Consider the following 98735-nt stretch of genomic DNA (forward strand, 5'->3'; position numbering starts at 1 on the left):
TGCCGGGACGGACCGCCTTCGACACGGCCGGGGGACCGTCGTTCTGGTACGTCATCGACCGCTCCGTGGCCCATCAGGACGGGATTGCGCTGTACGGGCCGCCCGCATCGGAGGTGATCGCGGCGCCCCGGCCGACGGACCTGTACACCGCGATCCGGGCCTCGGTGCGCGAGCACGGCGACGGTGAGGGGCATCTCGCCGACAACCGGGTCCTCAACGGCTGCCGCTCCGTGGTCTACTGCCGCACCGGGCGCTGGTTCGCCAAACGCGACGCGGCCGCGCAAGTCGCCGCCGCTGAGGAGGACTTCCGTCCGCTGATCGAGGCCGCGGTCCGCAGCTTCGAACGCCCTCGCGCCGCCGCGCTGCCCCTGCCCGGTCCGCAGGTCAGGGCGTTCCTCGGCTGGGTGCGAGCCCTCGTCGACGAGAACGCCGCGGCGGTCGGCGCCTGACAGGGCATTGTCGCGGTGGACGACCAGGAGGCCGCGGTATGCGTTGACGTCATGAGGCGCGCAGTTCCCGCGTACTCTCCGGGCCGGCCGCTTCGGGATATGGACGCCTCAGCCTTTCTGGCGCATGCCAACCCCGACATCGTGGATCTAGCTGGTTGTCCTGACGGGTGCACTGCTGCGCCCGTGGCGTCGACCGCTGAGCTCGGCGTCGAGTGTCTCCTGAGCCACGCGCATGGCCTCGGCGTATACGGGGTCCTGCAGCCGCTTCTCCATCTCGCCCTCGGAGACGTCCTCAACGCAGCTGACCACCCACCAGATATTGCCGAAGGGGTCCTTGACACGCCCTCCGCGCTGTCCGAAGGCGTCGTCGGCCAGGGAAGTGACGACATGGCCGCCGGCTGCGACGGCCTGTGAGAACGCCTCGTCCGCATCGGCGACAAACACGCGCAGCAGGCTCGGCATGGCGGGCCAGTCCGTGTGACGGTCAAAAGCCAACACGACGGTGTCGCCGACTCGGATCTCAGCGTGACCGATCAAGCCATCCTCGGTCGGCACCCGCCCGAGTTCCTCGCCCCCGAACGCCTGGGTGACGAAGTCGAGGAAGGCCCCCGTATCGTCGGTGACGACCCAGGGCGCAACGGTGGTGTAGCCCTCCGGCGCGGGGCTGGTCTGCTCGGGCATCGCGGTCCTTTCGCTGATGTCGGTTGCCAGCAGCGACGGTAGGCGTGAGATAGGCCAGCTTCTGTCCTAGACGGCGGTGAGCTTGGGGTGCAACCGGTACCACCTCACAACTGCTCGCGCTGCTCCAGACCCCGCCTTTGGCCCCTGCCCCCGTCAGCCGGAGGTTGGAAAACGCTCAGTGCCTCTTCGAGTCGCCGGTCGACGCGGAGCCGATCCAGCGTGGCGTCCTGCCCGCGCATCGCGGCACTGATCCAGTGGTTGCCGGCGCGGCTGGTCTCGGCGGCGGTCTGGTTGTTGATCAGCAGGTACAGGTTCGCGGTGTACGGTCACCGGCGGTGTACGGTCACCGGCGGCGCCTGTGCTCCAGCCAGTCCAGCAGCAGCTTGACGGAGCGATCGACCTGCTCGGGGACGAGCGGTTGCGGCACGGCCCACCGGGGCGCCGCACCGGTACGCCCGTTGAGCATCCGCACGGTGTGGCGGCTACCCGCCGCTCAGCTCGCCGTCGCGCGCATCACGCGAGGTGGGCCACCCCCGCATGAGGCGACCCACCCGGGAACGTGTGCGGGAAGGTGGAGGTGTGGCCGTCCTCGTGGGAGAGGGTCCAGCCGGGCGTCGGCCGCCGACCATCACGGCCGCCAGTACCGCCCGGCGGGCGGTGAACCTGGACCGCCACCGCCACCGCCACCGCCCCCGCCACCGCCACCGCAGCCACGCCGGCGACGGCGGTCAGACGACGGACGCGCTGAGGTCCCCCTTCAGGTGCGCACACTCAGCCGGACCTGCGGCGTTCAACCGCAGCCCAGCCGAGTGCGTTGCGCTGGTGCGCAGCGGCGCATCGCCCAGGCGCGCCACCCCACCGTGACGAGCGCACTCACCCGAAAGTGAGTAACAGCCCGGCCCGCCAATTGGCCCGCCGGACCGGTCGCCATACGCGGCGGCGACTCGTTCTGAAAAGGCGGCTGCGGCCCGTCGCGGGCTGTCCATCGCCCTGACGCTCCGCACCGCGACTTTTCCGCCTGCACCCCGGCCTCTGGGTGGCCCCCTGCGAGCTCTCACCCGTCCAGCGGGGTGTGGCCGTGGCGGAGTGTGTCTGCTGCGGCGGTCACCGGGCTTCTCCGTCGGCGCAGACCCGTTTGCCCCATCCGAGCTGGTCGGTTCCGGATCGCAGGGCGAGGCCTTCGACGAGAGCCAGGCCACGGCCGGTCTCGGCATCGTCATCCGCAGGGCGCGGCACGCGAGTCCGCACGGAACGGGCGGGACGTCAGCGCCGGTGCGAGCCTTGCAGCACGCGTGCGCCTGCCCTGCTGCCCGCGGGGGTGGGGCGGACCTGTGAGTGAAGTCTGAGGTCACCCGAGAGCCGTGCGCCCAGGCTTGCGAGCAGGTCGTATAGCCTTTAGGACATCTTCACCGGCCCGTATTCCATGATCACGTTGCAGGTGACCCGGGACAGGTCGACGGGCTCTTTGAGGCGGCCGTTCATCTCCCAGCAGGCCCGGTGCCCCAGCCAGGGCAGCGCAGGGGTCAGCCTGACGGCGAGGCCGTCCAGGACGTAGGTGTCGTCGCTCACGTCTTCCACCAAACGGATGCTCATCCCACTCCTCACCCGTTTGCGAGCCGGGAAAGCGCGCCCGGCAGACAGCCGCAGGCAGCGGACTGAGAACACACCGGCGGACACAAAACCGCAGGTGGAACGGCCAGGGAACGCAATGGGCGGCCGTGCGGACACCGGCTGCCGCTCCCCCGGCATCCGAAACCGGCAGGGCCGCAGGGGGGTGACCGCCACGCGCATGGGTCAAAATGGGACCCCGGCCCGATTCCGGCGGGCCGGGGCTCCACAGTGAGCGGTCGGCCGCGGCCTAGTACTCGTCGTGGTGACGCTTGGTCACCCGGAAGCTGGCCACCACACCCTTCTCGATGTCGATGCCCTCGGTGCAGCCCGGCTTCACGCCGTAGCTGGAGCTGTGCGGGCCGACGGTGGCGATGGGAGCACCGTTGTCACAGACGGCCCCGCGGAAGACCTCCACGGCCTTGCGGCTCTCGTTGCGGACGTTGAAAGTCTTCGCGCCCAGACCGCTGACCACCGTGATGCAGTCACCCGGACGGGCGGAGTACGACCGCTCGTTGATCTGGATACGGCCCTCGTCCTCGCCCCGCCCCTCGTTGTCCTCGTCCCTGTCGTTGTTGCCCCGGCCCTGGTTGCCACGGCCCTCGCCGCCCCGGCCCTCGTTGCCCTTGCTGTTGTTGCCCTCGTTGCCCCCGCCGTTGCCGTTGCCGTTGCCGCCGGTCACGGCGGCAACGGCGGCCGGGGCCTCCTGGGGTACGGAAGCGGAAGCGGCCGAGGCGTAGGTGATGCCGGTCGCGGCCAGGGCGGCGGCAGCCGACACCGCGGCGGTGACCACGGTCGAACGAAGCTTCATCTCACGATCTCCTGTCGCACAGAGAGACGCCGGCCCGTCGGCCGGCTCGTGAACGAACTTACCCACAACCGACATGACGGGCACAGCGGAAGATTGGGGACTCAGCTCCGAACAGGGTATTCTTCGGCCCTTCATCGCGAGCTGACAGTAAGTCACATAGGATGTCAAAAAAGAGGATTGACATATTATTAGGCTTTCCAGGTGACATTCTGACGCCCCCTCGCTCCCGTGACGACGGCGCGTCGCTGCGGACGCAATGAACGCAGCCGTGTTAAACGGGGCCGACCCTGTCGACGTGCCTCACAGCCCGACAGGAGAGCGCAGAGCACCCCGGCCCTCTTCCCACCCGGTGGGCCGCGGCCTTGCCCGGCGTCCCGTGTCACGGGACGCCACGCTGCGGCCGGCGGGCGTCGAAGGCGACGGCTTCCGTCGCTCCGGAGGCGCGGGCGGCTGTCCGGAGACCTTCGACGACGTCGCCCGGATCGTCGACACCCTTCCGCAGGGGCGGCCGTACGTCCTGCCGGGCCACTGCTCGGGCGGACACCTGGCCCTGAGGTGTGCCGCCGTCGCGCCCTCGGAAGGGCCGTTCGGCCCGCGCGGTGCCCGGTCGGCCCCTGGGCCACCGGGTCCCGCCGCCGGACGCTGAACGCGGGATCGTCCGGAGGGAGGGTTCGTGATGACCGGCATCCAGGAAGCCCCGGTGCATGCCCTGCTGGCGGAGGGAACCACGGTTCGCATCCGGCAGGCGGGTCCGGCAGATCGGCAGGCAGTGCAGCGGCTGTACGAGGAGATGTCCCCGCGAAACCGGCGGTTGCCGTTCTTCTCCGTCAGCCCGTCCTCCGCCCGACAGGCCGCCGACCGGGTGGCCAAGGGCGACCGCCCCGGCTACCCCGCGCTCGCGGCCGAGTGCGGTGGGCGGCTGGTGGGGCTGGCCGAGTACGAGGTGCTGCCGGACGGCGGCACGGCGGAGATCTCCGTGGCGGTGGCCGACGCCTGGCACCACCGTGGTGTGGGCACCCTCCTGCTGGAACACCTCGCGGACGCCCCACGTACGGCCGGCATCACCGCGTTCAGCGCCGACGCCCTGACCGAGAACGTACTGAAGGTCTTTCATGACTCGAGGCTGCGCGTCACCCGCCACTTCGACGGACCCGAGGTGCACTGTGCGGTCGAACTCACCGAGGAGGAGACCTACTTGAGCGCGGTCGACGCCCGGGGTCAGGTCGCCGACGTCATCAGCATGCAGCCGCTGCTCCGGCCCCGGACGGTCGCGGTGATCGGCGTGAGCCGCAGATCCAGGTCGGTCGGACGCGCGATCCTGCGGAACATCCACAACGGTTCCCACGCCGGGCGGCTGTTCACCGTGCACCCGCACGCCTGGCGGTCCGTCGCCGCCCTGCCGGACGCCACCTTCGCCGGACGGCACCCCGGGGCCGACCCCGACCATGACGCGGCAGGCCCTGTTCACCCAGGCCGGCGTCACCGCCACCCGCACGATCGGTGAACTCCTGGACACCGCCGCCCTCTTGCACGCCCAGCCGCTGCCGCACGGTAGGCGGGTCGTCGTCCTCAGCAACGCGAGCGGGCCGGCGTCCTGGCCGCCGACGCGTGCATGGACACCGGACGGATGATCCCGCCGCTCACCACCGGCCTGGCGGACGAACTTCTTTCCTTACTTCCGGGCCGCGCCACAGTGGCCGACCCCGTGGACGTCACGGCGACCGTCGGCGAGGAGCGACTACGACGGTGCATGAGTCTGGCCCGGGACGACGCCGTCGACGCCGTCCTGGTGAGCCTGGTGCCCACGCCGTCGCCACGGCCACCGGAGAAGACCTGGTGCAGGCTCTGATCTCGGTCCCGGGCCCGCTCGCCCGCTCCGTCGTCGCGGTGCTGCCCGCGCATGCGGCCCGTGTCGAATCGCTGCCGACAGCCGGCGGCGGCAGCGTGCCCGCGTACTCCGACGCCGAGGATGCCGCCCGCGCCCTGTCACGCGCCGCAGCCCGCGCCGACTGGCTCGCCCGGCCTCCGGGGACCGTGCCCGAGTTGCCGGACGTGGGGAGCGTTCGCGCGAGGGTTCTGGCCACCGCCTACTTGGCCGCCCATCCCGACGGCGGCCGGCTCGACCCCCAGACCACGACCGCGCTCCTGGACTGCTACGGCGTGCACAACACCGAGCGGCACACCTTCCACCTGGATCTGCAGAACGCTTCGGCGGGTCAAGGCGGCTCATCGGGACCTGGTCACCCGGTTCGGCGACCGGCTGACCGGCGTGCCGGTGGCGAAGAGCCGCTGGATGGCCAGGTCGTGCAGGTCCCGGGCGATCCGGTCGCGGTCCTGGAGCACGGCGATCTGTTCGGCGTCCTTTCGGCGCTCGGCCAGTTCCATGACGATGGCGGCCTGGGCGGCGAATCCGCCCAGCATGTCCGCCTCCTGCCCCGAGAACACCGGCCGGCCGCGCGGGACACCCGTGCACAAACGCCCGGGTGCCGAAAGCAGACGCCGTGTGTGAGGACGGCGCGCGGGATGCGGGGGACAAGCGCCGAGGGGCCGTCGCCGGGGTACAGGTGCAGGTTCCGCTAACCGTGGACCCGGGTCATGTACGCGCCGGCGGCCTCGATGATGTCGGCCCGTCACTGGTGTCCGAGATGGGCGTGCATGTGTTCTACGTCGCGTCCGAGTTGTTGGACCCTGTGACCAGCAACTTCCGTAAGAGCGCAGGCCTTTTTCCGGACTAAGAGAAGCCGCGGGTGGGGGCGCCGTCGCGAGCGCCGCGATACCGCCGCCTGGACCCGCGGAACCTCTTAGTTATCGAGCGATGCTCGGTGGTGGCGACGGACTCGCGAAGGCGGTGTGCCGTCGGGGGCTGAGTGGTGCCCCACTCGCTCGGCCGCGTATTGGCAGTTTGTTACTCGCCACTACTGGGTTCTCTGGTACGTCTGGCCGAAACGGTCGAGCCCTGACAGGGCGCGCAAGCCCCCCGCCTCCGAATTTGCGTTGGAGCGCACTTCACTTCCTAGGTTCGGAAGCATGCGATACATCAAACTCGGAACGACCGGACTGGAAGTCTCCGCCCTCACCCTCGGCTGCATGAGCTTCGGCGAGCCAGACCGGGGCGGCGAGCCCTGGTCGCTGGGCGCGGACGCCAGCCGGGACATCATCAAGCAGGCCCTCGAGGCCGGCGTCAACTTCCTTGACACGGCCAACGGGTACAGCGCCGGAAGCAGCGAGGAGATCGTCGGCCAGGCGGTCAAGGACTTCGCCCGACGCGAGGAGGTCGTTCTCTCCACCAAGGTCTGGATGCGGATGCGCCCCGGCCCGAACGGCGCCGGGCTGTCCCGCAAGACGATCTTCGCCGAGCTCGACGCCTCCCTGAAGCGACTGGGGACCGACTACATCGACCTGTACCAGATCCACCGCTGGGACTACGACACCCCGATCGAGGAAACCCTCGAGGCGCTGCACGACGCGGTCAAGTCCGGGAAGGTCCGCTACATCGGAGCCTCTTCCATGTACGCCTGGCAGTTCGCCAAGGCCCTGTACCTGGCTGACCTGAACGGCTGGACCCGGTTCGTGTCGATGCAGGACCACTACAACCTCATCCACCGAGAAGCAGAGAGGGAGATGTTCCCGCTCTGCGCCGACCAGGGCATCGGCGTGATCCCGTGGAGCCCGCTGGCGCGGGGCAGGCTGACGCGGGTCCGGGACACCGCCACGGCGCGTGCCGCAACAGACCCGGGCGGCAAGATCCTCTACCGCGACGGGGACCAGGCAGTGGCCGAGCGCGTCCACGAGATCGCGGGCAGGCGGGGTCTGTCCCCGGCCCAGGTCGCCCTGGCCTGGGTCATGCGCAACCCGGCGGTGACCTCGCCCATCGTCGGGGTCACCAAGCCGGCCCAGCTGGCCGACGCGGTCGCCGCGGTGGACGTCGAACTCGACGAAGACGAGGCCGCCTACTTGGAGGAGCCCTACCAGCCGCACGCCACCGCCTACCTGGAGGAGTCCTTCTACAAGTCGCGCCCTGTGGCGGGCTCCCGGTAGTCCGGGCTACCGCCGGGCCTTCGACGAGTCCTTGGCCCCGGCCTTCACAGCCCTGTGGTAGGCCCGGCGAAACACCGCACGCCCTACCGCGACCGGTGGGAGCGTCTCTCCGCAGGCCAACAGGCCGTCAGCCGCTCGCACGCGAAGATCCGGGATCCGGGCACTCGGCGAACAGGCCGTCGCCACCTTGAAATCCTGGCGTCTCCTGCGCAGACTGCGCTGTTCCACAACTCGGATCACCAGCCTCGTCCAAGCCGTCCTCACCCTGCACCCGACCAGCCGGCGGGTCGGTGAAGAGGGGCATGCCGAGGTCCACCAGTCGGGGTGGGCCGTCGGTAGAGGTTCGGTTTGGCGTGGGCCTCGGTGATGCGCTCGCGGAGGTTGAGGCGGGAGTAAAACTCGCCCCGGAAGCGTGACAAGCGCTCCAAGGCTTCTCGGCGTGTGTCGCGATGCAGCAGACTTGTCCCCACGGCCTCCGGTCTGAAGATGTGTGTTCCTTGGGCGGAGCACATGTTCAGACGAAGACGAAGGCCGCTTCCGTGTACGGCGGATACCGGACCGAGTGATCAAGTTCGACGACGACACCCTGTGGGGCACCAACCGCCGCGAGAAGGGCGCCGGGAACACTCTGGCCGCGCTGAAGGGGGCTTCTCACGACTCGAAGCGGTTGGCAGCGCAACTCGCCGAGCAGGGCGCCGTGCAGACGGGCCACACGCCGGCCCCCGGTCCAGTCCCGCAGCCAGCGCCGGGCCGTCACGCCGGAGCGGTCCACCGTCTCCGCGGGGACAGCACGCCAGGCGGCGCAGTGGCCCGGCCGCGCTTGCCACGGATCCGCGAAGACGGTGTATCCGTCAGCTCACCGGTTGAGGATGCGGCGTAGCCAGCGGACGCGGGCCTCGCGGGCGTCGCGGGCTACGGCGGTGTCGGATGCGATCTGGTCGGAGCCATGGAATCCGCCCGACCAGACGTGGAGTTCGGCGTCGCCCCCGGCTTGCCAGATGCGGGAGGCGTAGGTGATGTCCTCGTCGCGGTAGGTCTCGGCGGCACCGGCGTCGATGTAGGCCGGTGGCAGGCCGGACAGGTCGGTGGCGCGGGCGGGTGCCGCGTACGGCGGGACCCGGTCGGTGCCTCGGGCCTCGCCGAGCAGCGACGTCCAGCCGGCCTCGTTGGCGCGCCGGTCCCATACGCCGTGGCCGGCCATCTGCAGGGCGGAGGGGGTGTTGTTGCGGTCGTCGAGCATGGGGCACATGGCCAGTTGGCCGGCGAGGCGTGGTCCGCCCCGGTCGCGCGCCATGAGCGCGACGGCCGCGGTCAGCCCGCCCCCCGCGCTGCCGCCAGCCACCACGATCCGCTCCGGGTCACCGCCGACCTCCGCGGCGTGTCGTGCCACCCACACCAGGCCCGCGTAGCAGTCCTCGACGCCAGCCGGGTACGGATGCTCGGGGGCCAGACGGTAGTCGGCGGAGACCACGACGAGCCCGAGGGGTGCGGCCCACTCGCGCAGGATGCCGGGCAGGCCGGTGCGGCTGGTCCCGCTGATCATGCCGCCGCCGTGTAAGTGGTAGACGACGGGTGCGGCGTCGGACAGTCTCGCGGGGCGGGCGATCAGCAGCGGGACGTCCGGCGCTCCGTCGGGTCCCGGCACCGTACGCTCCACCACCTCGAAACTCCCGCCGTCGCGCAGTTCCTCCAGTGTGGGATCGGGGGCGGTCTCGGCGAGGTACGCGCGCCACCGCGGCACGTCCGCGGGTGACGACGGCTCGACGCCGCGCAGGTCGCCCAGCCCCTCCAGGACGGTTGCTGCTTCCGGGTCGAACGGCACGGGAGCGGGCCGGTCTTCCTGGTGCGCCGGGGCTGCTGGGCCGGTGGTCCGTGGGGGAGTCGCGGGGGTCTGTCGTGGGTGGTCGGCCGGCATGGGGCAGGTGTTCATGGGTTCTTTCTGGACGGGTGTGGGCTGTGCGTCGGTACGTGCCGGGCGCGCGGGCGGCGGAGCCGAGCGGTGGCGGCGAGGAGCAGGTAGGTGGCGGGGGCGCGCACTCGGCGGGTGGTTCCAGGTCACCAGGTGACGGGCAGTTCGTGCACGCCGTAGGCGATCATGTCGTGTTTGAAGCGGATGTCCTCGTCCGGGAGGGTGGTGCGCAGTCCGGGGAAGCGGCGCAACAGGGCCGGGTAGGCGAGTTGGAGTTCCTTGCGGGCCAGGTTCTGCCCCAGACACTGGTGGACGCCGTAGCCGAACGCGAGGTGTCCGCGTGCGTCCGGCCTGTCGATGTCGAACCGGTCGGGGTCGCGGAAGACGGTCGCGTCGCGGTTGCCGGAGGCGTTCGGCACGATCACGCCCTCGCCCGCGCGTATGAGCCGGCCTGCGATCTCGATGTCTTCCGTGGCGACCCGGGAGAGCCCGTTCTGGGTGATGGACAGGTAGCGCAGCAGTTCCTCGACGGCCGACGCCACCCGGGCGGGGTCGTCGCTGTCCCGGACGACGGCGAGCTGGTCGGGATTGCGCAGCAGTACCAGTGTTCCGAGGGCGAGCTGGTTGGTGGTGGTCTCGTGCCCCGCGACCAGCAGCGTTATCGCGGTTTCGACGAGGAGCGCGGGAGTGAGTTCGCCGGTGCGCAGGCGTGTGACGACCAAGGAGCTGAGCAGGTCGTCGTCCGGATCGGCGTCCTTGCGCCGGATCAGGTCGCCGAGGAACTCGGCGAGTTCGTCGCGGGCGGCGGTGAACTCCTGCACGGTGCTCTCCCGGGAGATCATCGTGCCGGCCGCGCGCTGGAAGAGGGCGTGGTCCTGCCGGGGGACGCCGAGCAGTTCGCTGATGACCAGGGAGGGCATGGGCAGCGCGAAGGCTTCGACCAGGTCGGTCGGCGGCCCGGCGGCCTGCATCCGGTCCAGCAGGTCGTCGATGATCTGCTCCAGCCGCGGAGTCATCGCGGCGATCTGTTTGACCGTGAAGCGCTTGATGAGCATGCGGCGTTGACGCGCGTGCTCCGGATCGTCCTGCATGCTCAGGGCCTGCACCTCCTGGCGGCCCTGGGCCGCGAAGCCCTCGGTCGGCGCGGGAAAGCCGGGTTTGCTCGGGTCGGCGCTGAAGCGCGGGTCGGCCAGCACGGCGCGCTGGTCCTCGTAACGGGTGACGAGCCAGGGTGTCTGTCCGTCCCAGATCCGTACCCGGACGAGCGGGTCCTGCGCGCGCAGGGCGGCGTAGTGAGGCGGTGGGTCGAAAGGGCAGCCGGGAGCGCGGTCCAGGGGAAAGTCGAAAGTCGTGGTCTGCGGCACCGGTGTTTCTCCTCGTGATCAGAGTGTGCTGGGCGGAAGCGGCCGACTGCGGTGGCCGACGCCGGTCCCGTGGGGACTCGCGGTGGACCGCAGCGGGCGGGCAGGCAGGATCGCCTCCGGCAGCCGAAGCCGACCGGGGCAGGCCCGCACGCGGAACAACAGGTTCGAAGGTTCGAAGGCTGAGAGACGCCCCTCACGGCACCGCACGACGTGCCAGTCCGGTCGTGTTCCTGAGGAGACCGATACCGCGCGGCGCGGTTGGCCCGGTACGGAAGGGAACGGCTTCCACGAGAGAACCGACGCCCAGGAGACAACCGACGGTCACGAGAGGACCGACGGCCACGCTCACGGCCCGGAACGAGGGGGACGGCACGCGCGGAAGCGGCCCCGCGCCAAGACGCGCGGTGCAGCGCGCTCACCACACTCGGTGAACACGCACCCGGAGAACGCCGCCTTCGAAGCGGCTACAGTCTGTCAACCTCGATGAACACACAGGCATGCTAGCACCGCCCCGCACGGCACCCGTCCGCATCCGGCCATGACGGCCCAGGTCAGCGCGGACCTCTCGACAGGCTGCCGCACCCGCCGCACCGTCGCTCCCCTCACGTCGACCGCGCATGCGCCTACGTCTCGTCGGCGGGACAGGCGGATGCACACCTGCGGCCCCGGCCAGTGGTGCGTGCAGGCGCTGGTGTCGGCCGCCGCCGGCACCGCGCTCGGCAGCACCATCGCCAGGGCAGCGCCACCTCAAGGGCACAGAGTCGTCTCATGTCCGGCCCAACGGGGGCGCCCCCGCCTGAGGCGTCGCTGCGCAACATGGCGGTCCCCAGGGAGATGGAGCAGCCTCGATCCGGGCCGGATTCCGCGGGGCCACTGCTCGCCGCCCGCGCGCGAGTCTGGCCGTACCTCGGCTCCGGCCCTCGCTGATGTACCCGTGCGTCGTCGTCGCGGACGCTGAGGCGCGGCGCGAGCAGGATGCGGCGGTGCGCAACTGGATCAGGGAAAGAGACCAACTCGACTGGTATGAGCTGCAGCTGCGTGACGAAGCCGAGCGGCAGCGGACAAGACCTGGATCGACAACCTCTCCGACGACGAGCTGGTGGAACTGCGGCAGGACGCGGCCGACGCAGGACGGAGCAGCCTTCGCGCCCAGCTCGCCGTGTACGCCCGGGCGACGACGGGCGAACCCGTACCCGTTGCCGAGCCGGTGCCCCATCCCCACGCGGTGCAGTTCGGCGGCCGTCGAGGTGACCGCCGCGGAGTGGTCGTCGTAGCTGGCGCCGAACAGCTCCCCGGTGACCGGGTCGTACTGCTCCTCACGCAGCGCCGAGACCCGTATGCCCTTCGGCGCCGGCAGCTTCTTCGCCTCGCCGCGGCCTCGTTTCGTCAGCACCCACACCTGCCGCTGGTCTTCCCGAACCAGTTCGACCCTCACCAATTGGTGGTGCAGATGTTCACCACTTGGGAAGGGGGCTGTGGCGTTCGGATTGTTCACGAGTTGTGGCAGCACCGGTTGGCGGTGCTCAGTGACGGTACGCGGTTGTCGCGGTCTCGATGAAGGAACGGATCAACGGGTTGGTGTCACCCTCGTTCCACACCGCCACCACTCGGCTCGGCGGCATGTCGATCAGCGGCACCACGGCCAGCTCCGCGGGCAGGTCGTGTCCGAGCGGGGCCAGGCCGACCGTGCCGTTCCACAGCACGGCCTGCAGGCATTCCTGGACGGCGCGCACCACTGGTCCCTGGCGCGGTCTGCCACCGTTCCAGTACGACTGCCAGACGGGGTCGGTGCCCTGCGGGAACTGGAACCAGCGGCGGTCGCTCAGTTCGGCCAGCCGCAGCCCGTCGCGGCGGGCCAGCGGATCGTCGGCACGCAGCACCGCGCCAACCGGATCGGTCCGCAGCGCACGCACCGTCAGGGCAGTCACGTCGAACGGCGCCCGAGTCAGCGCGACGTCGACCAGTCCGGCGCGCAACCCGCAGGTTGGATCGGTCAGATCGGTGTCGCGGATGCGGATGTCGATGCCGGGGTGGTCTCGGCGGTAGGCGGCGGCCAGCCTGGCCACTCCCGGGTCGGTGCCGTCGCCCAGGATGCCGATGGTGAGGGTCGCGACGCCGGCCGCCGCGCTCACGCGTACCCGGACGCGGTCGGCATGGTCGAGCAGGGCCCGCGCCTCATCGAGCAGCACCGTGCCCACCGGAGTGAGCGTGACGCCGGCAGGCGAGCGGGCGAAGAGCAAGGCCCCGACATCGGCCTCCAACTGCTTGATCGCCCGACTCAGCGGCGGCTGACTCATGTGCAGCCGGGTGGCGGCCCGGCCGAAGTGGAGTTCCTCGGCGACCGCCACGAAGTAGCGCAGGGTATGTAGCTCCACGCTGCGACGATACCCATGAGGTATCGGCGATGCGGAACAGGTCTTGGACAGCCCTGGGGACCCGGCGGTGAACTCGTGAGCATGACCGAAGAAGCGAAGACCAGCGAGCCGCAGACTCACCCCGCCGTATCGGTGATGGGTCCCGGCGATGGTGAGATGATCGTTCTGGGTACCACGCGCATGCGGGTTCTGGAGGACGGCAGCCACACTGGGCACCGCCTCGCGATCGCCGAGTCCGTCCTCGCCCCGCATACCCAGGGACCGCCCCAGCACCGCCATGCCCGACACGACGAGGGCTTCTACGTCCTGTCCGGCACCGTGCGGTTCACCGTGGGGGACGAGGAGCACGACGCCGCCCCGGGCACCCTCGTGATGGTTCCGCCCGGTACCCCGCACACCTTCGCCAACCTGACCGACCAACCCGCCGTCATGCTCAGCACATTCACCCCCGACCTGTACGTGCAGTATTTCCGGGACCTCCAGGAAGCACTCGCCGGCGGCCGGCCGCTGACGCCAGAGGCCAACATCGACGCGATGAGCCGCTACGCGACCGAGCCCGCCCCAGACCTCGCCTGAAACCGACGGCACAGCACGGCACGGCCACCCTCCTTTCAACCGGCAGGACGGTGGTGCTGCCACCTTTCGGTGTCCGGGTCCCTCGGATGACGAACCGGGCCTGACCAGTGGCCCTTCTGGTAATCGACGCAATCGACGGGTCTCCGTGAGCCGGTGGCCCATGAACGGGAATCATGGACATCGCCTATTGGATCGTCGCGGGACTGCTCGCCGTCTTCTACGTCTACGCCGGCACGCTGAAGGTGATCCGCAGCCGCGATCAACTCCGACCGATGATGACCTGGGTCGACCGCATACCCCTGCCTGCCCTCAGGGCGCTGGGGGCGGTCGAGATACTCGGCGCGACCGGCCTGGTCCTGCCGCCGCTGACCGGTATCGCTCCCTCGCTGGCGACGGCCGCGGCCATCGGCTTCGTACTCCTGCAGACCGGCGCGATCGGCGTCCACCTGACTGGCGGGGACCGCCGGATCACACTCAACGCCGGGCTCACCGTTACCGCGGCCGTGACCATCTGGCTGGCCACTCGGCTGTGATCGAGTCCAGTCCTCGACCGGTGGATGACTACAGGGCGGCCGACCGCCCCACGGCCACTGTCACATCTCATGAACATCGAACACGCAGCCGTCTACGTGCTGCTCGGCGAGGTATACATCTGCTGTCGCGACTCGGGTTCTGGCACGACTTCCGTGAAGCGCGCACGCTGAGTGACGGCCGCCGCTCCGAAAAGGCTTCGGGAAATTGCCTGAAAACGACCGGGGCCCATCTTGGTGTGGTCGACAGTGCGGCGTCGTGGAAGAGACATCGCCTCCCGTGGAGGGCCTGCTGTTACCGTCCATCGCGGACGTGTCGGTGCAGTCGCTGGATGTGAGCCACGAGGCGATACGCGTCAACGTCAGCAGTACGTCGGCCGGGGCGGCATGCCCGGACTGTGGAAGCGAGTCGACCCGGGTGCACAGCTCTTACCTGCGGTTTCCTGCGGACGTGCCGAGCGGGGGACGTCTGGTGGTCCTGCAACTGCGAGTTCGGCGGTTCTTCTGTCCGCAGTCTTCGTGCGCTCGGCAGACGTTCGCTGAGCAGTTGCCCGGGCTGACCCGGCGGTACAGCAGGTGGACGGAACGGTTGCGGTCGACTCTCGCCGCGGTGGGGCTCGCCCTCGCCGGCCGGGCCGGCGCCCGGATGGCACGGGCCTTCGGGGTGTCCATCAGCCGCAGCGCACTCTTACGGCTGCTCGGTGCCTTGCCCGAACCCGAAGTCCCGGCCCCGCGGGTAGTCGGCGTCGATGAGTACGCCACTCGCAAGGGACGGGTCTACGGCACGGTGCTCGTCGACGTCGAGACCCGTCGGCCGGTGGATCTGCTGCCTGACCGAGAGGCGTCCAGCCTGGCCGCATGGCTGGCGAAGCGACCCGGGATCGAGATCGTCTGCCGGGACCGCGCGCCGTTCTTCGCAGAAGGCGCCACAGCCGGGGCACCACAGGCGACGCAGGTCGCCGACCGCTGGCATTTGTGGCACAACCTCGGGGAGGCCGCCGAGCGGGCTGTCGCCCGCCACCGCCAGTGCCTTCGCGTCCTGGTCCCCGATCCTGAGCGGAAGGCCGACGAACCTGCGCCGCCCGAAGAGAAGACGGACTCTCCATGGCGGAGCGAGCGCTTCGCCAACCGCGTCCGAGCCAGGCACGCCACGGTCCACGCGCTGCTGGAAGCCGGCCACAGCCGCCGTTCCATCGGGCGCCAGCTGAACATGACCCACCGCACCGTCAAGACCCTCGCCGACGCTGGGAAGCCGGAAGACCTCTTCCGCGGCCAGTGGCAGCACAACAGGACCTCCGTCCTCGACGAGTACAAGCCCTATCTGGACGAACGATGGGACGAGGGCTGCACCAACGCCTGGAAGCTCTGGGAAGAGATCGTTCCCTTGGGCTATCGCGGCAGCTACGGCCGGGTCAGCGCCTACCTGCGAGAGAAGCGCACCTCGCCACGGCCGGTCACCGCGCAACCGCCGGCACCCCGCGTGGTGACGAAATGGATCCTCAGCCGACCCGAGACCCTGACCGAGATCGAACAACTCCGGCTCAAGACCGTCCTGGCCAACTGCCCCGAACTCGACGCCCTGACCGGTCACGTTCGATCCTTCGCCCAGATACTCACCGAGCGCCAGGGCGAACGACTCCCGCAGTGGCTCGACGCCGTCCGCCAGGACGACCTTCCCAGCCTCCACACTCTCGCGGCCGGCATCGACCGAGACCGCGACGCGGTCATCGCGGGCCTTACCCTGCCCTGGAGCTCCGGCGTCGTCGAAGGACACGTCAACCGGATCAAGATGCTCAAGCGCCAAATGTTCGGCCGCGCCGGCTTCGCCCTCCTCCGCAAGCGCGTCCTGCTGGCGGAGTAAAGCTTCCCCGGCCTGCCAACGGCAGAGATCATGGTCGGTATGAATAGCCGGTCCGAGCAGGACACAACTGACGACAGCGACGTTCCTCGGCCGAAGTGGACCGAGGAGATAGACCTTCAGACCGTTGACGCTGCTGGCCTGGTGCGTCACGTCACCATCTGCCTCAGTGATCCCTCCACCGCTCTCATCGCGCTCCTCGATGCTCACTCACGCATAGAGTTCAGCGGGACCGACTATCTCGACTGCCTTTCCCAGGCCCGGCGACAGCTCGAACGTGACGGCCGCCTCCTGTGCTGCCAGGGAGCCCGCCCCAACGTCCACCCTTCCGGACAGCTGCGACAGTTCACCAACGGCCGGCAGGCATACGTCCGCCACTCCGAACGGCAGGGCGAGGGCCCTGAGATAGTCGACATCTTCGCCCCGGCACCCCCCGGAGACGTCGTGAATCTCGACGACCAGCGAGCAGCACTAATCAGCTCCTGGAACGCCCGGCACCCGGGAAACCAGATCTGACCCCCTCACAGCCGCAGTCACTCTGCGTGAGACCATCACACAACTCGTGCCAGAGCCGCGACTCGTGAACAGAGCCGGTTGTCCCGCGTGAGCTTGTCGTGCTGGTCGTCCGGACGGGCCGGCTTCCCGACTGATCGGGCGTCGCCCTTTGGAAGATCTCCAGCGCTTGCAGCAACTCCCTCCACCGGGGCTGTGTCGAGTTCTTGGCCTGCCCTGCGGGAACGTCCGGCCCTTCGCGACGGGGCGCGGAGGGGTGACGGAGGGGTCGGCAGAGGGGGCCTATATGCGGTCCCGCAACGTTCAGTAGCCGGTGGCCAGCCGCTCGCGAAGAAGGGGCTGGCCGGCCGCATCCCGACCGCCGCAAGGCCATGCGACCACGGTCACCGGCCAGAACGGTCAAGGCCGGCTCGCCCACCGATCCGCTCTGTGGCTGGGGTTCGGCGAAACGGCGCGGGGCAGGGTCGAGTCCTGACTACGATCTGGCCGTGCCGGTGGAGCTTCCGGAGGGGCAGGTGACGGCCCAGGCCGCCTCGATCATCTGGAAGATCTCGTCCACCGCGGCCTGCGGATCGGCCGCCTCACGGGCCAGCGAATAGGCGTCGATCACGAACCTCGCGATCGCCCGGGATGCCGTTGCGGTCCCTGACAGGTCGGGATCGGCGGCGATGGCCGTTGCCAAGGACTCCGCGTGGCGCAGCCGCATCGACTCTTCGTACTCCCGCAGGGCGGGGGATGCGTCGATCATGCGCCAGACCGGGGCGGCGCTGTCCGCCGTGCAGTGTCGCACCAAGGCCTGGATCTCGCGGCGCAGCGCGGGGATCAGCGGCTCGTGCGGCGCCCGGTCGGTGACCGCCCGCGTGAGGCGCTGCTCGAAGTCTTCGTCCTGTTCGAAGACCAGCGCCTCTTTCGAGGCGAAGTGGGAGAAGACCGTGGTGACGGCCACGTCGGCCTCGGCGGCCACGTCACGGATGCCCACCGCGTCGTACCCATGCTCCAGGAAGAGCCGCAGGGCGGCATCAGCGATCTTCTGGCGGGTCGCGGCCTTCTTGCGCTCACGTCGTCCGGTCGGCACGGTCATGCCCTCACACTATCAGGTACAAATCCATAACAGGTGTAAAACACTAACGGTTAGTGTTACGGTCGCCGCATGAAGAAGGTGAGCTTCGCCGAGTTCGGCGGTCCGGACGTTCTGCAACTCATGGATGCCGAGGAGCCCCACGCGGGCCCCGGCCAGATACGCATCGCCGTACGGGCGGCAGGCGTCAACCCTGTCGACTGGAGGCTCCGTGAAGGCCAGGTCCTGGGGGCCCATCCGATCGAGTTGCCCTCCGGAGTCGGGCTCGACGCCTCCGGCGTGGTGGACGAGGTCGGTGAAGGCGTCGAAGGGGTCGAGGTCGGCGACCGCGTGTTCGGCGAAGGCGCGAGCACGTATGCCGAGTTCGCCGTGCTGTCGGCCTGGGCCCGTGTGCCCGAGGGCCTGACGTTCGAAGAGGCGGCCGGCTACCCCTCCGTGGTGGAGACCGCGCTGCGCGTCATCCGCGAGGTCGGTGTGCGGTCCGGGCAGACGCTGCTGGTCAGCGGCGCTTCCGGGGGAGTCGGATCGGCGGTGCTGCAGATCGCCCGCGACCGCGGCATCACGGCGATCGGGACCGCTGGGGCAGCGAACCAGGACTACCTACGCAGCCTGGGCGCCCTCGCCACGACATACGGCGAGGGCTGGGTCGAGCGGGTACGGCAGCTCGGCCATGTCGACACAGCCCTCGACCTGGCCGGCTCGGGCGTGATCCGCGAGCTCGTCGAACTGACCGGGGACCCGCAGAAGGTGGTCTCCATCGCCGATCTCAGCGCGCCCGAGTTCGGTGTCCGATTCTCCGGCGTACCCGGGAGCGTGCCGGAGGCGCTCGCCGAAGCCGTCGACCTCATCTCGCGGGGAAAGCTCCACATCCCGGTCGAGAAGTCGTACACGCTCGCCGAGGCCGCGGCGGCGCACATCGACAGCCAGGCCGGTCACACACGCGGGCGCCGGGTCCTGGTCATCTGAGAACCAGCTGCGCGTCGTCCTCAAGCACAATCAATCTGGGGGAGAGCTCTCCCCCGCCGGCGCCGGATTCCGTCCACAGGGCGGCAACCCCAGCATCAGGTTCGACGCCGCAGCGATCAGCGGGGCGGCCCGTACGTTGAGGAGCCGACATGCCCGACACCAAGCCGTTCGCCGGCGGCCTCCAGCTGGCGCAGGGTGCCGGTGGCGTCCTCGTGGTCCTCGGTGCGTCCTCGTGGTCCTCGGTGAGGAACTGCTGCGCGAAGTCGATGACGGCGCGGGCGATGCCCTCGGCCGTGTCCGGCCCGGCTTCCAGGGCGAAGGTGCCCGCGCACGGCTCACCTGCGGACGGGCCGGGCAGCGCGGTGACCGGGACGACGATCCGCGCCGCGGCGTCGACGAGCAGCTCGGGCATCCGCGGTTCGGCGCCGGCGAACTCGCGGGCGGCACCGGTGTCGTCGGCCTGGACGGCCCGGAGGCAGCTGAAGGCGCTGATGGCCTCGTGCGGGGTCATCGGGGCATGAGCCAGGCCCTCGATGCGCACCCCGCACCGGCCGGTGAACACCCGGTGCGCCTGTCCATCGTGTAGTGGGCACCGGGACTGTGGCGGCCCTGCGGCCCACCGCCGCCGGACGGGCTCCCCCTCGACGGGGAGCAACCGCGCGCGGTGAAGAAGGGCCGGCACTCCCCACTCGCCGCGCTGGCCAAGCAACCGCTCGCCTGACCCTGGCCGCTGCCGTCGCCGCCGCCTCAGTGGCCTGCACACTGTGTGGTCTTCGACCTGGTCCACGCGGATGCGGATCTGACCGGCTGGCCGTACGAGCGGCGGCGTGCCGCCCTGGAGTCGCCGGTGATGCGGGCGAAGCGAACGAGCGGGGTCCCCTCGGGAGATCACGCACAGTTCGTGCTCTCCGTAGCGGCTCCCGCGGGCGACCCGCCCGGCAGCCGGCGGCGGCTCTGCCCGATCGGGCGTTCGGGCCGGTCAGCGGCGGGACACGGCGTTCCAGCTGGCCAGGATCGGCAGGACGCGGGAGGTGGGGGAGTCGGGCTCGGTGGTGTAGACGACAAGGCGCTGGTCCGGTTCGTGAGGCGCGCAGACGATCTCGATGTCGAAGGACATCGGACCGGCGGTGGGGTGCTGGATACGTTTGCTCACTGACGCGTAGTCGCGGACGGTGTGATCGTCCCACCATCGGGCGACGTCACGGTCGGTGGTGCGCAGCTCGTCCATGAGCGCGGTGAGGCGGTGGTCGTGCGGGCGGCGGGCGGTTTCGCGGCGCATGGTGGCGACGGTGGCTGAGGCGAAGTCGCACCAGTTGACGATCCGCTCGCGGGCAGTGGGGTCCTGGAACATGTAACGGACGAAGGATGTGCCTGGCTCCAGTGGGCTGCCCAGGACCTCCGTCAGCAGGGCGTTGCGGGCCAGAACCTCGCCGCGATGGCCGAGCAGCAGCACCGGGACGTGGTGGAGGGTGTCCATCAGGCGCAGCAGCCCCGGATCGGGGCGCTGGGCCGTGCGCGGGGTCGCTGGCCGGTGCGGTGTGGTGGGCGCGGCCAGGTCGTGGAGGTGGGTGCGTTCGACCTCGTCCAGCCGCAGGGCCCGGGCCAGCGCGTCGAGTACGGCGGCAGAGATGTTGGCCTGGCGTCCCTGTTCGAGGCGGCTGTAGTAGTCCGGGCTCACGCCTGCCGCTACGGCCAGCTCGTCCCGGCGCAGTCCCGGCACCCGTCGGGCTCCGGGGAAGGGCTCGATGCCGGCCTGGGACGGGGTGAGGCGGTCTCGGCGGGAACGCAGAAACGCTCCGAGCGCGGCGCGGTCGCGTGGCATTTCTCCAGCGTAGGCGCCCCCGGGCACCCCTGGCTGGTCCTGCCGTAACCAGGTTCATCCTGACCTGGCCCGCTCTTCGCGGCCCTCGTAGAAAGGGACCCATGACTTCCCTTCACACCAACGACAGCGCAGTCCCCACGCAGCTGATGAACCGCTGGATACTGCCCGCAGACGCGACCGACGCCGCCGGCCTCGTCCTGGACGAGACCCCTGTGCCCGTACCGGGCCCCGGCGAGGTCCGCGTTCGCGTCCGGGCGATCTCGATGAACTACCGCGACCAACTGATCCTCAAAGGCCCCTTCGGCCGACTGCCGGCACAGGACCTCGTCCCGCTGTCGGATGTCGCAGGGGAGATTGACGCCGTCGGTCCGCGGGTCAGGGGCTGGAGCGTGGGCGACCGCGTCACCAATCTGCACGTACTCGACTGGAGCGACGGCCGTCCGCCGGCCGCCATGGGTCTGGGACTGGGCGCCCTGCACGAGGACGGAGTGCTCGCCGAGTACGTCGTCCTTCCGGCCCGGCGCATCATGCGTGCCCCCGCCAACCTCGACCACGCCGAGGCAGCCACCCTGCCGGTGGCAGCCCTGACCGCCTGGAACGCCCTGTACGGAGACCACCCGATCACCTCGGACAGCACCGTTCTGATCATCGGCAGCGGTGGCGTCGCGCTCTCCGCCCTGCAGTTCGCTCGGGCCGCCGGCGCCCGGGTCTACGCGGCCGTGCGCAACGACGCAGCGGGTGAGGCCCTCGTCCGCCTCGGTGCTGCGGGCTACGTCAACAGCACGACCGAACACGACTGGGGCAAGGCGATCCTCGCGCTGTCCGGAGGCGTGGACAAGGTAGTCGACAGCGTCGGCGTGTCCATCCTGGCCCAGGCCCTGGCCGCCCTCGCACCGGGCGGTGAGGTCGCCACCCTCGGCCTGTTCGACGCGACCGGGGGGCCGCTGGACGGGTACGCCCTGCTCGGCAAACAGGCTCGCATCCGCGGCGTCGCGGTCGGCAGCGAGGCCATGCACCGCGATCTTGTGCGTCACGTCGAGACCCATGACATCCACCCGGTGATCGACCGCCGGATCGGCTTCCTCGACGCCCCGGCCGCGTACACGGCTCAGACCGCCGGCGGATTGTTCGGCAAGGTCGTCATCGAACTCGGCTGACCCTGTCGACACCGGCACGGCACAAGTCGACATCGGCACGGCACAACCGGAGCCGGGCACCCGAGGATGGTGCTTGCTCCCCGCCGAAGCGAGTCTCGCCGACCGGGCAGCCGGATCTGCCCTGCATCGCGCGCGGCCTCACCATCCCGCATGCCGCACGGCGCCCAGTCCCCCGCATGCCGCGCGGCCGACTCCCCTGCTTCTTCCAAGCTGGGGGCGCGTCAAGGACCACCCAGCGGGTCCTGTCCGCCACCGCACCACAGACGCGCCGAGGACGCGTCAACCGCACCGACCGCACCGACCGCACCGACGAGGAGGTGAGGACACCATGACCGAGCAGCGTCGCTGCGACATCGGCTGGACCGACGGGAACAACCCGCACCTCGTCATCGCCCGGCCCGGCGACCAGCACGTCATGACCCTGGAGGAGGCCCAGCGGGGCATCGACGAGGCGAGAAGGGAGCAGGAGGGACCATGAACACCCGGGCGAACTGAAGGCTCCTCCCCGCCGGGCCGGGAAGCCACGCACCGCCGACCAGCGCCGGGCCGCGGCCACCGAGCAGCCCCTGGTCCCGCTCCCCGGCGCCGGCACGGCCCTGGCGCAGTCGGTCGACGGCGTCGCCCCGAAGCCGTGCACCGCCTGCTGCGCGATTACCCGCCGGAGATGCATCTGTCCGACCATGACGGCCTCGACGGCCGGCACATCCACTTCAGCCGCAACGGCACCCCGGCCGAGCGCTGGGTCGGCCAGCTGATCGCCGCCATGCTGGCCCTGGTCGTGGCCGGGGATCCGGCGGTGACGCTGGGGCGGTGCGCCGCGGCCGGGTGCGGAAACTACTTCGTGGACCAGTCACGGAACCGGACGCGCCGGTTCTGCTCAAACGCGTGCGCGAGCCGGACGACGGTCGCGGCTTATCGGGCCCGGACGGCAAAGAACTCCTAGCACGCCGTCCACGGCAGCGCCCTGGTCACCGCTCCTGCTTCATGCGGCCGGCCGAAGCCTGCCGGGTGTCCGCGCCGGAGCCGGCCTGCCGCACGGTCTGCTGGGTGCCATGCCAGTCCAGGCACATCACGGTCGCGTCATCCACGAGCCGGCCCCCGGCGGCGTCCCGGACCGCGGACGTCAGCGTCAGCGCCGCCTCCCGCGGGTGCAGATCACGGGTGCGCTCCAGCAAGGCCAGCAGGTCGACTTTCTCTCCATGACGTTCGAGCATGCCATCGGTCACCATGACCAGGCGGTCGCCCTGGCGCAGGTCGATGTCCTGAACCCGGTAGGGGTGCGGCACGGACACGGACAGCCCGAAGGGATGGTCCACCTCGCAGCTGATCACCTCCGCAGCCCCCTCACGCATGCGCAGTGGCCAGGGGTGTCCGGCATTCACGAGCTGGGCCCGACCCGTGTGAAGGTTGATCCGCAGCAGTTGCCCGGTGGCATGGCCGTGGCCGTGGCCAGCCAGGGCCTGGTCGGCCCGGTGGGCCTGCTCGGCCAGGCCGGCTCCTGCCCGACGGGCGCCCCGCAGGGCGCTGACCAGCACCGTGGCGGCCAGGGCGGAATCGATGTCGTGGCCCATGGGGTCGGTCACCGACACGTGCAGAGTGTCGCGGTCCAGCGCGTAGTCGAAGGTGTCACCGCTGAGGTCTTCGGAGGGTTCCAAGTGCCCGCACAAAGTGAACTGCGCAGCCTCGCACGACAGTGACGGGGGCAGCAGCTGGTACTGGATCTCAGCGGCCAGCGTGGGGGGCCTGGAGCGTTTGCCCCAGGTGTAGAGGTCGGTGAAGCGTCCGTTGGCGATCACCACGTAGGCCAGGATGTGGGCGGCCTCTTCCACCTCGTCGAGGACCTCGTCACCGGGATCGGCGGGCAGGAGCAGCTCCAGCACTCCGATGGCATCCCCTCGGTTGCTGACGGGCACGATCACCCGCTGTCCCTGGCCGGTTGCCTCCTGATACAGCCGCTGGGTGCGGATCACCTGCTCGTAGACGCTGCCGAACATGGGAATCCGCTCCGTTTCCCGCCCGCCCTCCACACCGTCGGCAGTAGCCAGCCGCGCCACCGCCTTCCCCGTCAGGTCCACGATGAGGAACGACACCTCCGTGGCCCCGAAACGCCGCCGCAGGTTCTCAGCGACCACCGCGACGGCATCCACCGGCGCCGCCCTCTCCGCCGCAGTCAACAGCTGGGAAAGGCCACTCTGCCTACCGCTCACGACCACGGCCCCTTCCACCAGCCCCTTCTCCAGCTTGGGAACCCGGGCAGCAGGCGTCAATCCGTGCGTGATCACGGTCGGCGGTCAAGCTGTACGTACACGGAGACGAATCGGCCCCGGCTCCCCCCTGAGGGCACCGCCGTCTGGTCGCGCAACTCGACGGGGCGCTGACGTATTCGGCCCCACTTCCACAACCGCGGGCCCCGGGCCTTTCGACGGGCCGATGTCTCATGAGACACGGCAAAGTCTGGAGAAGGACGGTTACCGGGCGGCCGTCTTGGTCGACGCGGGCAGGGTGGTGTCGCGCTCCAGGCGTGGCACCGAGATGAGCGTGGCGTCGTCCTGATCACCGGCGGAACCAGCGGGATGGGCTTGGCCACCGCGCGTCTGCTCCTGGAAGCCGGCGCCGATATCGTCATCACCGGCCGCGACGATGCCCGCCTCGACCACGCGGCCGAACAACTGGACAAGGTGTCCGACCAGGGTGCCCGGTTGTTCACGGTCCGGGCCGACTCCGCCAGCCTCACCGATCTCGACCGCCTGGCCGCCCTGATCCGCTCCCGCCGAGACCGGCGTACCGCTGGCGCGCCGGTCGTGCCCGGAGTTGGCTGCCGAGCCGGCCGCTCGCGGAATCACCGAGACCGTCTCTGCGTCTATCATCCGCCGCCGGTTGCGCGAGGATGCACTCAAGCCCTGGCGGTACCGGGCCTGGATCTTCATCCGCGACGCGGACTTCCGGGCCAAGGCCCAGCGTGTACTGGACCTGTATGCCCGCACGTTCGAGGGTGTCCGGCTGGGCCCTGATGAGTACGTCGTGTCCGACGACGAGAGAACCTCCGTCCAAGCCCGCTTCTATGACACCGCCGCTCTGATCGAGATCCTTCAACAGCTCAAGGTGTTCTACCGCGGGGAGCCGTTGGTGGCGGTCTGGGACGGACTGTCCGCCCACTGGAGCCGGACCATGCAGGTTTGGGTCGCCGAACAGCACTGGCTGACCCTTGGACGATTACCGGCTTACGCGCCTGAGTTCAACTCGGTGAGCTGCCGTGGTCGTCGCTCAAGAAACGCGAGCTCGCCAACCCCGCCGATGACCACCTCGCAGACGTCGCCGACGCCACCGAGCAAGGCATTCGCCGCATCAACCAGAACGATCAACTCCCCTGGTCCTTCCTCACCCACCGGACTCACCATCCACCCAACCCCACACAACTCACGAAAAGATCAGTAGGGCTTCGTGGCGTCCACCCAGGGAGCCAGGGCCTTGCGGAACGCCGGAAGGCCGGCGGATATCCACTCGGTCTTCGACTGGGGCTGGCCGTCAAGGAAGAACTCCTGGGCCGGACATGTATACCGGTCGCCGCCTTTCACCTTCGTGCTGCCGAGCTTGCGGCCGGACCTGGCTTCGTACAGCGTGACGGTGTACTGGCCCTGCCGGACGTAGCGGACGTAGTGGTCGGCCTGGTGCATGAAGCGGCAGGTCGTCACGAGCTTGCCCTTGTGCTCGTTGGCGACGCAGGCGATGAGCTGGACCGTCGCTGGATCGGGGTGGTACGTGTCGACCGGCGGGGCCGACGCCGTCTCGCCCGGCGACGGGAGCGGCGCCTGCGTGGCCGGAACACCCGACGGGTCGTCGGTGCCGAGCTGCACGGGATGCGGCCCCTTGCCCCGGTAGGCCGGCTGGCCCGTGAGCAGCGTCTCGGGGCCGTGCGGGTAGCAGTACGCCGCGAGTTCGTTGGAGGTCGTCGCGGTGGGGCGGGGGTCGGCCGAGGTCGCGGTGGCCAGGTTCGTCGGGGACGGAGCGGCCCTCTCCCCCTCGTCACCGCCGCCCCCGCTGCACGCCGACGCCAGCAGCACGGCACCACCGATCACGACCCACACGATGCCCCGAGCCCTTGTCACTGCTTCCGCCCCCCTGCGTCTTCGTACGCGCACGCCCGTCGCGTCGCCGGTCCTCGATCCTCTCGGATCTGCGCCTCGCGATCAACGGCATGTCCCGCCCTTCGCTGTGAACGGCGCGGTTGGTCCCGGACCGGGCGCGGCTGGGGTCGCTCTCACCTCGTGGTGGTGCGCGTGGGGGCCGGTGGAGTGATCACCGCCGGGTGGTCAGCGGGGTGCTGTACCGGGTCCGTACGGGGGTGCAGTGGCGGGATCCGCTGGAACGGTTCGGGCCGGAGAAGGGCACGACGCTGGGGGCTCTGACCGGGACGCGGGTGAGGATGTTCGAGAAGAACCCCTTTTGAGGAATCGCGCCAGGCGGTGTCTTCTTCGCACCCCTGCTCGACGCATTCCGGCTCAGCCCTCGCGTCGCCGGAGTCGCCGTGTACGACGGTGTGGTCACGCTCACCGGACGGCTGGAACGGCGCAGCGACTCCACTCCGCTTCGACGACGGGCACGCGCGGCCTGCCGGACCAGCAGACAGCGGTGTGGCCGACGGCTGGCCGGCCCGACCGTGAGGGACCGGGCGCACGCGACCCATCGGCTTGATCGATTGAGAGGCAACTGAGAGCTTGCTGTGCCAGGCTGACGGGCCCCTCACCCTCTCGGGAGCGCGTGAATGAACCTGATCAACGGTCTGCCCAGCCATGTCCTGCTGGTCCATGTGGTTGTCGTGCTGATACCCCTGACCGCTCTGGCATTGGTCGCGGCCGCGCTGTGGCCGCGCGCCCGGCGGCGGCTGGGTCCTCTGCTGCCGCTGCTCGCCCTCGTCGCCCTGGTCAGCGTGCCGCTGACCACGCACGCCGGCGAGTGGCTGGAACGCCACGTGGACGACGACGCCCTGGTACGCCGGCACGCCGAGCTGGGCGACGGCCTGCTGCCCTGGGCGTTGGGCATGTTCGTGCTGGCGGCGGTCGTGTGGTGGACGGGCCGGCGCGCTCCGGCGGAGCCGCAACAGGGCGGCGGCACGCGCTGGTCCGCACTGCCCGTACAGATCGTCGTGGGCGTGCTCTCGCTGGCTGTTGCGGCCGGGGCGGTGGTGGACGTCTACCGGATCGGCGACTCCGGGGCGAAAGCAGCCTGGCACGACGCCTACTCGAAGACGGCGAAGGGGTCAGAGGGCGGGTCCTGAACCGGTATCGACCGGCCGCGCGCCGAGGGCGTCGAGCCAGGCAGGCCGGGCCAGGCAGGCCGGGCCGGGCGGCCAGGCCGGGCGGCCAGGCCGAGGGACCGGCGGGTCAGCGATCGCCTGTGGAGGCGTGCGGGACGCCGGCGCTGTCCGGGCCGGCGGGGGCCGGCGACGGTGCCTCGGCGGCGGCAAGGCTTTCCCGGGCCGCGGCGACGACCGCGTCCGCGGTCAGCCCGAACTGCTCGTACAGCACGGTGTAGGCCGCGCTGGCGCCGTAGTGGTCAAGGCCGACGATGCGGCCGGCGTCGCCGACGAACTCCCGCCAGCCCATGGGCACGCCGGCCTCGACGCTCACCCGGGCGCGCACCGCAGGCGGCAGCACCTGCTCGCGGTAGGCCCGGTCCTGGGCCGCGAACCACTCCCAGCACGGCAGTGACACGACCCTCGTCGGAATGCCGTCGGCCTCCAGCGTCTCCCGGGCGGCGACGGCGATCTGCACCTCGCTTCCGGTGCCCATCAGAATGACCTCAGGACTGCCGCTGGAGGCTTCGGCCAGCACGTAGCCGCCCCGGGCGACGCCCTCGGCCGACGCGAACCGCGTGCGGTCGAAGACGGGCAGGTTCTGCCGGGACAAGGCGAGTCCGGCCGGGCGGTCGTTGTGCTCGAGGATGGTGCGCCAGGCCACGGCGGTCTCGTTGGCGTCGGCCGGGCGGACGAAGTCCAGGCCGGGGATGGCCCGCAGCGCCGCGTAGTGCTCGATGGGCTGGTGGGTGGGGCCGTCCTCGCCCAGCCCGATGGAGTCGTGCGTCCACACGTAGGTGACCGGGAGCCGCATGAGCGCGGCCAGCCGCACCGCACCGCGCATGTAGTCGGAGAAGGTGAGGAACGTGCCGCCGTACACGCGGGTCCCGCCGTGCAGCGCGATGCCGTTCATGATCGCGCCCATGGCGTGCTCGCGGACGCCGAAGTGCAGCGTGCGCCCGTACGGGCCGCCCGACCACATCTTGGTCTGCCGGCTCTCGGGCAGGAACGAAGCCTCCCCCTTGACTGCGGTGTTGTTGCTCTCCGCCAGGTCGGCCGAACCACCCCACAACTCCGGAAGGACCGGGTACAGGGCGGCGAGGACCTCGCCGGAAGCCTTCCGGGTCGCCACGCCCTTCGGATCGGCGTCCCAGACCGGCAGGTCGTCCGCCCAACCCTGCGGCAGCCGACGGGTGGACAGCCGCTCAAGCAGCGCGGCACCGTCGGGGTTGCCGGCCCGCCACGCGTCGAAGCGCTGCTGCCACGTCGCGTGCGCCTGCGCGCCGCGCTCGGCGACCCGGCGTGCGTGCTCGAGCACCTCCGGGTCGACATCGAAAGTCTTGTCGGGGTCGAAGCCGAGGATCTCCTTGGTCGCCCGCACCTCGTCCTCGCCCAGCGCGGATCCGTGGGCCGCGCCGGTGTTCTGCTTGTTCGGCGCGGGCCAGCCGATGATCGTGTGCAGCACGATCAGCGACGGGCGGCCGGTCTCGGCCCGGGCAGCGGCCAGCGCGCGGTCGACCGCGGCCAGGTCCTCGCCGTCGTCGACGTGCTGCACGTGCCAGCCGTAAGCCTCGTACCGCTTGCCGACGTCCTCGGTGAACGCGATGTCGGTGTCGTCCTCGATCGAGATCCGGTTGGCGTCGTAGACCAGGACCAGATTGCCCAGCTCCTGAGTGCCGGCCAGCGATGACGCCTCGCCGCTGACACCTTCCTCCAGGTCGCCGTCGGAGGCGAACACCCACACCGTGTGGTCGAAGACGCTCTCGCCCTCGGGGGCGTCGGGGTCCAGCAGACCGCGCTCGCGGCGGGCGGCCATCGCCATGCCGACGGCGTTGCCGACGCCCTGGCCGAGCGGGCCGGTCGTCGTCTCCACCCCCGGTGTGTGGTTGACCTCGGGATGGCCCGGGGTCGCAGAGCCCCAGGTGCGCAGCGCCTGAAGGTCGGCCAGGTCCAGGCCGTAGCCGGAGAGGAAGAGCTGGATGTACAAGGTGAGGCTCGAGTGCCCCATCGACAGCACGAAGCGGTCACGGCCGGCCCAGTTCGGATCGCCCGGGTCGTGGCGCAGCCACTTCTGGAACAGCAGGTAGGCGGTGGGGGCCATGCTCATCGCCGTGCCGGGGTGGCCGTTGCCGGTCTTCTGCACGGCATCCATCGCCAGCACGCGCACGGTGTCGATCGCGCGGCGGTCGAGATCGCCCATTCCCTCGGGGAGGGCGGGGTGCGGCTGGAAGGGGTTGCCGGTGGGTGCGTCGCTCGCGGCCTCGGCGGGAGCCCCGGGGCGGGTGCTCTTCGCCTCGGTGGCGGGGTCTGCCTCATTGGCGGTCATCGGTGGCGGTACTCCCTTGGGGGTGGGACGGTAGATGCTTTTCACCGCGCGGCCGGTATCGGGCACCGCAGCGGGCGGGTCCGGCGACGGTGGGTGCGTCAGGCGAGTGGGGTGTCGTCCAGTGCCTTCGCGAGGTCGCCGGGGGTGTCATGGAGGGCGATGGCGCCGGCTTGGAGGACTGCACATCGGCGCTGGTGGTCCAGTCGTCGACGATGTCACCGGCGTCCAGAATGTCCGAAAAGACCTCCACGTGACGCCGCTGAGCAGAGCTGGCCGGCACCAGCCGGTGACCGCGCTCGCCATCTCCTCCAGCAGCTCGTCGACCTCCCTGAGTGTCCCGTCGATGTCGAGGACGGCGATGGCGGATGCGGTCACGCCCATCGGCTACCCGCCGGCCCGGTACCCACACGGAGACCACGGAACGAACAAGGCGATCGTCGGTACGGTCACGGCTCCCCGGCACTGTCGCTCAGCAGGTGTGACCATCTCACAGGACGGTGGTGTCATCTTCCACGTGGCCGTCGCACGCTTCGGTGACCGTGCTGACCAGGGAGGAGTACGGCACGGGCGCGACGGTGCCGACCGGGCCGCCGGTGGGTGATGCTGCGGCGGAGGTGGAGGCGCGGCTGACCCGGTTCGAGTGCGTGAGGTCGACCGGTGACACCGCGCTCGGGCCGGCCGGCGGTTTCGCGGAGGATGACGCGCACCGGCCGCGCCGTGATCGAGCGTCTCGCCTCGAGCCCCCGGTGTGACCGTTTCGGGCGTTCGACGGCCCGCGCGGCTTCGGTTCGTACTGGCGTGCCAACGACATGAGCGGCGGCTGGCAGGTCCGCCGCGACCGCGTGGAGAAGCTCCTCGGCCCGACTAGGGGACGCGCTGGAGGAACTGCGGGAGCTGGAGTACGAGGCCCGGTTCCGCAACGGGCCGACGGGCAGCTTCAAGAACCTGATCTTCGACGCCGACGGCGAGAAGCCCGAGACGGTGCCGCGGGACGCGGTAGGCGGGGCCCGGTCAGCCGCATCGGGCGTGCATCCCGCCTCGCGGCCGAACACACGGCCGGCACGCGGGTCGCGCAGGCTGCTCGCGCCCTCGACCATGCACGCTTCAACGAGCCGCAGACGCGCAGCGCACGCAGGTTTTCGCCGCCGGGCGAACTTCGAGGCGCCCCGTCGGGATCGGCTCACCACACCGCTCGCAGCGCCCGTAGTCGCCCCTCTCCAATCGCTCCAGGGCGTGATCAAGATCGTCCAGATGCTCGCGCGCCCGGGACAGCAGGGCAGCGACGTGCGCCCGCTCGAAGGCCGTGCTCGCCCCCTCCGGGTCGTGCTCGTCGTCAATGGCCACCAGGGCGTTCGCCTCGACGATCCCTTCGAACTCGCGACTCAGGGCGGATATCTGCTGCAGTGTGCCGACGCGGTCGGCCGCCAGCACCGCACGTATCGAATCGGATGGAAATACAGGAAAGTCGTCACTACTGGATGGATCGGTCATAAGTGAGGAAACTCTTTCGCCTCGGGCCCGATTCCCGCCTGCCGCAGCTGTGACGGGGGCGGCCACGCTCGTAGCGGTACCTCTACCGATCGTCGTCCATGGCGGTGCGAGCCCGGCCTGACGATTCTTACTGCCGAGCCGCGAACGCCAGGGCCCGTGGGCATGGCACTCTCCCCCGGCCGCCCGCCGGCAGGGCCCACGGTCGGCGACTGGGGCCCGGGCCGCCGCCGCGGCCACCCGTCCCGTCGACGCACCGGCCGCTTCTCCCACTGGACGGCGCAGCGCATTGCTGGCCGTCTGCCCCAGATAGGAGCCAGGCATCGGTCCCTTCTCGTTCTGCCGGGACGTGTCCTGTAGCAGGCGGGCAAGGAGCCGCTCGACCGGCTTGCATGCGCGCGGCGATCAGCGGCCACGGCTTGACGGACGCCAGCGAGTTCGCCTCGCGCTCGTACCCGGGCATGGCCTCCATGACCCGGCGAACGCAGCGAGTGAACCGGTCCGGCGCCTGTCACTTCCTGGCCGCGCCGGGTTCCCTGCTGATGGATTCCTGTAGGCATCCGCGTAGGTGGGAGCGTCCCTTTTCCGGTCGTCGCAGAACCCGGCGGCTCCGGTGCCGATGAGTTCCAGGACTCCCGTTGAGGGTGGAGGGTGAAGCGGTCAGGTACGGCGGCGGGCTCGGGTTACACCGATGCCGGCTGCGACGACGAGCAGTGCGGGCAGCGGTGCCAACCATGCTTGCCTGGCCGACGAACCAGTCACGGTCATCACGATGCCGATCAGCAGGTAGACGGCGAGGAACGCTGCGATAAAGCTGCCCCACGGATGACCGCGAGTACCGTCCTCTATGTTCTCGATTCTGCGGCCGATCCCCATACTGTCCTCCTGATGGCACGTGAGCCTGGACAAGAGCTCGCCTGAGATGTCAGGAAAGCCAGGCTTCGCCGCCCCGCAGACGGCACCTACCACGTACCCTGCCGCGAGGCTCGCAACGGGCGGGGTGTCAGTAGTGCTGCCACCAGGTCACGACAAAGCCGGTCAGCGAGCCTCCGATGCTGCGGACGGCTCCGCTCAGGAGCGCCACGGCGACAAGACGCCGCCAGGAGGCAGGCACGGGCGCCGCGTTGGCCGTGTGCGGGCGGCAGAGGGCGTGCGGTCGTTCTTCGGCATGGCGGCCTTCACGGACGCGAGGTGCTCCGGCGGGCCGAGCGACACCTGGCGCAACCCGTGGCGCTACAGATAGGCGCAACCTGTGCCGCCACCTGGTCCTGTTTCCCGAGACACAGGGTCACGCGGCCGGACGGCTTGCCGGGCACGGGCCAGTTGGCGCAGCTCGCAGCGCGCCGCCGGCACTGAGGGGGCGGTCTCCCAGTAAGGGTGCCACCACAGCCTTGCGGACAGGAGCAGCAGGCGCCGGCGCAGGGCGGCGGTATCGCGGGGGCGGAGCGCGGCTAGCGCTTGGTAGGTGGCGTTCCAGGCGGCTTGCGTCCGCACCAGGTCGTCGGGGAAGTCGGTCACGTCCATACGCACATTAGATCGTTTGTTCGAATTTTCTGTCATCTCAGGGCGCGTAGCCATCCGACCAGCCGGGGTCGGGGCTGCGCGCCCTGAGAGTGCAGGCGTGGCCCGCCTCCTGGTGGCGCGGTAACCGACCGGATCGCCGACGCGCTCGGCACGCCGAACGTGCTCGGCGAGAGGGCGAACGTGACGGCCTTCCTGATCCGGCGGTTCGTCGACAGCGGCGTACTGGTCGACCTGAGTACGAACCTGGACGAGACGCTGCACCACCCAGGACAGGTCAGGACCTGACGGGCCTGGTCGCCGCCGACAGCCCGCTCGGACCCGAGCAAGCCGTCGCCCTCCTCGGCGTGCGCCGTGCCGGCTTCGACCCCACGGTGCGGCTCGGATGGATCCGCTCCTCGCAGTCGATTGAAGTCCGCTTCGGCACCTCGCGGGCCGGGGCCGTCGACTGAGCGACGTCGGCCCGGTGACGTCGTACCCGGGAGCCGGACACGCGCGCCTACGGGTGGGCTGCTCCCTTTGGAGGTGCCCGGCTCCCGGGAGGAAGGTGGGTGGGAGGCAGGGTCGCGTCGCGCTCGGCGAGGTCCTGCACCGTCGCGGTCTGGAGTACCGCAACACCGATGATCTCGTGACGGGTACCGTCACCGACGACGGCCGCGTGGTCCTCGCCCACCGCGACCCCGCGGCCACGGCGGAGACGTTCGGCCACGCGGAGGACCGGGCTGCCTACCTCGCCATGCTGCAGCGGTTCCTCGACAACATCGACGCCGTGGGCGGCATCCTGGGCGACGAACTGCGCTCGCCGCGCGTCCTCCGCCACGTCGTGAGACTGCTGCGCCGTGAGCGTTTCGACGGTACCGAGGCATGGCTGTGGCCACCGTCACCAGCGGCCGCTCGTATTGCCGCAGCCCGTTCCGCGGCGACGAGCCGGACGCGCTGTGGGCGCCGTGGCCGCTGCACGCCGGCCTGTCCCCGGACCACGCCTCGGACGGACTGATGCTGCCCGCCATCGCCGCCGCGCCGCACGGTTCCGCCGAAGGACAGGTTACTCGGGGCGAGGACCAGACCGTTCAGAAGCGGAGCGGCAGCGCCGGCGCGGATGAGCGACGGCCCGGGTGTGCTTCTCGCTGGCCCAGGCGGAGGGGCACTGCAGGGTCGTGATCCAGGTCCGAACGCCTCCTTGCGCGAGCTGCCGGCAGTCGTGACGCTCATTGAGTGACGAGGCGGAACGGGTGGTGCGGGTCGCGGGGGCAGACGGCGATGATCAGCCGACCCCGGCCCGGTGAGACGTCTGGGGGCACGTTGGCGCCCATGACCCCGATGTCCTGTCGGTCCTCGTAGGGGACCCAACTGGTGGCGGGATCCCATTCACGCTGGTCGACGGTGAGCAGCGGGGTGAGCCCCGCGTCGCAGACCGGGCAGGCAAGGCGTGTGGGCCCGGTGAGGTTCCAGGCGATGTAACCGCCGACTTTCCAGCCGGGGGCCGTGGACAAATCGTAGATGTACTGTTCGTTTCGGTCGTCGCCTTCGTCCTCTTGCTGCTCTTCCTCCCACGCTTCGATGCGCTCCCGCACGGTCTCGGGGAGCTCTTCGAACCATGGGTGCTCGATGACTTCCTCGGGGTGCAGGGCGCAGGGCGAGGGGACGAGTTCGGGGCGGCCGACGACCTCGGGGGCCGGCTGCTCGGTCAGTGGTGTGCCCGTGTCCTGCGAGTGCCGCCACCTCAGTTCGACGTGCATCTCGTGGCGGCTCTCGCCGTGCCGTTCGAAGGGGCACCAGAACACCTGGAGCACGTCGCCTGCATCGGTGTCGGGCAAGCCGGGCACGTCCCGCCGGTAGAGCTGGGTCACGCCGATCAGCGGGATGGGGTCGGTGTCGGCCAGGTGGGGCGCGTGTCGGCCTCGCTTGAAGCGGGAGAGTTCGTCGGCCTCCTCGGAGTCGGGGCCGGAGCGCGGGTCGCGCCGCCAGGCCCGTTCCAGGATCTCCCGTTCGCGCAGCACGTCGGCGTAGCGGTGGCCGATGCCCCGTTTGTGGGGGAGGGTGCACACGGGCCAGAACACGGCGAGCTCCGGCCGGGCCAGGGCCTCCAGCACCCGGGGGCGTCGGCGGTCCAGACGGCGGGGGCGGACCCCACGAGGCGCCGCAGCACCAGGGCGTAGCCGGCGGCGCCCGCATCCGGAACGCCGGCCAGAGCGGCGGCGGCCGCAAGCGGGCCGACCGCAGCGGCCAGCCCCGGCAGGTCCTCCACCGCTACGGCGGTGTGATGGCGTATGTACGGGCGGGCAGGGGTCCTTCGGCCTCCCCCACGGGTCCGACCGGCGCTGAGCTGTGCACGGCTTCGGGGCGGTACGGCGTGGGCGCTAAAGTTGATCATGGTCCAGCAGGCGGCCAGCGGGGCTTCCGCCGGGGCCGTCGGCCGGCACGATGACGACTGTGATGCCCGACCCGGCCCGGGTCCGAGGCGAAGGCGGCGGGCAGAGGCGGTGCCATGCCCGCACCGTACGCGACGGAAAAGGTTGCCCGGCACACCGAACCGCCGCCGCACAATCAGCGTCTCCAGGTGCGGGTGCGCACTGACCTCGCGCACCGAGTCGTATTCGAGGGGAACCGAACACGCCATGAAGACCAAAATGACCACCGTCGCCCTTGCGGCGATCGTCGCCGCCGGCACCGCCGTCGCCGCCGTCCCGGCCTCGGCCGCCACCACCAAGGCCGCGCCGACGCGTTGCCACACCGCCGACCTGAAGGCCGGTTTCGCCACCGGGGACGACGCGAAGCCGGAGATGGGGCGGACCGGGAAGCAGACACAGGCGTTCATCTGGTTCACCAACACGAGCAACCGCACCTGCACCCTGTCCGGCTTCGCCGGTGTCGACATGGTCGGCGCCCAGAGGACCGACGGCACCTGGTCGCTGGCACGCTCCTCCAAGAAGCCCACGAAGATCACCCTGGGGCGTGGGGACACGACGGACTTCAGCATCGACCTGCTCCCCGTTGCCAGGTCCACACCGCAGAAGGAGAAGTTCGTTCCCGCGAAGTTCCTGGTCACCCCGCCGAACGAGACGAAGCACTTCACCCTGAAGTGGCCGTTCGGCGGCCAGATCCTGAAGCAGGACGGCGCCACCCACCCGGGCACCTACCTCAACCCGGTCGGCCAGTAACCCCCCGCGGCCGCGCGGTCGGAGCTCCAGGAGGGCCTTGACCGCGCGGCGCTCGTCCATCTCCCGGCAGCCCTCGGCGACCTGGTCCAGGGGGAAGGCCCAGGGGGTGGGGCGGCTGAACGCCTCGCCGGTGGCGAGGACTTCGTCCACGTCGTGTCGGGTGGCCGGGTGGCGGTTCTTCGAGCCTGGTGGCCTGCCTGGGCCGGGGTGGGAAATGGGTTCGGTGCACCAGCCGGGGAGCCGGTCTTCGCGTGCGGGTTCCTCGCAGGTTCCTCCCGGAAGCGTGACGCCCTCGCCAACGCTTCCCCAGTGCCACAGATCAACTCCGAGTGATGTCTGAACGCCGATGAGCAGGTCAGGCGTCAATCAGCGAGGCTTGGATGCGGCTGACGGCACGCAGAATCACGCTTGGGTCTCGACGTTCACCAGGTCGGAGCCTTCATGACTGACCTGTGGGCGGAGTATCTGGGAACACCGAACGAGGAACTCATCGCCTATGTGCGGGGGTGCGGGGACGATGCGGGCTGGGCATCCTGAGCAACAGTTTCGTCGGGGCTCGGGAGCGGGCGACCTCGCTGTACCGATTCGGCGAACTGGTCGATCAGATCGTCTACTCGCACGAGATCGGCGTTGAGAAGCCTGACCTGCGTGCCTTCGAAGCTGCTTGCGCTAGCTTGGAGGTGGGGCCGGAGAGCTGTCTCTTCATAGACGACGTCGCAACCAACGTCGAGGCCGCCCGAGCGGCGGGCATGCAGGCGCATCTGTTCGAGGACAACATCGGGACGATCACGCGCATCGCCGCTCATCTGGACGCTGGGCCCTTGACCCCAGCTCGCACCCCGCTCGGGTGACGGATCGCCTTGCGAATCGTCCGCCATGACAGCTTTCGCACGCTGATCCGGGCCTTGCCGTCCAGGACAGGGTCATGAGGGTGACGGCATCCACGCGAGCGACCTCTCGACGACCCAGCGGCGAGGCAGCGCGACGAAGCCGGAGGCGTCCTTGGAACGGCCGACCGGCTTGACGGCGGGGATGAGGTGCTGTTTCGCCCAGCGAGCTGGTCACGGATCCGGCCGACGATCCCTGGTGCGGTGCCGATCGGTTCCGGGTGACCCAGACGGTTCCGTCGGAGTCCGGCCCGGCGGAGACGGGGCCGGACTACGGACATACAGGCGCGTACGGTCGTCGCCCGTGATGACCGCGCCGATGAACATGCCGCGGGCCGGGCTGTCTCATCGCGTTCCGCGGGTGCCCCACGCCGGGGCGTGGGGCACCGGCCGTGGCGTGGGGTCAGCGCAGGCCGAGGGCACGGGTGACGGTCTGGGTGACGCCGTCGCCGTCGCGCTGCTCGGCGGTGACGCGGAAGGACACGTAAGCGGCCCGGGAGGGGGCGTGCAGCAGAGTCTGCCAGGTGTCCTTGTTCCGCTTCAGGTCCTGCCGGTGCCAGGTCGCCCCGTCGTCGTAGGAGACGTCGAGGCGGACCGTGGTGACGGTGTCGTCGGTGGCGGTGCTGCCGAGGACGACGGGCCGGACGGAGAACGGCGAGGTGCGCTTGGCGCGCCCGGCGAGGTCCACGTCCGTGCCGTAGTCGAGCTGGACGAGTGGGAGGGCCTGGTCGTCGGCGGTGCCGGAGTGGAAGGTCCACTCGGTGTGGGTGGTCCTGGAGTACGGCAGGAGGTCGCTGTCGGACAGGGTGTCGGCGACGAGCCGGTACGGGAGCGTCTGCGGCGGCAGGTCGCCCACGCCGAAGTCCGGTCGGGCTCCGTTCCGTACCAGCAGGGTGTCCCCCTGGTAGAGCGCGAAGCTGCGCGTCATGAGGCTGGTGTCGCCGCTGTGGGCGGATCCTCCGTCGCCGAAGCCCGCGAGCGTGCCGCCCATGGCGTTGCCGACGCGGTGCGGCACCTCGAAACCGACCATGCGTGGCCGGACGACGGGTCCGAACCAGTGCTCGTCGTGGACGCTGCCGGGCTGGTAGCCGACGACGTCGGTGAAGGTCGACCAGCCCTCGATGGCCGCGTACTGCTGCCACTTGACGCCGTTCCCGGTGGACACCCAGTCGGTGCGGTGGCCCGCGGCGACCGGCTCGCGCGGGAAGGGCGGCACGCGTGTCATGCCGAACCCCGCGTAGGGGTAGGCGGCCGGCCAGTACTCGTACGGCGGGCTGTCCTCGCGGCTCTCGGTGACCTGCTTGCCGGCCGGCGGGGCGAAGGTGTTGTCGATGCGCGCGAGATGCTCGGGATCGGTCTTCGCGGACGGGTCGTCCGGCACGCCTCCCTGGTGGTAGTCGGCCAGGTCGTACAGGTAGGCGGGCGAGGGGTGCGCCTGGACGGCCAGCTCCAGCCGGTTGCGGCTCGCGTCGTGGATGCTGCTGATCAGATCCTCGCCCTCGTCCCGGGTGAGCGAGGTGACGGGGAGTCGTCCGGCCGTTCTGCCGTCCGGGTCGCCGTACCAGTCGACTCCGCGGCCGTCGCCGTCGTTGACGACGAGGAGCATCGCCGCGCCCGCGGTGTGTGCCGCGGCGGCCTGGTCGGTGGCGGTCACCTCGGTGCTGTGCCGGACGACGACGGCCCTGCCGCGGGCGTCGAGGCCGGCGTACTCGGCGGCCGTGCCGGTGCCGGCGAAGACGGCGTCGACGTGGGTGGTGCCGTCCGGGAAGGGGTGGCTTCCGGGTTGTGTCAGCAGGGTGTCGTCGAGGGTGTGCCCGCCGCGGTAGCTGATCTTCAGGGGGGTTTGCTTGGCGCGGATGCGGGTGGTGAAGACGAAGCTGCCCTTCTTCACCCGTCCCTTGGTGGGCAGCGCCCACAGGCTGTCGTAGGCGGGCGAGGGCATGAGGATCTCGTGCAGGGCCTGTCCGTCGCCGGGGGACGGGGTGTTCGAGGTGAAGGAGCGGAACAGGTCGATCCTGCTGGTGGTGACGGATGTGGGCTTGGGGGTGTCCACCTTGATCCGGCGGACGCGGGAGGCGTCCAGGACGACGTCCCGGTCGCCGGTCAGGTCGAGTTCGGGGTCGGTCAGTACGGCGTAGCCGAGGGAGTGGGGGCCGTGGCGTCCCTCGACGTCCAGGGTGGAGACGATCGTGTACGAGCCGGGGGCCAGGCGGGTGGTGAGCGTTCCGTTCGACACCCACATGATGGTGGTCCGTCCGTCCGCGCCGGTGATCTCGACATCGTTGTCTACGGGCTTGCCGTGCCGGTCCTTGAGGTGGACCGTCAGGTCGTACTTCTCGGACTCGACGGACATCCCCACGACCGTGTGGACGGCGCCCGTCGCGGAGCGGGCGACGACCTGTGCGCCGTACTGTCCCGGCGCCAGCCCCTTCGGGTCGGCGAGGAGACCGACCGTGGTGGTGCCGTGGGCCGGCACGGTGACATGGGAGGCGGCCGGTGTGAACACTCCGGCGGGCGAGGTGCCGGGGTCGACGGAGAGGGCGAGCGTGACGGCGCGGTCGGTGGTGTTGCGGTAGGTGAGGTGCCGCTCGACCGGCGCGTGCTGGTGGTTCGCCGACCAGCGGACGAGTCCGGCGTCCACCGAGCCGCTGGCGATGATGTGGTCGTTCAGGTAGGCGGCGGCGACGTCGACACGGCCGGCGCCTGCCTGGTAGGGGCTGTAGGCGGGGGTCGGCGCGCTGGTGCTCATCAGCGCGTTCTTGATGTCCGCACCGGTCCACTGCGGGTGTTTCTGGGCGAGCAGGACGGCCGCGCCGGCGACGTGCGGGGCTGCCATGGAGGTGCCGCTGTCGGTGCGGTAGTAGCCTTCGCCGCCTTGCGAGTACTGCGACCGCGCGGCCAGTACGTCGACGCCGGGTGCGGTGATGTCGGGCTTGAGGCCGTCGTCGTTCTGCCGCGGCCCGGTGCTGGAGAACCCGGCGAGCTGGTCGGAGGCGTCGACCGCGCCGACAGTGAGGGCGGCGTCGGCGGTGCCCGGTGAGCTCACGCTGTAGGGGTTGTTGCCGGTGTTGCCCGCGGCGATCACGAAGAGGGCCCCGGTCTCCGCGCTGAGCTGGTTGACCGCCTGGCTCAGGGGGTCGTCCTGGGTGTGCCAGACCGGTGTGCCCAGGCTCATGTTGATCACCTTGGCGTGCTCGGTGCGGGCCGCCCACTCCATGCCCGCGATGATCTGAGACATCGCGCCGGAACCGGAGTCGTCGAGCACCTTGCCGACGAGCAGGTCGGCATCCGGGGCGACGCCTCGTTCCTTGCCGCCGGACGCGGCGCCGGTTCCGGCGACGGTGGAGGCGGTGTGGGTGCCGTGGCCGTTGTGGTCGATGACGTCCTCGCCCGGGACGAAGCTCCGGGTGCCGATGATGCGCGGGGCGAGGTCGGGGTGGGTGGTGTCGACGCCGGAGTCCAGTACGGCGACCCGCACCCCGGCGCCGGTGCCGTCGGCGGACCAGGCCTGGGGGGCGCCGATCTGCGCGGTGGTGTCGACCAGGTCGGCGTGGGCCTTGGCGTCGAGCCACACCTTGCCGATGCCGGCGGTGAACGACGGGGTGGTGGCGCCGTCGGCGGACCGCTGGGCGTTGGAGTTCGCGGTGGCGGTGAGGGCCGTCCAGAAGGCGGCGGCCTTCGTGTGCTGGGCGTGGACGGCCTGCGCCCGGATGGCGGGGAGTTGGGCGGTGGTCCGGGCGCCCGGCAGGTCGGTGCCGTTGCCGGTCCTGGCCGTGGCGGCGCCCTGCGCGCGGGTCGTGATCAGGGGCAGGGCGCTGGTGTGTGCGTCGTCGTAGCCCTGGGCGATCAGCTGGGTGACGTTGAAGAGCTGCCGGTCGAGTCTGCCGGTCGCGACGTAGGCCATGGCTTCGTCCGGGTATACATACGTGTCACCGTTCTCCACGGTGACACGCACCGAGCCGGCGGCTCCCGGTGGGCGCTGGACGCCTTGCACCGACACGGCGTTGTCCGGTCCTCGGGTCACCGTGACCTGGTCGCCGGTGATCAGCGTGATGGTGAGAGGCGCCCCGTGCGGCTCGCTGTGTTCCGTCGGGGAGACGGCGGCAGTGGCCGGGGGATCGGCGCCGTGGGCTGCGGTCGGAACGCCGAGGGCGGCAACGAGCAGCGCAGCGGCTGATGTTGTACATATTCGGGAAAAAGGGATGGGCACATGTCCTCCATGATCGTGATCGGTTGAATCCGACCATCCTCCGACAGGCATGTAAAGCACTTGGATAGCTGGTGTTAACACGGCACGGGTTGACCCGGGGGTGTGACCCGGACGGGGCCCGGGTTTGTTCGGTCGTCCGCACACGCACGGGAGCGTGCGGTGCCCGGCGAGCCGCGTGCGGCCACGTCTTACCGGCCCTGACAGGCACTGCACAGGCGCCGAGATCGAGTCCGACCACGTCGACACCCACCGCGCGAGCGTGGTCGGGTTCGCCTTCACCGAGCCGCCGCACTTCCGCCTGCTGCCCCGGCTGAAGAACATCGGCAGCATCCGCCGTACCGCCCCGACGACACGCCGCCCGGCTGGCCGGCGCCGGCGGCTCGCTGACCCGGCCCATCCGCTGGGACCTGATCGAGCAGCAGTACGACCAGATGGCCAAGTACGCCACCGCGCCCCGCCTGGGGACGGCGGAGGCCGAGCAGGTGCTGCGGCGCTTCACCCGTGGCGGCCCCGAACATCACACCTACGCCGCGCCCGAGGAACTCGGCCGCGCCGCACACACGGTCTTCGCCTGCGACTACCTCGCCAGCCCCGGCCTGCGCCGCGAGATCCACGGACTCCAGGTCGTGGAGAACCGGAACGGCGCGAACACGGTGCTGCACTACGGCAAGGACGGAGCCCTGACCGGCCCGGACACGGAGCACGCCGAGACCTCCATGCTCGCGCTGCACCTGCTCCAGTCCGCGCTCGTGCACGTCAACACCTGCTGCCCCAGCCGGTCCTGGCCGAGCCGAAGGGGGCGAAGGCCCGCTGCGCCCGGCCGGCCGGCGGCGCGCCCAGAGTCCGGAACGCCGCGCCGCCGCAGAAGACCATGCCAGGCCACCCACCACGGCCCGCACCGTCCCTCCCGGGGCTCCGCTCCCCCTGGAGGGCGACGCTCGCGGACCACCGTCCGCGCCCAGGACGCCAGCAGCTCGCCTGCTTTCGCTTCGCGTGCCTCATCTGTCTCCCGGCTCATGAGGGCATCCGCTCAGGTGGCCAAGGTCACCGGAACCGGCCAGTGCACGCATAGGAAAGTTCGGCTTCGCTACCGAGCAAGTGTGCCTGCATCGAATGTGTAACTTCCTTTGTGACAGGGGGCCGCTCCGTGACTGACGGTTCCGCGGGCCGTTTCATGGAAGTGGAGTGCGTCATGACTTCTCAAGCGAAGGCATTCGGTTTTGGAATGCCATGGGAGTCGTTTTACGGGTACAGCCAGGCCACCCAGGTCGGTGACACGGTGTACGTGTCCGGACAGTTGTCCCACGACCGTGACGGCAACTTCCTGGGCGCAGGTGACTTCGGACTACAGGTCCGAACCACGTTGGAGAATCTGGATCTGGTGCTGCAGCAGTTCGGGGCCGAACGCAGCCAGATCGTGGAGACCACGGTGCTGGTGAGGAACCTTCGGGAGAATTTCGACACGGCTGCACGCCTCCACGCGGAGTACTTCGGGGCGCACCGGCCCACCAGCACGATCATGGGCATTTCCGACCTGGCACTGCCGGACCAGCTCGTGGAGATCGGCGCGCTTGTGCGTCTCGACGTGAAGCCGTAGGCGGGATACGCACCGCTCCGTGGCTTCGCCGAGGTGCGTCAGAGGCGGAAACGGCCGGCAGCCTGGACGGCGGCGGGTGCCCCGATGCCGAGGCCGTCGGCAAGCACGGAGCACGGTCACGGCATACGCCCTCGATCGTGATTCCCGTTTTCCCCACGCTCACGAGACGATCTCCACAGCGGCAGTTGACCGGGCACGGCAGTGCGTGTGTCAGCCCGGCTTCGCCGTGCGTGTCGTACCGGTTCTTCCACGTGGACCGGCAGGCGCGGAAGACACCGGCCTCGGCGGCGACGTGCGCGATCGGACGGGTGCGGCAGCGCTCCGCAAACCGCGGGCGTTCCTCGATGTCGGGCGCGTCCGCGTGTGTCACCGCGGCACCCAGGCGCTCCGGCCGGCCGTGACCAGGGTGAGCAGCGCGACCGCGACGGACTCCACCGGACCGACTCGCTCACCGTGCCGCTGCGCCGGCCGCACCCGGTGGACACGCCCGTCTCCCCCCTGAGCAGCCAAGGATGCCGCGGCCGGTCTGTTTCGATGGCGTCCGATGCAACTGCGCCTGGCTGTTCCTCGCCCCTTGGACGCCGTTTTGCCGGAGTGGCAACAGGAGTGGCGTGACCGGGCCACGATGGGCGACGTTGGGCCCGTGACCGACGACATCACAGCGGGATCGCCCGCGTCTGACACTTCCTTGCCTGCCGACGGATACGTCGGAGACCCCGCGGTGCGGGCGGAGTGGGACAACCGATACGCCGACCGACAACAGCTGTGGAGCGGCCGGCCCAACGGTGCGCTCGTGGCCGAGGTCGCCGGGCTCACGCCCGGGCGGGTGCTCGACGTCGGCTGCGGCGAGGGCGCGGACGCCGTCTGGCTCGCGCGCGGCGGCTGGGACGTGACCGCGCTCGACGTCTCGGGCGTGGCGCTGGAGCGGGCTGCCGGGCACGCCCGGGACGCAGGCGTCGCCGTTCGCTGGGTACACGCCGCGCTGACGGAAGCGGCGCTCCCGCCGGCCTCCTTCGACCTGGTCTCCGCGCAGTATCCAGCCCTGCTGCGCACCCCCGACGCCGCAGCCGAGCGAGCGCTGCTCGCGGCCGTCGCGCCCGGCGGGGTGCTGCTGCTCGTACACCACGCGGGGATGGACACCCAGCAGGCACACGACAGCGGCTTCGACCCGGCTGACTACGTCTGGCCCTCGATGGTCGCCGCCCTGCTCACCGACGACTGGAAGGTGGAGGTGAACGAGCAGCGACCACGCGTGGCACCCGACGGCGGCGCCGGCGCGCACCATACCGACGACCTGGTGCTGCGTGCGCGGCGGCTGCGCTGAGCCCCTCCGCTCACAGCAGGCCGGCTCGGGTACCGATGAGTCTGCCCTGGTCAAGAAGAACAGCAACCTGTGGGGCATCCAGTACGCGTGACCCGGCGGGCGGACCGGCCGGCGCACCGTCGGACCGGCGAAGGGCGCCGGTGCGCCGCTCGACGTGCCCCTCTGTGGCTCAGTCCTCCGGGTTGGCCGCCCGCACGATCGTCCCCTGCGCCACGGCGACCAGGTGCTCCTCGCCCCGCTCCGAGACGACGTAGACCGAGCACTGGCACACGGCCTGCCGCCGGGTCGTGGCGATCGCCTCGGCGCGGGCGACGACGGCATCGCCCACGGCCGGCCGAACGTAGTTGATCTTGTACTCGGCGGTGAGCGCGTCGCCGCCCAGCGCGAGTCCTCCGGCGAAGGTCAGCGCGTTGTCGGCCAGGTAACTGAGGACTCCGCCGTGCACGAAGCCGTGCTGCTGCTGGATCTCGGGCCGGTTGACGACGCGGATCTCGGCCGAGTCCCGTCCGACGGAGGTGAGTTCGGCGCCCAGGAACATGCTGAACGGCTGGGCCTGGAAAACGCTGTGCGCGAAACGGGTGAGGTCCGTGGTCAAGAGTGCCGTCCTGTCGTTCGGGGCGGGGCGGGGCGGGGCGGTCGCGTCCGGGCCGGTGAGCGCTCGTCGAGGGTCTGCCGCGACCTCGCGACGGTACGGGGCCGGTGGCATCGGCCTACGGTAGCGCTGGTGATCTGCCGGCGGCCGAGGGTCCCGTGAACGCACGGCGTCGCCCGTAGGTCCGCGCGTTCCCGCCGCTCCGTTCCGTGACCCGGCGCCGGGCCGCCGTCGGCCGCGTACCCCACCCTTACGGGTTTCTTGACGAACCACAGGACTGGAAGGCCGGCCGAGGGCAATCCGCCAAGGGTGACCCGCATTGCAATCGTCGTCCTGACCCTGACACTCGGCCTCCTCGCGGCCGTCGCCGCGGTGCTGGCATCGCCATGGTGGTGCTTCGGCGGCGTGCCCCTCCTCGCGCTGGGCCTGCTGGGCGCTTGGGACCTGCTCCAGCGCCGGCACTCGGTGCTGCGCAACTATCCCGTGCTGGGCCACGCCCGCTTCCTCCTGGAGCGGATCCGCCCCGAGCTCCAGCAGTACTTCATCGAGCGGAACTTCGACGGCCGCCCCTTCGACCGGGACGTCCGCACCATCGTCTACGAGCGGGCCAAGGGTACGGACGCCGAGCAGCCGTACGGCACCGAACGCGATGTCTACCTGGCCGGATACGAGTACCTGGTGCCCTCCATGGCCCCGCGCCAGGCGCCGAGCACGCCGCCGCGGGTCCGGATCGGCGGCCCCGACTGCCGCCACCCCTACGACATGGCGCTGCTGAACGTGTCGGCGATGAGCTTCGGCTCGCTGTCGGCCAACGCGATCCTCGCCCTCAACGGCGGCGCAGCGGCCGGCGGCTTCGCCCACGACACCGGCGAAGGCGGTCTGTCGGAGTACCACCTGCGGCCGGGCGGGGACCTGGTCTGGGAGATCGGCACCGGCTACTTCGGCTGCCGCACCCGGGACGGCGACTTCGATCCCGCCGAGTTCGCCGACAAGGCCGCGCACGACCACGTCAAGTGCGTCTCCCTGAAGCTGTCGCAGGGCGCCAAGCCCGGCATCGGCGGCGTCCTGCCGGGGAGCAAGGTCAACGCGGAGATAGCGAAGGTACGCGACGTGCCCCAGGGGCAGACGGTGATCTCGCCGCCGTACCACAAGCTGTTCTCCACCCCGCGCGAACTCGTCCGCGCCGTCGCCCGGCTCCGGGAGCTGTCCGGGGGCAAGCCGACCGGGTTCAAGCTGTGTGTGGGCTCGCGGCAGCAGTTCCTCGCCGTGTGCAAGGCCATGCTGGAGGAGGGCACCGCGCCTGACTTCATCATCGTGGACGGCGGAGAGGGCGGCACCGGGGCCGCGCCCATGGAGTTCGCCGACCACGTGGGCGCCCCGCTGACCGAGGGCCTGCTCACCGTGCACAACGCCCTGGTCGGCGCGGGACTGCGCGACCGCGTCCGGATCGGGGCGAGCGGCAAGATCGCCACCGGCACCGACCTGGTCAAACGTCTCGTCCAAGGCGCCGACTACGGCAACGCCGCGCGAGCGATGATGTTCGCCGTCGGCTGCATCCAGGCCCAGCGGTGCCACACCAACACCTGCCCCAGCGGCGTGGCCACCCAGGACCCCCGGCGCGCCCGCGCCCTCGACGTGCGGGACAAGGCCCCGCGCGTGCGGCGCTTCCAGGAGGCGACCGTGGCCAGCGCCCTGGAGATCATGGCGTCCATGGGCGTCACCGACCCCGCCGACCTGCGCCCGCACATGCTCCGCCGGCGCATCGACTCCCGCACCGAACGCTCCTACGAGGAGCTGTACGAGTGGCTGGAGCCCGGGCAGTTGCTCGCCGAGCCGCCGGAGGCCTGGGCGGCCGACTGGAAGACCGCCGACCCCGACCGTTTCAACGTCTGACCTGGAGGACCGAAGTGGCCCGTACTGTCGCCCGTGTCATCGTGGACGCCCTGAGCGAACTCGGCGTGCGCCAGGTGTTCGGCGTCGTGGGAGACGCCCTGAACCCCTTGACGGACGCCTTGCGCACCACGGACGGCGTGGAGTGGGTGGGATGCCGGCACGAGGAGGCGGCGGCGTTCGCCGCGAGCGCCCAGTCGCAGCTCAGCGGCACCCTGGGCGTGTGCATGGGCACGGTCGGACCGGGCTCCGTGCACCTGCTCAACGGGCTGTACGACGCGGCCAAGAGCCACGCGCCGGTGCTGGCCATCGCCGGTCAGGTGCCGCTCGGTGAACTGGGCAGCGACTACTTCCAGGAGGTCGACAACGACGCCCTCTTCAGCGACGTGGCCGTTTTCCGCGCGACCGTCACCTCGCCCGACCAGCTGCCGCAACTGCTGGAGCTGGCCGTGCGCAACGCGTTCGGCCGCAAGGGCGTGGCCGTCCTGACGGTGCCGGGCGACCTCGGCGAACGCGAGCTGAGCACGGACCGCCCGGCCCGCTTCTCGCTGAACTCGCCGGTGACCCGGCCGGAGGAGTCCGCCGTGCGCGAGGCGGCCGAGCTCCTCGACCGCGCCGAGCGGGTCACGCTGCTCGTCGGGCGGGGCGCCCGCCAGGCCCGCGAGGACGTCCTCGCCCTGGCCGACCGGCTGGCCGCGCCGATGGTCCTCACCCTCAAGGCCAAGGAGGGCTTCGAGGGCGACGCCAACCCCTTCCAGGTCGGCCAGACCGGGCTGATCGGCAATCCGGCCGCCGCCTCGGCCCTCGAGGAGGCGGACACCCTGCTGCTCCTGGGCACCGACTTCCCCTACCGGGACTGGTATCCCGAGGGGAAGACCGTCGTGCAGGTGGACACGGAGGCGACCCACATCGGGCGGCGGGTACCCGTCGAGGTCGGCCTCGTCGGCGACACGGGCGCGACCGTCCGCGATCTGCTCACCCACCTCGCCGCCCCCGCGGCCGGGACGGACGGCGCGCGGGACCGCTCGCACCTGGAGAAGGCGCGGAAGCGATTCCAGGAGTGGCGCACCGGTCAGGCGCGGCTCGCCGACCCGTCGCACGACAAGGGTCTGATCGGTCGGCTGCGGTCCACGTTCGACAACCGTTCCGATGACATCCGCCCCGAGGCGCTGGCGGCCGTGGTGGACCGGCTCGCCGCGGACGACGCGGTCTTCACCTCCGACACCGGCATGGCGACGGTGTGGCTGTCGCGGTTCGTCGAGATGCGCGGCGAGCGGCGGCTGATCGGTTCCTACAACCTCGGTTCGATGGCCAACGCGATGCCGCAGGCGCTGGGCGCCCAGTGCCTGGACCGGGAGCGGCAGGTCGTGGCCTTCTGCGGGGACGGGGGGCTGAGCATGCTGCTGGGCGACCTGATGACGCTGAAGACGCACCGGCTCCCCGTCAAGCTCGTCGTCTTCGACAACCGCCGCCTGGGCATGGTCAAACTGGAGCAGGAGCAGGCCGGGCTGCCGGAGTTCGGCACGGTGCTGGACAACCCGGACTTCGCCGCCGTCGCCGAGGCCATGGGCATCCCCGGCATCCGCGTCACCGAACCGGCCGAACTGGAGAACGCCGTGCGCCGCGCCTTCGACACGCCGGGGCCGGTGCTGCTCGACGTGCTCACCAACCCGGACGAGGTCGCGGTCCCGGCCAAGCCGACCGTCGAGCAGGGCTGGGGGTTCGCGGTGGCCAAGGTCAAGGAGATCGTCCGCAGCCACGGGGACGACGGCACCGCCTGACGCGTGGGGCGGGTGCGTGGGGCGGCCCCGCCGGCCGGTTGGGCGGCCGGGCGGGGCCGGACGTCCGGTCATGGCGGCCCGGTTCAGGACGGGGAGCGTCGTGAGGGCCTCCCCCGGTTCGGGTGTCTCAGGCACACCGCCTTCCTCGTCGGCGGGCGGGTACGGCAGGCAGGGGACGTGGTCGTGGCCGCGTCGTTCATGCAGCAGGCCCGCGACGACGTCCTTGACCGCTTCCGTCAGCAGGCGGGCATCGGCCGGGCCCAGCAGCCGCAGCGCGAGGGTCCGCGAGCCGTGGCGCAGTGCGTGGGGCCGTCCCACGGGCCGGTGCGGCAGCTCCCCGGTGCCGGCCGTGAGGGCATGGCCGTCCTGGGGGTGCTCCGGCAGCCGGGTGTCCTCCCGCGCGGCCGCGGCCTCGGTGGCAGTGATCCCGGCGGCGCGGCGGCGCACCGCGCGGCGGAGCCGAAGCACGACAGGTGTCACCGCCGGCATCCGCTGAACTGCGGCTTCCGGCGGGCGAAGCACAGTGGTCGTCACCGATACGACGTGCTGCGTGTCGCCAGCGGACCTCTGCGCGATCAACGGGGCGAACGCGCTGCCGTGCGTCGCGGGCGCCCGCCCCTGCCGCGCCGATCGTGACGTACCTGGTGGTGGCCGTGATCGCGGTGGCGGGCCGGTGCTGGTGGAGCGGATCAGAGGGGTGGACTGGCGGGGCGCGGTGACCGTCAGAGGGCTCCGGCGTCCCGGGCCGTCCAGACGCTCGGGTAGATCGGCCGGAAGCCGAGCTCCCGGCGGATCCGCTGGTTGGACATGATCCCGAACCACGGGTCGGGGTCCGTGAGCTCGTGGAGCCCGGCGGGCACCTCTACGCCGTTGAGCTGGTACAGCTCGACCGTCGTGACGGGGGCGTCGTCGGCGATGTTGTAGATCCGGCCGGCGATGCCCGGCGCGTACAGCAGACGCATCAGGCCCTGGGCGACGTCCGCGTGGTGGACCATCTGCAGGCGCTGGTGCGCCGCCCAGCGGGCAGCCCAGTGCAAGGAGTTGGCGAGGTGCGGGTCGCCCTCGCCGTAGACGAAGGGGAGCCGTCCGACGCGTACGTCCAGGCCCTCGAGCGCGAGCAGTCCGCGCTCGGCCTCGGCCTTGGACTCGGGGTAGGCGCCCCACATCGCGCCGCCCGGCCGGCTCTCGTCCTCCTCGGTCAGCGGGCGGCCCCGTCCGACGCCGTACACATTGTTCGTGCTGACCTGCACGAACCGCTCCACGCCCACCGCCTGCGCGGCGCGGCCCAGGGCCACCGCGGCGTCCCGGTTGACGGCCCACGCCTCCTCGTCCGGCACCCCGCGGAAGGAGGCGGCGACGTTCACGACGGCGTCCACGCCGGCGAGCGCCTTGCCGAGTGTCCCCTCGTCGCGCATGTCTCCTACGGCGACCTGGGCGCCCAGCTCCGCGAAGTGCTCGCCGCGGGCCGCGTCCCGCACCAGGACCCGCACCTGCTCGCCCGGCTGCCGCTGGGCCAGCAGCCGCGGCACGAAGCGGCGTCCGACCTGTCCCGTCGTACCGGTCACCAAAGTCAGCATGGTGTGCTCCTCACGCACTGTGTCCTGTCGTTGACGACCAGCCTCGGCCGACGCGGGGACGAGGGGGAGAGACCTCTTCATCAGGGGATCGCAAGTCCCTGGATAAGCCGGCCGGCCTCCCGCACCCTGGAGAGGTGAACCGAGCCGAACTCGCCGACTTCCTGCGCCGCGCTCGGGCCCGCCTGGGCCCCTCCGACGTGGGCCTCACGGCCGGAGCCCGCCGCCGTACCCCGGGGCTGCGCCGCGAAGAGGTGGCCCAGCTGGCCGGCATGTCCGTGGACTACTACACGCGGCTGGAACAGTCCCGGGGCCCGCGCCCGTCCCGCCAGATGCTCACCGCACTGGCCCGCGCCCTGCGCCTGACGGAGGACGAACGAGACCACGTCTTCCACCTCACCGGCGAGGAGCCGCCGCGCCGGGAGGCGACCAGCACGCACGTGCGCCCGGCCCTGCTCCTGGTGCTGGACCGGCTGCACGACACCCCGGCGATCGTGGCGACCGACTGCGGCGAGGTCCTGGCCCAGAACGCGCTGTCACGGGCGCTGAGCGGAGACGTCCTCGCCCGCCCGCCCCGAGGGCGCAACATGATTCGCCGCTTCTTCCTGGACCCGGCGGCCCAGGAGCTGTTCCCGCCCGAGGACCGCCCGGAGCGCGCCCGCGAGCACGTGGCCGCCCTGCGAGCGGTGGCCTCGGCCCGCCCCACGGACCCCGAACCCGCCGTCCTCATCGCCGAACTACGCGCCGCGAGCGAGGAGTTCGCCCACCTCTGGGACGAACACGAGATCGCCGTACGCCGCGCCTCCACGAAACGCTTCCGGCACCCGGCGATCGGCATCCTCGAACTCGACTGCGAGGTCCTCGTCCACTCCGGCCACAACCAACAGCTCGTCATCCACACGGCCCGCCCGGGCACGGAGTCGCACGAGCGCTTGCAGTTGCTGCGGGTGGTGGGCTTGCAGGACCTGACGCCGACGGGCTCCTGAAGCCGTGCGCGCCTTCGAGTTCGCTCTACCCCGGGACCAGCGGTGTCCTCCCCTAGGGCTCAGTTACCAGCCGGTCCAGGGACGCGCGGCTCTCCTCGTCCGCGGCCCGGTAGACCAGCAGGCGCAGTTCCGGGTCCTGGAGCGGCAGCAGGACTTCGAAGTCGACGGTGATCGCACCGGCGACCGGATGCCGCAGCGACTTCCGGCCGCGTCCGTTGACGCTGACCTCCCGCTTCGACCACAAGCGGGCGAAGTCCTCGTCCTGCGCGGCGAACTCGGCGATGAGGCCGGACAGTTCCCGGTCCTCCGGGTGCGCGGCCCATGCCGCGCGCAGGTGGGCGATCCCGTCCCGCAGCACCTGCTCCCGGTCGGCGTAGAAGCCGCGCATCGCCGGGTGCAGCAGACACAGCCACATCGCGTTGCGCCGTGACGGCGGCACGGCCTCGAAATCCGGTAGCAGCCGAGCCATTTCGGAATTCCAGGCGAGGATGTCGTAGCGGTGGTCCAGCAGCATGGCCGGCAGCGGCGACAGGTCACCGACCAGGCGGGCCAGCGACGGCGCCGCACCGGCGGCCGGCCCACCGGTGGTGCCGGGGCGGCGGCGTCCGGCCAGGTCGAACAGGTAGTCGCGTTCGCCTGGATCCAGGCACAGGGCACGGGCCAGTGCCGCCAGCACCTCTGCCGAGGGCCGCAGCCCGCGGCCCTGCTCCAGCCGGACCACGTAGTCGGTGCTGACCCCGGCCAGTTCGGCGACCTCCTCTCGGCGCAGCCCCGGCGTCCGCCGGGGCCGCCGGTGCGACGGCAGGCCCAGCCGGTCGGGGTCGAGGCCTTCGCGCCTGCTCCGCAGGAAGCCGGCCAACTCCTGCGCGGTGTCCATGGTTCGGGTCGTCATGACCGGTCCAACCGCCAGGGTGGGAACGGTCTTCCCAGGAAGTGCCGTCCCTTACCCCCGGGCCGCCGCCGCCACAGACTCGGTCCCGGCAACGGACCACGAGCACAGGAGGACCTGATGGCACTGACCCTCGACGCCTACCGGCTGCTGGGCCGCTCGGGACTGCGGGTCTCACCGCTGGCCCTGGGTACGGCGACCTTCGGCACCGAGTGGGGCTGGGGCGCCGAACGGGCCGAGGCCCGCAAGCTGTTCGACCACTACGTCGGGCTCGGCGGCAACCTCCTCGACACCGCCGACACCTACACCGAGGGCAGCTCCGAGCGCCTGCTGGGCGAGTTCGCCCGCGAGGAGCGCGAACGCCTGGTGCTGGCGACCAAGTACTCGACGCTGCGCCGCCCCGGCGACCCCAACTCGGGGGGCGGTCACCGCAAGGCCCTGTTCGGCTCGGTGGAGGGCAGCCTGCGGCGGCTGGCCACCGACTACATCGACCTGCTGTACCTGCACGTCTGGGACTTCCGGACGCCGGTCGAGGAGGTCCTGCGCGGCCTGGACGATCTGGTCCGGCAGGGCAAGGTGCTGTACGTGGCGATCTCCAACACCCCGGCCTGGCAGGTGTCCCGGATGCGGACGATCGCCGACCTACGCGGCTGGTCACCGCTGGTCGCGCTGCAGCTCGAGTACAGCCTGATCGAACGCACCGCGGAGCGCGACCTGATCCCGATGGCCCAGGAGCTGGGCCTGGGCGTGGTCCCGTACTCACCGCTGGGCGGCGGGGTGCTCAGCGGCAAGTACGGCCGGGACGACGTGACCGCGACGGGCGCCGGCACCGGCGACAGCACCCGCAGGGGCCTGAACCTCGCTCTGGGCACGCTCACCGAACGGAACCTGGCCGTGGCCGAGGCCGCCCGGGAGGTCGCCGCCGAGCTGGGCCGCACCCCGGCCCAGGTCGCGCTGGCCTGGACCCTGCAGAAACCGGGCGTGGCGACCACGCTGATCGGGGCCCGCACCCCCGCCCAGCTGGAGGAGAACCTGGGCGCCCTGGAGGTCGAGTTCACGGCCGCCCAGCTGGCCCGCCTGGACGCGGCGAGCGCGATCGAGCTCGGCCAGCCGCACGACCTGCTGGCGAGCGACCACATCCGCCGGGTGACCACGGGCGGCCTGCGGATCGAGACCCGCGGCTGACGGCCCGGCCGTCAGCCGCGGGAGCCGGGGCCTGTTCACCGACCGGGCGAGCGTCCCAGTGCTCACGATCTTGCCGTGCTTCGAAGCGGAACGTGTCGACCTCGACCGTGCAGGCGGCGGAGCCGTTCACCGCGGGGAGTGCCCGCGGACCGTGTCACGGAAGGCGAGGGGACTCTGCCCGGTGCCCCGGTGGAAGAACTTGCTGAAGTGCGTCGCGCTGGGGAAGCCGAGATGGTCGGCGATGCGGGCGGCGCTCTGGTCGCTGTGGGCCAGGAGGCGCTTGGCCTCCAGGATCACGCGGCGGTCGATGAACTCTTTGGCGCCGAGTCCTGCGGCGGCGAGCGTCGCGCGGGAGAGCGTGCGGGGCGAGTAGCCGAGGCTCTGGGCGTAGTCCTCCACGCGGCGCGTGCGGGCGAAGTGCTGTTCGACGGCGTCCCGGAAGCGCAGGTAGGTGGGGTCGGGTTCGGGGGCGGGCGAGCCGGCGGGCGCGGTCAGGTGGGTCAGGCGCAGCACGAGGACGGCCAGCAGGTGGCGCAGGGCTGCGGTGTGGACGTCCAGGGGCAGGTGTCCGAGTGCGTGGAACTCGATGCCGAGGTGCTCGGCGGCGAGGCGCAGGGCCGCGGCGTCGTCGGGCAGGGGGAGGCGCAGGACCGGGGCGTGCGGGTCCTGCGTGCGGGCGGCGTCGGCCGTGGCCGCGTCGAGGAAGTCCGGGCGGAACAGGATCAGGGTTCCCTCGGCGCCGGTGAGGTCGCCCCACTGGTGGACCTGGCCGGGGCGAACCCAGAGCCAGGATCCCGGTTCGAGGGCGTAGCCGGCGAAGTCCACGGTGTGCCACAGGGTGCCGCCGGTGAGCGTGAGCAGGTGGTGGAAGTCCGGCCGCCGCGGTGTCGCGAGTTGGGCCGCGGTGGCCCGGTGGCGCAGAGCAGCCAAGGACAGGACCTCGACCCCCGCGGGCGTTCCGGCGGGCGCGGTGAAGGCGATCTCGGGGATCTCCACCCCGTCATCATGTCGCTTTTTGGCCATCATGTGTCGCCAGCGTATCCGACTGCCGTCGGGTCTGCCTCGTAGCTTGGAGGTATCGCTTCACGCGGTGCCACACCGGGTGTCGGAAAAGCGTAAGGGCTGTAGGAAAGGAGGCATGCGATGGCCACAGCAGAGAGCGTCCGGCTGACGTATGCCTTCGACCCGTACTGCCCCCGGTGCCACGGCTTCGGCCCGGCCCCGCGGTCCTTCGCCCAGGACAACGCCCACCGCATCCGGCTGCACATCCGGTCGGCCGGACCGTACACCGGCGCCCGGGCCCGGCCGGTGTCGGCCTACCCTCGGACGGCCGAAGAGTGCGAGCGGGTCACGCGGCTGACCGGAGGCGGCTTCGGAGCCGGATGCGCGCGGGCGCTGACGGACCGAACGACGGTCGGGGACTCCACCGCAGCGGCCGCCGGCCTGGCGGTGTCGCACAGCCGGGCCGACGAGGTCGGCGTGCCGCACCTGGACGCGGCCGAGGCCGTACAGCAGGCATGGTTCGTCGACGGCCGCAGCCTCGCCGATCCCGCGGTCTACCGCGACATCGCTGACGGTCTGCGCCCGGACGCGTCCTTGGTGACGGCGGCGTACACCTCGCCGGCGCCCTGGGAGCGGGCCCGCGCCGACTTCCGCGCGCTACGTCGCCTGCACGTGACCACCTGCCCCACGCTCCCGCCGCCCACCGCGCACGGCGCAGGCCGGCTGGGCGGTGCGGCGTCGACCGCCGCATCACCGACCGCGGCGCTCAACCAGTGCCTTGCCACAGCGTTTCCCCGACCTCCTTTCACCCCACCCCCCGTTTCCCAGGGAGAATCGTCATGAGCGACACCAAGAACACCGTCCTGGCCGCCGCCGGTGAGCTGTTCGGCAAGAAGGACCCGGCCGCGGTCGACCGCTGGGTCGCTGCCGACTACACGCAGCACAGCGCCCTGGCCGCCGACGGCCCCGAGGCTCTGCGCGCGCTGGTTGCCTCTCTCGGTGACGACTTCCGTTACGAGGGTGCCCGGGTCATCGCCGACGGTGACCTGGTCGCCCTGCACGGCACGTACCACGGGTTCGGCCCCGATCCGCTGGTCGGCTTCGACATCTTCCGCGTCGACGCCGACGGCAAGCTCGCCGAGCACTGGGACGCCCTCACCCCGCTGGTGAAGGACACCGCCTCGGGCCGGTCACAGACCGACGGCCCCACCGAGGTGACCGAGCCCGCCAGGACCGAGGCCAACCGCGCCCTGGTCACCGAGTTCGCGCAGAAGGTCCTGGTCGGCGCCGACTACTCGGTCCTCCCGGACTACATCTCCACGGCGACGTACGACCAGCACAACCCGGAGGCCGCCGACGGCCTGGACGGGTTCGGGGCCGCCGCCGCGCAGTGGGCCGAGCAGGGCAAGAACCTCGTCTACACGAAGGTCCACAAGGTCATCGCCGAGGGCGACTTCGTCCTGACCCAGTCCGAGGGCGAGTTCGGTGTCCCGGTGGCCTACTACGACCTGTTCCGCGTCGCCGACGGAAAGATCGTCGAGCACTGGGACGTCATTTCCCCGATCCCGGCCGAACTTCCGCACACCAACGGCCTGTTCTGACGATTCCCCCCGGCCCGGCGCACCCTCGCCCTCTTCCCGGCCGAGGCCGCGCCTGTTCCTCCCCCACCACCAGGGAATCCCCGTGCCCACTCCCACCCTCCCGCTCGCCGACTACCGCGCTGCCATCGCCCTGGACGATCCGTTCCGGACCGCCACCGGCCCCACCGTGCCCGCGCAGCCTGCCCACCTGGTCCGCGCTGCGCTGTCCTTGCTGAGCGAGGACCCGGCCACGACGACGGCGGCGGGCTCGGGAGCGGGCGACGTGCACCGGCTCGATGACGTGACCGCCCGACGCCTGCTGCGCGCGGTACTCACCGTTCGCCGGCCGGGCCCGCTCCCAGCGGACGTGTCCCAGGTGCTGGACGCCGTCCTGAGCAGTGAGCGCGCGGCCACGATCGTGACGGACCCGGACCGCCTTCCTCGCATCGCCGAGGAGTTCCCCGGCACGACCTACCCGGCCGCGGACCGTACGGTGCTGTGGCAGGGCGACATCACCACCCTCGGCGCGGACGCGATCGTGAACGCCGCCAACAGCGCGATGCTCGGCTGCTTCGTCCCCCAGCACCCGTGCATCGACAACGCCATCCACAGCGCCGCCGGCCCCCGCCTGCGCGACGACTGCCACACGGTCATGACCCGGCAGGGCCACCCGGAACCGACCGGCACCGCGAAGATCACCCGCGGCTACCACCTGCCGGCCCGCTACGTCCTTCACACCGTCGGCCCCATCGTCGACGGCCCCCTGCACACGACGCACGAGCGCCTCCTGGCCGCCTCCTACCGAGCCTGTCTCGACCTCGCTGCCGACGTCGCGGACATCCGCACGGTGGCGTTCTGCTCCATCAGCACCGGCGTCTTCGGCTACCCCAAGCAGCCCGCGGCCCGCATCGCCCTGGACACGGTGGCCGACTGGCTCGACGCCCGCCCCGGACGCCTGGACCGCGTGATCTTCAACGTGTTCGCGTCCGACGACCGCACCGCCTACCTCGACGCCCTGACCGAAGGGTCCACGACCCGATGAACCACCAGCCCCACGCCCTTCACGCCCAGGCCGACACGGTCCGCTCCTGGCTTGCCGAGGCCGACCGCGTGCTGATCACGGCCGGCGCCGGACTCAGCGCCGCGGCGGGCTACGACTACGCCGACGCCGACCGCTTCCGGGAACTCTTCCCCGCCCTGTACCGCCTTGGGCTGCGCTCCCGCTACCTCGTCGGCGTGCCCCTGCCGCCCGCCCTGCTGTGGGGCTACTGGGCCGTCCACATCGGCGACATCCGCTACGGCTCCGCCCCCAACCCGCTCCACCAGCGGCTGCGCACGCTCGTCGGGGACAAGGACCACTGGGTGATGACCTCCAACGTGGACGCCCTCTTCGCCCGCAACGGCTTCGCGGCGGACCGGGTCTTCACCCCCCAGGGCGACTACGGCCGCTACCAGTGCACGACCCCCTGCACCCCCGCCACCTGGGACAGCAAGCCGTTGATCGACCGGCTCCTGTCCGCGTACGACCCGGACACCGGCGTCGTCACCGATCCCGACGCCCTGCCGACCTGCCCGAACTGCGGCGGCGAGGTCGAGATCAACGTCCGCGTCGGCCCCGAGTTCATCGACGCCCCCTACCTCCCCGCGGCCCGGCGCCTGCGGGACTGGCTGAACGAGACCCCCGCCGACACCCGACTGCTGATCCTGGAGTTCGGCGCCGGTTTCAACACCCCCGGCGTCATCCGCCACCCCGGCGAACATCTCACCCGCCGCTTCCCCCAGGCCCGCCTCGTCCGCGTCAACCCCATCCACCCCGAGACCCCCGCCGACCTGGCCGGACGAGCCCTGTCCGTCCCTGCCGGCGCCGACCACCTGCTCGACGCGCTCGACGCGCCCCACCCCGCGGTGACCCCGTGAACGATCCGGAGAGGAACAAGACCACGGCCAGGCCGGGTCCCGCCGGTCGACCCGCCCCCCGGCTGACCCGGGCGAGGCCGAGGATCAGGCTCCGGCGATGGTCCGGCCCGGCATCGGCTCCGCGAGCGCGGCCCGCCAGGCCGGCGCGCCGAAGGGGTCGGCGAAGTACTGCGTCTCGTGCACCACGTGCTGGTCGGCGAATTCCATGATGCTCACCGAGTACGAAGGCACACCGTCGTAGGTGATGACGCATTCGCTCACCCATAGATGCGCATGACCGGTGATCCGCTGGACGGTGAAGTGTCGGTCGGCCGGGTGCCCGCCGCGTTGAGCCGAGATCGCCGCTCGGCCCCGGAAACGCTCACCTGACTGCGGGTAGTCCAGGATCGCGTCCGTGGCGTAGAGGGCGTGCTCGGCTTCGGTGTTCCCGCGTTCCGAGGCCCGCCAATGCTCCTCGATCGCGGCCCTGGTCCGGGAGTCAGCATCCATGGCACCGCCCTTCCGTAGCAGTGACAGCCTAGGCACTCCGGGCCACAGCCGGCCCGGGGCCAGGCGGACCTGGGCTGTCAGGTCCTCCCTTTGGCCGGACCGGAGGGCGGCAGCCGTCCACCCTGGCAACGGCGTCGAGTGACCGCCCGCCCGGCTCACCCCGTCTTCGATCCATTCTGTTGGGAGTTCTCCGGGTACGACGTGCCGACTTCGACCACATGGTGCGGCTCGGCCGGGTCCGCTCACCACAGTCGATCGAGGTCCGCTTCGGCACCAGCCGGGCCGGGGCCGGCGCTCTCCGCTGGCATCGCTGCGCCCGGCACCCCCGCGCCAGTACAGCGCGGCCGGTAACTTGCGCACGGGTGCCGGGGGATGCCCCGGTGGCCGGGACGGGCGGTCAGGCGGAGTGCCGGCGCATCCGCCACATCGACAGGGCGACGAGCGCGGCACCGAGCGCCAGGCACACACCCGTCGCCGACCACTGCAATGCCCACAAGTGGGAAGCGGGATGGTATTCGGCCCAGTGGCCGGTGATGCCGTGCGTCTTCAGACACGCGCGGTAGTCGGTCTGGGCGTAGCAGTCCACGACGTCGGACACCCGCCGGCCGTCCTTCGACAGCGGCCCGTCCGCCAGCAGCCACGCGGAGTCCGGGGCGGGCGGCTCGACGGTGTGCTGTGCGTTCACCGCGCGTATCGGCCACAGGTGCGGGCGAGCCCACTCGATCAGCGCGAAGAGCGCTGCTCCCGCCACGAGCGTGGCTCCCATGGCAGCGACGGTACGGCGCAGGAACAGGCCGAGGGTGGCGCCCAGCAGGTAGAAAAGAGCGCTGAGGCCGACGACGACGGGTCCGATCCCGTAGAACGGGTACCACATGGACCACGGGAAGACGGGCCCCATGGTCTTGGCGATCGGGTGCCACCACCAGGTCATGGCAGCGCCGGTCACCCCGCTGACGATCACGGTCATGACGAGCGGCACACCCGACTTCGCGGCGAACCAGCGCAGCCGGGTAACGGACTGGGTGGCCACCGTGCGGTAGGTGCCGGACTCCAGTTCCTGGGCGAGCTGCGGGCCGCCCAGGAACACGCCGATCAGGAAGGGCAGCAGCAGGACGGCTTGCAGGGCCCGCCGCAGCGGGTACTGGTACTCCTTGCCGAAGCTGAGCAGGTCCCGTGTGCACTGCGTGGAATCAACCGTGCCGCCGCGGCAGGCGTCGAGGTGCTGGGCGGCGATCGCCGCGGTGGCGTGCTGGTGCTGGACCGCGGCGTAGACGGTGACGGCCGCGGCGGCTGCCAGTCCGATCAGGAACGCGGCGCGGTTCTGCCGCCAGATCAGCCAGGTCAGTCCGCGCAGGCGCAGACCGCGCCGGACACGCGTACGGGCCGTGTAGGTCGCGGTGCTCACACCGGCACCTCGCTTTCCGTGGAGACCCGCGCACTCGGGGTGATCAGCGGCGCCGTGTCCGGCGCGCCGAGATAGCCGAGGACCAGTTCCTCGAGGGTGGGCGTGCGGTGGGTCCCGTCGGGCGGTGGTGCGTCGTCGGTCCGGACCAGCGTCGCGCGCTCCGCGCCCTGGCCGGTGGTCGCGATCACGTCGTGCTCGTCCGCGTCCGCGGCTGCGGCGGTGAGCTGCCGGTGCCGGTCCAGGAGGAGGTCCACCTCGCCGGCCAGCCGGACCCGGCCGTTGTTGACGAGGACGAGGTAGTCGCAGGCGTTGCTCAGCTCGGACACCAGGTGCGAGGACATGACCACCGTGGAGCCGTTGCGGCGGGCCTCGGCCCGCAGGATGTCGGTCATCTGGTGGCGCACCAGGGGGTCGAGGTCGGCCATCGGCTCGTCCAGCAGCATCAGCCGGGGGCGTTTGCCGAGGGCGAGGGCGAAGGCGACGCGGGTCGACTGACCGCCGGAGAGCGTGCCGACCCGTGCGTCCATCGGGATGCCGCCGGCCTCGACGACCGACTCGGCGGTCTCCTGGTGCCAGCCGGGGTTCAGCTCCTGGCCCATCCGCAGGATCTCGCGCACCCGGAACCGCGGGTACAGGGCCTTGCGCTGGCTGAGGAAGGCGGTGCCGTGGCGCGCCTCGGGGCTGCCGGGGCGGTGCCCGGCGAGCCGGATCGTGCCGGTCGTCGGTTCGACAAGGCCGGCGGCGAGCGACAGCAGCGTCGTCTTGCCGGCGCCGTTGGGCCCGACGAGCGCGCACACGCGGCCGGCGGGCAGTCGGAAGGAGCTGTCGCGCAGCGCCCAGCCGCGGCGGTAGCGCTTGCCCAGGCCGACGGTCTCGATCGCTGGGGGGTGAGGGACCTGGCGGTCCGTGGCGGAGTCTGTCATGGGGTGATGGCCTGTGTGGTCTTCCTGGGTGAGGTCGGCAGAGCGGGGACGCGCCCCGAGCACGCCAGACGGCGCGATCGGGGCGGGTCAGTCCCCTTACGAGTCCGAGTGGGTGTCAGTGGTCCTGGAGCGGCGCAGCGCGAGGCACAGCACCGCCGTGCCGGCGGCGGCGACCAGCAGGTGCGACAGGCCCGGAACGGGCACCGCGAGGGCCCACGTCTGCAGATGGGCGAGGAAGCGCCCGGCCAGCGGTACGGCACCCAGCAGCAGGATGACCGCACCGAGAACGCCGGCGACGAGTCGTGCGGGCTGCCGGACCGGAAGGACGGCGCCCTTTTCGAGGATTCGGTTCATGGCGCCGACGCTATGGGCGAGGCGGGCACGCCGGCTTCGGCGGAAAGTCTGCGATCGGCGGGTGACCAAAGTAGCGGTGGGGACATCCGCCCATACCTAGGTAGCGACCTCGGGCGACGAGGCCCGCGGGGTTGGCGCTCCCGAGCGCGGGCGCCGTATGTTGCGGAGGTGTGAGCCAGAGAGAATCCGGAGAGGGCCGGCACGCCGCCGTACGTGACCTCGCGGTCGTGGCGGCGGCCGGGGCGCTGACGGTCAGCACCGTCGCCGCCGGCAACAGAGGCCTGGAGTTGTACCCGCAGTTGTCCACGGGTGTGACGGTCCTGCCCTTCTGGACGGTCATGGCCCAGCCCCTCGTCCCCCTGGCGGCGTGCCTGTTGCTGTGGTGGCGGCGTTCCCGGCCTGTGACCGTCTCCCTGACCCTGCTGGTGGTCTGCACCGTCGCGCCGGTCGTTCCGTCCCTGGTGATCGCCCTGTTCACCATGGCGGCCCGCTGCCCGATCGGCACGACCCGCAGGGTGACGGCCGTGGCGCTGCTCCCGGTCGTGGTCTACCTCGCGACGCGCTGGAACGGCGCGACCGCGCAGGTGGCCTCGGCGCTGACCGGGGCGCTGCTCGTGGTCGGCGCGGTGGGCTGGGGCCTGTTCGTACGGGGCCTGCGGGAGCGCGCGGAACGCGCGGAGAACGAGGCCGCTCTGCGCGCGGAGCAGGCACGCCACCGGGAACGCGAGGCCATCGCCCGCGAGATGCACGACGTGCTCGCTCACCGTCTGTCACTGCTGAGCGTCCACGCGGGCGCCCTGGAGTTCCACCCGCACGCACCGGCCGAACAGGTGCAGCAGGCGGCCGCGGTGATCCGGGACAACGCCGGGCGGGCCCTGGAGGACCTGCAGCACGTCCTCGGCGTCCTGCGCTCCCCCTTCGATCCGGCCGCCGCCCGCGCCGAACCGCCTCAGCCCACGCTGAGGGACCTGCCCCGGCTGGTCGACGAGAACCGGGCGGCGGGGGTGCGCGTCGAGGTCGAGCGGGATCTCGCCGACGAGGACGCGCTGAGCGACTTCACCAGCCGCACCGTCTACCGCATCGCCCAGGAGGCGCTCACCAACGCCCGTAAACACGCCCCAGGCGAGCCCGTCCGTCTCCGCCTGACCGGCACGCCGGACGACGGACTCACCCTCGAAGTCACCAACGGCCTGCCCGCCGCCGCGCCCGCCGCACCGGTGCCCGGTGCGCGTCAGGGGCTGATCGGCATGTCCGAACGCGCCGTCCTCGCCGGGGGCGACTTCACCCACGACCGGACGGACGGCCGGTACCGGGTACGGGCCTGGCTGCCGTGGGCGGCGTGAGCCCCGTACCGTGTGCGTCATGATCCGCGTACTGCTGGCCGACGACGACCCCCTGGTCCGCGCAGGGCTGCGCATGATGCTGGGAGCCGCCGAGGACATCGCGGTCGTCGGTGAGGCGTCCGACGGCACCGAGCTGCCGGACCTGGTCGGCCTCCACCACCCGGACCTCGTCCTGATGGACATCCGCATGCCGATGATGGACGGCCTGGAGGCGACCCGTGTGCTGCGCGCCCGTGCGGAGCCGCCCGAGATCATCATGCTGACCACGTTCGCCTCGGACGGATACGTGCTGCGCGCCCTCCAGGCGGGGGCAAGCGGTTTCCTGCTGAAGCACACCCTGCCGCAGGACCTCGTCACCGCGCTGCGCCGGGCCGCGGCCGGTGAGCCGGTGTTCTCCCCGAGCGCGCTGCGTCAGCTCCTCGACACCGTGGCCGACCCGCCCGCCGCCGACGGCGCCGCTCACCGCCCGCCCCCCGCCGCGCAGGCGGCGCCCGTTCCCGGCGGTGCCGGCACCGGGGACGCGCGGGCCCTGCTCGAACGGCTCGGGGCCCGCGAACGCGAGGTCGCGCTCGCCGTCGCCGAGGGGAAGACCAACGCGCAGATCGCCGCGGAGCTCTACCTGAGCATCCCGACGGTCAAGGCCCACGTCTCGCATGTGCTGACCAAGCTCGACCTGAACAATCGTGTCCAGATCGCCCTGCTCGTCTACCGGGCCGGACTGATCTGACCCGGCCCGGCACCGGACGCTCAGAGCACCGGCCACGCGGCGTCCACCTCGACGTGCGTGGCGAGGTGGACATCGTCGACCGGTGTCTGCCTGGCCTCCTCGCCGAACGCGCCTTGAAGGACGGGGCCGTTCGTTCGGAGGCCGTCTGCGTGAGCCAGGCCGGCGTGCTCCCGACCCTCCCTGGGTCCCGACAGGCCGAGCCGGGATCGCGGCTCAGACGGTGGCCAGTTGAGCAGGCGAGAGACCCGGCCGCCTGTCACGCGGGTACCAGTCAGCGAAGTCCTCGTCATGCCACAGCCCGTCCAGTCGGTCTCTCACCCACATCGCCGTCGTGCCGCCCGGGTTGCTCGCCCGCGCGATCCGCGCAGTCAGAGACGGCACCTGCTCACCGGAACGTGTACGGAGGGACAACGGGCACCTCGACAACTGCGTCGTTCATCGGAACTATGCGGACATGCCCGTTGACCATGCTGCCGCACCGCGAGACTTCACGATCCCGACACAGTCCAGCTCAGCAGACAGCCGTCCTGTCGTACAGGCCGAGGATTCCCTCGTAGTAGTAGGACTGATGCGCCCCCGGGCCCAAGGTGTAGCACGGGCTGTCGGGGGCGTAACTGACGATCACCTGCACACGCATGGTCTTGCCGCAGTTGTTCGTAAGGCCGACCAGGAAACCATCCTGAGTGCCTGACACGAAGCGCGCGATGCACGCGGGGGCGGTTCCGCCGGCGGCATAGGCGGCGGGGGACGAGGCGACGAACACCCCACTGATGACCGCTGTCGCAGCCGCCGCAGCGGCCAGGTTCCTGCGTAGACGCATGGCTGTTTCCCTTTCTCTCGGTGAACGGCACTTGTTGCTTTCCGTGCGAAGCCGGCGAGCCCATCGCCGGCCCACGCTCAGCCCCCGGCGTTCACCCAACAGCCGACCGGGCTCGGCCCGTTGCGGAGCTGTTGGGATTCGTGCGGGTGTTGCGTCTTCACCGTGACAGGGCGGTCTTCGGGAAACCTTCGGGAAGTCTGGAATCGGGCTGTACCCCACGGTCGGCGGCGGGTAATCAGAGTGACGTAACCATGACGAAGGTGGGTGTGGCGGTTCGGTTCGGGGTCCTGGGCGCCATCGCGGTGTGGGCGGATGGGGTGCCCGTGGATGTGGGTCATGCGCGGCAGCGGTGGGTTTTGGGGGCGTTACTCGCCGACGCCGACGGTGCGGTACCGGCAGATGTCCTGGCGGATCGGGTGTGGGGCGCGGATGCACCGGATCGTGGCCGGCAAGCTCTGTACGGGTATGTGTCCCGGCTGCGGCAGGTGCTGTCCGGAGTCGAGGCGGACATCGTGCGGGACCAGGGTGGCTACCGGCTGACGGTGTCGGCCGGATCGGTGGATGTCCATCGGTTCCGCGGCCTGGCCGACCAGGCGCGCGCGATGTCCGACCCGGAGAGAGCGGCCTCTGTGTGGGAGGAGGCGCTGGGACTGTGGCGTGGGTCGGCGTATACCGGGGTGGACACCCCGTGGTTCGACGCGCTGGCCCAGCGCGGATGGCCGTACCGCCCGGTGGCCTGGCATCCGGCGGAGAGCGACGCCGCGGTGACGCGGGCGCTTGCCCACGGCGATGACATACCACTCCACCGTAGGTTCGGTTATGGCATCACCACCCTACGTACATCGAAGCCGGCCGACCCCAACGCGGTCTACACCGCGTCTTTGTCCCGCCGGCGTCAGGAGCGCTACTCGGAGGCTCTCTTCGGTACTCCGGCGCACCGTCTCGACGCCCGCTTGTCCACCGGGGAGGTCACCTTCGTCTACACCGACGGCTGCACAGCCCTGGCGGACAAGCGGCTTTTTGGCGACCTCAGGAAGTGGCTGGTCGCCGACACGATCGTGTTGAATCTGCCTGCAGAGGTTGACAATCGTGTGCGAGCAGCGCGCGAACTCGCAGCCACCGAGAAGCCCTGGCGCGACTGCATGGCCTCGCACGGACTTCGCTTCAAGTCCCCCGATGACGCGAGAAACCGGATCGCTCGCGCGGCGAGCGGACTGCAGACGATGTCCCGCACCGACGTCGAGCGGCTGCGACATCGGGAGATCTCCCAATCGATCATCGACGCCGCATGCGATCGCACGGTGGGGCGTTCCCGCGTGGCACGATCACTCATCGGCAGAGAAGTGCGCCGCGTCGTAACCGACCGGGCTCCCGAGATCAGCGCCTATCGAACCTTGGTACGCAAGGCGCTGACCGCCACTCCCGGGCCGGGAAAGGGGACCCCGAGCACCGGGTGAGGACCGGCGACCCTGACCGCCCGTGTTCGCCGCCCGCCGACTGTTCGTCCCTTGGATGCTGTGCCCGTCGACCACCGGTCCGGACACCGTGCGCGATTGGCTGATGTGGGCGCCGGTCGGGGATGGAGCGCGTGTTGTCTGTCGACATGGTCACCGGGGCCGAACTCCGTGGCCCGGCCGAACCATAGGCAAGCCCGATACGCACCGGCCCCGCAGACAGGAGGAGCAGGGTTCCACTGCTGAGTCCGCGGGGCCGGTGCATGACTCACGTACCCTGCGGCGCGTCCGATAAGCCCGATCCCTCCCAACGGTCGCAAGGAAGCTTCTCTTCCATGCCAGTGGGCCCGGCCGTATCGGCCGGGCCCACTCATTGCTCGTGCGCGGCGCGCTCCTCGCGCCGGGCGTCTTTCGTCTACCAGCGGTACCAGCGGCCCTTGCGGCCGCCACTGTCCGCGGAGCGGACGACGAAGCCGAGCAGCCACACGATGAGCACGATCACCGCGATCCACCACAGTGCCTTCAGGGCGAAGCCCGCGCCGAAGAGGATCAGAGCCAGCAGAAGAACGAGAAGCAGGGGAACCATCGTTATCAACCTCCTGGCCACCGGATGCCCTTACTTCAACCCCGCAAGCACACAAATTAAGAGTTACTTCCGAGGAATAAGGGGCATACGCGCCGCACGCCGTGGACGGTTCCCCCTTTCTCACACCTCACGCACCCCTGCTGTGGCCATGCACTTACCGGGACGTTACGGGGGTCGTGCGCACAGCCAGACCGGCGACCGTGGGAACGCAACCGCACGACCGCCATCGGATAGGCCGAGCGCAGGCCGAACAGCGCGCCACCACCCGACGAGGAGCTGAACAGACGGACCAGCTCACCCCGAGGCGGGGATGCTGTGGGAGCGCGCCGGGACGCCCGCCCGCACCCACGTCGTCAAGGCCACCCGGCACACCGCCATGCGCCACGACCTCACCCTGTCGCTGCGCGCCTCGGAGACCCGGCGGCCGATCACCGGCCTCTCCCCCGAGATCGTCGGAGCCGCATTCGGTGTGCCCGCGGCGACGTCACCCTCGCGGACGCCGCCGTCCAGCCCGGCCGCCAGGGCGGACCCGGCTGGACGGAAGCCCTCATCACCCCGAGGCCAACGCCCGGCGCCGCACCCAGCCGATCGGCCAGGAGCGCTGGATCGACCGCGGTCGCCGGCCCCAGGGGCGGCGCCCCCGGCTCCGAGCTGGTCCACAGACTCGCTGCGACGCACGGGGGTGACTTTCTACCGGGCGAGGACGGCCGATTCCACCGAGACGCCGCGCATCGACCTGGCCGAGGTCTGCCGCGCGCTCAACCTGCCGAGGATGACGCGTGCGTGTTCGTCCGCGTCCTGGTCATCCGGCGTCAGTCACGCGAGCGCGGACTGAGCCCCGGCGGGCACGGCCCGGTCGCGATGCTGCGCTGCAAGGTGGCCGCTTACGGGCCCGACCTGCCGTGCATCCATCCGACCCGGGCCTGGCTCTACAGCGTGGAACCGGTGCCGCCGAACGGATCGACAACGTCCGCGACCGGCTCCGCGACCCGGCCGCCGCCCGCGACATCCTCGACCTCGACGGCCTCGACCCCCGCGTCCAGGACGTCGTCCTCAACACCCCCGGCGCCCGGGAGCTGCTCGCCCATCCCGCTGACCACGCGACCCTGCCCGCCGGCCCCGCCACATCGCCATCGGCTGTGCGGGAGGCCGGCATCGAGGTGTTGACCGGACTATGGGAGGTCACGTCGGGCGGGAGCGCATCCCCGCCAGGCGTCGACGGCTTCTACGACTGGGCGGTGACGTCGGACAGCCGCTTTGCCAGGATGCGCCGGTTCCCGCCCGGACCCGGCCGGGTGGCCAGCCCGGTGCGGGGCGTGTGCGGCGTGCGGCGTGCGGGCCGCCCGGCTGCGGCGTACCAGACCAGGGCCGCACATATGAAGCCCGTCGCCGCGGAGACCAGCGACCTGGTGAGGGTGTCGTTCCGTGCGCCGGAAACGAGGGCGATGGCCAGTGCCAGCGTCAGGGTGATGACGGGCAGCGCTCGGGGGCTCCGCGTGGCGCCCGGTGCGGCGGCTGGCGGCAGTAGCCAGGTTGCGAGGCCGTGACAGGCACAGGCCAAGAGCGTGGCCCCCAGCACTTCGCTGGGCCGGTGGCCGCCGTTGGTCGCGCTGTAGGCGGCGATGCAGGCGAGCCACAGCACACCGGCCGTGGCGACGTAGGGGCGGATGCGGGGGGAGACCACGAGGACGGCGGCGAGGGTCAGCGCGGCGGGGATGGCCGTGTGCCCGCTGGGGAACCCCTGATCAAGGAGACTCTCGGGTGCGCCCACCAGGTCGGGGCGGGGCAGGGTCGATTTGAGCACCTCCTTGCCTCCGGTCGTGAGAATGACGATCCCGAGCGCCGCCCACCCTGGCCGCCAGCACCGCCGCACCAGGGTGAGGACCGCGATGACGGCCAGGCCCACCATCAGGGTGGGCTTGGCACTCAACTCCAGCGGCGGCAGGGGCGTCGAGCCGTAGGCCGCTCCTGACAGGGGGTAGAGCCATGCTGCTTCGCCACCCTGTGTACCGAGACCGAACAGGGCGTTCTCAGCTCGTTGCCCCCACGGGGTGCAGATCGCGAGCAGGTAGACCGTCAAGAACCCCAGGGTGTAGAGCAGAGCCGGCATCCACGGCCGTGTCGTACGCGACGGGCCGGGGGCGTCGGTGGCCTCGGGGGCCTGCCTTGAGGCCCCCGGACGGTGCGCGGGCGGGGACGGAGAATCGTGCTGAGTCATCGCTCTGTTTCTTCCGTTGGGGGGTTCGGTCACGCACGTCTTGCGGTACGACGTGGGCCGCCGGGCCCGGCCGGCCCACCGGGGGCCCGCTCCTATTCGGCGAGTGCCTGCCCCTGCCGGCGCTGGGCGGCGATCGCCAGGGCGGGGAGAGGTGCGATCAGCAGGATGAGGACGACCAGGTCCGGAAAGGACTGCATGAACGCGTCCGGCTGGGCGACGATCGCCTGCGTGCGGACGATCGCGACCGCCGCGACGGGAATCAGCCACCGGCGGTCGCCGGTGGCGGCCGTCGCCGCCCACGCGCCGAGCAGCGCGGCGGCCTCGAGGACGAACAGACCGCGCTGAAAAGTGGGACTGACGGAGATGATGTGCAGGCCCCCGGCCACGAACATGGCGAGCACGACGGGGGCCAGCCAGCCGTACGAGCGGCGTCGCAGACGGCTGGGTCGGCAGAGCGCCAGCACGGCGCACGCGGCGCACAGTGTCCCCGAGAGCGCCAGGTCACGGGCCGTTATCGGGGCGCCCAACCCGTAGTAGCTCAAGCCTGCCTTGCCCTCGTCGCCGAAGAGGGTGCGGCCGTGGGTCGTGGCGCCGGCCCAGATCATGGCTGCCGCGGCCGGCAGCGCGATCCACGCCCTGCCGCGCAGCAGAGCGATCAGGCAGCCCAGCGGGAGCAGCCCGTAGGGCAGCAGCCGTATCCGCGTGGGACCTCCGGCCCACGGGTACCAGCCGGAGAAGTGGAAGGCGATGGCGTGCTGTCCGGGGTCGATGTGCAGTGCCCAGTGCCACACATCCTGCAAGTAGGGAACCAGCGCCAGCGCGGCGAGGGCCAGTGCGGCCAGATGGATGCCGTCCAGCCACCACGGCCGGGCCGTGTCGTCCACGACGGCACGGGCGCGGGCCTGCACCCCGGCGCGCACCAAGGCGGCAACTTCCCGCGGCGGGGGCCAGGAGCGGCCGGGATACGCCTCGGCCAGGCAGGCCAGCACCTCCTTGCCCTGCCGGGAACGGTAGGGCTCGGGATAGGCCGCAAGCAGCAGACGGTTCATGCCGGGGCCGCCCCGGTGTTCCGTGAGCGTCCGATGACGACGGCCGCCGCCTGCTGCATCCTGAGCGCCTCCCGGCCGAGTGCCTCGGTGCCGTCCTCGGTGAGCCGGTAGTAGCGCCGCGCTCGCCCGTCCACGATCTCCTCGTCGCCGGCGGCCACCAGCCCGGCCCGCTCCATCCGCTCCAGCGCGCCGTAGAGCGTGCCGACAGCGATCCGGAGCCGTCCGTCGGTGGCCTGCTCGGCGGCCTTGATGATGCCGTAACCGTGCAACGGACCATCCATGAGCGCGGCAAGGATGAAGTACTGCGGTTCCGTCAAGGGCGGGTTCCGTCTGGTCATGCATCAAGCATATATCGAGCTACGAAATATATCTGCCAGTCTCTTGAGTGATCACCGGCATCACCTCCAGGTCCGCGGTGAGCGTCACCCTCTCCCGGCCGGCGCGCGCGACGGCGGTCTCCTCGATGCCCCCGCGCGGCGATGGCGGATGCTCACCGCGACCTGGTGCGGGACTCCGTTCGACCGGACCAGCCGGGCGAAGCCGGCGAGGCAGCGTTCGATGAGGCCCGACCCGAGCAGTCGCTTCCCGAGTGCCTCCGGGAAGCGCAGATCGCCGCCTGTGGCCGTCTGCCAGGCCCATCGATGATTCGGCTCGGAGGGTCTTGATCCGGTTACGTGCCGACGGTCTTACCGAACTCCTGGCCCGCGAAGTGCGGGACCGCGGCCGCGAGGTCGTAGTCGAGCGTCTGTACGTCCATCTTCCGCGTGTCCTCAAGACGCTCGTCGGATCGAGCGTCGCGCCTCCATGATCACCGAACCACCGCCTGCCCCCTCTGCCGACCAGGGCCGTGTTCGGTCGATCCTGTCGGACCAGCGCGTCAGCCGTGAGGTGTGACGCTCACGGGGCGAAGGCGGAGGACAGGATCCGGGTGACCAGGGCGAGGTCGTTGCCGCCACCGGTGGTCGGGTTGAAGGAGTACACCAGGCGGCGGCGCAGGTCGCGGGTGGTGAACATGCCGTTGGTGTAGCCGAAGGTGGTGCCGGTCTTCCCCCACACGGTCACCCCGTTGGGCAGGGCCACGCGCATCAGGCCGGCAGCGTAGTAGGCGTGGCCCTGTCCCGGGTCGTGGGCGGTGCCGCCGAGGTAGGGGACGTCGGGGACGTCGAACAATTCCGCTTGCTCGGCCGGGGGCAGCAGTTGTCCCCGGAAGAGTGCGGTCAGGAAACGGTCGAGGTCAGCGGCGGTGGAGATCATGCCGCCGGCGCCGGGATTCTGTTCGGTGATGTCGACCAGCTGCGGTCCGCCGTCCGGTCGAGGTACGGCGATGTAGCCGTGGGAGTGGGGGCCGGGGATCGTGGTGTCGGTCTGTGGAGCGGTGGTGTCGCGCAGGTGCAGCGGTCGCAGGATCCGGGTGGTGATCTCCTGCTGGTAGGTGTGTCCGGTGAGGTGCTGGACGAGCATGGCGGCGACGTAGTAGCCGGTGGCTCCGTAGACCTGCATGCGACCGGGCTCGGTGAAGGGGCGCTCGTGCCGGACGGCCTTGGCGACGAGTTCGGCGAGCGGGTGGTCGTCGAAGCGGTGCGCGACGATACCGTCCGGGGTGGTGGGCAGGTCGTCCTGGGTCAGTTCGGGCAGGCCGCTGGTGAAGTTGAGCAGGGTGCGGACGGGGATCGGCGGGTAGCTGTCGGGCAGGACGTCCGGCAGGTAGTGCTGGACGGGCTGGTCGAGGTCGACGCGGTGCTCGGCGGCCAGTTGCAGCATCACGGTGGCGATGAAGGTCTTGGTGACGCTGCCGAGACGGAACCGGCCGTCGACCGGCACCGGCGCACCGGTCGTGATGTCGGCGGTGCCGTACGTCCCGGTCCAGTGGCCGTCCGGCCCGCTCACTCGTGCCAGCACGCCCGTGACGCGGTCGGGCGCGCTCGACAGGGCCTGCTGCAACGCCTGCGGATCCAGCTTCGGCAACCGGTCGCTGGTGGTGTTGCGGGTGGTGTTGCCGGTGCAGTCGGCCGCGGCGGCAGGCCGCGCGGCGGGCGCCGCGACCGCCGGGACGGCCGTGCCCAGCGCCACCGCGCCGAGGACCGTGCAGGCGAGCGCTGCCATCGGCACCCGCCTGCGTCGGCTCGCTGTCGTCGTGGTCCCGGCCTGGGAGGAAGGAGGCTTGAAAGTCATGTCCACGACCGTTCCGCACAGTCGCGGTGCGACGAATCAGGGATCGCCCCCGATAGCACCCTGATCGATCCCTGATGCCGGCTTCCACGACGCCCGGCGACGCCCGGAGTTCTCTCCTGTCCTCATCGGCGTGGCGGATGCTCCGTTGCTGGAGATCCTCCCCGGGTTGGAGCGGTCGCTGGACCTGTCCGACGAGGGCCCGGTCATGTGCAGCTGGCGACTGTCAACAACGCTCGTGATCAATACACCTAGCGCGCACGCGGTGTTCGCCAGGGCCTCGGCCTTCTCGGCCAGGTCCGGCGCGGCGGTCGTGGGCAACTCCGTGATCTGCAAGTGCTGCCGGTGTGGCGGCGAGCGCGGCGGGCGCGGAGGGCGCACGTGAGGGCGGCCGGGAAACTCCCGTCCAGCACCTACTGCCCCGGGACTCCGGGGCAGGAACCGTTGGTGACGCGGCCGGTGCTGAAGAACTCGACCGCTTTACCGCCGCACGAGATCTGGTTCAGCGAGCCGTGTACGCCGTCCTCGACGGTGAGCAGAGCACCGCCGATGCGTCGCTGCATCCCCTGTGCCCAGCGGTGAGGAGTGACGGTCTCATAGTGGTGCCCGACCAGTTGCAGCGCGCTGGCGCCCCGCTTCAGGTGCCATGGCTGGGCGGCCAGTGGCCAGCCTGCGCACCAGTGCTCGTAGCCGGCCATCCAGCTGAACAGGGGTGAGGACTCGCGGTTTCGCTGCTCCTGCTGCCACATGGTCCGCTCGTCGGGGTCCGGCCCCTGGTCGTTGCACAGCACGGAGATCTGCATCAGCAACCCGCTGGTGGGGGAATCGTGCAGGCCGGCGCTGTTCCTGACGCCTTGTGCGTCGCCTTCTTCACCCGACAGCGGTGGGGTTCCACCGTCCCGCAGTGCCGCGATGCTCGCCGCCATGGCCGGCCAGCGTCCGCGCTGGTAGGTCATGATCGTCCGCAGCCGTCCGCCGCCGTATGCCACGGTGCGGCCATCGGGCAGGTGGACGGTTGGCGGGTGCTCGTCCAGGTGCCGCGCCAGCTTCACCACGTTGTCCGTCACGGCTTTCGGGGTCGTGCCCACGTGGAACCGGCTGTCTCGCGCAGCGATCCATCTCGCGAAGCGCGAGAAGTTGGCCTCAGCGGCAAGGACGGGGCCGCCGTTCATGGCCTTCATGCTGAAGACGGGGGGCATGACGGAGTCCAGCAGCACGCGGTCGACGTGGCCGTCGTAGCGGCTGCGGTAGACCGCACCGAGGGCGGTGCCCCACGAGATGCCGTAGAAGCTGATCTTCTTCTCGCCGAGGGCTGTCCGGATACGGTCGAGATCCATGGCCACCACGTTGGTCGACAGGCCGGTGATGAACGCGGGGTCGTACCCGACGCATCGCGCGTTGTATCTGGCGGTCTTCTGATAGCCCTGGCGGAACTGTTCCGCGGGAGTCGCCTTCGGGTCGGGGTCCGGACCGTCCTGCGCACTCGGGTCGCACACCTTGCCTTCGCTGAACCCGACTCCGCGCGGATCGAACCCGATGAGGTCGTGGTCGACGCCGATTCCGGCAACGGAGGTCTTGCCCAGGATCGCCGGCATGTCCAGTCCGGGGTTTCCCGGTCCGCCGGGATTGATCACGAGGACTCCACGCCGCTTCTTCGGGGAGGCGGCCTTGATCCGGCTGATCATGAGGTGGATCTTCCGGCCCTGGGGGTGGGCGTAGTCCAGCGGGACCGTGACGGTGGCGCACTCGGTACGTCCGTCGTCGGGGTCCCATTCGTGGATGAGGGTGCGGCATGGTTTCCAGGACAGCGATGAGTGTTCCGTGGAGGCAGCGGCTGCCGCCGCGTGATGCGGGCCTGCCGCCGCGGCGGGCGCGCCGGACGCGACGGACAGGGCTGAGGTGAGTGCCAGCAGCGTGCGGGTCAGCTTCCCGGTGATGATCATGGCGATGAAGGTGCTGTCCTTTCGTCTTGTCGCTTGCGCCTGGGGAGAAAGGGCGTTCGCTTCGTTCGGTTCGCCCGCTCCGCTCCCGTGACCGAAGCCTGCGGAAGGATGCGGAAGGGGCGCGGCGGGTGCGTTGCGCAGCGGGTGGGTCGTCGGCCTGCGGTGAGCGCGGAGGCGGGGTTGCCCTGGCCGGTCCTCGGGCCGGCCAGGGCCGGGCATGCCCCCATGATCTCGGCGGACGCCGCCCGGTTGATCAGCCGAAAGGACGGATCAGCGGGGGTCCGGTCAGTCGATCGGTTGAGACCGGGCCGCCGACGAGCAAGCGCCGTCTGCGCCTTCGCGGTCCCGGCGACGGCCGGTGATGTCGCGACGCGAGTCGTCCCGCCGAGTGCGGCGCCGTTCGCCTCTGCGCGCCCGCCGGCGAAGGCACCGCTGCGGCGGATCGGCTGTGTGGTACTGGTGCTGCCGAGGGCGAGACCGGGCAGCTGTTCAGTGGCTGTGCGGCATACCTGAGTGGAAGTGAGCCGGCATCGCGGACCGGGAGCGAACCATCCGGGGCCCGCGGACCGTACACCTCACGTGGGGATTGGCAGCACAGCCATCCGCGCCAGTTCGCCTCGGGCGACAGGTAGTCGAACTGTGCAGGCTCACCGATCCGAGCGCGCGGACGAGCCCCTGCGGTGGGCCGAGGCGCCGGACCCGGGCCGGGTGCGTGTTTCAAGCTGCTGATCGGTGGCGAGGAACACCTGGCCCTTCGTGACGCAGAACGCAGGCCGCCGCCACCAGGGACGTCGGCAGATCCCGGATATGTTTCCCGAAGACGTGACACCTGCTTACAAGACACCTGCCTACATTGGAGCTTGACGATGCATCAGTTGCTTGACTCCGCCGTACGGCGCTGCGCGGACCTCGCCGGCTCCCTCGCTCCCACCACCGAGCAACACCGGTCGCTCCCGGAGGAACTCGTCGCCGCGCTGGTCGACAGCGGGCTGATGCGGGCCGGGGTGCCGGCGTCCCTCGGCGGCCCCGAACTGCCGCCGGACCAGGTACTCGGAGCCGTGGAGACGATCGCCCGGGCCGACGCCTCGGCGGGGTGGTGCACCGCCATCTCGGCCACCACCAGCCTGCTCAGCGCCTACCTGCCCGCCGACGGCGCCGCCGAGGTCTTCGGCGACCCACGCTCGGTGGCCGCGGGCGTGTGGGCACCCACCGCGACGGCACACCCGGTGGACGGCGGTGTACGGGTCTCCGGTCGCTGGGCCTTTTGCAGCGGAGTGTCCCACGCCGACTGGCTGATGGCCGGCTGTGTCCTCGCCGACCCGGACGCACCGGACGGATCGGCCGCCGTCCTGCGCGTGGTGGCCATGCCCACCCAGGAACTGAAGATCCTGGACACCTGGCGCACCAGCGGCCTGCGTGGCACCGGCAGTCACGACGTCGTGGCCACCGACGTGTTCGTACCCGGCCACCGCATGGGCTCGGTGATCGACGGGCCGCCCGCCGACGCCGCCGCGCTCCACCGCTTTCCCCTCTTCGGCTTCTTCGCCCTGTCGGTCGCCGCGGCCGCGCTCGGCAACGCCCGGGGAGCCATCGACGACCTCGTGGCCCTGGCCGCCGTCCGCCGTCCGTCCGGCTCGCGCAAGACGCTCGCCGAACGGGGTTCCGCACAGACCGCGGTGGCCAAGGCCGAGGCCGCGCTGCGGGCCGCCCGCCTGCTGTACTTCCAGTCGGTGGCCGAGGCATGGGAAGCGGCCCAGCGACCCGAGCCGGTCTCCACCGACCTGCGGGTGGCCCTGCGGCTCGCCGCCAGCCACGCGGCCGGCACCGCCGCAGAGGTGACGGCGGCGATGTACGGCCTCGGCGGCGGCGCGGCGATCTACGAGGACTCGCCGCTGCAGCGCAGGTTCCGCGACGCCCACACCGTGACCGCCCACATCCAGGTGAACGCCGACACCTTCGAGACCACGGGCCGCCACCTGTTGGGCCTGCCCATCAGCACCGACCGGCTGTGATCACCAGGCCGTACGCGGAGGAGCCCGCCCCCACAGCCGGCCGGTGGAAGGTTCCCGGTCCGACTCGACCGCCGTTGCCTCTACGGTCATGCCCGAGGAACCTTACCGAGTCTCACGCAGGTTCTGCCGGGGCCGGCGCCCGGCGGACCGGCACGCCGAGGTACGTCAAGCGCGCTGACCAGACGGTGACAGCGCACACCACCCGGCGGGGGCATCCCCTCCGCTGCCGCATGCTTCGGAGCAGACGGCCCTCCGGGTCTGGCCGAGGTCGACGGGCGGCGGCCTTTTCCGGACTGAAGAGGCCGTTGCCGATTACGGCTGAACCGTCTTCATTCGTGGTCGCGCAGGAAGGCAGGGATCTCGTCGCGGGTCGGGTAGTTCGGCAGGGGTGCCGGCTTGTCCTGAAGGAACGCGGTGATGACGGCGACGGCTCGGTTGTCGTTGTCGTCGAGGCCGTTCCACATGTGGTGTCCGACGTCGGCGAGGCAACGTCGATCGCCTTGTCCATCTGGGCCACCCTGCACGGCCTGGTGACTCTCGAACTGGCCGGGGCTCTCGACGCCGCCACGGCCGAGGTCGCATTCCGATCGGCGATTCACGCCACGTTGCGCGGGTGGGCGACCCCGGCGGTGTTCCTCGGCCTTCGCCAGGCCGAACTCGCTCACTGAGAGGATCAGGGCCGGTTGTCCGCGTCCTCCCGGCCCCTGCCGGGGTGAGGGTGCATGGTCGGTGAAGACCGGCATGCCAAGGTCGACCAGCTGCGGCCGGCCATCGGTGGGAGATCGCTTGAGGCTGTTGAGCCTGGCCATCGCAGCGTCGAAGCCGACCTGGAGTCCATCGACCTCGCCGAGCCTGCCGTTGGCGCGGGTCTCGGTGACGCCCTCGCGGAGGTTCTGGATGCCCGGTGTGGCGGTGGCTACTCGGGATGTAGGTGTTGGGACATGGTTGCGGCGGCGATTGCGGTGTTGATGTTCCGTGGGATCTTTGCCGTCACATGTGCCGTTCCTGCCGACTGGGCAGCCGTGCAGGGGATGTCACAAGCAGCCGTGGCGGGGAAGAGCAGGGCAGTGAACCGTGGCGACCGTCTCACGCTCAAGATCGGCACCTTCGTGAAATCGATCACCGAACGCGCCGCTGACCGCGCGGCGGGGGCGCCCGCCGTGGGCCGCGAGCCGGTCCTTCCACCTCTCCACCGAGCCGCGCCACGCCGATCCCCGTCCCGGCCGGCCTGGACGTCGACCGAGGCACGCCCACATAGAAGAGGGTCGTTCGGTGGCAGGTGCTGAAGGCAGGCCCGTTCGCCTCGGTGCTGCCCACGGCGGACATGCCCGCGGGCGGGCCGAGGTACGGGGGGTCTGGAGCCCGGCGGCTGGGACGCGGGCAGGCTGCGCCGATCAGCCGTATGTTCGCCGGCCGCAACGGTCCGTGCTTCGACATCAGCCGGCAGGCCGCCCTCGCTTTGCGTGTTTTGAGACCTAACATGAGCTTTGTAGATGTTTTCGATGCCGGGATGAGAGTTGTCGTTGATCTTTCCCGATGCGACGGGTACGCACAGTGCGTCTTCCTGGCCCCGGAGGCGTTCCGGATGCACGGTGAGGAGGCGCTGATGTACGACCCGAACCTCGACGACGCCCAGCGCGACCTTGTGCTGCGCGCCACGGCGGCCTGTCCGGTCCAAGCGATTCCGGTCGACCGGCTGCAAGGACGGAACGCACCGGTGGAGGCGTCGGCGCCGTGATCAGTGCCGGCACTCCGCGGAAGTTCAAGCGCGATGGCCGCATCGTGGTCGTCGGGGCGTCACTGGCGGGACTGCGGGCTGCGGAGGCCCTGCGCGCCGAGGGTTTCACAGGGTCGTTGACCATGATCGGTGACGAGCTGGGCGAGCCCTACGACCGGCCTCCCCTGTCCAAGCAGGTACTGACCGGGTGGGTGCCGGCCGGGGGCACCACGTTGCCCCGCCGTCGCGACGTCGATGCGGAGTGGCTGCTGGGCGTGCCCGCCAGTGGGCTGGACCTCGCGACGAACCGCGTACGACTCGCCGACGGACGCGACGTTCCCTTCGACCGGGTACTGATCGCTACCGGGGTGCGGGCCCGGCCGTGGTTCGTCGAGTCCGAGGCGGCTCTGGACAGGGTGTTCGTGGTGCGTACGCGCGAGCATGCCGAGAGCCTGCGTCGAGCCCTCGCCGCCAGGCCGTCCCGCGTTCTGATCATCGGGGCAGGATTCACCGGCTCCGAGATCGCCTCCGTCTGCCGAGAGCGGGAACTGCCGGTGACGGTCGCCGAACTCGCGGGGGCCCCGTTGGCCGGGGCGCTGGGTGCCGTGATCGGTGAGGTCGCGGCGGACTTGCAGCGCACTCATGGCGTCGACCTGCGGTGCGGTGTCGAGGTCACCCGGCTTGAGGGCGACGCGCGGGGGCGGTTCCGCCGTGCTCACTTGGACGACGGCAGTACGGTCGACGCCGATGTGGCGGTAGTGGCACTCGGGAGCATCCGCAACACCGAGTGGCTACGAGGGTCGGGCCTGGCGGTGGGCGTGTGGGGAGTCGCCTGCGACACGGGTTGCCGCGCCCTCGATGTCAGTGGCCGAGCTGCCGACGACGTCTTCGCCGCGGGAGACGTGGCACGTTGCCCGCACCCCCTCTACGAACACCGGCTCATCTCGCTGGAGCACTGGGCCAACGCCGTGGAGCAGGCCGAGGTCGCGGCACACAACATGGTCAGCGCCGAGGCGGACCGCCGGCCGTATCTTTCGATCCCGGTGTTCTGGTCGATCCAGTTCGGCGTCAACATCAAGTCCGTCGGCGTGCCGACCTTCGCCGACGAGGTGGTCGTCACCCAGGGATCGGTGGACGACCACCGTTTCGTCGCCGCGTACGGCTATCGGGGCCGCGTCACGGCTGCCGTGAGCTTCGACAACGCCAAGTGGCTGCACCACTACCGGCGGTTGATCGAGGTGGCCGCGCCTTTCCCGCCGCGCTGTCCGACGCCGGACCAGCCGACGGACGCACGACCGGTACCCGTCGGCCTCCCCGGCCCCGGCCTGCTCGCTCAGGGCGCCACCGCGGTCGTCACCGGCCGGACCCGGGTGAGCACCGCGTAACGGCCGTACACCAGCATCGGTGAAAGGCAGGGCGGGATGACCACGACCGAGACGCCCGGCATCTTGCGACGGATCTTCGACTACTCCGCCCGGGCCGACCCGTACCCGCTGTACACCGAGTTGCGCGAGGCCCCGGTGGCGGTGCAGGAGGACGGCAGCTACGTCATCAGCACCTATCGCGAGATCACCGACCTGCTGCATGACCCGCGCCTGAGCTCCGACGTGCGCAATCTGTCGCGTCCGATGCCCGCACTCGAGGAAGGCGTCACGACGGCGTTCATCAAGAAGGACCCGCCCGAGCACGATCGCCTGCGGCGTATCGCGATGCGCGACTTCGGCCCCCCGCACACACCTGGGCTGGTGGCCGGAATGGAAAGCGACCTGACCGCCACCGTCGACAGCCTGATCGACGATTTCGCGGGCAAGGAGCGGATCGACGTCGTCGACGATTTCGCCTGCCCGTTGCCCGTGACCGTGACCTGCCACCTGCTCGGCGTTCCCCGTGAGGACGAACCGCGGTTCCACCTCTGGGTGAGCGACATCATGAACTCGGTCGACTACGACCCCGAGACCGACCCGAGGGAAAGGCTGGACAAGGGCGTACGGGCGCGCAAGGACCTGCGCCGGCACCTCGGCGGGCTGGTGGAACAGCGGCACGGCCGGCCCGGCGACGGTCTGCTGGCCCGGATGGCCAACGATGACGGGCCCGACGGCCGGATGACCGACGAAGAAATCGCCGCCACCGCCAAACTGCTGCTCATCGCCGGCCACGAGACGATCGTCAACCTCATCACCAACGGCATGCTGACGCTGCTGCGCCACCCTCAGGTGCTGCAACGGCTGCGTCACCAACCCGACCTCGTCGTACCACTGGTCGAGGAACTACTGCGCTACGAGCCACCCGTGCACATCATTCCCTGGCGGGCGGCCTACAGCGACATCGCCGTAGCCGACACCGTCATCCCCGAAGGCTCGCAGATCATGCTCATGCTGGCCTCTGGCAGCCGCGATCCGAAGCGCTTCCACGATCCCGACCGATTCGACCCGGATCGGCGTGACAACCAGCACCTTGGATTCGGCAGCGGCATCCACTCCTGTTTCGGCGCCGCGCTGGCCCGGCGGGAAACCCAGATCGCGCTGACCGAGCTGGTGCGCCGACTCGACCACCCCAGGCTGGTCGTCGATCCGCCGCCGTACCGACCCAGCCCCGTTCTCCGGGGGCCGATCCATCTGGACGTCGAGCAAGGCGGTGAGTGACGCGGCAGCCGAGGCCGGCGGCAAGGTCGCGCCCCATAGCGTGTGGGATGGCATTGGCGCTCAGTGAGAATCATCCGGATATCGGCTTTCCCAGGTTTATTTCGCGCACCGTCTGAGATATTCTTTAGAATTATGGGGAATGTTGGTCCCGGCAGAGTCGATTCCGTCGACGCCGGCCGTCATCGGGCAGCCGCGTCGCCATGATCTGGGAAACAATTGGCCTGGGTTTCTTGCTCAGTCTCGACAATCTCCGAGTATCGATCGCGCTCGGCACGGTCCCGTTCGGTTTGAAGCGCGCGGTGCAGGTGGCGCTGACCTTCGGGCTGTGGGACGCGATCATGCCCCTGGTCGGGATATCGATCGGTCACCGGATCGCGGAGTCCGTCGGAAACCTCGCCGGTGTGCTGGGCGCGGCCGCGCTCGGCGGGTACGGTCTCTACCTCGTCATCTCGTCCCTCCGCAATCCTGAGCCGGACGAGCTGGACCACCCGTGGGCGTTGTTCGGCATCCCGTTGACGCTGAGCCTGGACAACTTGCTCGCCGGGGCGAGCCTGGGGGTGCTCGGGTTCTCACCGTGGTTCTCGGCCGCCGTCTTCGGTGGCATGACGGCGGTGTTGTCACTGGTCGGGCTGCAACTCGGGCGGGCCACGGCACGTCTCATCCGGATCCGCTCGGACCTGATGAGCGGGGTCGCCCTGATCATCGCCGCCGCGACGCTGCCGTTGTGGTTCGGCGACTGACCCGCTCCTCGGCTCGCAGGGCCGGCCTGGGAGGAGCAGCGGAAGGCCGTCACCGGGCGACTGGCGGCAGACCCTATCGGTGCGGGCGGGGGACCAGCGGAAGGTCGTCGTCCCGCGAGTCGGCGTTGGCGTCCTCGACCGCCCGGGCGACCAGGTCGTGGTCGGGCGACAGGTAACAGACCGGGTCGGTGCGGGCGGCGTCGCCGGTGAGCAGGAACGCCTGGCAGCGGCACCCGCCGAAGTCCACCTCACGCCGGGGGCAGCTCCGGCAGGGTTCCGGCATCCAGTCGGTCCCGCGGAACGCGGTCATCACGGGGGCCTCGGCCCAGATCCGCCCCAGCGGGTCCTCCCGCACACTGGCCCGCGGCAACGGCAGGGACTGGGCGGCCGGGCAGGGCAGGACGTCGCCGTTCGGGGTCACGGTCAGCTGCCGGGAGGCCCAACCGCCCATGCAGGGCTTCGGATAGCGGCTGTAGTAGTCCGGGATGACATAGATGATGTCCATATGGTCCCGCAACCGCTCGCCGGCGGCCCGTACGACGGCCTCGGCCGCTTCGAGCTGGGCCCGGCTCGGCAGCAGCGCGGCACGGTTCCGCCAGGCCCAGCCGTAGTACTGGGTGTTGGCCAGCTCCACCCGGTCCGCGCCCACCTCCTCGGCCAGAGCGAGCACGTCGGCGACGCGGTCGATGTTGTGCCGGTGCAGCACCACGTTCACCGTGAGCGGCCAGCCCAGCTCCTTGACCACACCCATCGCCTCGATCTTGCGCCGGAAGGACGGGATCCCGGCGATCCGGTCGGACACGGCCGGTTCGTCGGCCTGGATGCTGATCTGGACGTGATCCAGACCGGCGGCCCGCAACTGCTCGGCCCTCGGACGCGAGAACCCGAGCGCGCTGGTGATGAGGTTGGTGTAGAGGCCCAGGGCATGGGCGTGCGTCACGAGGTCCACCAGGTCGCGCCGCAGCAGCGGTTCCCCGCCGGACAGGTGGCACTGCAAGACCCCCAGGTCCTCGGCCTCGGTCAGCACCCGCAGCCACTCGTCGGTGGTCAGCTCGTCCCGGTAGCCGGCCAGGTTCAGCGGGTTGGAGCAGTAGGGGCAGGCCAGCGGGCAGCGGTAGGTCAGCTCGGCGAGCAGCCCGAAGGGGCTATCCATCGGTGAGCTCCACCCAGCGCCGGGCGACGAGCCGGGCCAGGAACCGCCGGACGTCGTCCTCGGGGACGGTCTGATAGCGCGCGCCCAGTTCGGCCACGATCTCGGCCACGGTGTGCCGCCCGTCGCACAGCTCCAGGATGGCCGCGCCGCTGCCGTTCAGCACCACGACCGTCTCGGGGTGCAGCAGGACCTTGCGCTGCCTGGTCCGGCAGAAGGTGAGCCGGACATGGGCGGCCAGCCGGGGCCGGTCCATGCCGGACACCCCGGCGCCGGGCCGGGTCGTGCCGCTGCCGCGGGTCGCTTCGGTACGGGTCGGGTCCATGGTGGTCACTCCGGGTAGGCCTGGTCGATGGCGTCCATGAGGCTCCACAGGACATCGCACTTGAACGACAGCGCGTCGACGGCGCGCGCCTGGGACTCGGCGGAGAGGCAGTGCGCGGTGACCACCTCCAGGGCGTGCTCGCAGTCGCGGGGGGCCTGCTCCAGGCGGGCGCGGAAGTAGGCGAGGCCCTCGGGGGCGATCCACGGATACCACCGCTCGAACGCGGCCAGCCGCGCCGCCATCAGGTCAGGCGCGAACAGCTCGGTGAGCGAGGACGCCACCGCCTCCACCCACGGGCGGGTCCGGGCGAAGTGCACGTAGGCGTCGACGGCGAACCGCACCCCCGGTACCAGGTGCCGGTGGTCCCGGACCTCCTCACGGGTCAGCCCGGCGGCCTCGGCCAGGCGCAGCCACGCCTCGATGCCGCCCTCCCCCGCGGCGGTGCCGTCGTGCTCGACGATCCGTCGGATCCAGCGGCGGCGAACCTCCACGTCGGGGCAGTTGGAAAGGATCGCGGCGTCCTTGCGGGGGATGTTCTCCTGGTAGTAGAAGCGGTTGGCCACCCAGCCCCGGATCTGCCGACGGCTCAGCCGGCCGGCGTTCATCCGGACGTGGAACGGGTGCTGATCGTGGTATCGCCGCGAGTGGGCCCGCAACGTCTCGACGAAACCGTCGGCGCCGGTGGTGAGGGTTGTCGTCATCACGGCTCCACACCTGGACCTCAAGGCCGTCCATTGCCGCTTCCATGCCGCTCCTCCGGGGAACGCTGCTCGGGCGTGTCCTCCGGATCGGGTCGGCGTTGTTCGTGTGCACGAGGATCGTCCGCCCCCCCCACCCGGCGAAGGCAGCCGCATCAGGCTTCCATCCGGGCCGTCGACGGGAGGGGCGGCCCGTCTCCCGCGCCGTCTTGCCGGCCGGACCGGGCCGCGCGATGTCGTGGTCGTCCCGGCCGTCCGTGGCATCCCGTGCCGTCGGGCGACGCCGGACCGGGTCCGGTGCCGCCCCACGTCCGCTAGTCCTCCATCCGGGCGAGGTACATGGTCACCTCGGCGGCGACTGCGACCTCGTCGAAATCGGGCGTCTCCCACACAGCGAGCTGAGACTCCATGGATTCACCTCCTCTCCGCCGGAATCACGGCAGGCTCCGGTCACGCGCTACGACGGTTCCGGAAGGGCGAAAACGATCAGGGCGCTTCCGTGCCCCGCGCCCAGCATGCCGGGGAGGAATCCCTCGGCCCAGCCGCCCCAGCCGACGGGCACGGCCACGTACTGCCTGCCGTCGACCATGTAGGTGGTCGGACTGCTGTGGTGGCCGCTTCCGCACTGGAACTGCCACAGCAGCTCCCCGGTGCGGGCGTCGAGTGCGTTGAACTCCCCGGAGGGCTCACCGGCGAACACCAGGTCGCCGCCGGTGACCAGCGTCGAAGCGCACATCGGGAGGTCGTTGCGCCAGCGCCACTTCTCCTCGCCGGTGGTGTCGAACGCGCTGATGGACCCCGCCATGTCCGCGATGTCCACCTGAACGCCCGCACCCCAGTACGGAATGCTCTCCTTGAACTCCCGCCGCCGACGGGTGGCCGTGGCACCGGTGTCCTGGACCGGGACGTAGAAGAGTCCGGTCTTCGGGCTGTACGCCGCATGGGTCCATTCCTTGGCACCGGCCGGGCCGGGGTAGAAGTGGACCGGTTCTCCCTCCTTGTCCGGGTACACCTTGGCCGTCACCTGGCCGTCCCTCGTGATCGCGCCCCATGTGATGCGGTCGACGAAGGGAGTGATCCCGACCCTCGCGCCGTTCGTGCGGTCGAGGACGAAGAAGTAGCCGTTCTTGTCGAAGTGCCCGAGCAGTTTGCGTCCGTCCTGCTCGAACAGGATGCACTCGCCGATGCTGTCGTAGTCCCACACGTCGTGCGGGGTGCACTGGTAGTGCCAGCGGATCTGGCCGCTGTCCACGTCCACGGCGATGATGCTGTCGGTGAAGAGGTTGTCGCCCTCGCGGACCTCTCCGTCGAAGTCGGGCGCCGGGTTGCCGGTGCCCACGTACAGCAGGTTCGTCTCCGGGTCGAAGGTGCCGGTGATCCAGCAGTTCGCCCCGCCCCGTGCCCACGCCTCGCCGTCGGCGGGCCAGGTCTCCGAGCCGGGCTCCCCGGGCTTGGGCACTGTGTAGCAGCGCCACTGGTGCTCGCCGGTTTCGAGATCGAACGCGTCGAGGTGGCCGCGTACGCCGAACTCGCCACCGGAACTTCCGACGATGACCATGTTCTTCACGACGAGAGGGGCGAGCGTGGCACTCTCCCCGGCCCGGACGTCCCCGTAGGTCTTGTCCCAGACCCGCTTGCCGGTGGTGGCGTCGAGCGCGAGCACACGAGCGTTCGCCGTGACGAAGAAGACCTTCCCCTGGGCCACGGCGACCCCGCGGTTCACGTTCCCGCAGCACAAGGACACGTCGAAGGGGACCGCGTGCTTGTACCGCCAGATCTCCACACCCGTCTTGGCGTCGAGGGCCCAGACCCAGCCGTCCCAGCCGGAGAGGAACATGACCCCGTCGACGACGATCGGGGCGGCCTCGAACGAGTAGGTCGACGCGCCCGCGATCAGTCCGGTCGTGCCGGCCTGGAAGACCCAGGCGGGGACCATGCGCTTGACGTTGTCCGTGTTGATCTGGTCCAGCGGGCTGTAGCGTTGCCCGTTGTAGGCGCCGTAGTAGGTGAGCCAGTTCTGCGGTTCCTGGCGGGCGTTGAGTATGCGCTCGTAGTCGACACCGGCCACTACCGGCGGCGCGACGTCTCCGCCCGGGGTCTTGTAATTCAGGGTTCCCTGGTCGACGGCCTCACCCGCGTCGACGTAGTCGGCGTAGTCGACGGTCATTTCCTCCACCTCCTGCTTCTGCCTACGGCCGCGGCTGTTCGGGACGGTCGAGGCGGGCCTCCGGCGGAGCGTCTCCCAGGACCACTATGGACCCGGTCAGCCCCCGGCCCTCGTCATTGCCCGTGGGCGAGCCGAACCAGTAGTAGCCCGGACCGTCGAGGTTGAGGTGCGCATGCCCGTGCGAATGGTTCACCAGCCAGATGAACTTCCTGTCGCCATTGCTCGGCAGAAGTGCGCAGTGCGTGTTCTTGTCGTCGTTGACGAGCTCCAACTCGATATCGCCTCCGTGGGGCATGACCAGAATGGAAGGATCCCAGGTCAGCTCGTCCGGGTGGATGCGAATGGTGGCCTTCATGCGGCCGTCCGGTCCCTCGGTCGCCTGCCCGATGCTTCCGGTTCCCAGCACTTGACCCAGCGCTGCTTTGTTCTGTGTGGCCAACCCGAGCTTGTCCAGCAGGTCGGCCCGCTCGTGCGCGGTCGTCGTCATCGGGGCTTCTCTCCCCTCATCCGATTCCCTGTATTTCCTTCTTCGCATCGCCCGCTGCCCGGCTGTAATCGGTACTCGAGGAGCGCGCCACGCCGAATGAATAACAGCAGAAAGGATGTGAAAACTGGAGTCGGGAAACACGCTACGCCGGACGGATCACACCGACAAGGTACGTCCTGGTCCGGGCCGAATCACGCCGTTCGTCCGCGACTTTCCGCCGTTCGTCACCGATGTGCCACCGTTGAGACGGACCGAGCCGCATCGCGGCGCGTCGGTCAGACGAGGTCGTACCGATCGAGGTTCATGACCTTGGCCCACGCGGCGACGAAGTCCTGCACGAACTTCTCCCGTGCGTCGTCGCTCGCGTAGACCTCCGCGACGGCACGCAGCTCGGAGTTCGAGCCGAAGACGAGATCGACGCGGCTACCGGTCCACTTGACCTCGCCGGTGGCGCGGTCGCGCCCCTCGAAGGTTTCCGCATGCGCGGAGGCCGGCTGCCATTCCGTGCCCGTGTCCAGCAGATTCACGAAGAAGTCGTTGGTCAGCGACCCGGGCGTCGAGGTGAAGACACCCAGCGGCGACTGCTGGTGGTTGGCGCCCAGCACCCGCAGGCCACCCACGAGGACGGTCATCTCGGGCACGGTCAGGTCCAGCAGGTTCGCACGGTCGACCAGCAGGCGCTCCGGCGGCAGCCGGTTGTCCTTGCCACGGTAGTTGCGGAACCCGTCCGCGGTCGGTTCGAGCGCGGCGAAGGAGTCCACATCGGTCCACTCCCGCGTGGCGTCGGTGCGTCCCGCGCTGAAGGGGACCCGGACGTCGTGGCCGGCGGTCCTGGCGGCCTGCTCGACGGCGGCGGCTCCGCCGAGCACGATGAGGTCGGCCAGCGAGATCTTCTTGTTCCCCGTCTGGGAACTGTTGAACGACTCCTGGATCTCCTCCAGTGTGCGCAGCACTCGTGCCAGCGTTCCGGGGTCGTTGACCTCCCAGCCCCGCTGCGGATCCAGGCGGATGCGCGCGCCGTTCGCCCCGCCCCGCTTGTCGCTGACGCGGAACGTCGAGGCCGACGCCCACGCGGTCGAGACGAGCTGGGAGACGGACAGCCCGGAGGCGAGGACCTGGCTCTTGAGCGCGGCGAGGTCCGCCGCCTCGACGAGCACGTGGTCCACGGCCGGGACCGGGTCCTGCCAGAGCAGCGTCTCCCGGGGAACCAGCGGTCCGAGGTAGCGCTGGACCGGGCCCATGTCGAGGTGCGTCAGCTTGAACCAGACCCGGGCGAAGGCATCCGCGAGCTGGTCGGGGTTCTCCAGGAATCGTCGCGAGATCGACGCGTAGACGGGGTCCGACCGGAGCGCGAGGTCCGTCGTCAGGATCGTCGGGGCGTGTGTCGCCGACGGATCGTGGGCGTCCGGCACGGTGCCGGCCCCGCCGCCGTCTCTCGGGGTCCACTGCCACAGACCGGCGGGGCTCAGCTCCAGGTCCCACTCGTAGCCGAACAGGGTCTCGAAGAAGCTGTTGTCCCATCTCGTCGGGGTAGGTGTCCACGTACCCTCAAGCCCGCTGGAGACGGTGTCCTTGCCCTTTCCGGTGCCATGGCCGCTCTTCCAGCCCAATCCCTGCTCCTCCAGGGGCGCGCCCTCGGGTTCGGGGCCGAGGCAGGCGACCGGGTCGGCCGCGCCGTGGGTCTTGCCGAACGTGTGACCGCCCGCGATCAGCGCGACGGTCTCCTCGTCGTTCATCCCCATGCGCCGGAACGTCTCACGAATGTCCCGGGCCGCGGTGAGCGGGTCCGGGACGGTGTTCGGGCCCTCCGGATTGACGTAGATGAGGCCCATCTGGTCAGCGGCCAGAGGGCTTTCCAGCTCCCGGACGCCGCCGTGACGTTCGTCGCCGAGCCAGGCGTGCTCGGGACCCCAGTAGACGTCCTCGTCGGGCGCCCAGACGTCCGCCCGGCCGCCCGCGAAGCCGAAGGTCGCGAGGCCCATGGTCTCCAGGGCGCGGTTGCCCGCGAAGATCATCAGGTCGGCCCAGGAGATCTTGCGGCCGTACTTCTTCTTCACCGGCCAGAGCAGCCGGCGAGCCTTGTCGAGGTTGCGGTTGTCCGGCCAGCTGTTCAGCGGCGCGAATCGCTGCATGCCTGCGCCGGCGCCGCCACGGCCGTCGTGGACGCGGTACGTACCCGCGCTGTGCCACACCATCCGGATCATGAGCGGCCCGTAGTGGCCGAAGTCGGCCGGCCACCACTCCTGCGACGTCGTGAGCACCTCGTCGACGTCCCGCGCCAGGGCGCCGAGGTCGAGCGTCCGGAACTCCGCGGCATAGTCGAAGTCCGGGCCCATGGGGTCGGCCATTGCGGGATGTCTCCGGAGAATCCCCAGGTCGAGCCGGTCCGGCCACCAGTCGCGGTTGCTCGCGCACCCCGTCGCGTGGCCGCGGTGCCCGGCAGGGGCGGAGAGGCCGAGGCCGCCCGCGCCCCCCACGTTCGTCTCGCCGTCAACGACGTCCGGACTGTCAGACACGGGACTCTTCCTTCCGGTGACAGAGGCCGGGCCGGAGCACTCAGATGCCCAGCGCATGACGCACGGCCGGCGCGTGCCGCCGGGAAACCGGCACCATGGCGTTCGCCCGGTCGTTCATGACCAAGAACAGCTCGCCCTTGAGCCCGCGCTCTATCTCCCTGACGCGGCTGAGATTGACCACGTACCGGCGGTGGACCCGCAGGAAGCCGGCACCCGCCAGCTCACCTTCGAGTTTGTCCAGACTCAGTGAGGCGGCTCGCAATTTCCCCTGGTCGGTGGAGAGCCAGACGTCGTTCCCGTGCGATTCGGCGAAGGAGACTTCCGGCAGCCGTAGCAGCACCATCCGGTGGTCCCGCATCGCGACCAGTCGGCGCGGCCGGGCCCGAAGGTGCACGACCCGCTCCGCCTGGGGCAGCTGCGCCCCGTCGGTGGCGCCGAAGGAGACCAGGTTCCCGATCAGACGTCCGGACGAGAAGACGGGTCGGATGCTGATCGATGTCGGTTCGTCGGCGAGGTGGGCGAAGATCTGTGTCGAGCCGACCCAGTCGGGATCGTTGACCGCCTGTCCGGTGGCATACCGAGCGGCAGTGATCAGTTCGGGCAGCCCGGGGTTCCATCGCAGCGTGGGGTCGACCGCCGGGGTGCATGCCGGAACGCCAAGCACCGCGCTTGCCATGTCGTCGGCGATCACCACCTTGCCCGCGGTGTCGACCGCGGCGAGTGCCGCACCGGACTGTGCTCTGGCCCGGGTATAGGCCGCGACCAGCTCGGCACCGCTGTCCCGGGCGCGCCTCTTCAGGGGGCACTGAGTCATGGTGGCCGCGTTCGCCAGCCAGCTCTCCGTGGACGCGGGGAGCCGGCTGCGCCAGCAGCAGACGTTCAGCACCGCGATCGGTTCTCTGGTCACCACGTCGCGCACCGCGATGCCCGCGCCGGCCCAGTCGTGGAGCACCTGGCACCAATGCTCCGCACCCCTGATCGTCACCGGGCCGTGCGCCTCGAGCGCCGTGCCTATGCCGTTCGTGCCGACCGCGCACTCGGACCAGCAGAACCAGGGCGCCAGATGGGGGTCGCCGGCTCTGGCGAGCGTGGCTTGGTCACCCCACTCGGCCAGGATCCGGCCAGTGGCGTCGGTGACAGTGACGACGCCGCCGAGGCTGCCCACCTCATGCGCCAGGGAAGCAGCGCGGAATCCCAGCTCGGCGAGTACGACGTCGCGCTCCGGCGTATGGTCGAGCTCCGCGACGGCCACCGGAGCCTCTGTGAGGTGAGGATCGACCCGGTATTGCTCTCGGCAGCGATGCCAGGAGATCGCCACCAGGGGCCGGACATCCGGGTCCTGGTCCTCGCCGCGCACGAACCGTTCCCACGCCGCGAGCACGGTGCCGCCGTCCAGGTTCACCGGGCTGCGTTCGAGCTGATGTACGTCGCTCATGGTTCAGAACCACCCTTGGTCCATCCCCGACCCTCGACGGCGCGCCTGCCCGCACCGGTCGCCGCCCGTCGCGGCCTGGCCGCGGCGGACCGGGCCCTGCGTCACTCGTTCCAGGCTGGGTCACAGACCTGCGCTCTCCAGCCTAGGTACCGTTGCGGGCCTGCGCACGTCCCCCTCCGGGCCGCGTGCGCGGAATGCCGCTTCCCGGCCGGCCGTGGTCGGCACACCCGCGGGCGAGGCGCGCGGCTCGCGGCACTCGGTCCGCCTCTTCACCGCTTGATGCCGTGACCGGCAGCTGCCGGGTTCGGGCCGCGAGCGGGAGGGTTCCGTCTTAGGATGTGTGAGCCTCGCACGGTAGATGAGGCACAGTGGCCCCCCTCCCCCGCACCGGTTCCGGCTTACGAGTCACTGATGTCACGGTGAAGCATCGGCGCACCGGCATGGCCGTCCGTCGCACCGGATCGGTGAGCGGCTGGGGCCGGGCGGATCGCGTCGATGGCTACGGCGAGTAGGTCGCGCAGGGGTGCTGAGCAGGGGTGGGGGTCGCGGCGCGGTGTGATCGCGTAGATGCCGCGGGTCGGGGGATTCACGAGGGTGACTGTGGTGACATCGGCTCTCAGGGCGCGCGTCAGCACTCGGGGGATGAGCGCGATGGCGTGACCGGTGGCGACCAGGGCCAGCTTGCCGGGCAGATCGGCCGCGGTGAGGTCGATGCGTGCGCTCACTCCGGCGCGGGCGGCGTGCTGGCGCAGAAGCGTCGCCGAGCCGTCGTTGTCCTCGACCCAGGTCTGGTCGGCCAGTGCCTGGATGTGCACCTGGCCGTGTCCGGCCTGCGGATGGCCGGAGGGCAGTACGACGACCATCTCGTCCAGCCCGAGGAACCTCCGGTCCACCGTCGGGCTGACCGCCAGCCCCGGCGGGGCGTCGGTGACGACGGCGATGTCGAGATCGCCGGCGGCCACGCGGCTGTGCAGTTGTGCGCTCACAGCGGGGAGCAGGCTCCAGTGGACGGCTCCGGCCCGCTCCAGCAGGGCTCGGACGGCCTCAGGGACGATTCCCGCGGCCAGAGACGGCGTCGCCCCGATGGCCAGGGGCCGACCACCCACCCCGTCGCGAACGGCTTGTACCGCGCGGACGGCGCGGTCGGCCTCGTTGAGCGTGGCGAGGGCATGTCGCCGGAACGCCTCGCCGGCCGGCGTCGGGCGCACACCACGCGCGTGGCGCTCCACCAAGGGCACGCCGAGGCGTCGCTCCAGTCCGGCGATCTGCCGGGAGACGGCCGACTGCGTGTGATTGAGCTCGGCTGCCGCCGCCGACAGCGACCCGGTCCGGCACACGGTCACGAACGCACGCCACACCGTCAGATCCATGGCCGCAGTATGTCAGTCGGTATGCGGGGCAAGCATGGCAGGCATGCGCAACCTGCGCTTGTCGCATGAACCGGCGTGCATCACTGTGGGGCGCATGACCACACCGCACTCGATCGCCGTCCTCGGCCTGGGGCACATGGGCCGCGCGATGGCGACGCGACTGGCTGCCCGAGACTGGGACGTCGTCGGCTGGACACGCTCAGGCCGCGGCTCGGGCACCGTCAAGACGACCGTGGACCCGAAGGAGGCCGTCGCTCGGGCAGACCTCGTACTCCTGTCACTGTTCGACGGCCCGGCCTGCCAGCGCGTCCTCGACGACGTCCGTGACGCGCTGCGAAGTGACACGATCGTCCTCAACACCGGCACCGTCTCCCCCGCCGAAGCATCGCGGCTGGCTCTGCGATGGGGACCGGCTTACGTCCACGCGCCCCTTCTCGGCTCGGTGCCCGCTGCCGCAAGCGGAACCCTGCGGATCCTCGCCGCTGCCGAACAGGACGCATTCGACCGGGTCCGGCCGGTTCTGGAAACGCTGGGCACCGTCCGGCGCGCGGACGACGCGGCCACAGCCGCCGCGCTCAAGCTGATCGCCAACAACAGCCTCGCCGGGACCGTCCTGGCGCTGCGTGACTCACTACGGCAAGCCGACGCTCTCGGCCTTGCCCGTACTGAGGTACTGGACGTTCTGGAACTCGGCCAGCTCGGCGCGTTCGTGGCCCGCAAGCGCCGGTACCTACGCGGCGAACCCACCGCTGGGACGGCCGAATTCACGATCGGCGCGCTGGCGAAGGACATGGCCTTGCTGGCCGACGCGTCGGGCATCCCCCTGTGCAGCGCGACGGGCCTGATCGACACCCCCGCGACGCCCGAGGCCGACATCGCCGTCGCCGCCACGGTCCCCGCCGTGGCGGACACCGTGCTCGAACCGCTTCGCGCCTACATCCGCGGACACGCCACCGGCGACCCCGCCCACTTCCGCACCGCGTTCCTTCCCACCGCCCACATCGAAGGCATCCGGGACGGTGCGTTCGTCTCCTGGCGCCTGGAGGAGTACTGCGCCTTGTTCCACGGCCGGCCGGCCCCGGACGAACCGACCCGCACCCGCCGCATCGAGGCCGTCGATGTCCACGGCACTGTCGCGACGGCCACCGTGACGCTCTCGCACGGTGCGGACACGTTCACGGACGTCTTCCTGCTGATCCGCACCGACGACGGCTGGCGCATCGCCAACAAGGCATACCACCGCCACGTCTGACGCCGAGTCCGGCCGGCGCCGTGGACGGCCCACGCGGCCTCGGACAGGCGGAGTCGCGCAGTGGTGTTCGGAGCCTGTCCGGCCCCGGTCGGCCGGCGACGGGCCCGTGCGGCGCCCCGTTGCAGGGCCCTGACGTGGGAAGAGCCGACAACGCAGCGGGACCGGTCCAGCCTCGCGGCCACGTCCCAGTCCCCCGCAGTCGGCGCCGGCACGTCATCCCGGAGCCGAAGCCGAGCTCCTCGGCCTTCAACGCCCCACCCGTACAAGGGAGATGCCGAGTTCACGGCCTTCTGTAACACCCTTCAGATCCAGCCTCTTTTCGCGGCCTCGGCTCCCACCTGGAAGCGGGTGTCGAGGCCGAGCCCGGAGGCGATCGCCGCTATCCGGCGGGTCACGGTGCGCGCGCTCGTCCCCAGCTGCCGGGCGATCGCCTGGTCCTTGTACCCCGCCTGCATCATCTTCAGCAGCAGCAGGTCCTGGGCGCTCGGCCCGTCGGCCGTCACCGGGTCGGTGGCGCCGACGGACTGCGCACGCTGCCAGTAGGAGTCGAACAACTCCAGGAGCGCGTCGAGCAGTCCCGACCTGTGGACCACGGCGATCATGTCGTAACGGCCCGGGACCAGCGCGACCAGCGCGACGCGTCGGTCCATGATGCGCAGTCTGAACGGCAGGGCCGGCAGGATGCGGGCCTGCTCGCCGATCCGGGCGAGGTGGGTGATCAGCTCGAAACGGCCGGGCTTCGCCAGCGCCTCCGGGGTGTAGACGGACCGGATGTCGACGCCGCGGCCCAGCAGGTCCATCGTCAGGGCCTCCTCCAACTCGGTGCTGTAATGGCCGAGATAGGGAGGACGATCGAGCACCCAGAAGTGAGTGCGAACCGACTGCATCAGTTCGGCGACGCGCAACGTGATCTCCGCCTCGCCCGTGATCACCTCCACCAGTCCGGTCGGATCCTCCCGGAGCCGGCGGGCACGGTACTCGTCCGCCAGGTCCTCGACGGTGCCCCACACCGCGGTGAACGCCGCCTCGCTCTCGGCCCGGCGTCTGGCGAGCAGCGCGCTCAACGCGGTGTGCGGGCTGACCGGACGGTACTGGCCGTGCCCTTCCTTCCGCAGCATGCCCAGCTCCACCAACCGGGAGATCGTGCGCCGGATCCGGCTGGGCGTGGTGCCCAGGCTCTCGGCGATCTCGGTGGCCGTCCGGCCCGGCCCGGTCAGACAGACCCGGTAGACCCTTTCGTCGAACTCGCTGATCCCCAGCGTGCTCAGCACCGGCCGCCCTCCCGTGATCACCGCCCGACGGCCCGTCGGGATGCGCGTGACGCGAATCGCCAACTGGCGATCTACGACACGAGTCTGATCTAGACATCTCTCCTTCACAAGCATTCACTCTGATCGTTCACGCCGCCTGTGGAAGGGATCCAGGCCCCCTCGATGCCGACGACCGGTCAGGTGGCGCACCATGGACGGCAGAGGACGACCGTGCTCTGCCCGACCGCAGAGCCGGGAGAGACCTTGTGAAAGCACACCACCGCAGACGCTGGAGCGTGCCGCTTGCGGCCGGCGCTCTGGTACTCGCGCTGGCGGGCCCCTACGACGCGACTGCCTCGGCGTCCTCAGCAGCCCGTTTCTACGCCGCGTCCACCGCATCCGCGTCCGACCGGGTGCCCGCGGGCGACCACTCCGTCACGCTGATCACCGGTGACGTGGTCACCACCCGGCGGAGCCCCGGCACGGACGGCAAGGCCGGAGGCACCGTCAGCGTCCGCGGTGCCGGCGGGCGCCCCGTACAGACCCGCATCCTGACATCGGGCGACGACCTCTACGTGTTCCCCGAGTCCGTACTGCCCTTCGTCGCCGAGGGCACCCTGGACCGGCAGCTGTTCAACATCACGGACATGATCGCCGACGGGTACGACGACGCGCACCGCGACCGGCTGCCGCTCATCGTCTCCTACACGCACTCCGCCGGCACACGCCCCAAGGCCGCCGCTCTGCCCGCCGGGGCGACCCGGGTCCGCACCCTCGACGGCATACGCGGCGCCGCCCTCACCGCGGACCGCTCGCGCGCCGCGGACTTCTGAAAGTCCGTGGCCGGGACGGCGACGACCGACCGAGCCCGCAAGCAGGCCGCCGCACCCGCCTTCGCCGACGGGATCGCGCACATCTGGCTGGACGGCCTCGTCCACGCCGACCTCGCCGACAGCACCAAGCAGATCGGCGCGCCGCAGGTCTGGGCGGAGGGCAACACCGGACAAGGCGTGGACGTGGCGGTCCTCGACACCGGCATCGACGCCGGACACCCCGACCTCGTGGACCGCGTCGCGAGCCGGCAGAGTTTCGTGCCGGGCGAGAACACCGACGACCGCTTCGGCCACGGCACGCATGTCGCGTCCATCATCGCCGGCACCGGCGCGGCCTCCGACGGCAGGGAGAAGGGCGTCGCCCCCGGTGCCCGCCTCGACATCGCCAAGGTGCTGGACGACACCGGCTCCGGACAGACCTCCTGGATCCTGGCCGGCATGGAATGGGCCGCGGTCGACCAGCACGCCAAGGTCATCAACATGAGTCTCGGCGACGCGCGGGCGTCCGACGGAACCGACCCCCTCAGCCAGGCCGTCGACAAGCTCAGCGCCGAGACGGGCGCGCTGTTCGTCGTCGCCGCCGGCAACGCGGGCGCACCCGCCACCATCGGCGCACCGGGCGCGGCGAGCACCGCGCTGACCGTGGGCGCCGTCGACTCCGGCGACTCCGTGGCCGACTTCTCCAGCCAGGGCCCCCGCGTGGACGGCGCCCTGAAGCCGGAGATCACCGCGCCCGGCGTCGGCATCCTGGCGGCCAACTCCCGGTTCGACGGCAACGACGCGGGCGCCTACCAGACCATGAGCGGCACTTCTATGGCCACGCCCCACGTGACGGGCGCCGCCGCGCTGATGGCCGCCGCTCATCCGGACCTCACCGGGGGCCAGCTGAAGGACCTGCTGACCAGCAGCTCCCGGCAGACCCCGCAGTACGACGCCTTCCAGGCGGGCAGCGGCCGCCTCGACCTCGCCGCGGCCGCGCACGCCGGAGTCTTCGCCACGGCGACCGCGTATGCCGCGCAGGTCCCGCAGAACCCCGCCGGCGGCGTGCGGCGCCCGGTGACGTACACCAACACCACCGACACGCCGGTCGCCCTCGCGCTGACCGTCGAAGCCGCACACGCCCCGGCCGGCGTGTTCCGCCTCTCCGCCTCCCAGGTGGTCGTGCCCGCGCACGGCAGCGCCGGTGTCACCGTGACCATCGACGGCTCGGCCGCCCCCGCCGACGGCCGGTACACCGGTCAGGTCGTCGCGAGAACCGCGGCCGGGAAGGTCGCGGCGCACACCGCCGTCTCCCTCGGGGACGTCGTACACAAACTGACCATGACGTTCAAGGACGCCCACGGCCGGCCCATGTCCGGCGTGGTCGAACTGCTCAGGTCCGGTGACGACTCCCCGGCGTTCGTCGAGATCGACGCCTCCGGCACAGGGCAGTTGTACCTGCCCAAGGACGTGTACTCGGTGCTCTCCTTCAAGACGGTGCAGGGCGTCCACGGCCCCCACTCGTGGGGCATGGCCCTGCTGGGCGACCCCGACGTCACCATGGACCGCGACACCACCGTCACCCTTGACGCGTCCAGGATCGGCCGCATCGACATGACGGCTCCTCAGCGGACCGAGACGACCTACCAGCGACTGGACTACACCCGCATGATGGGCGGCCAGGTCTGGCGGGACTACATGGAGATCCAGACCAACTACGACAGCCTGTGGGCCCAGCCGACCACCCACAAGGTCACCCACGGCGACTTCTACCTGGCGGCCCGCTGGCGCAAGGAGAAGCCCGCGCTGGCCGTCTCGACCCGCACCACCGACTTCACCGATGTGCTGCGCCAGGACGGCGTCACCCCCCTGCCCAAGGGCAGTGCCAAGCTCCCCCTGGTCTTCGCCGGCCAGGGCGCGAGCAGCGACTACGCGCACCTCGACGCGCACGGCAAGGCCGTGGTGGTACGCCGCAACGACGACGTCACCGACATCGACCAGGCGGCCGCTGCGACAGCCGCGGGCGCCGAACTCATGCTGGTCGTGAACAACGTGGACGGCCGCGGCTTCCGCCGCTACAACGCGCCGTTCGGCTCGACACCCGTCCCGCTCGACGTGGGCCTGCTCAGCACCGACGAGGGCGAGAAGCTCGTCCAGCAGGCCCGGACCCGCGACGCCTCCGTCACGGTCGACTCCGCGCCCGTGAGCCCGTACGTCTACGACCTCAGCCGGACCTGGCACAACGAGATCCCCGACCGCATGGTGGTGCCGGGCAGCTCCAGGAACCTCGCCCGGGTCGACGAGACCTTCGACAGCCCGGCCCCGGGAAAGACCGGCGGCGAGTTCCGCTTCGACTGGCCTGCCTACAACGACTGGGCCATCGGCGAGATGATGCCGGAGCCGGTGCGCGGCAAGCGCACCGACTGGGTCTCCACCGGGGGGTTCAACAGCTGGAGCCAGAGCGCTTACGCGGACGGCATGGTCTTCGAAGCCGGGGCCAGGACCGCCTACCGGGCGGGCAGCAGGCAGTCCGAGGAATGGTTCAAGCCGATCGAACGGCCCTACCTGAACGACGTCTACAGTCTTCCCACGCGCAAGGGCGACCACCTGTACATCGACATCCCGGCCTGGGGCAGCCGCGACCACGTCGGCATGAACCAGATCGACAGCGCAGCGGAGCAGCGCCAGACCCTCTACCAGGGCACCAAGGAGCTCGGCACCGGAACCTTCACGAACGTCTCGGGCGACGCGCCCAGCGCCGGCAAGCTGCCGTACCGGCTCGTCGTCACGGGCAAGCGCGACGTTCCGTTCACCCCGTACTCCTCCGGCACCCGCACCGAATGGGACTTCACCTCGAAGGCGGCGTCGGACGGCTCGGACTCGGTCCTGCCGCTGGTGCAGATCGACTACACGGTCGACACCGACCAGGCCGGGCGGGCCGGAAGGCACGACACCCTGTCCGCCACCGCCGCGCAGCTGCCGGGTGCCGCCGGCGCCGGCCGGGTCGGCGCGGTCACCCTGGAGCTGTCCTACGACGACGGCAGGACATGGCACAGGGCCACCGGTGACCATGACGGACGGTACCGCCTGGACGCGTCGAAGAACGCGTCCTACGTGTCGCTCAGGGCGAGCGCCGAGGACTCGGCGGGCAACGCGGTGCACCAGACCGTGATCCGGGCGTTCGGCCTGCGCTGACGCCACCCCGCGGTTCGCACGCGGGTGATGGCCGGTCCGTCCGTGGTGGCACGACCACGGACGGACCGTCCGCCGTCGGGCGGCCCCGGACGGCGCGGTCCGTCCGGCAGGGTGCTCAGGCCGTGTCCGTTCGTCCGGCGCGCTGCCCGCAGCCGTCTCCGTAGGGGCGCTGCCAGGCGGACTCGCGTACGGCGCCCGGCCGTGGCCCGGAACGGTGGCGCGGCAGCTGCCCGTGCCGTGCGGGGCTTCGCGGCGGGCCGGCTGCCGCTGCTCACCGCCCGCACACCGGCCACGGCCCTGACGGCGTGCGTCCTGCCCGGCCTGCTCATGGCTCCCGTGCTCAGCGCGGCCTACCGGTACACCTCCGCCTCCGCCCCGGCCGACTCTGCGGCGGAGGCCGCCCGCCCTGCTGGTCGCGGCGCTGGGCATCGGCTGCGCCGCGGGCACCGCGCCGGGTCCGCGCTGTTGCCCGTCCCGCTGCCCACGGGGCCGGCCGCCGCGTGCCGCTCTTCGGCGACGCCGTTCCGCCCGGCCTTCGCAGGCGAAAGGGCGGTTCCTGTCGGTTGTGGTGAGGCGTTGGAACAGGTGCCCGGTACGCGGACCGCGGTGCGTACGCGGATGGCCGGTATCCCACTGCGAAACGCAGGCGTGTCTGCCAGTACAGAGGGCAACAGGACACCACGGAAAGGTCGCTGAGCGTATCTCGATTCACGGCGGATGGCCGACGGCAGGGAGGTGGAAGACGATGTTGTGGTTCTGGCTGGTCGTCCTCGTCGCGGTGGTGGCATTGCTCGCCGGGGCGTTGGTCCTCGTTCAGGCACGACGCCGGTCCGGAACGGTGATCGCGGTCAACCGCGGGCGCGCCGGCCGGGGAGGCGGACGGTGAACACCCTCGTACTCGCATCCGAACTGTCCGGACGAGCGGTGGTGACACTCGGCGGGGAGGCGGTGGCACAGATCAAGGATGTCGTCTTCGACGGGCCGGCGGGCCGGATCACCGGTTTCACCCTGAGCGGGCGAGGCCTGCTGGCCGGGCCGCTGAAGCAGAGTCTTCCCTTCTCCCATGTGCACGCGGTCGGGCCATCCGCGGTGATGATCGTCAGCCAGGCTCTCTTCGAAGACCGGGACGCGGTCGTCGGGCGCGGTGAGGCCGATCGGGGCCGAGTCCTGGGGGCTCCCGTCCTCACCGAGGAGGGCACCAACATCGGGACCGTGGCTGACCTGGTCATCGAGACGGGGACGAGCGGCCGGGTGGTCGGCTTCGAGGTCGCCTCCAACGACAATCTCGACCGGCGGCACCGCAAGGTGTTCGTGCCGCGTGGGCAGTCCCTGGCCGTCTCCGGTCAGGCCCTCGTCGTTCCCGCGCAGGCACAGCATTTCGTGACGGACGACCTGCCCAGCTTCGCCGCCCAGGTCGAAGCCTTCCTCACTCATATGCGGCACCGCTGACCAGGCGCCGCTCCGCCCGACGAAGGAGGACCCGCGATGCTCTTCTCCCAGGCCTTCGGCCTACCCGTGATCACGGCCGACGACGCGACCACCGTGGGCAAGGTGGCGGACCTGACCGTCGACGCACAGGACGCCGCCACGGTGGCCGCGGTGCGGTTGTCCGGGGCGGCCGACCGCGCCGAAGCGCTGCCGTGGAGCGCTGTGGAGGCAGTGGGCACGGACGCGGTGATCGTCCACTCACGTGTCATGGCCGAGCGGGGGCAGGACCGTGTGCCTGCCCATCACCGGGCACTCGGTAGCCGGGTCCTGACCGAGCACGGCGTCGAGCACGGAACGGTCAGGGACATCGCCTTCGACCCCGTCTCCGGTCGCATCCTCACGCTCTACACCGCCCTCGGGGAGATCGCCGGGGCGCGCCTGATGGGCCTCGGCTCCTATGCCGCGGTGGTGCGCGCCGAACCTGTGCTCACCGGCGCCGTCGGCTCACCGTGACGTCCCGCTGCCCCCCCCAGCGCACTGTCGCGGTCAGACGACTCCGAGCCCGTAGCCGCCGAGACGGGTGTCGTACTTCCGCGGGAAGCCGGCGGACGCGGCGGTGTGAAGGCGTAGGCCGCCCAGCGCGCCGGTACGGCGGCCGGGGATGACCGTGCCCTGCCCGGCGTCCGCTTGCCCGACCCTTCGATGCGTGGCCGCTCATGAGCGATCCAGCGGGCGATCTCCGACTCGTCCCGCTCCAGCGTCCACAGATCAGCCTCGAAGCCATGCGCCTGGGCGCCCTGTTCCAGCACGGTCCGCACCTGTTCGACCTGGGCATCGTCGAGTAGGGCCTGTCGCGAAAGTGGAACCCGCGCATTGATGATCACGCTCCGTGGGACGTGGTGGGTGGCCGGACTTGGACGAGGTCGAGCCCCTCCGATGCCCGGCTCATCGCCTCGCGCGAGGCGAAGGCCGTCTGATGCCCGATCGTGATTCACGGATGTACAACCCGGTGTAAATCACGGCTGTCTAGTAGTGCTTCGTTAGGTTCTGGGTCTGGTTCTGTTGGTGGTGAGGGGTTGGCCGCAGGTGGTGCAGGTGCCGGTCCAGCACCTCAGCAGGTC

The 98735-nt window shown here is 70.8% G+C and carries 85 protein-coding genes and 8 pseudogenes (1 of these 93 only partly in view); 46 read left to right on the forward strand and 47 right to left on the reverse strand.

The features are described 5' to 3' along the window. On the forward strand, nt 1-449 hold the 3' portion of the coding sequence (locus ACZ5DC_RS32080) for a nucleotidyltransferase domain-containing protein (RefSeq protein ID WP_468658497.1). It extends 352 nt beyond the left edge of the window; the window shows 449 of its 801 coding nt (coding positions 353-801); its start codon lies off the left edge, out of view; the stop codon is at nt 447-449. Between the two features lie 147 nt (nt 450-596). On the opposite strand, the gene ACZ5DC_RS32085 is transcribed toward ACZ5DC_RS32080, so the two are convergent. The 4 genes from ACZ5DC_RS32085 to ACZ5DC_RS32100 all read right to left on the reverse strand — a co-directional run bounded on the left by ACZ5DC_RS32085 (nt 597) and on the right by ACZ5DC_RS32100 (nt 3549). Continuing rightward, nucleotides 597-1130 (reverse strand): VOC family protein, encoded by a 534-nt coding sequence (locus ACZ5DC_RS32085; protein WP_468658499.1) that lies wholly within the window; start codon nt 1128-1130, stop codon nt 597-599. A 343-nt stretch (nt 1131-1473) separates the two neighbouring features. Further along, nucleotides 1474-1596 carry a hypothetical protein gene (locus ACZ5DC_RS32090; protein WP_468658501.1) on the reverse strand — a complete coding sequence of 41 codons (123 nt, stop codon included), beginning with the start codon at nt 1594-1596 and terminating at the stop codon, nt 1474-1476. A 929-nt stretch (nt 1597-2525) separates the two neighbouring features. Continuing rightward, entirely contained in the window at nt 2526-2723 is a 198-nt protein-coding gene (locus ACZ5DC_RS32095; protein WP_468658503.1) for a hypothetical protein, read from the reverse strand. Nucleotides 2724-2988: 265 nt separating this feature from the next. Further along, nucleotides 2989-3549: a hypothetical protein gene (locus ACZ5DC_RS32100; RefSeq protein WP_468658505.1), complete on the reverse strand. Its 561-nt coding sequence runs from the start codon at nt 3547-3549 to the stop codon at nt 2989-2991. 421 nt (nt 3550-3970) lie between these two features. Between ACZ5DC_RS32100 and ACZ5DC_RS32105 the strand changes: the two are divergent. From ACZ5DC_RS32105 to ACZ5DC_RS32115, 3 genes and pseudogenes are all read left to right on the forward strand, one after another. After that, nucleotides 3971-4114, forward strand: a pseudogene (locus ACZ5DC_RS32105) (alpha/beta hydrolase); the annotation flags it as partial. A gap of 111 nt (nt 4115-4225) precedes the next feature. Continuing rightward, the gene (locus ACZ5DC_RS32110) at nt 4226-5053 is read left to right on the forward strand and encodes a GNAT family N-acetyltransferase (protein ID WP_468658507.1); all 828 of its coding nucleotides are present in this window, start codon (nt 4226-4228) and stop codon (nt 5051-5053) included. A gap of 108 nt (nt 5054-5161) precedes the next feature. Next, nucleotides 5162-5398: a hypothetical protein gene (locus ACZ5DC_RS32115; protein ID WP_468658509.1), complete on the forward strand. Its 237-nt coding sequence runs from the start codon at nt 5162-5164 to the stop codon at nt 5396-5398. Between the two features lie 422 nt (nt 5399-5820). On the opposite strand, the pseudogene ACZ5DC_RS32120 reads toward ACZ5DC_RS32115, so the two are convergent. Then, a pseudogene (locus ACZ5DC_RS32120) lies at nt 5821-6003 on the reverse strand (histidine kinase); the annotation flags it as partial. Nucleotides 6004-6576: 573 nt separating this feature from the next. Here ACZ5DC_RS32120 and ACZ5DC_RS32125 point away from each other — a divergent pair. Together ACZ5DC_RS32125 and ACZ5DC_RS32130 are read left to right on the forward strand one after the other, a co-directional pair. Further along, the gene (locus tag ACZ5DC_RS32125) at nt 6577-7587 is read left to right on the forward strand and encodes an aldo/keto reductase (RefSeq protein ID WP_468658511.1); all 1011 of its coding nucleotides are present in this window, start codon (nt 6577-6579) and stop codon (nt 7585-7587) included. 75 nt (nt 7588-7662) lie between these two features. Continuing rightward, a pseudogene (locus ACZ5DC_RS32130) lies at nt 7663-7867 on the forward strand (IS5/IS1182 family transposase); the annotation flags it as partial. A 576-nt stretch (nt 7868-8443) separates the two neighbouring features. Here ACZ5DC_RS32130 and ACZ5DC_RS32135 read toward each other — a convergent pair. The 3 genes from ACZ5DC_RS32135 to ACZ5DC_RS32145 form a co-directional block, all read right to left on the reverse strand. After that, nucleotides 8444-9409 carry an alpha/beta hydrolase gene (locus ACZ5DC_RS32135; protein ID WP_468658513.1) on the reverse strand — a complete coding sequence of 322 codons (966 nt, stop codon included), beginning with the start codon at nt 9407-9409 and terminating at the stop codon, nt 8444-8446. Between the two features lie 233 nt (nt 9410-9642). After that, nucleotides 9643-10860 carry a cytochrome P450 gene (locus ACZ5DC_RS32140; RefSeq protein ID WP_468658516.1) on the reverse strand — a complete coding sequence of 406 codons (1218 nt, stop codon included), beginning with the start codon at nt 10858-10860 and terminating at the stop codon, nt 9643-9645. 1523 nt (nt 10861-12383) lie between these two features. After that, entirely contained in the window at nt 12384-13220 is an 837-nt protein-coding gene (locus tag ACZ5DC_RS32145) for a LysR family transcriptional regulator (RefSeq protein WP_468658686.1), read from the reverse strand. A 96-nt stretch (nt 13221-13316) separates the two neighbouring features. On the opposite strand from ACZ5DC_RS32145, the gene ACZ5DC_RS32150 reads away from it, so the two are divergent. The 4 genes from ACZ5DC_RS32150 to ACZ5DC_RS32165 all read left to right on the forward strand — a co-directional run bounded on the left by ACZ5DC_RS32150 (nt 13317) and on the right by ACZ5DC_RS32165 (nt 16715). Beyond that, nucleotides 13317-13811 (forward strand): cupin domain-containing protein, encoded by a 495-nt coding sequence (locus ACZ5DC_RS32150; RefSeq protein ID WP_468658518.1) that lies wholly within the window; start codon nt 13317-13319, stop codon nt 13809-13811. Nucleotides 13812-13984: 173 nt separating this feature from the next. Further along, the gene (locus ACZ5DC_RS32155) at nt 13985-14344 is read left to right on the forward strand and encodes a DoxX family protein (protein ID WP_468658520.1); all 360 of its coding nucleotides are present in this window, start codon (nt 13985-13987) and stop codon (nt 14342-14344) included. A gap of 256 nt (nt 14345-14600) precedes the next feature. Beyond that, nucleotides 14601-16202, forward strand: a complete 1602-nt coding sequence (locus tag ACZ5DC_RS32160) for an ISL3 family transposase (protein WP_468658522.1) — start codon at nt 14601-14603, stop codon at nt 16200-16202. 39 nt (nt 16203-16241) lie between these two features. Further along, nucleotides 16242-16715 (forward strand): hypothetical protein, encoded by a 474-nt coding sequence (locus ACZ5DC_RS32165; RefSeq protein ID WP_148305720.1) that lies wholly within the window; start codon nt 16242-16244, stop codon nt 16713-16715. Between the two features lie 472 nt (nt 16716-17187). On the opposite strand, the gene ACZ5DC_RS32170 is transcribed toward ACZ5DC_RS32165, so the two are convergent. Next, nucleotides 17188-17793: a TetR/AcrR family transcriptional regulator gene (locus ACZ5DC_RS32170; RefSeq protein WP_468658525.1), complete on the reverse strand. Its 606-nt coding sequence runs from the start codon at nt 17791-17793 to the stop codon at nt 17188-17190. 69 nt (nt 17794-17862) lie between these two features. Between ACZ5DC_RS32170 and ACZ5DC_RS32175 the strand changes: the two genes are divergently transcribed. Next, nucleotides 17863-18756, forward strand: coding sequence for an NADP-dependent oxidoreductase (locus tag ACZ5DC_RS32175; RefSeq protein WP_468658527.1), 894 nt, complete (start codon nt 17863-17865; stop codon nt 18754-18756). Here the strand turns inward: ACZ5DC_RS32175 and ACZ5DC_RS32180 are convergent. Together ACZ5DC_RS32180 and ACZ5DC_RS32185 are read right to left on the reverse strand one after the other, a co-directional pair. Next, nucleotides 18749-19267, reverse strand: coding sequence for a hypothetical protein (locus ACZ5DC_RS32180; protein ID WP_468658529.1), 519 nt, complete (start codon nt 19265-19267; stop codon nt 18749-18751). The two genes, ACZ5DC_RS32175 and ACZ5DC_RS32180, sit on opposite strands and share 8 nt — an antisense overlap. Before the next feature lie 468 nt (nt 19268-19735). Beyond that, complete coding sequence (locus tag ACZ5DC_RS32185) at nt 19736-20578, reverse strand: helix-turn-helix transcriptional regulator (protein ID WP_468658531.1); 843 nt, start codon at nt 20576-20578, stop codon at nt 19736-19738. A gap of 101 nt (nt 20579-20679) precedes the next feature. On the opposite strand from ACZ5DC_RS32185, the gene ACZ5DC_RS32190 reads away from it, so the two are divergent. From ACZ5DC_RS32190 to ACZ5DC_RS32200, 3 genes are all read left to right on the forward strand, one after another. Then, complete coding sequence (locus tag ACZ5DC_RS32190; RefSeq protein WP_468658533.1) at nt 20680-21735, forward strand: zinc-dependent alcohol dehydrogenase family protein; 1056 nt, start codon at nt 20680-20682, stop codon at nt 21733-21735. 328 nt (nt 21736-22063) lie between these two features. Then, nucleotides 22064-22213 carry a hypothetical protein gene (locus ACZ5DC_RS32195; RefSeq protein WP_468658535.1) on the forward strand — a complete coding sequence of 50 codons (150 nt, stop codon included), beginning with the start codon at nt 22064-22066 and terminating at the stop codon, nt 22211-22213. 153 nt (nt 22214-22366) lie between these two features. Continuing rightward, nucleotides 22367-22678, forward strand: coding sequence for a CGNR zinc finger domain-containing protein (locus ACZ5DC_RS32200; RefSeq protein ID WP_468658537.1), 312 nt, complete (start codon nt 22367-22369; stop codon nt 22676-22678). Nucleotides 22679-22703: 25 nt separating this feature from the next. On the opposite strand, the gene ACZ5DC_RS32205 is transcribed toward ACZ5DC_RS32200, so the two are convergent. Continuing rightward, the gene (locus ACZ5DC_RS32205; protein WP_468658688.1) at nt 22704-23882 is read right to left on the reverse strand and encodes a PP2C family protein-serine/threonine phosphatase; all 1179 of its coding nucleotides are present in this window, start codon (nt 23880-23882) and stop codon (nt 22704-22706) included. A 426-nt stretch (nt 23883-24308) separates the two neighbouring features. Between ACZ5DC_RS32205 and ACZ5DC_RS32210 the strand changes: the two are divergent. Further along, nucleotides 24309-24446, forward strand: a pseudogene (locus ACZ5DC_RS32210) (hypothetical protein); the annotation flags it as partial. A gap of 166 nt (nt 24447-24612) precedes the next feature. Further along, nucleotides 24613-25170, forward strand: a complete 558-nt coding sequence (locus ACZ5DC_RS32215; RefSeq protein ID WP_468658539.1) for a transposase — start codon at nt 24613-24615, stop codon at nt 25168-25170. Here the strand turns inward: ACZ5DC_RS32215 and ACZ5DC_RS32220 are convergent. Continuing rightward, a complete protein-coding gene (locus tag ACZ5DC_RS32220) occupies nt 25164-25811 on the reverse strand; it encodes a hypothetical protein (protein WP_468658541.1) in 648 nt (215 codons plus the stop codon). The two genes, ACZ5DC_RS32215 and ACZ5DC_RS32220, sit on opposite strands and share 7 nt — an antisense overlap. 149 nt (nt 25812-25960) lie before the next feature. Between ACZ5DC_RS32220 and ACZ5DC_RS32225 the strand changes: the two are divergent. Both ACZ5DC_RS32225 and ACZ5DC_RS32230 read left to right on the forward strand, forming a co-directional pair. Beyond that, nucleotides 25961-26119, forward strand: a pseudogene (locus tag ACZ5DC_RS32225) (transposase); the annotation flags it as partial. Between the two features lie 378 nt (nt 26120-26497). Then, a complete protein-coding gene (locus ACZ5DC_RS32230) occupies nt 26498-27010 on the forward strand; it encodes a DUF2231 domain-containing protein (RefSeq protein ID WP_468658543.1) in 513 nt (170 codons plus the stop codon). A 106-nt stretch (nt 27011-27116) separates the two neighbouring features. Here ACZ5DC_RS32230 and tkt read toward each other — a convergent pair whose 3' ends face one another. From tkt to ACZ5DC_RS32245, 3 genes are all read right to left on the reverse strand, one after another. Beyond that, entirely contained in the window at nt 27117-29354 is a 2238-nt protein-coding gene (gene tkt, locus ACZ5DC_RS32235) for a transketolase (protein WP_468658545.1), read from the reverse strand. A 1104-nt stretch (nt 29355-30458) separates the two neighbouring features. Beyond that, nucleotides 30459-30845, reverse strand: coding sequence for a TraR/DksA family transcriptional regulator (locus tag ACZ5DC_RS32240; protein WP_468658547.1), 387 nt, complete (start codon nt 30843-30845; stop codon nt 30459-30461). 657 nt (nt 30846-31502) lie between these two features. After that, entirely contained in the window at nt 31503-31718 is a 216-nt protein-coding gene (locus ACZ5DC_RS32245; RefSeq protein WP_468658549.1) for a hypothetical protein, read from the reverse strand. 1192 nt (nt 31719-32910) lie between these two features. Between ACZ5DC_RS32245 and ACZ5DC_RS32250 the strand changes: the two genes are divergently transcribed. Continuing rightward, nucleotides 32911-33360, forward strand: a complete 450-nt coding sequence (locus tag ACZ5DC_RS32250) for a hypothetical protein (RefSeq protein WP_468658551.1) — start codon at nt 32911-32913, stop codon at nt 33358-33360. A gap of 211 nt (nt 33361-33571) precedes the next feature. Here ACZ5DC_RS32250 and ACZ5DC_RS32255 read toward each other — a convergent pair whose 3' ends face one another. Further along, nucleotides 33572-34423: a hypothetical protein gene (locus tag ACZ5DC_RS32255; RefSeq protein ID WP_468658555.1), complete on the reverse strand. Its 852-nt coding sequence runs from the start codon at nt 34421-34423 to the stop codon at nt 33572-33574. A gap of 558 nt (nt 34424-34981) precedes the next feature. Here ACZ5DC_RS32255 and ACZ5DC_RS32260 point away from each other — a divergent pair. Both ACZ5DC_RS32260 and ACZ5DC_RS32265 read left to right on the forward strand, forming a co-directional pair. Beyond that, a complete protein-coding gene (locus tag ACZ5DC_RS32260; RefSeq protein WP_468658557.1) occupies nt 34982-35524 on the forward strand; it encodes a DUF4232 domain-containing protein in 543 nt (180 codons plus the stop codon). A gap of 405 nt (nt 35525-35929) precedes the next feature. Beyond that, nucleotides 35930-36375: pseudogene (locus ACZ5DC_RS32265) on the forward strand (HAD-IA family hydrolase); the annotation flags it as partial. Between the two features lie 87 nt (nt 36376-36462). On the opposite strand, the pseudogene ACZ5DC_RS32270 reads toward ACZ5DC_RS32265, so the two are convergent. Then, nucleotides 36463-36576, reverse strand: a pseudogene (locus tag ACZ5DC_RS32270) (IS5-like element IS4811 family transposase); the annotation flags it as partial. Nucleotides 36577-36814: 238 nt separating this feature from the next. Continuing rightward, nucleotides 36815-40621 (reverse strand): S8 family serine peptidase, encoded by a 3807-nt coding sequence (locus ACZ5DC_RS32275; protein WP_468658559.1) that lies wholly within the window; start codon nt 40619-40621, stop codon nt 36815-36817. 410 nt (nt 40622-41031) lie between these two features. Between ACZ5DC_RS32275 and ACZ5DC_RS32280 the strand changes: the two genes are divergently transcribed. The 3 genes from ACZ5DC_RS32280 to ACZ5DC_RS32290 all read left to right on the forward strand — a co-directional run bounded on the left by ACZ5DC_RS32280 (nt 41032) and on the right by ACZ5DC_RS32290 (nt 43542). Further along, on the forward strand, nt 41032-41742 hold the full coding sequence (locus tag ACZ5DC_RS32280) for a Tn3 family transposase (RefSeq protein ID WP_468658690.1): 711 nt from the start codon (nt 41032-41034) through the stop codon (nt 41740-41742). Between the two features lie 26 nt (nt 41743-41768). Then, nucleotides 41769-42218 (forward strand): RidA family protein, encoded by a 450-nt coding sequence (locus tag ACZ5DC_RS32285; RefSeq protein WP_468658561.1) that lies wholly within the window; start codon nt 41769-41771, stop codon nt 42216-42218. 643 nt (nt 42219-42861) lie between these two features. Further along, nucleotides 42862-43542 carry a class I SAM-dependent methyltransferase gene (locus tag ACZ5DC_RS32290; protein ID WP_468658563.1) on the forward strand — a complete coding sequence of 227 codons (681 nt, stop codon included), beginning with the start codon at nt 42862-42864 and terminating at the stop codon, nt 43540-43542. A gap of 169 nt (nt 43543-43711) precedes the next feature. On the opposite strand, the gene ACZ5DC_RS32295 is transcribed toward ACZ5DC_RS32290, so the two are convergent. Further along, the gene (locus tag ACZ5DC_RS32295) at nt 43712-44137 is read right to left on the reverse strand and encodes a PaaI family thioesterase (protein WP_468658565.1); all 426 of its coding nucleotides are present in this window, start codon (nt 44135-44137) and stop codon (nt 43712-43714) included. 306 nt (nt 44138-44443) lie between these two features. Between ACZ5DC_RS32295 and ACZ5DC_RS32300 the strand changes: the two genes are divergently transcribed. Further along, the gene (locus tag ACZ5DC_RS32300; RefSeq protein WP_468658567.1) at nt 44444-46027 is read left to right on the forward strand and encodes an FMN-binding glutamate synthase family protein; all 1584 of its coding nucleotides are present in this window, start codon (nt 44444-44446) and stop codon (nt 46025-46027) included. A gap of 14 nt (nt 46028-46041) precedes the next feature. Further along, entirely contained in the window at nt 46042-47805 is a 1764-nt protein-coding gene (locus ACZ5DC_RS32305; protein WP_468658569.1) for a thiamine pyrophosphate-dependent enzyme, read from the forward strand. Nucleotides 47806-48527: 722 nt separating this feature from the next. Here ACZ5DC_RS32305 and ACZ5DC_RS32310 read toward each other — a convergent pair. Next, entirely contained in the window at nt 48528-49382 is an 855-nt protein-coding gene (locus ACZ5DC_RS32310; protein ID WP_468658571.1) for an NAD-dependent epimerase/dehydratase family protein, read from the reverse strand. Nucleotides 49383-49516: 134 nt separating this feature from the next. Here ACZ5DC_RS32310 and ACZ5DC_RS32315 point away from each other — a divergent pair, with 134 nt between their 5' ends. Next, on the forward strand, nt 49517-50365 hold the full coding sequence (locus tag ACZ5DC_RS32315) for a helix-turn-helix transcriptional regulator (RefSeq protein WP_468658573.1): 849 nt from the start codon (nt 49517-49519) through the stop codon (nt 50363-50365). A gap of 52 nt (nt 50366-50417) precedes the next feature. Here the strand turns inward: ACZ5DC_RS32315 and ACZ5DC_RS32320 are convergent, their stop codons facing one another. After that, nucleotides 50418-51257, reverse strand: a complete 840-nt coding sequence (locus ACZ5DC_RS32320) for a helix-turn-helix domain-containing protein (protein ID WP_468658575.1) — start codon at nt 51255-51257, stop codon at nt 50418-50420. A 117-nt stretch (nt 51258-51374) separates the two neighbouring features. Between ACZ5DC_RS32320 and ACZ5DC_RS32325 the strand changes: the two genes are divergently transcribed. After that, nucleotides 51375-52439: an aldo/keto reductase gene (locus tag ACZ5DC_RS32325; RefSeq protein ID WP_468658577.1), complete on the forward strand. Its 1065-nt coding sequence runs from the start codon at nt 51375-51377 to the stop codon at nt 52437-52439. A 126-nt stretch (nt 52440-52565) separates the two neighbouring features. On the opposite strand, the gene ACZ5DC_RS32330 is transcribed toward ACZ5DC_RS32325, so the two are convergent. Beyond that, nucleotides 52566-53465 carry a helix-turn-helix transcriptional regulator gene (locus tag ACZ5DC_RS32330; protein WP_468658579.1) on the reverse strand — a complete coding sequence of 300 codons (900 nt, stop codon included), beginning with the start codon at nt 53463-53465 and terminating at the stop codon, nt 52566-52568. A gap of 117 nt (nt 53466-53582) precedes the next feature. Here ACZ5DC_RS32330 and ACZ5DC_RS32335 point away from each other — a divergent pair, with 117 nt between their 5' ends. The 4 genes from ACZ5DC_RS32335 (at nt 53583) to ACZ5DC_RS32350 (ending at nt 56938) form a co-directional block, all read left to right on the forward strand. Then, nucleotides 53583-54284 (forward strand): DsbA family protein, encoded by a 702-nt coding sequence (locus ACZ5DC_RS32335; RefSeq protein ID WP_468658581.1) that lies wholly within the window; start codon nt 53583-53585, stop codon nt 54282-54284. Continuing rightward, nucleotides 54281-55042 (forward strand): nuclear transport factor 2 family protein, encoded by a 762-nt coding sequence (locus ACZ5DC_RS32340; protein ID WP_468658583.1) that lies wholly within the window; start codon nt 54281-54283, stop codon nt 55040-55042. The genes ACZ5DC_RS32335 and ACZ5DC_RS32340 overlap by 4 nt, the downstream gene beginning before the upstream one ends. An 82-nt stretch (nt 55043-55124) precedes the next feature. Then, on the forward strand, nt 55125-56063 hold the full coding sequence (locus ACZ5DC_RS32345; RefSeq protein WP_468658585.1) for a protein-ADP-ribose hydrolase: 939 nt from the start codon (nt 55125-55127) through the stop codon (nt 56061-56063). Then, nucleotides 56060-56938, forward strand: a complete 879-nt coding sequence (locus ACZ5DC_RS32350; RefSeq protein ID WP_468658587.1) for an SIR2 family NAD-dependent protein deacylase — start codon at nt 56060-56062, stop codon at nt 56936-56938. Before ACZ5DC_RS32345 ends, ACZ5DC_RS32350 begins: the two co-directional genes overlap by 4 nt. Nucleotides 56939-57022: 84 nt before the next feature. On the opposite strand, the gene ACZ5DC_RS32355 is transcribed toward ACZ5DC_RS32350, so the two are convergent. The 4 genes from ACZ5DC_RS32355 to ACZ5DC_RS32370 all read right to left on the reverse strand — a co-directional run bounded on the left by ACZ5DC_RS32355 (nt 57023) and on the right by ACZ5DC_RS32370 (nt 60109). After that, on the reverse strand, nt 57023-57427 hold the full coding sequence (locus ACZ5DC_RS32355; RefSeq protein ID WP_468658589.1) for a nuclear transport factor 2 family protein: 405 nt from the start codon (nt 57425-57427) through the stop codon (nt 57023-57025). 397 nt (nt 57428-57824) lie between these two features. Next, the gene (locus tag ACZ5DC_RS32360) at nt 57825-58832 is read right to left on the reverse strand and encodes an ABC transporter permease (RefSeq protein ID WP_468658591.1); all 1008 of its coding nucleotides are present in this window, start codon (nt 58830-58832) and stop codon (nt 57825-57827) included. Next, nucleotides 58829-59755, reverse strand: a complete 927-nt coding sequence (locus ACZ5DC_RS32365; RefSeq protein ID WP_468658594.1) for an ABC transporter ATP-binding protein — start codon at nt 59753-59755, stop codon at nt 58829-58831. The genes ACZ5DC_RS32360 and ACZ5DC_RS32365 overlap by 4 nt, the downstream gene beginning before the upstream one ends. Nucleotides 59756-59851: 96 nt before the next feature. Continuing rightward, nucleotides 59852-60109 carry a hypothetical protein gene (locus ACZ5DC_RS32370; RefSeq protein ID WP_468658596.1) on the reverse strand — a complete coding sequence of 86 codons (258 nt, stop codon included), beginning with the start codon at nt 60107-60109 and terminating at the stop codon, nt 59852-59854. Between the two features lie 170 nt (nt 60110-60279). On the opposite strand from ACZ5DC_RS32370, the gene ACZ5DC_RS32375 reads away from it, so the two are divergent. Then, nucleotides 60280-61452 carry a sensor histidine kinase gene (locus ACZ5DC_RS32375; protein ID WP_468658598.1) on the forward strand — a complete coding sequence of 391 codons (1173 nt, stop codon included), beginning with the start codon at nt 60280-60282 and terminating at the stop codon, nt 61450-61452. Between the two features lie 19 nt (nt 61453-61471). Continuing rightward, nucleotides 61472-62179 (forward strand): response regulator, encoded by a 708-nt coding sequence (locus ACZ5DC_RS32380; protein ID WP_468658600.1) that lies wholly within the window; start codon nt 61472-61474, stop codon nt 62177-62179. A 511-nt stretch (nt 62180-62690) separates the two neighbouring features. Here the strand turns inward: ACZ5DC_RS32380 and ACZ5DC_RS32385 are convergent. Next, nucleotides 62691-62999: a beta-Ig-H3/fasciclin gene (locus tag ACZ5DC_RS32385; protein WP_468658602.1), complete on the reverse strand. Its 309-nt coding sequence runs from the start codon at nt 62997-62999 to the stop codon at nt 62691-62693. A 251-nt stretch (nt 63000-63250) separates the two neighbouring features. Here ACZ5DC_RS32385 and ACZ5DC_RS32390 point away from each other — a divergent pair, with 251 nt between their 5' ends. Further along, the gene (locus ACZ5DC_RS32390) at nt 63251-64456 is read left to right on the forward strand and encodes an AfsR/SARP family transcriptional regulator (protein ID WP_468658604.1); all 1206 of its coding nucleotides are present in this window, start codon (nt 63251-63253) and stop codon (nt 64454-64456) included. A 412-nt stretch (nt 64457-64868) separates the two neighbouring features. On the opposite strand, the gene ACZ5DC_RS32395 is transcribed toward ACZ5DC_RS32390, so the two are convergent. From ACZ5DC_RS32395 to ACZ5DC_RS32425, 7 genes are all read right to left on the reverse strand, one after another. Next, nucleotides 64869-65039 carry a DUF5670 family protein gene (locus tag ACZ5DC_RS32395; protein ID WP_037661814.1) on the reverse strand — a complete coding sequence of 57 codons (171 nt, stop codon included), beginning with the start codon at nt 65037-65039 and terminating at the stop codon, nt 64869-64871. Between the two features lie 929 nt (nt 65040-65968). Then, nucleotides 65969-66127, reverse strand: coding sequence for a hypothetical protein (locus tag ACZ5DC_RS32400; RefSeq protein ID WP_468658606.1), 159 nt, complete (start codon nt 66125-66127; stop codon nt 65969-65971). 137 nt (nt 66128-66264) lie between these two features. Further along, nucleotides 66265-67257, reverse strand: a complete 993-nt coding sequence (locus tag ACZ5DC_RS32405) for a phosphatase PAP2 family protein (protein WP_468658608.1) — start codon at nt 67255-67257, stop codon at nt 66265-66267. Nucleotides 67258-67349: 92 nt separating this feature from the next. Further along, a complete protein-coding gene (locus ACZ5DC_RS32410) occupies nt 67350-68306 on the reverse strand; it encodes a hypothetical protein (RefSeq protein ID WP_468658610.1) in 957 nt (318 codons plus the stop codon). Next, nucleotides 68303-68644: a PadR family transcriptional regulator gene (locus tag ACZ5DC_RS32415; protein WP_468658612.1), complete on the reverse strand. Its 342-nt coding sequence runs from the start codon at nt 68642-68644 to the stop codon at nt 68303-68305. Before ACZ5DC_RS32415 ends, ACZ5DC_RS32410 begins: the two co-directional genes overlap by 4 nt. A 559-nt stretch (nt 68645-69203) precedes the next feature. After that, complete coding sequence (locus ACZ5DC_RS32420) at nt 69204-70478, reverse strand: serine hydrolase domain-containing protein (protein WP_468658614.1); 1275 nt, start codon at nt 70476-70478, stop codon at nt 69204-69206. Between the two features lie 410 nt (nt 70479-70888). Then, a complete protein-coding gene (locus ACZ5DC_RS32425) occupies nt 70889-72637 on the reverse strand; it encodes an alpha/beta fold hydrolase (protein ID WP_468658616.1) in 1749 nt (582 codons plus the stop codon). 647 nt (nt 72638-73284) lie between these two features. On the opposite strand from ACZ5DC_RS32425, the gene ACZ5DC_RS32430 reads away from it, so the two are divergent. Next, complete coding sequence (locus ACZ5DC_RS32430) at nt 73285-74430, forward strand: acyl-CoA dehydrogenase family protein (RefSeq protein WP_468658618.1); 1146 nt, start codon at nt 73285-73287, stop codon at nt 74428-74430. Nucleotides 74431-74759: 329 nt separating this feature from the next. Here the strand turns inward: ACZ5DC_RS32430 and ACZ5DC_RS32435 are convergent, their stop codons facing one another. Then, on the reverse strand, nt 74760-75239 hold the full coding sequence (locus tag ACZ5DC_RS32435; protein WP_468658620.1) for a hypothetical protein: 480 nt from the start codon (nt 75237-75239) through the stop codon (nt 74760-74762). A gap of 701 nt (nt 75240-75940) precedes the next feature. Between ACZ5DC_RS32435 and ACZ5DC_RS32440 the strand changes: the two genes are divergently transcribed. From ACZ5DC_RS32440 to ACZ5DC_RS32455, 4 genes are all read left to right on the forward strand, one after another. Continuing rightward, a complete protein-coding gene (locus ACZ5DC_RS32440) occupies nt 75941-76168 on the forward strand; it encodes a ferredoxin (RefSeq protein ID WP_468658692.1) in 228 nt (75 codons plus the stop codon). Further along, nucleotides 76165-77532: an NAD(P)/FAD-dependent oxidoreductase gene (locus ACZ5DC_RS32445; RefSeq protein WP_468658622.1), complete on the forward strand. Its 1368-nt coding sequence runs from the start codon at nt 76165-76167 to the stop codon at nt 77530-77532. The genes ACZ5DC_RS32440 and ACZ5DC_RS32445 overlap by 4 nt, the downstream gene beginning before the upstream one ends. A 36-nt stretch (nt 77533-77568) precedes the next feature. Continuing rightward, a complete protein-coding gene (locus ACZ5DC_RS32450) occupies nt 77569-78789 on the forward strand; it encodes a cytochrome P450 (protein ID WP_468658624.1) in 1221 nt (406 codons plus the stop codon). 200 nt (nt 78790-78989) lie between these two features. Next, nucleotides 78990-79529 (forward strand): manganese efflux pump MntP, encoded by a 540-nt coding sequence (locus tag ACZ5DC_RS32455; RefSeq protein WP_468658626.1) that lies wholly within the window; start codon nt 78990-78992, stop codon nt 79527-79529. A 73-nt stretch (nt 79530-79602) separates the two neighbouring features. Here ACZ5DC_RS32455 and pqqE read toward each other — a convergent pair whose 3' ends face one another. The 9 genes from pqqE to ACZ5DC_RS32500 all read right to left on the reverse strand — a co-directional run bounded on the left by pqqE (nt 79603) and on the right by ACZ5DC_RS32500 (nt 89677). Further along, entirely contained in the window at nt 79603-80682 is a 1080-nt protein-coding gene (gene pqqE, locus ACZ5DC_RS32460) for a pyrroloquinoline quinone biosynthesis protein PqqE (protein WP_468658628.1), read from the reverse strand. Next, a complete protein-coding gene (pqqD, locus tag ACZ5DC_RS32465; RefSeq protein ID WP_468658630.1) occupies nt 80675-81004 on the reverse strand; it encodes a pyrroloquinoline quinone biosynthesis peptide chaperone PqqD in 330 nt (109 codons plus the stop codon). The genes pqqE and pqqD overlap by 8 nt, the downstream gene beginning before the upstream one ends. Before the next feature lie 5 nt (nt 81005-81009). Then, nucleotides 81010-81705, reverse strand: a complete 696-nt coding sequence (gene pqqC, locus ACZ5DC_RS32470; RefSeq protein ID WP_468658632.1) for a pyrroloquinoline-quinone synthase PqqC — start codon at nt 81703-81705, stop codon at nt 81010-81012. 311 nt (nt 81706-82016) lie between these two features. Next, a complete protein-coding gene (pqqA, locus tag ACZ5DC_RS32475) occupies nt 82017-82112 on the reverse strand; it encodes a pyrroloquinoline quinone precursor peptide PqqA (protein WP_468658634.1) in 96 nt (31 codons plus the stop codon). A gap of 47 nt (nt 82113-82159) precedes the next feature. Further along, on the reverse strand, nt 82160-83869 hold the full coding sequence (locus tag ACZ5DC_RS32480; protein WP_468658636.1) for a PQQ-dependent dehydrogenase, methanol/ethanol family: 1710 nt from the start codon (nt 83867-83869) through the stop codon (nt 82160-82162). Between the two features lie 22 nt (nt 83870-83891). Continuing rightward, entirely contained in the window at nt 83892-84356 is a 465-nt protein-coding gene (locus ACZ5DC_RS32485) for an MSMEG_3727 family PQQ-associated protein (protein WP_366754876.1), read from the reverse strand. A 275-nt stretch (nt 84357-84631) separates the two neighbouring features. Continuing rightward, a complete protein-coding gene (katG, locus tag ACZ5DC_RS32490) occupies nt 84632-86872 on the reverse strand; it encodes a catalase/peroxidase HPI (RefSeq protein WP_468658639.1) in 2241 nt (746 codons plus the stop codon). A 40-nt stretch (nt 86873-86912) separates the two neighbouring features. Continuing rightward, nucleotides 86913-88307 (reverse strand): LytTR family transcriptional regulator DNA-binding domain-containing protein, encoded by a 1395-nt coding sequence (locus ACZ5DC_RS32495; protein WP_468658641.1) that lies wholly within the window; start codon nt 88305-88307, stop codon nt 86913-86915. 398 nt (nt 88308-88705) lie between these two features. Next, nucleotides 88706-89677, reverse strand: coding sequence for a LysR family transcriptional regulator (locus tag ACZ5DC_RS32500; RefSeq protein WP_468658643.1), 972 nt, complete (start codon nt 89675-89677; stop codon nt 88706-88708). Nucleotides 89678-89771: 94 nt separating this feature from the next. Here ACZ5DC_RS32500 and ACZ5DC_RS32505 point away from each other — a divergent pair, with 94 nt between their 5' ends. After that, nucleotides 89772-90929, forward strand: coding sequence for a nuclear transport factor 2 family protein (locus ACZ5DC_RS32505; protein WP_468658645.1), 1158 nt, complete (start codon nt 89772-89774; stop codon nt 90927-90929). A 3-nt stretch (nt 90930-90932) separates the two neighbouring features. Here ACZ5DC_RS32505 and ACZ5DC_RS32510 read toward each other — a convergent pair. Together ACZ5DC_RS32510 and ACZ5DC_RS32515 are read right to left on the reverse strand one after the other, a co-directional pair. Then, a pseudogene (locus ACZ5DC_RS32510) lies at nt 90933-91164 on the reverse strand (IS5/IS1182 family transposase); the annotation flags it as partial. A gap of 67 nt (nt 91165-91231) precedes the next feature. Further along, nucleotides 91232-92200 carry a helix-turn-helix domain-containing protein gene (locus ACZ5DC_RS32515; protein WP_468658647.1) on the reverse strand — a complete coding sequence of 323 codons (969 nt, stop codon included), beginning with the start codon at nt 92198-92200 and terminating at the stop codon, nt 91232-91234. 275 nt (nt 92201-92475) lie between these two features. On the opposite strand from ACZ5DC_RS32515, the gene ACZ5DC_RS32520 reads away from it, so the two are divergent. The 5 genes from ACZ5DC_RS32520 to ACZ5DC_RS32540 all read left to right on the forward strand — a co-directional run bounded on the left by ACZ5DC_RS32520 (nt 92476) and on the right by ACZ5DC_RS32540 (nt 98459). Continuing rightward, nucleotides 92476-93012 carry a hypothetical protein gene (locus ACZ5DC_RS32520; protein ID WP_468658649.1) on the forward strand — a complete coding sequence of 179 codons (537 nt, stop codon included), beginning with the start codon at nt 92476-92478 and terminating at the stop codon, nt 93010-93012. 6 nt (nt 93013-93018) lie between these two features. Further along, nucleotides 93019-96186, forward strand: coding sequence for a S8 family serine peptidase (locus tag ACZ5DC_RS32525; protein ID WP_468658651.1), 3168 nt, complete (start codon nt 93019-93021; stop codon nt 96184-96186). An 882-nt stretch (nt 96187-97068) separates the two neighbouring features. Beyond that, nucleotides 97069-97635: a PRC-barrel domain-containing protein gene (locus ACZ5DC_RS32530; protein ID WP_468658653.1), complete on the forward strand. Its 567-nt coding sequence runs from the start codon at nt 97069-97071 to the stop codon at nt 97633-97635. 36 nt (nt 97636-97671) lie between these two features. Then, nucleotides 97672-98127 carry a PRC-barrel domain-containing protein gene (locus ACZ5DC_RS32535; protein WP_468658655.1) on the forward strand — a complete coding sequence of 152 codons (456 nt, stop codon included), beginning with the start codon at nt 97672-97674 and terminating at the stop codon, nt 98125-98127. Nucleotides 98128-98330: 203 nt separating this feature from the next. Further along, on the forward strand, nt 98331-98459 hold the full coding sequence (locus ACZ5DC_RS32540; RefSeq protein ID WP_468658657.1) for a hypothetical protein: 129 nt from the start codon (nt 98331-98333) through the stop codon (nt 98457-98459). Nucleotides 98460-98735: the final 276 nt, after the last annotated feature.

The sequence above is a fragment of the Streptomyces sp. NPDC031445 genome (assembly GCF_055581365.1).

Bases quoted from the DNA above. Each gene is read 5' to 3' on its own strand.
- pqqA (WP_468658634.1), bottom strand. From the start codon at position 82,112: ATGGAGTCTCAGCTCGCTGTGTGGGAGACGCCCGATTTCGACGAGGTC.
- ACZ5DC_RS32430 (WP_468658618.1), top strand. From the start codon at position 73,285: ATGCATCAGTTGCTTGACTCCGCCGTACGGCGCTGCGCGGACCTCGCC.
- ACZ5DC_RS32485 (WP_366754876.1), bottom strand. From the start codon at position 84,356: ATGACGACGACCGCGCACGAGCGGGCCGACCTGCTGGACAAGCTCGGG.
- ACZ5DC_RS32395 (WP_037661814.1), bottom strand. From the start codon at position 65,039: ATGGTTCCCCTGCTTCTCGTTCTTCTGCTGGCTCTGATCCTCTTCGGC.
- ACZ5DC_RS32535 (WP_468658655.1), top strand. From the start codon at position 97,672: ATGCTCTTCTCCCAGGCCTTCGGCCTACCCGTGATCACGGCCGACGAC.
- ACZ5DC_RS32240 (WP_468658547.1), bottom strand. From the start codon at position 30,845: ATGACCGATCCATCCAGTAGTGACGACTTTCCTGTATTTCCATCCGAT.
- ACZ5DC_RS32440 (WP_468658692.1), top strand. From the start codon at position 75,941: ATGAGAGTTGTCGTTGATCTTTCCCGATGCGACGGGTACGCACAGTGC.
- ACZ5DC_RS32310 (WP_468658571.1), bottom strand. From the start codon at position 49,382: ATGCTGACTTTGGTGACCGGTACGACGGGACAGGTCGGACGCCGCTTC.
- ACZ5DC_RS32260 (WP_468658557.1), top strand. From the start codon at position 34,982: ATGAAGACCAAAATGACCACCGTCGCCCTTGCGGCGATCGTCGCCGCC.
- ACZ5DC_RS32540 (WP_468658657.1), top strand. From the start codon at position 98,331: ATGAGCGATCCAGCGGGCGATCTCCGACTCGTCCCGCTCCAGCGTCCA.
- ACZ5DC_RS32115 (WP_468658509.1), top strand. From the start codon at position 5,162: ATGGACACCGGACGGATGATCCCGCCGCTCACCACCGGCCTGGCGGAC.
- ACZ5DC_RS32245 (WP_468658549.1), bottom strand. From the start codon at position 31,718: ATGGGGATCGGCCGCAGAATCGAGAACATAGAGGACGGTACTCGCGGT.
- pqqC (WP_468658632.1), bottom strand. From the start codon at position 81,705: ATGACGACAACCCTCACCACCGGCGCCGACGGTTTCGTCGAGACGTTG.
- ACZ5DC_RS32195 (WP_468658535.1), top strand. From the start codon at position 22,064: ATGACCGAGCAGCGTCGCTGCGACATCGGCTGGACCGACGGGAACAAC.
- ACZ5DC_RS32110 (WP_468658507.1), top strand. From the start codon at position 4,226: ATGACCGGCATCCAGGAAGCCCCGGTGCATGCCCTGCTGGCGGAGGGA.
- ACZ5DC_RS32500 (WP_468658643.1), bottom strand. From the start codon at position 89,677: ATGGATCTGACGGTGTGGCGTGCGTTCGTGACCGTGTGCCGGACCGGG.
- ACZ5DC_RS32095 (WP_468658503.1), bottom strand. From the start codon at position 2,723: ATGAGCATCCGTTTGGTGGAAGACGTGAGCGACGACACCTACGTCCTG.
- ACZ5DC_RS32155 (WP_468658520.1), top strand. From the start codon at position 13,985: ATGGACATCGCCTATTGGATCGTCGCGGGACTGCTCGCCGTCTTCTAC.
- ACZ5DC_RS32190 (WP_468658533.1), top strand. From the start codon at position 20,680: ATGACTTCCCTTCACACCAACGACAGCGCAGTCCCCACGCAGCTGATG.
- ACZ5DC_RS32425 (WP_468658616.1), bottom strand. From the start codon at position 72,637: ATGCCCGGCCCTGGCCGGCCCGAGGACCGGCCAGGGCAACCCCGCCTC.
- tkt (WP_468658545.1), bottom strand. From the start codon at position 29,354: ATGACCGCCAATGAGGCAGACCCCGCCACCGAGGCGAAGAGCACCCGC.
- ACZ5DC_RS32410 (WP_468658610.1), bottom strand. From the start codon at position 68,306: ATGAACCGTCTGCTGCTTGCGGCCTATCCCGAGCCCTACCGTTCCCGG.
- ACZ5DC_RS32165 (WP_148305720.1), top strand. From the start codon at position 16,242: ATGAATAGCCGGTCCGAGCAGGACACAACTGACGACAGCGACGTTCCT.
- ACZ5DC_RS32405 (WP_468658608.1), bottom strand. From the start codon at position 67,257: ATGACTCAGCACGATTCTCCGTCCCCGCCCGCGCACCGTCCGGGGGCC.
- ACZ5DC_RS32390 (WP_468658604.1), top strand. From the start codon at position 63,251: ATGACGAAGGTGGGTGTGGCGGTTCGGTTCGGGGTCCTGGGCGCCATC.
- ACZ5DC_RS32230 (WP_468658543.1), top strand. From the start codon at position 26,498: ATGAACCTGATCAACGGTCTGCCCAGCCATGTCCTGCTGGTCCATGTG.
- ACZ5DC_RS32185 (WP_468658531.1), bottom strand. From the start codon at position 20,578: ATGCCACGCGACCGCGCCGCGCTCGGAGCGTTTCTGCGTTCCCGCCGA.
- ACZ5DC_RS32385 (WP_468658602.1), bottom strand. From the start codon at position 62,999: ATGCGTCTACGCAGGAACCTGGCCGCTGCGGCGGCTGCGACAGCGGTC.
- ACZ5DC_RS32150 (WP_468658518.1), top strand. From the start codon at position 13,317: ATGACCGAAGAAGCGAAGACCAGCGAGCCGCAGACTCACCCCGCCGTA.
- ACZ5DC_RS32320 (WP_468658575.1), bottom strand. From the start codon at position 51,257: ATGACGACCCGAACCATGGACACCGCGCAGGAGTTGGCCGGCTTCCTG.
- ACZ5DC_RS32175 (WP_468658527.1), top strand. From the start codon at position 17,863: ATGAAGAAGGTGAGCTTCGCCGAGTTCGGCGGTCCGGACGTTCTGCAA.
- ACZ5DC_RS32400 (WP_468658606.1), bottom strand. From the start codon at position 66,127: ATGGGCGAGCAGCTCCCGGGCGCCGGGGGTGTTGAGGACGACGTCCTG.
- pqqE (WP_468658628.1), bottom strand. From the start codon at position 80,682: ATGGATAGCCCCTTCGGGCTGCTCGCCGAGCTGACCTACCGCTGCCCG.
- ACZ5DC_RS32350 (WP_468658587.1), top strand. From the start codon at position 56,060: ATGAACCACCAGCCCCACGCCCTTCACGCCCAGGCCGACACGGTCCGC.
- ACZ5DC_RS32455 (WP_468658626.1), top strand. From the start codon at position 78,990: ATGATCTGGGAAACAATTGGCCTGGGTTTCTTGCTCAGTCTCGACAAT.
- ACZ5DC_RS32450 (WP_468658624.1), top strand. From the start codon at position 77,569: ATGACCACGACCGAGACGCCCGGCATCTTGCGACGGATCTTCGACTAC.
- ACZ5DC_RS32435 (WP_468658620.1), bottom strand. From the start codon at position 75,239: ATGGCCAGGCTCAACAGCCTCAAGCGATCTCCCACCGATGGCCGGCCG.
- ACZ5DC_RS32340 (WP_468658583.1), top strand. From the start codon at position 54,281: ATGAGCGACACCAAGAACACCGTCCTGGCCGCCGCCGGTGAGCTGTTC.
- ACZ5DC_RS32365 (WP_468658594.1), bottom strand. From the start codon at position 59,755: ATGACAGACTCCGCCACGGACCGCCAGGTCCCTCACCCCCCAGCGATC.
- ACZ5DC_RS32505 (WP_468658645.1), top strand. From the start codon at position 89,772: ATGACCACACCGCACTCGATCGCCGTCCTCGGCCTGGGGCACATGGGC.
- ACZ5DC_RS32170 (WP_468658525.1), bottom strand. From the start codon at position 17,793: ATGACCGTGCCGACCGGACGACGTGAGCGCAAGAAGGCCGCGACCCGC.
- ACZ5DC_RS32325 (WP_468658577.1), top strand. From the start codon at position 51,375: ATGGCACTGACCCTCGACGCCTACCGGCTGCTGGGCCGCTCGGGACTG.
- ACZ5DC_RS32415 (WP_468658612.1), bottom strand. From the start codon at position 68,644: ATGACCAGACGGAACCCGCCCTTGACGGAACCGCAGTACTTCATCCTT.
- ACZ5DC_RS32420 (WP_468658614.1), bottom strand. From the start codon at position 70,478: ATGACTTTCAAGCCTCCTTCCTCCCAGGCCGGGACCACGACGACAGCG.
- ACZ5DC_RS32380 (WP_468658600.1), top strand. From the start codon at position 61,472: ATGATCCGCGTACTGCTGGCCGACGACGACCCCCTGGTCCGCGCAGGG.
- ACZ5DC_RS32100 (WP_468658505.1), bottom strand. From the start codon at position 3,549: ATGAAGCTTCGTTCGACCGTGGTCACCGCCGCGGTGTCGGCTGCCGCC.
- ACZ5DC_RS32335 (WP_468658581.1), top strand. From the start codon at position 53,583: ATGGCCACAGCAGAGAGCGTCCGGCTGACGTATGCCTTCGACCCGTAC.
- ACZ5DC_RS32125 (WP_468658511.1), top strand. From the start codon at position 6,577: ATGCGATACATCAAACTCGGAACGACCGGACTGGAAGTCTCCGCCCTC.
- ACZ5DC_RS32085 (WP_468658499.1), bottom strand. From the start codon at position 1,130: ATGCCCGAGCAGACCAGCCCCGCGCCGGAGGGCTACACCACCGTTGCG.
- ACZ5DC_RS32370 (WP_468658596.1), bottom strand. From the start codon at position 60,109: ATGAACCGAATCCTCGAAAAGGGCGCCGTCCTTCCGGTCCGGCAGCCC.
- pqqD (WP_468658630.1), bottom strand. From the start codon at position 81,004: ATGGACCCGACCCGTACCGAAGCGACCCGCGGCAGCGGCACGACCCGG.
- ACZ5DC_RS32330 (WP_468658579.1), bottom strand. From the start codon at position 53,465: ATGATGGCCAAAAAGCGACATGATGACGGGGTGGAGATCCCCGAGATC.
- ACZ5DC_RS32480 (WP_468658636.1), bottom strand. From the start codon at position 83,869: ATGACCGTCGACTACGCCGACTACGTCGACGCGGGTGAGGCCGTCGAC.
- ACZ5DC_RS32090 (WP_468658501.1), bottom strand. From the start codon at position 1,596: ATGCTCAACGGGCGTACCGGTGCGGCGCCCCGGTGGGCCGTGCCGCAA.
- ACZ5DC_RS32495 (WP_468658641.1), bottom strand. From the start codon at position 88,307: ATGAGCGACGTACATCAGCTCGAACGCAGCCCGGTGAACCTGGACGGC.
- ACZ5DC_RS32180 (WP_468658529.1), bottom strand. From the start codon at position 19,267: ATGACCCCGCACGAGGCCATCAGCGCCTTCAGCTGCCTCCGGGCCGTC.
- ACZ5DC_RS32355 (WP_468658589.1), bottom strand. From the start codon at position 57,427: ATGGATGCTGACTCCCGGACCAGGGCCGCGATCGAGGAGCATTGGCGG.